The organism is Amycolatopsis sp. NPDC051758, from assembly GCF_044453095.1.
Lineage (GTDB): Bacteria > Actinomycetota > Actinomycetes > Mycobacteriales > Pseudonocardiaceae > Amycolatopsis.
The window spans coordinates 1-115,343 of sequence record NZ_JBITCJ010000010.1 but is presented as its reverse complement, the minus strand read 5'-3'; the positions used below and the strand labels follow the sequence as shown (position 1 = coordinate 115,343).

Sequence of the window (115,343 nt, the reverse complement as noted above, 5' to 3'; positions counted from 1 at the left end):
GCGCATGCCCGACGCCGTGTTCTTCTCCTCCTTCGAAACCGGTGACCCGCAGCCGGCGGACCCGGCCTTGCGGGTCGACAGCGGACCGGACCGCTCCCCCACGGCCAAGACCGGCGTCGGCTTCACCGGGGCCCGCGCCCTGCGTTACGACGCGCGGCCCCGCAGTGTCCTGTTCGAACTCGACACACCCGTCGGCGACCGCACCGAGCTGTCCTATGTGGTCTTCCCGCAGTCGGACGGCGAGATCCCGGCCTACCACGCCACCCGGGTCAGCCTCGACGTCGAGTTCGCCGACGGCACCACGGCCGGTTTCGCCCCCGTGGACGACAAGACGCTGTGGGTGGACCAGTGGAACCTCGTCCGCCGTCCGCTCGGGGCGTTCGCCGGGCGGCGGATCAGCCGGATCGTGCTGCGCACCGCCTCGCCGGAGGGGGAGATCACCGGGTGGATCGACGACGTCCGCGTCGCCGAGCGGCCCGAGCCGCCGCGGGAGCCGGTCGACTTCGTCCGCACCACCCGCGGCTCGCACTCCAGCGCCGACTACTCCCGCGGCAACAACTTCCCGGCCACCGCGGTGCCGCACGGGTTCAACTTCTGGACCCCGGTCACCGACGCCGGCGTCACGAACTGGATCTACTCCTACCACCGCCACAACAACGCCGAGAACCGCCCGGCGCTGCAGGCCCTCGCGCTGAGCCACCAGCCGAGCCCGTGGATGGGCGACCGGCACACCTTCCACATCATGCCCGGCACCGGCCCGGTCCAGCCCGACCGCCGCAAGCGCGCGCTGGCCTTCTCCCACGACGAGGAGACGGACTCACCGCACCACTACGGCGTCCGGTTCACCAACGGCATGACCGTCGACCTCGCCCCGACGTCCCACGCGGCGATCCTGCGGTTCACCTTCCCCGACAAGCACGGCTGGCTGCTGTTCGACAACGCCGGCCGGCGCGGCGGCCTCCGGCTGAACGCCGACACCGGGGTGGTCACCGGCCACACGTGGGTCCGCAGCCGCCTGTCGGCCGGCGCGCGCCGCATGTTCGTCTACGCCGAGACCGGCGCCCCGGCCACGCGCGGCACGAAGTACCGCCGGCCCTGGCGGCGCACCGCGGGGTACCTCGAGTTCGACGGCCCCGACATGACGCTGCGGATCGCGACGTCACTGATCAGCCTTGTGCAGGCGAAGCGCAACCTCGAGCTGGAGATCCCGGCGGGGACGACGTTCGAGGAGGTCCGCTCGCAGGCGCGTGAACTGTGGCAGGAGCAGCTCGGCCGCGTCGAGGTCGAAGGCGCCACCGAAGACCAGCTCACCACGCTCTACTCCAACCTCTACCGGCTGTTCCTCTACCCGAACGTCGCGCACGAGAACACGCCGAAGGGCATCCGCCACGCCAGCCCGGTCGTGCGCCGGCGGTGGCCGAGCACCCGCCGGCGCACCGGCGCGAAGGTCGTCGACGGCGAGATGTTCGTCAACAACGGCTTCTGGGACACCTACCGCACCACCTGGCCCGCGTACGCGCTGCTCACCCCGGCGCACTGCGGCCGGATGATCGACGGCTTCGTCCAGCAGTACCGCGAAGGCGGCTGGATCTCCCGGTGGTCCTCGCCGGGGTACGCCGACCTGATGACCGGCACCAGCTCCGACGTCGCGTTCGCCGACGCCTACCTCAAGGGCGTCCGCAACTTCGACGTCGAGGCCGCCTACGACGCCGGGCTGAAGAACGCCACCGTCACCTCGCCGCACCGCTCGGTCGGCCGCAAGGGGCTCGACGAGTCGATCTTCCTCGGGTACACCCCGACGTCCGTCCACGAGGGACTGTCCTGGGCGCTGGAGGGCTGTATCAACGACTTCGGCCTCGCCAACCTGTCCGAGGCGCTGTCCCGGGAAAGCGACGGGCCGCGGGCCCGGATGTACGCCGACTACGCGGCCTACTTCCGGGAGCGCGCGAAGCACTACGTCCACCATTTCGACCCGAAGATCGGCTTCTTCCAGGGCCGCAAGCGCGACGGCAGCCGCAAGTTCGCCCCCGAGGGGTACGACCCGGCCGCGTGGGGCGGCGACTTCGTCGAGACCAACGCCTGGAACACCGCCTTCACCGCCCCGCACGACGGCCCCGGCCTGGCGGCGCTGCACGGCGGCAACGAAGGCCTCGAAGCCAAGCTCGACACCTTCTTCGCCACCCCGGAGACCGGGCAGCGGCCCGGGGCGTACGGCGGGCTCATCCACGAGATGACCGAAGCCCGCGACGTCCGGATGGGCCAGTACGGCCACTCCAACCAGCCGTCGCACCACATCCCGTACATCTACAACCTCGCCGGCGCGCCCGCGAAGGCCCAGCGGGTCGTGCGCGAGGTGCTCAGCCGGCTCTACCTCGGCAGCGAGCTCGGCCAGGGTTACCCCGGCGACGAAGACAACGGCGAGATGTCCGCCTGGTACGTCTTCAGCGCCCTCGGCTTCTACCCCCTGGCCGTCGGCAGCCCGCGTTACGCGATCGGCTCACCGCTGTTCGAGAAGGCGATCGTGCACCTCGGCGACGGCAAGAAGCTCGTCGTCCACGCGCCCGGCAACACCGACAAGACCGTCTACGTCCGCGGCCTCACCGTCGACGGTGAGCCGCACGACGCCACGACGATCTCCCACGCGACCCTCGCCGGCGGCGCCGAACTCGTCTTCGACCTCACCACCGAGCCCGCGGACTGGGGCACCCCACCCCCGCCGGCCGAGCACCCGGACCCGATCACCGACCTGACCGGCACCGCCACCAGCTCCGACGGCACCGGCGTCGACAAGCTCTTCGACAACACCACCGGTACCCAGGTCACCTTCCGCAACGCCACCCCGGCGATCGAGTTCACCGTCACCGGCGATCCCCGCGAAGTCACGATGTACACACTCACCTCCGGCGCCCGCGGCGGCGACCCGAGCGCGTGGGTCCTCGAAGGCTCAGACGACGGCGAAGCGTGGACCACCCTCGACGAACGCACCGGCGAGCTGTTCCGCTGGCGCCGCCAGACCCGCCCGTTCGTCCTGGCCGGCCCGGCCGCCCACACCCGCTACCGGCTGCGGATCACCGCCACCCGCGGCCGCCGCACCACCCTCGCCCAGTGGGAGCTGCTCGCCCGATGAACCACTTCCGCACCGCCGCCCTCGACCGGCTCGCGGCCGCCGACCCCGGCCTGGTCCGGCTGCGGCTGGCCGGCTCCGCCGTGCTGGGCATCATCCTGGCCGTCGGCGCGCTGCTGCCCGCGCACCTGCCGCTCACGGTGATGCTGGTCGGCGCCATCGCCGCGATGATGACGGCCTTCACCGTCAACGACCCCACCCCGGGCAGCCAGGCCGTGACGCTCGTGCTGGCGTTCCTCGTCGGCGCCGCGTCGATCACCGTGGCCAGCCTCGGCTCGGCCATGCCGCCGCTCGACAGCATCGTGTTCGTGCTGCTGATCTTCGTCGCCGTCTACGCCCAGCGCTTCGGCGCCCGCGGCACCGCACTCGGCTCGATCGGCTTCTTCCTGTTCTTCTTCCCGATGTTCCTGCAGGCCCACCTCGCGCAGGTCCCGCAGCTGCTGATGGCGCTCGCCGTGGGGGTGCTCGCCAACGCCGTCGTCCGCTTCGTCCTGCTGCGGCACAACGCCGAGGCCGAGTTCCTCCGGGTCCGCCGCGCCTTCCGCGCCCGGCTCGCCGCCGTCGTCCGCGCCACCGAGGCGCACCTCGCGGTGGGCGGCAGCGAACGCACCCGCAAGCAGCTCCGCTCGGCGACCAGCCGCCTCCACGAGTGCGTCCTGCTCATCGAAGACGCCGCCCCCGACGTGGTCGACGCCCGCGCCGCCGACCGACTGCGCCGCCGCGCCATCGAGGTCGAGCTCGCCGTCCAGTGGCTGGTCATCACCGTCCAGCGCACCTGCTCCGACGAGCTCACCACCGAGGTCCGCGACGACCTCATCGCCCGGCTGGCCCGCTTCCGCGCCCTCATGGAACGCGACCCGCGCGAGCTGCCGCTGATCAGCCAGACCGGCGAGTACAGCCGCATGCTCGTCGAAGGCAGCCGCATCGACGAACACGCGGCCCCCGGCGACGGCGTCCGCAAGGCACTGGCCGAACTCGCCCTGGCCGACGACCGCGCCCAGCGCGCCGCCGCGCCCGAGTCCACTCCGGACTCCCTCGAGGACGCGGAAGAGGACGAGCCGACACCGAAGTTCGCCTACGACAACCAGACCCGCAGCGCCATCCAGGCCGTCGTCGGCGGGGGACTCGCCGTGGTCGGTGGTGAGCTCGTCTCCCACCAGCGCTGGTACTGGGCCGTGCTCACGGTGTTCGTCGTGTTCATCGGCGCCTCCAGCGCCGGCGCCACCTTCGTCAAGGGCGTCCGCCGCCTCGGCGGCACCCTGATCGGCATCGTCGGCGGGGTGGTGCTCGCGTTCCTGGTCACCGGCAGCATCCCGGCGACGCTCGCGCTGATCCTGGTCTGCGTGTTCGGGATGGTCTACACCGCGCGGGTGTCCCAGGTGGTGATGGCGTTCTTCATCACCAGCATGCTCGGCCTGCTCTACAGCCTGCTCGGCACGTTCAGCCTCGAAGTCCTCTGGATCCGCGTCGCCGAAACCGCCGTCGGCGCCGCCGCGGGCATCCTCGCCGCCGTGGTCATCGTCCCGGTCCGCACCCGCTCGGTGATGCTCGACAACATCGGCGAAGTCCTCGACGAACTGGCGGAGTTCCTCGAGCACACCTGCGGCCTGCTCGCCGGGGAGGAGAACGTCAACATCATCGAACTCTCGCGCGACCTCGACCGCGCCGTCGACCAGGTCCGCACCACCATCGAACCGCTCACCCACCCGGTCAACCTCCGCAGCGCCCGCCGCGACTACGGCTGGCACGTGCTCACCACCCTGGAGACCATCGCCTTCCGGGCCCGCCACGTCGCCGCCCGCGCCCAGCCCGGACAGCTCGCCGGCCCCGACACCGACCGGCTCCGCCAGTTCACCGGCCGGCTGCTGGCCAACATCGACGTCCTGCGCAAAACCCTCGAAGCACCGGGTGGCCCCACCCCCGGCACCCTCGTGCGCGACGACGGCACCCCGGTCTCCGACCGCGTCGAACAGGCCGAAACCCGCGCCGTCCTCTCCAGCCTCAGCCACCTCGACGAGGCCCTCGTCTCCCTCGGCCGCGTCTTCGGCCTCCAGGCGACCGACCCCCGGGCCCCGGCGAAGACCTGACCACCCCGGGGTGGCGCGCTGCCGAGCCGCGCCACCCCGGTTTCACCGGCTCCCGGTCACGGACAGGACAACCACGCGAAGTGGTACGTCGTCGTGATGCTGCCGTCGGTCGAGTCCATCGTCACGTAGCTCGTCGTCTTCTTCGGATCCGACGTCCCCGCGGCGGCCCGCAATTCCGTGTTGACGTTCAGATTGCGTTCCTCGCCACACGGCTTGAACACGATCGCACCGACCTCGGTCGAATCGGTGAAATGCCAGTCGTCCTCGAACGGCCCGGTCAGCGGGTGCTGCATGAACGCCGTCGGCGAATTTCCCTGGAAATAGTAGTTCGCGCGTTCCAGGCCGGTCGCGCCCCGTTCCAGGTGCGCGAATCCCCGGTAGTCGGCCTGCGCGATTCCGTAGGTGAACCCCTGCGGCACGTGCACCCGCAGGCCGATCTGGCAGTTCTTCCTGGCGTCCAACGGACCGGCACCCACCCCGACCAGCGCCGTGTAGGCACTGTAGGTCACGGTGAACGCCGTGTTGTCCTGCGAAACCGCCACCGCCGACGTGCCGGCCGGGCAGCCGGTGCCATTGGCGTTCACGACGTCGATGACGATTTTGTCGGGCGGCGGAGGAGTGTTCCACGAATGCGGGGTGACCACAGAGGACAGCGCCATTACGGCAGCAACGACCGCAGACAGCATCGGAATCCTTCCCAATACCTGCGAATTGGGGACGGGGGCGCGACCATGGTAGCGAAAGGATCATGGAAGCAAACCCCGCTGAACGGAGTAACACGGCGTAGTCGTCCCGCCACGCGACACCGCTCACATTCCGACAAATCCAGTGGTTCCCATTCACCGGAGCACGAACAATTCTTCCGGAAAACGATTTCGCACCCCCGGACCCCCCGATTTCCGCGACGATCACCCCCGCGTCGTCCGGTCAGTCCAGTAAGGCCGCGGCCCGCCCCAGCGTCGAGATCCCGGCCACCGGCCACGGACCCGCCGTGATCACGACCGCGTGGTCGATCCCCCAGCCGGCGAATTCGGCGCACCGCCGCGCGAACGACTCCGCGGACTCACCCGGCGACAACCGCGTGCTGATCGTCTTCTCGATCTCCCCGTACGGCCGCCCGACCTCCGCGCAGTGACGCTCGAGCACCGACAGCTTGTGGCGGACCGTCTTGCCGCCGTCCGGGATGTCGAACACGTTGCACGCGTCGGCGTAACGGGCGACGAGCCGCAGCGTCTTGCGCTCCCCCGCACCACCGATCAGCACCCGCGGCCGCCGCACCGGCAACGGGATCCCGATCGGACGGTCGAGGCGGTAGTGCGCCCCTTCGAACGGCGACTCGTCCCCCGCCCACATCCGCAGCGCCAGCCGGATGGTCTCCTCCATCCGCTCGAACCGCTCACCCACCGGCGGGAACGGCAGGCCCATCGCCCGCGCCTCACCGTCGTGGTGCCCGGTGCCGATCCCGAACCGCGCCCGCCCACCGGACAGCACGTCCAGCGTCGTGACGGCCTTGATCAGCAACGCCGGCGGCCGGAACGTCACCGCCGACACCATCGTCCCCAGCGCGATCCGGCTGGTCCGGGCGGCGAGGAACCCCAGCGTCGTGTAGGCCTCGAGCATGGCCGAGTCCGGCGTGCTGTGCGGGTCGGCCTGCAGCAGGTGGTCGGCGACCCACAGGGTGTCCAGGCCGGCGTCCTCGGCCGCCTCGGCGACGGCCACGAGCTCCCCGGTCAGCTTGTCCGGCCACGAGAAGTCCGTGACCCCGATGCTCAGCTTCATCACTACCCCCTCGTCAGCAGTTCCATGTTGTGGCCGTCGGGATCCTCGAAGTAGACCCCGCGGCCGCCGTTCAGGCCGTTGACCTCGCCGGCCCGCTCGTGAAACGGGTCCGCCCAGTACGGGACGCCACCCGCTTCGAGCCGCGCCATCGCGGCGTCGAAGTCGTCGTCGCCGACCAAGAACGCGTAGTGCTGACTGGTGACTGCCTCGACGTGCAGGTAGTCCAGCGTCACGCCGTTGCCCAGCCGGACCGGCACGAACGGCCCGGACACCGGGTCCGTCGTCAAGCCGAGGATCCCGGCCAGGAACTCCGCCGACTTCTCCCGGTCGGTGACGCACACGATCGTGTGGTTCAGCTCCACGCTCATCGCTCGTCCCCTCCCGGAGCGGGCGCGAACGGCGGCGGGCCACCGATCGGGCTCAGGTGGATGCCGGCCAGCCGCCAGCGGCCGTCGTCGCGGACCAGCACGTGTGTGGCGCGGAACCGGCCGTTCACCGGGTTCCCCTGGTGCTTCGCGACCTGGTCGTGCACGCCGATCGCGATCGCGGTGCCGCCGAAGTCGCGGACCTCGACCTCGGCCCAGTCCAGCTTCTCGGTGACCAGCCCGCCGCCGCCGTAGCGCGCCAGCCACTGGTCGGTGTCCAGGACAAAACCCAGTGGCCCGACCAGGCGGAAACCGTCGGCGACCAGGCCGGCCAGCACTCGGTGTCCCCGCGCTCTTCGGCCGCGGCCCAGACCCGGCCGAACTCGCGGACCTGCTCTTCGGTGCTCATCGTGCTCCCCTTCCGTTCTCCGTTCGATGAGCAAAACGTTAGATGTCTAACCGTTAGATGTCAAACGCTTAGATCTCTCGGCATCTGCGGTACGGTTCCCCTCGTGCCACCACCAGTCACCGCCCCCATCGGCGTCGTCCTCGCCCGCACCGCCAAAACCGCCGGCCGCGCCTTCGACCAGGCCCTCGCCGCCGCAGGCGGCTCCCAACCCATCTGGCAGATCCTCATCTCCCTCAAAACCCGGCCCGCCGCCAACCAGCGCGAACTCGCCGACACCGTCGGCATCCAAGGCGCCACCCTCACCCACCACCTCAACGGCATGGAGACCACCGGCCTCGTCACCCGCCGCCGCGACCCCGACAACCGCCGCGTCCACCTCGTCGAACTCACCGAAGCCGGCGAAAAGCTCTTCCACCAGCTCGCCACCGCCGCCATCGCCCACGACCAGCGCATGCGAAAAGGCCTGTCCGACGCGGAAACCGCCCAGCTCGCCGACCTCCTGCACCGGCTCGCCGCCAACGTCACCGACAACCAGCCCGGAACCTGATCGATCCAGCGAGAGTGACTGGACGCACCCGACCGGCAACCACGAGGAGAGATAGGCTCCAGGCACTAGCCAAAGTCGTCTCAAGCTGGAGAACCGTAATGACCCAAGCCCCTGTCAACGTGACCGTCACCGGCGCCGCCGGCCAGATCGGCTACGCGCTGCTGTTCCGCATCGCGTCCGGTCAGCTGCTCGGCCAGGACGTCCCGGTGAAGCTGCGGCTCCTCGAGATCCCGCAGGCGGTCAAGGCGGCCGAGGGCACCGCCATGGAGCTCGACGACGGCGCCTTCCCGCTCCTGGCCGGCACCGACATCTTCGACGACCCCAAGCAGGCCTTCGAAGGCACCAACATCGCCCTCCTCGTCGGCGCCCGCCCCCGCAGCAAGGGCATGGAGCGCGGCGACCTCCTCGAGGCCAACGGCGGCATCTTCAAGCCCCAGGGCGAAGCCATCAACGCCGGCGCCGCCTCCGACGTCAAGGTCCTCGTCGTCGGCAACCCCGCCAACACCAACGCCCTCATCGCCCAGTCGCACGCCCCCGACGTGCCGGCCGACCGCTTCACCGCGATGACCCGCCTCGACCACAACCGCGCGCTCGCCCAGCTCGCCAAGAAGCTCGGCGTCTCCGTCACCGACATCAAGAAGCTCGCCATCTGGGGCAACCACTCCGCCACCCAGTACCCGTCGATCCAGCACGCCGAAGTCGCCGGCAAGTCCGTCGACGTCGACCAGGCCTGGCTCGAGAGCGACTTCATCCCGACCGTCGCCAAGCGCGGCGCGGCGATCATCGAAGCCCGCGGCCTCTCCTCGGCCGCCTCCGCCGCCTCCGCCGCCATCGACCACGTGTACACCTGGGTCAACGGCACCGCCGCCGGCGACTGGACCTCCGCCGCCGTCGTCTCCGACGGCTCCTACGGCGTCCCCGAGGGCATCATCTCCTCGTTCCCGGTCACCGCCGAGAACGGCGAGTACAAGATCGTCCAGGGCCTCGAGATCGACGACTTCTCCCGCGCCCGCATCGACGCCTCCGTCGCCGAGCTCGTCGAGGAACGCGACACCGTGCAGAAGCTCGGCCTCATCTGAGCCTGCGCACACCACCAGGGCCGCCGTTCCCCGGAACGGCGGCCCTTCGCGCGTGATCGCCCGCAGCGAACCCCGCACGCCCACAGCGAAACTCCCACCCGGCACGAGATCCACGGCCCTACCGTCGGCCCCATGACCGCTCTCGCCGTACCCGACATGCAAGCACCCGGCCAGTCACTCACCGACTCGGTCTTCGAACAGCTCCTGCGCGACCGCATCGTCTTCCTCGGCTCCGAGGTCACCGACGACGTCGCCAACCGGATCATCGCCCAGCTCCTCCTCCTGGCCGCCGACGACCCGGACAAGGACATCACCTTTTACCTCAACTCACCCGGTGGCTCCGTCACCGCGGGCATGGCCATCTACGACACCATGCAGCTCGTCAAACCCGACGTCTCGACCTGGGGCCTCGGCTTCGTCGCCTCCATGGGCCAGTTCCTGCTTTCCTCCGGCACCCCCGGAAAGCGCTACCTGCTGCCCAACACCCGGATCGTCATGCACCAGCCGTCGGCCGGGATCGGCGGCGCCGCCACCGACATCGCCATCCAGGCGGAAGTGTTCGGAAAGATGAAACGCCGCATCGCGGAAATCACCGCCCGCCAAACCGGCCAGACCGTCGAACGGATCACCACCGACGCCGACCGGGACCGCTGGTTCGACGCCGAAGAAGCGCTCGCATACGGCTTCGTCGACCACATCGTCGCCGGCTGACGCCCGGATGGGGCTCCCGGCGACCGGGAGCCCCATCCTCGACACTCAGCAGTGGCTGGCCAGCCGCATGCTGTTGATCCGGTCGAACAGCCGGCCGTCGAACGACCCCGCGTCGAACCACCAGGTCCAGGTGTTCTTCACGGTGCCCCGCACGAACTTGGGGTCACCCCCGTGCGTGACCGGGCCCAGCACGAACCCGGAACTGTCCACGATGGTCGGCCACATCAGCCACGCGTCATTGCTGTCGCTGCTGACGATCACCGCCTCGAACGACGCGCTGCCGTTGCGGTTCAGGGTCCACTTCGCCTGGTCCATCGTGCAGTCGCCGGCCGTGATGCGGCCCCAGCTGAACCAGCAGGAACCCGCCCCGGTACAGGTGGCCTGCGCCGTCTGCGTGCCGGCCGACGCCGGCACGACGAAGACGCTGCCCAGCGCGGCGGCGAACATCGTCAGGACGATCGCCACCCGACGTAGTTTGAACTTCATGTGTTCCTCCCCGGAAGTCGCCGGAAAACCCGGCTCACCGAAGCTAGCTCTCCGGTGACCGCGGCCGGAGTCACTTAGGTGCGACCACAAGGGAAGTCAAAACTGCCCAGCCCCGAAGCAGAATTGAATGATCGAGGGGTATCTCCCTCGTCGTTTGCGGGTTTTATCGGAAGCAGAGCTACTGCGGGACCGATTTTCTCGAAATCGGTCCCGCAGTATAGGGCGTTATACACTTGAAGAGAGGTCAGACTCCGTTGAGGCCTCGGCGCTTGAGGAGCGGCTCGATCTCCGGGTCGCGGCCGCGGAAGGCCCGGAAGGCGTCCATCGGGTCGATGGATCCTCCCCGGCCCAGGAGGGTGCGGCGGAAGTGGTCGCCGTTCTCGCGGGTCAGTCCCCCGCTCTCCCGGAACCACTGGACGGTGTCCGCGTCGAGGACCTCGCTCCAGATGTAGGAGTAGTACCCGGCGCTGTAGCCACCGCTGAAGACGTGCGCGAAGTACGTCGTGCGGTAGCGCGGCGGGATCGCGTCGACCGCGACACCGGCCTTCACCAGCGCGTCCGTCTCGAACCGCTGCACCTCCGCCACGCGGTCGTCGGCGCCGAGGGCGTGCCAGGCCTGGTCGAGCAGGGACGCCGCCAGGTACTCGGTGGTGGAGAAGCCTTCGCCGTACTGCTGGGCGGCGAGGAGCTTTTCGACCTGCTCGGCGGGCAGTGCCTCGCCGGTCTCGTGGTGCTTGGCGTAGTTGGCCAGCACCTCCGGCCACAGCATCCACATCTCGTTGACCTGGGACGGGTATTCGACGAAGTCGCGGGGCACGTTGGTGCCGGAGAACGTCGGGTAGCGGACGGACGAGACCAGCGCGTGGAGGGCGTGGCCGAACTCGTGGAACGCGGTGACGACCTCGTCGAAGGTGAGCAGGGTCGGCTCCCCCGCCGGCGGCTTGCCGACGTTGAGCACGTTCACCACGACCGTCTTGCGGCCGAGCAGCTCGGACTGGTCGACGAAGGTGTTCATCCAGGCGCCGCCGCGCTTGGCGTCGCGGGTGTACAGGTCGAGCAGGTACAGGCCGAGCGGGGTGCCGTCGGCGTCGAAGACCTCGAAGGTCCGGACCTCCGGGTGGTACTTCGGGAGGTCGTGCTGTTCGGTGATGGTGAGGCCGTAGAGCTTGGTGGCGGCGAAGAACACGCCGTCGAGGTAGACGCGGTCGGCCTCGAAGTAGGGGCGCAGCGCCTCGGTGTCGACGTCGAAGCGTTCACGCCGGACCTGCGCGGCGTAGTACGGCCAGTCCGACGGCCGCAGTGACGCGCCCGGCACGTCGGCTTCGAGCAGCTTCTGAAGCTCGGCGGCTTCGGTGCGGGCGTTCGCGACGGCCGCGGGCGCCAAGCGCTCGAGGAGGCCGGCGGCGGCTTCGGCGGTCTTCGCCGTCTCGTCCGCGATGACGTACGCCGCGTGGTTCGGGTAGCCGAGCAGCACGGCGCGTTCCGCCCGCAGGCGCACGATCTCCGCGACGACGCCGTTGTTGTCGAACTCGTTGCCGCGGTTGCCGCGGGCCATCGACGCGGTGTGGATCCGCTCGCGGACGTCGCGGTCGCGCAGCGTCTCCAGCGGCGAGGCCTGGCTGGTCGGCAGCGTCAGGGTGAGCACGTACTTGCCGGACTCACCCCGGGCCGACGCCGCCTCGGCCGCGGTGGCGATCGCGCCGTCGCCGAACCCGGCCAGCTCGGCGCGATCGGCGATCACGACGGCCAGCTCGTTGGTTTCCTTGAGCAGGTTCTGCTGGAACTTGGTCTGCAGCGTGGACAGCTGTTCGTTCAGCTCGCGGAGGCGGGCCTGCTCGGCCTCGCCGAGCCCGGCGCCGGCGCGGCTGAAGTCCGTGTGCTGCCGCTCCAGCAGCCGCAGCGACTCTTCGTCGAGGCCGAGCTCACCACGACGGGTGTGCAGGTCGTCGATGCGGGCGTACAGCTTCGGGTTCAGGTGGATCGCGTCGTGGTGGGCAGCCAGCTTGGGCGCGAACTCGGCCTGGATGGCCTGGATCTCGTCGGTGCTGTTGGAGCCGGACAGGTTGTAGAACACGCTCGCCACGCGCCCCAGCAGCTCGCCGGAGCGTTCGAGGGCCACGATCGTGTTCTCGAACGTCGGCTCGGCGTCCTGCGCCGCGATCTGCTCGATCTCCGCCGAGTGCTCGGCCAGTCCCGCTTCGAGCGCGGGCCGGTAGTGCTCGTCCGCGATCCGGTCGAAGGGCGGCAGGGCGTAGGGCAGTTCGCTGGGTGCGGCGAACGGGTTGTCCGGCGAAATCATCGGGGCAGGCTCCTGGTCGGGGAAAACACTCGGTCCCGCCACCCTACGGGCTCCCCCGGTGCCGATGTCAGCGCTTTCCGGAGGTGGCCAAGCTCACCGGCCGGTGGTACCGCCGACCACAGCGTCGCTGCTCCCGGCGTCCTTCGCGGCCTTTTTGCCCCGTCTCGGGGGCTTCGGCGCCGGCGGCACGATGCCGCGCAGATCGCCGCTGTGGTCGTTGACCCGCAGCACGAACGGCCGCGTCTCGGTGTAGCGCACGACCGAGACCGACGCCGGGTCGACGACGATCCGCTGGAACGCGTCGAGGTGCTGGCCGAGGGCGTCGGCGAGGATGGACTTGATCACGTCACCGTGGCTGCACAGCAGCCAGACGGCGTGGTCGCCGTGCTCGGCGGCGATCCGCCGGTCGTGCGCGCGGACGGCGGCCACCGAGCGTGCCTGCATCTGCGCGAGGCCTTCCCCGCCGGGGAACACCGCGGCCGAGGCGTGCGCCTGCACGACCCGCCAGAGCGGCTCCTTCGCGAGGTGCTTGAGCTCCTTGCCGGTCCAGTCCCCGTAGTCCACTTCGGACAGCCCGGGCTCGACGAGCTTGTCCAGCCCGCGCGCGGCGGCCAGCGGGCCGACCGTCTGCTTGCAGCGCAGCATGGGCGACACCACGAGCTCCGCCAGCGGAACGCCGTCGAGCCGCTCGACGAGCTTCTCCGCCTGGCCACGGCCGGTGTCGTCGAGGTTGACCTTCGGGGAACGCCCGGCCAGGACGCCGGAGCCGTTGGCCGTCGACTTGCCGTGCCGCAGCAGAATGACCGTACTCACGAGCACCACCCTACGTGGGGACCGATCATGCGGTCCCCACGTAGGGGGATCAGTGGCTGACCGGTCCCGAGTTGGGGTCCAGGACGCCGGTGAAGATCAGCACGAACAGCAGCACGCCGAGCACGAGCCGGTAGATCACGAACGGCACGAAGCTGCGCTTCTTGATGTAGGCCATCAGCCAGGCGATCACCGCGTAGCCGACACCGAAGGCGACGAGCGTGGCCAGGATCGTCGGGCCCCACTGAGCCGGCACGTCGCCCGACCCGATGTCCTTGAGCTTGTACACCCCCGACCCGAACACCGCGGGTAGCGCCAGCAGGAACGAGTACTCCGCGGCTTCCGCGCGGGTGTAGCCGAGCAGCAGGCCCGCGCTGGTCGTGCCGCCCGAGCGGGACACCCCCGGGATCAGCGCGAGCGCCTGGGCGAAACCGAACCCGAGGCCGTGCGGCACCGTCAGGTGGTCCAGCGTGCGCTCCTGCTTCCCGATCCGGTCGGCGAGCAGCAGGATCAGGCCGAACACGATGAGCACGGTGGCGGTGATCCGCAGGTCGCGGAACGCGCTGTCGATCTGGTCCTGCAGCAGCAGGCCGAGCACGACGATCGGCAGCGAGCCGATGATGATCAGCCAGCCCAGCCGGGCGTCCGGGTCGCGCCGCCAGTCCGGCTTGTACAGCGAGAAGAACCAGGCCTGCAGGATCCGCCCGATCTTCTTGCCGAAGTAGATGATCACCGCCAGCTCGGTGCCGATCTGGGTGACCGCGGTGAACGCCGCGCCCGGGTCGTCCCAGCCGACGAGCGCCGCGACGATCCGCAGGTGCGCGCTCGAGGAGATCGGGAGGAACTCGGTCAGGCCCTGGACCAGGCCCAGGACCAGTGCTTCGAACCAGCCCACGTCAGGCCACCCCCGCCGTCTCGAGCGCTTCGACGGCGGTGGTCAGCGCGGCGGCCGGGTCCGGGGTGAACGGCGACACCGACAGGGTCGTCACGCCGGCCTCGGCGAATTGGGTCATCTTCTCCGCGATCCGTTCCTTCGGGCCCAGCAGCGACGTCGCGTCGAGGAACTCCAGCGGCACCGCCGCCATCGCCCCCGCCCGGTCGCCGGCCAGGTACTTGTCCTGCACTTCGGCCGCCTCGGCTTCGAAGCCCATCCGGCAGGCCAGCTGGTTGTAGAAGTTCTTCTCCCGGCTTCCCATGCCGCCGAGGTAGAGCGCCGCGTAGCCGCGGACGGCGTCCGCGCAGGTCTTCCAGTCGTCCCCGGGGACGAGCGGCACGGTCGGGACGACGTCGAAACCTTCCATCGACCGCCCGGCGGCCTCCGCGCCGGCGCGGATCAGCGCCAACTGCTCCCCCGCGTGCGCCGGCGAGAAGAACACCGGCAGCCAGCCGTCGGCGAGCTCGCCGGTCAGCTCCAGGTTCTTCGGCCCGATCGCGGCCAGGTAGAGCGGGATGTGCTTGCGGGCCGGGCGGACGGTCAGCCGCAGCGCCTTGCCCGGGCCGTCCGGCAGCGGCAGCGTGAAGTGCTCACCTTCGTGGGCGAGCCGTTCCCGGCGCAGCGCCTTGCGGACGATCTGGGTGTACTCACGGGTGCGGCCCAGCGGCGAGGTGAAGCGCACGCCGTGCCAGCCCTCCGACACCTGCGGACCGGACACGCCGAGCCCGAGCCGGAACCGGCCGCCCGAGAGCGTGTCGAGGGTCGCGGCGGTCATCGCGGTCATCGCCGGGGTCCGGGCCGGGATCTGCAGCACCGCGGCGCCGACGTCGATCCGCGACGTCTGCGCCGCGATCCACGAGAGCACCGTCACCGCGTCCGAGCCGTAGGCCTCCGCGGCCCACACGACGGCGTAGCCGAGGTCGTCCGCCTGTTTCGCCAGGGCCAGGTTCGCGGGGTCGTTCCCCGCTCCCCAGTAGCCGAGATTGAGTCCGAGTCGCACGGGGCCGAACCCTAACGGGGGCCCTTGAGGGCGACACGACTCACCTTGGTCAGGTTCACCCAGGGCCGCCCACTAGGCTCGGCGGTCGTGGAAAAGCGACTGCTCGGCCGGTCGGGACTGCGCGTCTCGCGGATGGCGCTCGGCACCCTGTCCTGGGGTGGCGACACCGACGCGGAGGAGGCGGCCAGCCAGCTGGTCGCCTTCATCGATGCCGGGGGCACCCTGGTGGACACGGCCGACATCTACTGCGAGGGCGAGAGCGAGCGGGTGCTCGGCTCCCTCCTGGGTGACCTCGTGCCCCGCGAAGACGTCGTCGTCGCGACCAAGGCGGTCGCCCGCCGCACCGACGGCCCGTTCGGCGGCGGCGCCTCCCGCGGCGCGCTCCTCACCGCCCTCGACGGCTCGCTCAAGCGGCTCGGCACCGACCACATCGACCTCTGGCAGCTGCACGCCTGGGACGGCTGCGTGCCGCTCGCCGAGACGCTCGCCGCCCTCGAGTACGCCGTGACCAGCGGCAAGGTCCGCTACGTCGGCGTCTCGAACTACTCGGGCTGGCAGCTGGCGACCGCGGCCACGACCGCCGCCGCGGCCGCGCCGATCGTCTCCACGCAGATGGAGTACTCCCTGCTGGAACGCGGGGTGGACCGCGAGGTCGTGCCCGCCGCCGAACACCACGGGATCGGGCTGCTGCCCTGGGCGCCGCTCGGCCGCGGGGTGCTGACCGGCAAGTACCGCACCGGCACCCCGGCCGACTCGCGCGGCGCGTCGTCCGGGATGCTCGCCGGCTACGTCGAGCACCACCGCACCGACCGGGCCGCCCGGATCGTGCAGGCCGTCGCGACCGCCGCCGACGGGCTCGGCACGTCGCCGCTCGCCGTCGCGCTGGCCTGGGTCCGCGACCGGCCGGGTGTGGTCGCCCCGATCGTCGGCGCACGGGACACCGGCCAGCTCACCGGTTCGTTGACGGCGGAGGAGATCACCCTCCCGCCCGCCATCCGCTCCGCGCTCGACGACGTCAGCTCGATCCAGGTCGGCTACCCCGAGCGCTGGCCGCACTGACGGTGCCGATCAAGGAGCGGGTAGGTGTCTGTTGGGTGACACGCACGTGACGGCAAGGGAATCGTGGAGGATGCTGGTGAGGACCGCCCGTCGAGGGACACCTGGAGGCAGCAACGTGCGTCGGTTCGCCGCCGTGTCGTGGATCGTGATCCCGCTCGCCGGTGTCCTGGTGCTCTCGGGCTGCTCGTCGGCCAAGCCGGACAGCGGCGACGACCTGCAGATCGTCGCGAACCCGACGGCCGCGCGCCCGGCGGTCTCCCCCGCCGTCACCGTCAAGCCGGCCGGCCAGGTCCTGCCGGGCCCGGCCGTGTCCGCGGTGGCCGTCGAGGGCTCCACCCTCGTTGTTGCGCTTTCCGGCTCCCCCGCGTTGCAGCTCTACGACCTGAACGCGCTCGCGTCCCCGCCGGTGAATATGCCGTTATACGGCAAGGCGGAGCGGCTGACCGTGGCGCCGGGGCGGGTGGAGATCGCGGAGCCGGCTCAGGGTGTGGTGCAGCAGCTGACGTTGCCGGACCGGAAGCTCACCGAGACGAAGACCGGCGGGCAGCCGGCGTCGAGCATCGCCTACGGCGCCGATCGGCTGGTCGCGATGGGGGCGGCGAAGGAGATCCAGGTGCTGCCCGCGGCGGGTCCGGCGCGGACGATCGGCGGGCAGCTCTACAGCGCCGACGACGTGCTGGCCGCCGGGGACGGCGTCGTGGTGCTGGACCGGCTGCGCACGGCCGTGTTCTCGGTGGACGTCGCCGGCGGGAAGATCAACGAGGGTCTGCGTGCCGGTGACGGCGCCGCCAACGCCGTTGCGGACTCCTACGGCCGGGTGCTGGTGACGGACGCGCGGGCGGGCGCGCTGATCGCGTTCTCGGCGTCGCCGCTGATCATGCGGCAGCGCTACCCGGTGGCCGGCGGCGCGTATGGGATCGCTTACGACGCGAAGCGGAGTCTGGCCTGGGTGACGCTCACGGAACGCAACGAAGTGGTCGGGTTCGACGTCCGCGGGGGCGAGCCCGTGGAGAAGTACCGGTTCCCCACCGTGCGCCAGCCGGACTCGGTCGGGGTGGACGACCAGAGCGGCCGGGTGATCGTCGGCTCGGCCGCCGGAGAAGGGACCCAGGTGATCCAGCCATGACGACGGTCAGCGAGGCGGTGGTCGAAGGGGATTGGGAGTACCGCCGCCTGCACCTCCCCCCGGGGATTTCCCGGCGTGCGGCGGCGATCCAGCTCTCCATCCACGCGGAGTTCGCGGGCTGGGAACTGCGGAACGTCCGGCTCTACGCCGACGGCACCCGCCGGGTCTGGCTGCGCCGCAAGAAGACGGCGGAGAGCTTGTCCGGCGGCCTGCCGACCTAGCCACGCGGCCCGGGTCGGGTCGTCCCAGGTTTCGGCCGAGTCGAACGACAGCTCGGCCGTGGTCATCGTGGCGCGCGACGGCGTGTTCACGGCCCAGATCTGCGCGAAAAGGCGCGGTCGAGCCCGACGTCCGTGAAGCGGCCGCCGGACCCACCACCCGACGAAGCCGTCCCAGAACCCGCCCCGCTGCTAGCCGAACACCCGGTTCAGCCAGCCGTTCCAGGTCTTCTCCTCGGTCTCGGCGTCCGCGCCGGGTGTGAAGACGTGGTGCGAAGCGACCATCGGGCCGTGGAAGCCCTTGAGGAACCGGATCATGGCGTCGGCCGTGCGGATCCCGGCGGTCTGGCTGTTGACCGCGTAGACGACGCCCTCCTGCGGCTCCCGGCCGTCCAGCTCCAGCCGCACCCGGTCACCCTCGGCGGGCCGGGCGGAAAGCCCGAGTGCCGCGCCGAGCTCGGCCCAGGCGATGTCCCAGTCCCCCACCGGCGGGCCGAACGCCGTCACCGGCACCGCGGTGCGCCCGGCGAAGTGCGTGACGTACTCGACCAGTGTGCGGAAGAACATCGCGCCGCCGGCGACCATCGCCTCGAACTCGTCCTCCCAGTCGTCGCCGGGCAGGAAGCCACTCGTGACGCACCGGATCACCGAACTGCCGCCTTCGCGGCCCTCGATGAGGAACTCGTAAGCGACCCGGCGACCGTCCGGCGCGGGATCACTGCCGTAGACGAGCTTCTCGAGCGGGTCCCACTCCCGGATCCCGTACTCGGGCTGGAACCCGCCGAAGGCGCCGCGGATCACGCCGCCGGTGCCGCCTTCGACCTCGTTGCGGCCCATGAACCACGAGTTGATGCCCGGGCCGGTGGCGATCGCGTCCCACAGCTCTTCCGGTGTCGCGTCCACCTCGGCGGTGTCGGTCTGCTCGAACTCGTGGCCCATGTCAGGACTCCTCCGGGACGCTCGGGTGCACGGCGACGACCACGCGGTGGTTGCGGCCCTTCTCGGCCGTCTCGTCGTGGTACTTCCCGACCAGCGTGGTGACCGCGGTCGCCAGTTCCTCGGCGAACGCGGCCCGGTCGGCCGCCGAAGCGAAGCGCACCTCGCCGTCGAGCGCGAAGGTCGCGACGCGCTGCTTCGCCTTCGCTGCGCCGGTGATGAGCAGGCCGACGTCACGCACCAGCCGGCCGGCGACCGCGAGCAGCCAGCGCGCCGAGAGCCGGTCCGGCGACTGGGCCGGGTCCGGCTGCACCGCGGCCAGCGCGGCGGGCGAGATGACGTACGACGCCGCCGTCGCCTGCATCATCCGCTCGGTGACGTTGCCCTTGCGCCGCTCCTCGACCAGCTCCACCAGGCCATGCGTCTCGAGGGTCCGCAGGTGGTAGTTGACCTTCTGGCGCGGGAGGTCGACCCGGGCCGCCAGCATCGTCGCCGACGCCGGCTGCGCCAGTTCGGCCAGCAGCCGGGCCCGGATCGGGTCCAGCGACACCTCGGCCGCTGCCGCGTCCTCGATCACCGCCACGGGAAACATGGGCCCAGCATCCAGCCGAACAGAGAAGTTGTCAAGAACTCTCGCCTTGTCGGTGACTACTGTTGACCAGCGCGACGACCCGCGGCAGCACCTGCGCCGCGGCTTCCAGCGGGACGACGTGGCCCACCCCGGGCAGCACAACGGCGGTCCCGCCCTCCAGCCCGCCGGCCCACTGCTCGACGTCGGACGCGCGGACGATCCGGTCGCGCTCCCCCACGATCGCCGTCACCGGCAGGCCACTTACCTGCGCCAAGGCCGCGTCGCGCGCGTAGGCGTCCATGGCGGGGCGGAACAGCGAGACGGTGTGCGGCCAGTTGCCGCGGATCATCTTCACGGTCAGCTCGACCAGGTCGGGGTCCGGGTCGTCGCCGAAGAGCCACCACCGCAGGCCGGCGCTGACCGCCCGGCTGGTGTGCTCGCGCACCACGCCGAACACCTTCGAGCCGAGCACCGCCTCCAGGTCCCGGGCCAGTTTGCCCAGCGCGTTCGGCCAGGCCGCCGAGACCTCGGTGGCCAGCGTGCCCGACGACGTCGCCAGCAGCACCAGCCCCGACACGCGCTCGCGGAACAGCTCCGGGTGCCGCTGGGACAGCGACATGATCGCGAGCCCGCCCATGTCGTGCCCCACCAGCACCACCCGCCCGGCCGGGACCTCGCGCTCCAGCAGCTCGGCGAGGTCGTCACCGAGCTGCGCCATGGTCGCGGTGCCGCGCCGCGCCCGCCCGGATCCGCCGTGGCCGCGCTGGTCGTAGGTCAGCACCGCCACCGGCCCGTCGGCCGCGTCCGGCACCAGCGGCGCGATCCGGCCCCAGCTTCGCTGGTCGAGCGCGTACCCGTGGACGAACACCACGGTCACCGGCGCGGCCGGGTCGCCCCTGCGGATCACCTGCAGGGGCGTGCCGTCGGCGAGCGCGAACTGCGTCATCAGGACGTGCGCAGGAACCGGTCCAGCACGCGGGTGCCGAACTTCAGCGCCTCGACCGGGACACGCTCGTCGACGCCGTGGAACAGCGCCGAGAAGTCGAGGTCGGCGGGCAGCTTGAGCGGCGCGAAGCCGAAGTTGCGGATGCCGAGGTCCTGGAAGGACTTCGCGTCGGTGCCGCCGGACAGCATGTACGGCAGCGTCTTCGCACCCGGGTCTTCGGCCAGGACGGCCGCGGTCATGGCGTCGACGAGCGCGCCGTCGAAGGTCGTCTCGACCGGCGGGAGCTCCATCCACTCCTTCTCGATGTCCGGGCCGAGCAACTCGTCGAGCTCGCGGTCGAACGCCTCCAGCCGGCCGGGCAGGATGCGGCAGTCCACCGCGGCTTCGGCGACCGACGGGATGACGTTCGACTTGTAGCCGGCGGTGAGCATGGTCGGGTTGGCGGTGTCGCGCAGGGTCGCGCCGATCATCCGGGAGATGTTGCCCAGCTTGGCGACCGAGCCTTCGAGGTCGTCTTCGGGGAAGTCCCAGCCGGTGATCTCGGTGACGCCGGCGAGGAACTCCTTCACCGAGTCGGTGAGCACCAGCGGGAAGCGGTGGTTGCCGAGCTTCGCGACGGCCTCGGCCAGCTTGGTGACGGCGTTGTCGCGGTGGATCATCGAGCCGTGCCCGGCGGTGCCGCGCACCCGCAGCTTCATCCAGCGGATGCCCTTCTCCGCCGTCTCGATCAGGTAGGCGCGGACGTCGTCCTTGAGCGTGATCGAGAAGCCGCCGACCTCGCTGATCGCCTCGGTGACCCCTTCGAACAGCTCCGGCCGGTGCTCCACCAGCCACTGGGCGCCGAACTTGCCGCCCGCCTCTTCGTCGGCGAGAAAGGCGAAGACCAGGTCGCGCGGCGGGACGACGTTGTTCATCTTGTAGTGCCGGGCCAGCGCGAGCGCCATCCCGCACATGTCCTTCATGTCGACCGCGCCGCGGCCCCAGACGTAGTCGTCCTGGACCGCGCCGGAGAAGGGGTGGACCGACCACTCGGACGGGTCAGCAGGAACGGCGTCGAGGTGGCCGTGGATCAGCAGGCCGCCCCGGGACCGGTCGGCGCCTTCGAGCCGCACGATGACGTTGTGCCGGTTCTTCCCGCCCGACTCGACGTAGGTGATCTCGTAGCCGGCGTCGGTCAGCTTCTCCGCGACGTACTCGGCCGCCGCCCGCTCGCCGACCAGCGTGTCGGGGTCACCGGTGTTGGTCGTGTCGATGCGGATGAGCTCGCTGGTCAGCGTGACGGCTTCGGCCGCGGCGGCTTCGATCAGGTTCGGTTCGGTCACCGGCCATTCCTATCACCCGGATGGCCGGGTGCGCTGGCTGCGAGATCACCTCGGGAACGGAACGCGTCACCTTGATCGCTGGTTGTGACGAACCGCCTACACCCGCGACTCTTCGCGTGACCGCACGGCACTGCTCCGGTAAGGCTCCCACGGTGAAAAGTGCACGTCGGACCGCAGCTGCGACCAGGCCGGCCCGCCGCCCACTGGTCACCCTGCGGACGGAACCTCCGCCGGGCGAGGTGCCAGCCGGTTCGCCGGTCGGAAAGCTCGGCTTCGACGCCACCTTCTGCCGGCCGCGGATCCTGTACTTCGCCTACTTCGAAGCGAGCTTCCGAGGTACTGCGACGTCTGGCAGCTGGGCATGCGCCGGCGCGCCCGGTGACGCCGCCCGACTGACTCATCAGTCAAGTCGGCATCGCAACTCCCCTCAACCACAACGTTCTGCTCTCGGACATTGCGATTATCGCAACGTGGGGTTACCGTCTCCTGGCATGGACGAAACCGCCGAGCTGCGGGACCGGGTCCGCGGCCTGGTCAAGGCCGTGCCGGGGGCCCAGCGGGAGTTCGCCGCCGCGATCGGGCTCGACGAGACGAAGCTGTCCAAGGCGCTGAACGGCACCCGCCGGTTCTCGCCGCACGAACTGGTCCGCGTCGCCGAGCACTGCGGCGTCACGGTCAACTGGCTGCTCAACGGCAGCGACGACGCGGTCACCGTCACGGCGGTGCCCGCGCCGGCCGCCCGCCTGGTGAGCGACGACCCCGACCACCTCGCCCAGTCCGAGCCGCGCCGCCGCATCCTGGAGACGGCCTGGGCGCTGATCGCCGAACGCGGCTACCACAAGGTGCGCATCGCCGACATCGCCAAGGCGTGCGGGACGAGCACCGCCACCATCCACTACCACTTCCCGAGCAAGACCGAGGTCCTCAACGAAGCGTTGCGGCGCAACGTGAAGCTCGCGTTCGACCGGCAGGTCGCCGAACTGCACTCCATCGAGGACGCACACGAGCGGCTGCACCGCCTGGTCGAGCTGCAGCTCCCGACCGACGGCGTCCTGCGCGCCGAGTGGTCGGTGTGGCTGCAGGTGTGGAACGAGGTCGCGCTCGACCCGTCGTTCCGGTCGCTGTACCACGACTCGATCGGCCGCTGGGAACGCACGATCGCCATGACCATCCGCTCCGGCCGCGAGCAGGGTGTGTTCTCGGTGGCCGATCCGGACGCCGCGACCACCCGGCTGACCGCGCTGATCGACGGCCTCGGCATCCAGGTGCTGACCGGCCGCCCGGGCAGCACGGCCGAGAGCATGCGAGAACACCTGCACGACTTCATCGAAAGCTCGATAGTCAAAGGAGCCTGATGAACCACGAGGTCATCGTCACCTGCGCCCTCACCGGCGCCGGGGACACCGTCGGCCGGAGCCCGCACGTGCCCGTCACGCCCGCGCAGATCGCCGCGAGTGCCGTCGAGGCCGCGAACGCCGGGGCCGCCGTTGTGCACATCCACGTCCGGGACCCCGAAACCGGGTCACCGTCGCGGGACGTTGCGCTCTACCGCGAAGTCGTCCGGCTGGTGAAAGAGTCCGGTGTGGACGTCGTGGTCAACCTGACCGCGGGCATGGGCGGCGACCTGGTGATCGACCAGGAGGACCCGCTCAAGCCGGTCGACGGCACCGACCTGGTGAACGCGATGGACCGGCTGCCGCACGTCGAAGAGCTGCTGCCGGACATCTGCACCCTCGACTGCGGCTCCCTGAACTTCGGCGAGGGCAGCCAGCTCTACGTGTCCACACCCGACATGCTTCGCGCCGGCGCGAAGCGGATCCAGGAGCTGGGTGTCAAGCCGGAGCTGGAGATCTTCGACACCGGGCACCTCTGGTTCGCGGCCAAGATGGTCGAAGAGGGCCTGATCGACGCTCCCCCGCTGTTCCAGCTCTGCATGGGCATCCCCTACGGCGCGCCCGTCGACCCCGGCCTGCTGCAGGCCATGGTGCGGCTCCTCCCCGACGGCGCGCAGTGGGCGTCGTTCGCCATCGGGCGGGACCAGATGCCGTGGGTGGCGCAGTCGGTGCTGCTCGGCGGGCACGTCCGGGTCGGCCTGGAGGACAACCTCTACCTGACCAAGGGGGTCAAGGCGACCAACGGCCAGCTCGTGGAGCGCGCCGTCGGGATCGTGCAGGACCTGGGCGCCACCGTGGTAAGCGCTTCCCGGGCCCGCGAGATCCTCGGCCTGAAGGAGCGTGTCCGTGCCTGAGACGGTCGCGTGTGTCGGCGCCGGCGTGATCGGCGGCGGCTGGGTCGCGCACTTCCTCGCCCAGGGTTTCCGGGTCTGCGCCTGGGACCCGGCTCCGGACGCCGAGGCGAAGCTGCAACGGCTGGTCGACGCCGCCTGGCCCGCGCTCACGTCGCTCGGCTTGGCCGATGGCGCGAGCCGGGACAACCTCGTCGTCACGGCCACCCTCGCCGAAGCCGTCGCCGACGCGACCTTCGTCCAGGAGAGCGCCCCCGAGGACCTCCCGCTCAAGCGGAAGCTCCTGGCGGAGATCGACGCGGTCACCCCGGCGGGGATCGTCATCGCGTCCTCGACGTCCGGCTACGGCATGACGGAAATGCAGGCCGACGCCGTGACCCCGGAACGCCTGGTCGTCGGGCATCCCTTCAACCCGCCCTACCTGATCCCGCTGGTCGAGGTCGTCGGCGGCGAACGCACCGAAGCGTGGGCGGTCGAGCGGGCCGCGGAGTTCTACCGGCGGGTCGGCAAGACCGTGATCACCATGGACCGCGAGGTCCCGGGCTTCATCGCCAACCGGCTGCAGGAAGCGCTGTGGCGCGAGGCCTTGCACATGGTGGACAACGGCGAAGCCACCGTCGAGCAGATCGACACCGCCATCACCGCCGGGCCGGGCCTGCGCTGGCCCGTCCAGGGCCCCATGCTCACCTTCCACCTCGCCGGTGGTGAGGGCGGCATGGCGCACATGCTGGACCACTTCGGCCCGTCGCTGAAGGCGCCGTGGACCCGCCTCGAAGCCCCCGAGCTGACGCCGGATCTGCGTGACGCGGTCGTGGAGGGCTGTGAGGACGAGGCCGGGGAACGCACGATCGCCGACCTGATCGCCGAACGCGACCGGGCGATCATCGCCGTCCAGCGGGCCGTCGAGGAGGCGCGTGGTGGCTGAACCGACCTACCACGACCGCGTCCGTCCGGAGTGGATCGACTACAACGGCCACCTGTCCGAGCCTTACTACGTCCTGGTCTTCGGCGACGCGACAACACACCTGATGGACACCGTCGGCCTCGGCCCGGAGCGCAGCGGGTCCTCGCTGTACACCGTCGAAGCCCACGTCCGGTACCTGCGCGAAGTCGGGCCGGACGCCGAACTGGAGGTCACCACGTCGGTGGTCGGCCTCGGGGCGAAGAAGGTCCGCCTCTGCCACGAGCTGCGGGTCGCGGGTGACCTCGTCGCCACCGAGGAGATCCTGGCGATCCACGTCACGGACTCGAGAGCTTCGCCGCTTCCCGACGACGTCGCGGAGCGGCTGCGCGAACACCTCAGCCCGGTCCCGGACTACGCGGGGCGCGCCATCGCCTGACCCGAACACCCGCTCCCACCGGAAGTCCCCACCATGGAAGAGCGATGTAGGCCATTAACCCGACGAAGGTTCCTCGGCGTCACCGGCGTCGCGCTGCTGGCCGCCGGGTGCGGCGCGACGTACGCCGCACCGGTGCCGACCGGGCCGCCCCGGTCCGGCGGCACCCTGCGGGTCGGCGTCACCGGCGGCGGCGCGTCCGACACCCTCGACCCGCACACCCCGGCGACCAACCCGGACATCGCGCGGGTGATCAACCTGTACGAGCCGCTGCTCAACCGCGACCACGACTACCAGCTCCAGTTCCTGGTCGCGCAGTCGCTGACATCGTCCCCCGACGCCCGGACGTGGACGGCGGTGCTGCGCGACGGGGTCAAGTTCCACGACGGCCGCCCGGTGACGCCGGCCGACGTCGCCGCGACCTTCAAGCGGATCATGGACCCGAAGGACCCCAAGAGCGGCGCGGCCGGGCTGACCATGCTGGCCGAGGTGGCGCCGAGCGGCGGCCGGGCCGTCGAGTTCCGGCTGAACTCGCCGAATGCCGGGTTCGACGACCTGCTCGGCCAGTACTCGCTCGGCATCGTCCCGGCGGACTTCGACGTCAAGCGCCCGATCGGGACCGGCCCGTTCAAGGCCGGCTCGTTCACCGTCGGGCAGCAGAGCACGTTCACCCGCAACGAGCACTACTGGCGGCCCGGGCAGCCCTACCTCGACGAGCTGGTGCTGATCAACTTCGCCGACGACGACGCCCGCATCAACGCGCTGCTCTCGTCCCAGGTGGACGCCATCGACCAGGTGCCGGTGGCCCTGGTCGACGTGCTGCGCAGCGATCCGCGGATCGAGGTGCTCACCGCCGAGACGGGCACCTGGCTGCCGTTCACCATGCGCGTCGACCGGCCGCCGTTCGACGACGTCCGGGTGCGCCAGGCCATGCGGCTGGTCGTCGACCGGGAGCAGATGATCAACCAGGTCCTCAGTGGACAGGGCAGGCTCGGCAACGACCTCTACGCGCCCTTCGACCCGGCCTACGCGAAGGAACTCCCCCAGCGCAAGCAGGACGTCGAAAAGGCGCGGCAGCTCCTCGCCGCGGCCGGGCACTCCACTTTGGACGTCGAACTGGTCACCGCGCCGATCCAGGCGGGCGCGGTGGAGGCGGCGCAGGTGTTCCAGCAGCAGGCCAAGGCCGCCGGCATCAACGTCCGCATCCGCAAGCTGGACACCACGACGTTCTACGGCGAGAACTACCTGTCGTGGGACTTCGCGCAGGACTTCTGGTACACCCGCAACTACCTCCCCCAGGTCGCCTCGGGCACACTGCCGAAGGCGCCGTACAACGAGACCCACTGGCAGGACCCGGAGTTCGTCGACCTGGTCACCCGGGCCGGGTCCACAGTGGACCCGGCCGCACGCACGGACCTGCTGAAACAGGCGCAGAAGATCGAGTACGAGCGGGGCGGGCTGATCGTCTGGGGTTTTGTCAACCAGGTCGACGCGCACCAGAAGTACGTCGCCGGGCTGGTCCCCGACCGCACCGGGATCTCGCTGAGCGGTTACCAGTTCCGCAACGCCTGGCTCTCCCGCGACGAAGGAGGCGTGAGATGACCCGGCTGATCCTGCGCCGCCTGCTCGTCAGCGTCCTCGTGCTCTGGGTGGTGTCCCTGCTGGTCTTCGTCGCGACGCTGCTGCTGCCGGGTGATCCCGCGCGAGCGATCCTCGGCCAGCAGGCCACCCCGGAGCGGGTCGCCGCGCTGCAGCACCAGCTGCACCTCGACCTGCCGGTGTGGCAGCGCTACCTCGACTGGCTCGGTGGCCTGTTCACCGGCGACCTCGGCACCTCGACGTCCACCCAGGGCCCGGTGACGGCGTTGCTGGGCGACCGGATCTCGGCGTCACTCGTGCTGCTGGTCGTCGCCGCGGTGCTGGCCACCCCGATCGGGCTCGGCCTCGGCACGTGGAGCTCGATCCGCCGCGACCGCGCCGCCGACCAGGTGGTCTCCGGGATCAGCCTGGTGATCGCCGCGCTGCCGGAGTTCGTCATCGGCGTCGCGCTGGTCGTGCTGCTCTCGACGACGGTGTTCAAGATCTTCCCGTCGGTGACGATCACCGCGCCCGGCGAGGCGGTGTGGGACGAGCCCGCCCAGCTCGTGCTGCCGGTGCTGACCCTCGTACTGGTCGTGACGCCCTACATCACCCGGATGATGCGGGCGACGATGAACGAGGTCCTCGACAGCGGGTACGTCGAGATGGCCCGGCTCAAGGGTGTGCGCGAACGGACCGTGCTGGTCCGGCACGCGCTGCCGCACGCGATCGGCCCGGTCGCCCAGGTGGTCGCGCTGCAGCTGGCGTGGCTCGCCGGCGGGGTCGTGGTCGTCGAGTTCCTGTTCCGCTACCCCGGGATCGGCCAGGCGCTGATCGACGCGGTCGGCAAGCGGGACGTCGCCGTCGTCCAGGCGATCACCCTGCTCATCGCCGCGGTGTACATCGTGGTGAACCTGCTCGCGGACGTCGTCGGCATCCTCGCCAACCCGAAACTACGCACGGAGGCAGGCCGATGACCGCCGTCGAACTCCCCGGGACCTTCACCGAAGCCGCGCCGCCGGCTCGCTCCGGCGGGCTCTTCCGGACCGCGTGGGGATTCCCGCAGGCCAAGATCGGCACCGGGCTCACTCTCGTCGTGGTGCTCATCGCCCTGCTCGGCCCGTGGCTGGGGCCGGTGCTCACCGGGCACACCACCACGGACTTCGCCGGTAAGCCGTTCAAGCCCGACGGGGTCGCCGGCACCGACGGCCTCGGCCGCGACGTGCTCACCCGGTTCCTCGCCGGCGGGACGACGTTGCTGCTCTACGCCGTGCTGGCCACCGTGCTCGGGATCGTGCTGGGCGCGTTGCTCGGCATGGTCGCCGGCTACGGCGGCGGGCGGCTCGACAGCCTGCTGATGCGCGGCAACGACGTCCTGCTGTCCTTCCCCCAGCTGGTGATCGCGCTGCTCGCGATCGCGGTGATCGGGCCGGAAGGCTGGCTGCTGGTGCTGGTCATCGGGCTGACCCACGCCCCGCGCACGGCCCGGGTCGCCCGGCAGGCGACGGTCGCCGTGCGCGGCCAGGACTACATCCGCGCGGCCGAGATGTACGCCGTGCCGCGGTCGCGGATCCTGCTGCGGGAGATCCTGCCGAACATCACCGGGCCGCTCATGGTGGAGATCGGGCTGCGGCTGACCTACTCGATCGGGTACATCGCGTCGCTGTCGTTCCTCGGCCTGGGCATCCAGCCGCCGTCGGCCGACTGGGGCCTGATGATCAACGAGAACCGGATCGCGCTCGTCGTCCAGCCCTGGGGTGTGCTGCTGCCGGTGCTGGCGATCGCCGCGCTCACCGTGGGGACCAACCTGGTGGCCGACGCGCTGGCCTCGGCCGCCGCCGGCCGGAAGCGGGAGGCTCGCGCATGAACGCCGCTCTCGAGGTCACCGGGCTCGCCGTCCGCACCACGGCCGGGGTGCCCGTTTTGGACGACGTCTCCTTCGCCGTGGCTCCCGGCGAGGTCCTGGCCTTGGTCGGCGAGTCCGGCTCCGGCAAGACCACCGCCGGGCTGGCCGCGCTCGGCCACTTCCGGCGCGGGCTCGCGGTGTCGGGCGGCCGGATCACCGTGCGCTCGCGCGGCGAGGACGCCGTCGACGTCCTCGCGCTCGACGCTGCGGCGCGACGGAAGCTGCGCGGCAGCACGGTCGCCTACATTCCGCAGGACCCGGCGTTGTCGCTGAACCCGGCGCTGCGGATCGGGCTGCAGATCGCCGAGGTCCTGGAGACCCACGGCTTCGCGGGCCCGGTCGAGGACCGCGTCACCGAGGTCCTGGCCGAGGTCGGGCTGCCGGCGGACCCGGCGTACCGGCGCCGCTACCCGCACCAGCTCTCCGGCGGGCAGCAGCAGCGTGTCGGCATCGCGATGGCGTTCGCGTGCCGCCCGGCCGTGGTGGTGCTCGACGAGCCGACCACCGGGCTCGACGTCGTCACGCAGGCCCTGGTGCTGAAGACCGTGCGGGCGCTGACCGCCGGACACGGGGTCGCCGCCCTGTACATCACCCACGACCTCGCGGTGGTCGCCGAGATCGCCGACCGCGTCGCGGTGATGTACCACGGGAGCATCGTCGAGTGCGGCCCCGCTGCGTCGGTGCTGCGGACTCCGTCGCACGCCTACACGCGACGGCTGCTGGACGCCGTGCCCGATCCGGACGCGGTGGCCGCGCCTCCCCCGGCGGCCGAGCCCGTGCTCGCGACGAAGGGCGTGTCCGTCTCCTACGGACAGCACGTGGTGCTGCGCGGGGTCGACGTCTCGGTCGCGCGGGGCGAGTGCCTGCTGCTGCTCGGCGAATCCGGGTCCGGCAAGACGACGCTGTCGCAGTGCATCGCGGGGTTGACCAGCTACTACTCCGGGACGGTTTCCCTGGCGGGCACCAGCCTGGCGGCGTCCACGCGGCAGCGGTCCGACGAGCAGCGGCGCCGGATCCAGTACGTGTTCCAGAGCCCGTTCTCCTCGCTCAACCCGCGCAAGACGGTGGCGCAGTCGATCGAAGTGCCGTTGACGCGGCTGACGTCGATGTCGCGGGCGGAGCGCCGAGAGCGTGTTGCCGAGATGCTCGACCGGGTCCGGCTCGGGCGGGCGCTGGCCGACCGGCTGCCCGAGCAGCTCAGCGGCGGCGAGCGGCAGCGGGCCGCCATCGCCCGTGCCCTGGTGACAACGCCGGACGTGCTGGTGTGCGACGAGGTGACGTCCGCATTGGACGTTTCGGTGCAGGCCACGATCGTCGAGCTGCTCGGGGAGCTGCGTCGTGAGCTCGGGATGGCGATGCTGTTCGTGACGCACAACATCGCGCTGGCCGGCGAGGTCGCGGACCGGATCGCCGTGCTGCAGGGCGGTGCGATCGTCGAGGAAGGCTCGGTGCGGAGCGTGCTGGACGCGCCGTCGCACGCCTACACGCGGGAGCTGCTGGCCGCGACCCCGCGCCTGTGAAGGGCCCTCATGTGAACGGCACGGTGGCGCCGGGTTTCGAGCCGGTGCGGGACGCGTTCGCCACCGTGCTGGCCAAGACGTCCGGGGGCGCGGCGTTCAGCGTGGTGCGCCGGGGCGAAGTCCTCGTCGAGCTGTGGGGCGGGCCGGGCTGGACGCGGGACACGCTGGTGGTGCTGTTCTCCGGCACCAAGGGTGTGGTGGCCTCCGTGATGGCGCTGCTGACGGCGCGCGGGTTACTCGATCCTTCGGAGCGCGTCACGACGTACTGGCCGGAGTTCCGTGCCGAGGCTCGGGTGTCCCACGTGCTGTCCCACACGGTGGGGCTGCCCTACGTCGAGGCGGACGTGTCCTTTCTGGACAACCGGGCGAACGCCGCCGCCCTGGCGGCCCAGCAGCCACTGTGGACACCCGGATCCCGGGTCGCCTACCACGCGACGACCTACGGGTACCTCTGCACCGAGCTGATCCGCCGGGTGACGGGACAGAACGCGGGCGCGGTCGTGGGTGCCCTGCTGGGCGGCTTCGACGTCCACCTCGGCACCCCCGCGGCCGAGGACCACCGCGTCGCGCGGCTGACCCGGTCACCGGACTACCGGATCAGCACGTTCCTGCACGACCCCGCGCGGCGGAAGATCGTGGAGCGGATGTACCGCGGGCTCCTGGAGCCCGACACGATCAACTCGGCCGAGTACCGCCGGGCGGAGCTCGCGGCGGGCGGCGCGACCGGCACGGCCGCGGCGATGGCCCGGCTGTACGACCGGATCTGCGCGGGCCTGGTGCCCGCGCCGGTCCTCTCGGCGGCGACCCGCGAATGGTCATCGGGCACGGACGTGCTCAACGACCGCCCGGTCCGCTTCGGCCTCGGCTACGAGCTGGCGGACGGCATCGGCACCTACGGCCCGGCCCCGGTCGCGTTCGGCCACTCCGGCGCGGGTGGCGGGCGGCACGGCGCCTGGCCGGAGGAGGGTCTGGGGTTCTCGTTCACGACGAGCGAGCTGCAGTCCGAGGACACGGACGAACGCGGATCCCTGCTCCTGACAACACTGGCGGACTGCCTCTGACACACCCGGCCCGAGCGCCCCGATGTGGCCTTGGTTGCGTCAGACGCACCGAAGGCCGCCTTGGGGCGCTCGGGGTCAGGCGACCGGCGCGATCGTCTCCCCCGCCACCGGCGGACAGTTCAACAGCCGGTGCAGCGACGGCTCGCCCGTGCCCGGGTCGACCAGAGACGCCAGCAGCCGGACCGCCGCGCGGCCCAAAGCCCGTCGTGGCACTTCGAACCCGCTGATCTCCGGGCCCGCGGTCCCACCCGGCGGCCGGCCCAGCACCGCCAGCGAGACGTCACCGGGCACCGAAACCCCTGCCGCGCGGAGGGCTCGCTGCGTCGCCTCGAACACCGCGCCCGTGTCGGTTTCCTCGACCACCAGCGCCGTCACGCCGTCGTCGAGCCAGTTGCGGATCGTCGTCGCGCCGAGGTCGGCGCCGTCGGTGCGGACCACCAGGCCCGGCAGGTTGAGCCCGGCGTCGGCGGCCGCGGCGCGCACGCCGCGTTCGCGGTCGCCCGACGACGGGGCGTCGTCCGGCTCGCGCAGGTAGCGGAGGCGCCGGTGGCCCGCGCGTGCCAGCCGGGTGATCACCTCGGCCGAGGCGGCCACGTAGTCCGCGCCCACGTGCGGGATCCGGCCGCCCAGCTCGGTGCGGCGTCCGATGTGGACGATCGGGAACCCGCTCGCGAGCAGGTCGCCGATCGCGTCCACCGGCACGTGCCGGCCGAGGAACAGGCAGCCGTCCGCGAGGCGGGTGCGGCGGATCCGGCCGGGCACCGCGCTGGACGCGGTGAACATGATCAGGTCCTTGCCGAGCGCGGCCGCCTCGGCTTCGACACCGGCGAGGATCGGGTAGTAGGAGTCGGCGACGTCCATCGGGAACGCCGGGGTGAAGGTGTAGACGCCGAGAAGGTTGTTGCGCGATGACGCCAGCCGTTTCGCCACCGGGTCGGGCACGTACCCCAGCCGTTCGGCGGCTTCCAGCACCCGCAGGCGCGTCCGCTCCGACAGCCGGACGCCGGTGCGGTTCCCGCCCAGCACCACCGAGACCGTCGCCTGCGAAACCCCGGCGACCCGCGCGATGTCGGCCTGCCGGGGCATCCGCCGCACCCTGCCCATCGGGTACCTCGCTCGGGTCGCCGGGGTCAGCTGATCCGATTCAGCGTGCAAGCCCTCCCCAGGGGCGTCAACTGTTTTGCCCGAAACTCCAGCAATCCTGTCCCGACCGAACTAATACGTATTACTCCCTTGACCTGGCCGCCGGGATCGTGGCACCGTCGCCGCACACTTCACCGACGAAGGAGCCGCCATGAACCTCACCCGCCGCGGCCTGCTGGCCGGCGCCGCCGCGCTCGGCGCGGGCGCGCTCCTGCCCGTGACGGCCGCCGGCGCGGCCCCCGCCGGCTTCCCGGACTACCGGTACCAGCGGCTCGCCCTCGTCAAGAGCAAGCTCGAGTACAACCCGACCGGCGAGCTGATCTTCCCGTGCGTCCGGGGCACCGCGGGCCGCATTCCGAACGCGCTCGGCGCGTACTACCTCTACTACGCGCCGCACGACGCGCCGGGCGGGATCTGCCTGGCCTACGCGAACTCCCTCGACCAGGAGTTCACCGAGTACGCGGGCAACCCGATCATCAAGAACTCCTGGCCGGGCGAGTACTCGGTCAGCCACGTCTCGTCGCCGCACGCCCTGTGGAACGACGACGCCAAGCGCATCTACCTGTACTTCCACGGCGAGAACACCGTCACCCGGCTCGCCAGCTCCGCCGACGGCATCCACTTCACCTACGAGAAGGAGGTCCTGTCCACCCGGCTGCAGCCCGCGGGCACCACCGAAACGTCCTACGCCCGGGTGTTCCGCCAGGACCTGCCGGCGAAGAACGCGCGTTATGTCATGGTCTTCATGCTCAACAACACCACCAACCACCGCGACATCGGCTGGGGCTGGTCACCCGACGCGCTCGACTGGACGTTCTCGCAGACGCCACTGGTCCGCCACACCGACGTCGGCGCGTCCGACATCGGCGGCCCGCACCTGCTGTACCGCAACAACAGCACGTACGTCGTCTACAACACCGACATCGGCCACGGCGGCAGCCTGATGATCACCGAGGTCGGCAACGACTTCTCGAAGCGCAACCACCTCGGCGTGTTCCACGCGCCGCTCGCGGGCGCCCCGGACAGCGGCCGGTGCGCGGCCCCGAGCTTCGGCACCTACCAGGGCCGCGAGTACATGATCTACGAGGCGGGCGCGCGGCTGGCCGGCAACATCGCCATCGCCCGCGCGGTCTGAGCACCGGGCCGCCGGGTACGCCGTCACTCCCCCAGCAGCCGGCGTGCCCGGGCCAGCACCGGCTTGTCCACCATCTGCCCGTCCACAGTGGACGCCGACTCCCCCGCCGTGACAACCCGGCGGGCCCAGTCCAGTTCGGCCTCGGACGGCGCGAAGCCGGCCTTGACGAACCCGACCTGGCGCGGGTGGACGCACAGCTTGCCGCCGAACCCCAGCCTGCGCGCATACCGGACGTCGGCTTCGAGCCGTTCGTCGGTGCGCAGGTCGGTGGTGACGCCGTCCACCGGCGGGGCGAGCCCGGCCGCCGCCGAGACGATCACCAGCCGCGAGCGCGCGTAGGCGAACGGCTCGGGATCCTCGGGCGCTACACCGAGTTCCGCCGCCAGGTCGACACTGCCGAACGCCAGCCGCGTCACCGACGGGACGGCCGCCAGCTCCCCCGCGCTCTCGACGCCGCGCGCGGTCTCGACGAGGGCCACCACCTCCCGAAACCCTGCCAGCACGTCAGGTGTCTCGGCCTTCGGCACCATGACGGGCACATCTCGCGCGGCCACCAGGGCGGCGTCGGCCTCGAACCACGGGGTGCCCGGCGCGTTGATCCGGACCATCGCCGGGTTACCACTGGCCAGCCAGGCGTCGACCTCGGCGCGCGCGGCGTCCTTGTGCGCCGGGGCGACGGCGTCTTCGAGGTCCACGATCACCACGTCGGCGCCGCTGGCCACCGCTTTGCCGAAGCGATCGGGCCGGTCGCCGGGGACGAACAGGAACGCGGTCACCCCGGTCAGCGTAATGCTCTGGAGGTATCACAGCGAGCGGAAAGGGTCTTGGACGCGGAACCCTCGGCGGCCGAGAGTCGGAAGGGAACCACCACGACCACGAAAGGTGCACGATGAAGGTCTTCCTCACCGGCGGCTCCGGGTACGTCGGCCGCCCGACGGTCCGGGCGCTCATCCGGCAGGGACACGAGGTGAGCGCGCTGGCCCGCAGTGACGCTTCCGCACGGACGCTCACCGAGCTGGGCGCCCGGCCGGTGCCGGGCGGGCTCACGGACACGGACGTCCTGCGCGAAGCTGCCGCCGAGGCCGACGGCGTCATCCACCTCGGCCAGCACTACGGCGACAACACCGCGGACGTCGACCGCGCCGCCGCGGACGCACTGCAGGCGGGCATCGGCGACCGCGGGCCGTACGTGCACACCGGCGGCGTCTGGGTGTACGGCGACACCGCCGGTGTGGTCGACGAGGACGCGCCGCAGAACCCGCCGGCGATCACGGCGTGGCGCCGGGCCAACGAAGAGCGCGTCCTGGCGCACGGCGGGAACCCCGTGCTGGTGATGCCCGGCATCGTCTACGGCCTCGGCGGCGGGCTCGTCGAGACGTTCTTCGCCGCGCCGGGCCGTCGAACGGGCGCGGTGCCGCTGATCGGCGACGGCTCGAACCACTGGGCACTCGTGCACGCCGAAGACATTGCCGAGCTGTACGTGCTCGCGCTCCAGGCGCCCGCGAAGTCGGTGTACGCCGGCGTCAGCGGCCAGAACCTTCCGCTCGCCGACGTCGTCGGTGCCCTCACCGGTGCTTCGGGCCGCGTCGCGCAGCTGTCGCTCGCCGAGGCCGTCGACCGGATGGGACCGATCGCGGAGGCGTTCGCGCTGGACCAGCAGCTGACGCCGGTCCGGGCACAGCGCGAACTCGGGTGGGAGCCCCGGCACCTCGACGCGCTGAGGGAACTGCGGGAGTAAGGGATCGCGGGGCGGGGAGTGCGTGTTCACCCGATGCCGGCCCGGTTCCCTCAGGACGATCGTGGGTTTCCTCGGACGACGGAAAGAGGAACCTGCCATGCGAGGCGACTGGATTCACGACTGGGTGCTGGTCGAGATGGCGTACCGGGCCGGCCCGCGTCCGGTGGTGCGCACGCCCCGCCCGGCGTCGCGCCCCTGGTCGACGCTGTGGACCGGGCTGTTCACGGCGCATCGTGCCGAGGTGCGGCACGAAAGCCCGGCGGTGGGCGGCTGATTCGCCGGCGCGGGGACACAATTTCCGGGTTGCTCTCTCCGGACCAACGAGCGGGCGGCAAAAGGGGGTTGTGAAGCTGATCAGCCTCCCTACCATTAAAACACGGGAACGATCTTCGAGGTGAGTGGTCGCACTCGACAACTGGGGGTTCCATGAGATTCGTCAGCGTGTTCCGAACGGCGGCCGTGATCGCGGCCGCCGTGCTTTTGTCCCCGCTACTGTCCGCACCTGCGGCGCAAGGCGCAACCACGACGGCCTGCAGTTCCGGGTACTCGTACGGGATGCTCACCCTTTCCTATCCCAGTTCCACCGTGAATCTAGGCACGAACTGCAGCAATTTTGCCGACGCGGGCAGTCCCTATACCTTCACGATCGATCTTCTCGACGTCGTGACCCACCAATTGCCGTTCGACAACTACTACGCACATGTCACCGCGACCTGTAAGGCGTACTCGTACCCGGACGGGTCCTTGGTGGCGACCGGGTGCAGCTACGTGATTCCCCGGTGATCAGGCGGTGCCGACCAGACCGGCCAGCGCCCGCTCGAGGTGCTCCCGCATCTCCGCCTCGGCGGCCGCGGGATCACCCGACGCGATGGCTTCGAGCAGACGCCGGTGTTCGGCCGCCAGCTCCGCCGGGTCCGGGTACGCCCCGCGCAGCCGCGCCAGACACAGCTGCATCTCCTCCTGCAGCGGCGGGTAGATCCGGCTCAACCGGGCACTGCCCGCCGCGTCGACCAGCACGAGGTGGAACGCCGTGTGCGCCTCGACGCGTTCGCTCCAGCCCGCCTTCGCCGGCAGTTCCGCCAGGACGGCCAGCGCCGCCGAAGCCGCGGCCAGCGACCGTCGCTGCCCGATGATCAGCCGCGTCGCGGTGATCTCCAGCGGCAGGCGGACGGTGAACAGGTCCTGCACGTCGGCGTCGCTGAGCACCGGCACCCGCAGCGACCGGCCCTCGGCCCGCTCCACGAGATGCCGGGCGACCAGCTCCTGCAACGCCGATCGCACGGTCGGACGGGCCACGCCGAACGTGGTCGCCAGCCCCTGTTCCGTCAGCGGCGACCCCGGCGGCAGCTCGCCGCTGAGGATCCGGCGGCGCACCTCCGCCACCAGCGCGTCCCGGGTGTTCATGGTCTGGAGCATCAGCCGGCGTGCACCCGTTCGACCGTCGCGACCAGGTCGTCGAGGCCGGGCAGCACCGCGTCGGCCACGGCGGGGTCGCGCGGGTCGGCGTGGCGGTTGATCCACACCCGCGGCAGGCCGAGCGCCTGCGCCGGCACCATGTCGTGGAAGTGGCTCTGGGCCACGTGCACCCAGTTCTCCCGGGTCGCACCGAACGACGAAGCGAACCGTTCGAAGTGGGCGAGCCCGGGCTTGTACCCGCCGACGTCTTCGGCGGTCACGATCGCGTCGATCGGCACCTCGAGCCGGCGCTGGGTCTCGCCGATGAGGTCGCGGTCGCAGTTGGTCAGCAGCGCGAGCCGCCAGCCCGCCTCGCGCAGCGCGGCCAGCGCCGGGCGGGTGTCCGGGAAGACCGGCCAGTACGGCAGCCCGGTCGCGAGCACCGACGCGTCATCGGGCACCAGCGCCAGCCCGGCCTCGGCCGCGGTCCGCCGCAGGGACTCCGCGAGCACCTCCCGGTAGCGCCGCACCGGCACCTCGGCCTGCACCTGCGGTTCGATCCGGTTGTAGACCTCGAGCAGCTCGGCGCCCCGGCCGGGGAACAGCAGCTCGATCCCGGTCGTGATGCCGTGGCGCCAGTCCACCAGCGTGCCGAAGCAGTCGAACGTCGCCCACCGAGTCATGCGGTCAGTCTGATATCCGGTTATACCGAATTCAAGGCCATGATCTCGGCGAACTCGAAAACGAGCCGCGACCGCCGGCTCGCGACCCAGGCCAGGCAGACCTCGTTCGGCGGCAGGTCCTCCACCGGCACGTGCGCGACGTCGGGGCGGGTGTAGTACGCCGAGGTGGACAGCGGGATCACCGCGATCCCCTCCCCCGTGGCCACGTGTTCGAGCTTCTCCTCGACGCTCCGGAACTCACGCCGGGGCCGCGTGGGCCCGTCGCGGAGCTCGTCCGCCACATCCCGCCACTCCGGCACCGCGTCCGGGTTGTTCAGCACGTGCTCGCCGGCGAGGTCGGCAACCCGGACCGACTCCTTGCCGGCGAGCCGGTGGTCTGTCCGCAGGACGGCGACCCGCGGCTCCCGGAACAGCGGCCGCACGCTCAGCCCTCGCCGATCGATCGGCAGCCGGACCACGCTGACGTCGGCGCGGCCGTCGTGGAGCACGTCGGTCTGGTCTTCCCACGTGGTGCGGAGCAGCTCCACGGTGACGCCGGGATGCTGCGCCGTCAGCTCGCGGACCGCGTCGGTGACCGTGATGCCCGGCATGAACGCCACGGTGAACGTCGACGTCCCGCGCGCGGCCGTCGCGACCCGGCGTCGCAGGGCTTCGGCGGCAGCGAGCAACGGCCGGGCGTCCTCCAGCAGCTGGCGGCCCGCGTCGGTCAGCGACGTGGATCGTTTGTCCCGCTGGAACAACTGGGCGTGCAGCTCGCCTTCGAGAGCGCGGATCTGCCGCGACAGGACGGGCTGCGCGATGTGCAGCCGCACGGCGGCGCGCCCGAAGTGCAGCTCCTCCGCCACCGCGACGAAGTAACGCAGCTTGCGCAGGTCGACGTCCACCGGTCCCACGGTATTACGCGTGCGCGGTCAGGAACCGCACCAGATGCGGGTTCACCGCTTCGGCGTGGGTGTAGCTGAGGAAGTGGGCGCCGTCCTCGACGACGACCAGGGGTTCGGCCGCGGGCAGCGTGCTCGCCAGCTCCTCGGCGCGCTCGACCGGGTAGGCGAGGTCCGCCGAGCCGTGCAGCACCAGGGCCGGGCACGAGATCTCGCCGACCCGCGAAAGCACGCTGTCGCGATCCACGAGCGCGCCCATGGTCAGCTTCAGCTGGTCCGGCGCCACGGTCGCCCAGCGCTCCTTCCACTCGTCCACCGGGAAGGGGCCGAAGCAGATCTGTGCAACACCGTCGAGCACCTCGGGCGGGGCGCCCCCGCCGACCCACGCGTCCAGCACCGCCCGGTAGCCGGCCGCGACGGCGGGGTCCTCCGCGGCCGCCGACGTCCCGAGCACCGCGACCGCCGTCACCCGCTCCGGCGCCAGCAGCGCCATCCGCAGTGCGACGAACCCGCCCTGGCTCGTCCCGACGACCGCCGCGCGTGAGACGCCCAGCTCGTCGAGCACCCCCAGGACGTCCCGGGCGACGTCCCAGTAGTCGAACGGCTCCGAAGCGGGGGTGCCGCCGTGACCGCGTTCGTCGACGGTGATGCACCGGAAGCCGTCGAACGCGGCCAGCTGCGGGGCGAACATCCGGCCGTCCATCAGGAAGCTGTGCAGCAGCACGACCACCGGCCCGGCGCCGCCGTGGTCGGTGTGGGCGGGGAGCGTCATCGATCCTCCGAACGGGCAGCTCAGCCGGCGAACCGGCCCACGGCGACGAACACCGCCAGCACCAGCAGCACGACGTTCATCGGGAGCGCCTTGGTCTCCTTCCGGCGTCCGTGCACGATGATCGCACCGATCTGGATCACCGCCAGTCCGGCCGCGGCCAGCGGGGTCAGCACCGGCGCGATATCGAGTGCCCACGGCAGGATCAGGCCGATCGCGGCGAGGATCTCGACCCCGCCGATCGCCTTCACCGCCGGCCCGGAGAAGTCCGCCGTCCACCCCATGTTGGGGTTCTCCAGCAGCTTCTCCCGCGGCGTGGCGAGCTTCATCCCACCGGCGAAGACGTACAACGCGGCTTGAAAGCCCGCAGCGATCCACAGGGCGATGTTCACGGTCACTCCCGGTCCGGAAAAGGTGATTGAACACTACGTCTTTTTCCGGAGGGTAGACCTCAACTTGGTGCGATCGTGATGGACCCGCCCGGCCGCAGGGTGATCGGCCGCTTCCAGGCGCCGGCCCGCACCTCGGTCCGGGTCCCGCCGACACTGCGGATCACCGCGCGGGTGACCTTCCCGTCGCGCCAGGACAGATCGACCTCGAACCCGCCCCGCGCGCCGATCCCGGTGACCCGGCCCGACCGCGCCCACGCCGACGGCAGGGCGGGCAGCAGCTCCAGCACACCCGGCCGCGAATAGACGAGCATCTCGACCATCGCGGCGGGCGCACCGAGGTTCGCGTCGATCTGGAAGATCGTGTAACTGCCCTGGCTGTACATGTCGAAGAAGTTCGGCGCGGTGCCGTTGCCGTTGGCCACCGACGGCCGCATGACCGTGAGCAGCAGCTGGTAGGCCTTGTCGGCGTCCTTCAGCCGGGCCCAGCACGCCGAGCGCCACGCGCACGCCCAGCCGAAGCTGTCCATCCCGCGTGCGATGAGCAGCTCGCGCACGCCGCTCAGCAGTTCGGGCGGTGAGGTGTCGGCGGTGATGCGGTCGCCGGGGAAGAAGCCGATCAGCGGGGACAGGTGCCGGTGCGTGGTCTCGCCGAGGTTGTCCGGCGACATCCACTCCTCGAGCCAGCCGGTCGACGGGCTCACCTTCGGCAGGTACAGCTTCTTCTGCAGCCCGGCGATCCGGTCGCCGTACGCGCGGTCCCGGCCGAGCACCGTGACGGCTTCGCGGTAGTGCTCGAACAGGTCCCAGACGATCTCCTGGGAGTAGGTGTTCCCGAGGGTGTCCTGCGGGCCGTGCTCGGGTGACCAGTCGTGGTCGTCGACGAGCACCTCACGGCCGTCGACAGTCATCGGGACCAGCCGCGACTCCCAGAACTCGCTGGCCCCCTTGAGCAACGGGTAGATCCGCGCGAGGTAGGCCTTGTCCTGGGTGAACGCGTAGTGGTCCCAGAGCGAGTTGCACAGCCACGCGTTGCCGCCGGGGTGCCACCACCAGCCGGAGCCGCCGTAGATGTTGGTCGAGAATGCGATCGCCCAGCCGCCGATCTTCCCGCTGGTGTTGCGGAAGCGGTTCCTCGGGTCGTTGAACAGCCGTTTCGTGCTGTCCGTCCACACGGGAAGCTGCGCGAGGCAGTAGCCGGCCAGGGCAGTGAAGCTCCCGGGCAGCGCCGCCCGGTCCGCCAGCCAGTAGTTCATCTGGAGGTTGATGTCGGTGTGGTAGTCGCTCATCCAGTCGGGCGTGTTGTTGTTCTGCCACAGCCCTTGCAGGCCCATCGGCAGGCCGGTGCGCGAGCCGGTGATCGTCAGGTACCGCCCGAACTGCAGGTAGCTCGCCTCCAGCTCCGGGTCCGGCGTGGCCGGGTCGTCGTGCCGGGCCACCAGCCGCGACCACGAGTCCAGCGCCCGCTTCGCCGGCGGGGACTGTCCCAGGTCGACGGTCATCCGGTCGTACTGCCGCCGGTAGTCGGCGACGTGCGTGGCCAGCAGCGGCCCTGCCCCGGCACGCAGGGCCTTCGACGCCTTCTGCTTCGCGAGCGCCAACGGGTCGAGGGACGCGTCGAGGAACTTCCGGGCCGCGTCGGGCACGTAGTTCGTGCCCCCGCTCAGCACCACGACGATCTCGCGGCACCCGTCGAACGCGACGGTGTTCCCCTGCTGCCGCACCGATCCCCCGTGCCCGGCCGCCGCGGCCGTGCACGCGTACTTCAGCCCGTTCGCGAAGGTCGCCGCGAAGGCCGGGCCGGCCAGGGTCTCCGCCCGGGTCGGCTCCAGGGTGACCGTGCCGGTCATCGGACCACCACTCAGCCGGACGACCACCACGTCGTCGGGGTGACTGGCGTAGATCTCCCGCCGGTAGCGCGTGCCCTGGTGGGTGTAGGTCACGGTCACCAGGCCGTTGCTCAGGTCGAGCGTGCGGCGGTAGTCCGTCACCCCGGTGTGCGCGGGCACGGAGATCCGCGCCTTCGCCAGCAGGCCGAGGGTGCCGAACTTCTCGCGCTCGTAGGGGAACTGGCCGTCGTCCTCCAGGACGTCGTTGGCCCCGCCGGTCCACAGTGACGCGTCGGCCAGGTAGAGGAAATCGGCGGCCGGGTCACCACCGACGAGCGCACCGATCCGACCATTGCCGATCGGCAGGCCCTGTTCGATGATCTTGTCCTCGGCCGCGGGCGCCGGGTACCACAGCGTCGTCGCCCGGTCGGCGGGAACCAGGTCCTCGCCGGCCGGACGGACGACATCTGCGCTTGCGGTGAAAGGACGAACGCCGCTGAAGGCAAGCCCGGCGCCGGCCGCGCCGCTCAGCTTGAGGAAGGTGCGACGGGAAGGTTTCGACATGTCGGATCCGTTCGGCGTTGAAGGCGGGGACCGGCGAGCAACCCGCCAAACATATGACCTATCCGGATCCGAGGTCAAGAATCTTCGTAATTAATCCGATTACATACGACGTGTCCTCAGCAGTTGTGCGGTGCCGGCTTGCCGGCCAGCCGGTCGTGGACGTAGGCCAGCGCGCCCGGCGCGCCCTGGACCGCGACCGTCACGTGACCGCCGATCGGGATCCGGTTGTACTGCATCGTCACGCCCTCCGCGCAGTACTTCCGCACCAGCGCGTCCACCGGCGGCGTGAGCGCGAGCTCGTCGAAGACACCCTGGTAGAAGTAGGTCGGCGAGCCCGGCTTCCGGGTGCCCATGACGTTCCGGGCGATCACTTCGCGGACGGCCGGCACGTCCAGCAGCTGCGGCACGGTGGTGTAGTCCGCCATCCGCCGGAACGCCTGCGTGACGCTGAACTGGCTGATGCACTGCTCCCCGACGTCGGCGAAGGCCCGCTTGCCGCGGTCGTTCAGCAGCGTGTCCGTGTTGATCTCGGGGTACGCGCGGCTCAGCCCGACGGCGGCGCCGATGTAGATCCCCGACAGCGGCCCGCCGTCGATCCGGCGCGCGACGTACTCGATGTCGGCCGGCACCCCGCCGGCGGCGACCCCGGCGAACTTCAGCTCCGGCGCGTACGACGGCTGGACCTCGTTCGCCCACTGGCTGGCGAGCGCGCCACCCGAGTAGCCCATCAACGCCGTCGGCGTCGACGGCCCGGAAAGCCCGGCGGGCGCGAACGACTGGGCCGCGCGGATGCCGTCGATGACGCCGTGCGCGGTGTTCAGCCCGGCGGTCCACTCCGAGTCCGGGCCTTCGTAGTCGGCGGTCACGACGGTGTGGCCGGCCGCGAGCAGCGGCACCATCAGCGCCAGCTCTTCGGCGGGCAACGCCGTCCCGGTCGCCAGGACGTACGAAGGCGCGCAGTCGAGGCTGAGCCCGTCCTGCGCGGTCTGGTACGAGACCAGCGTGCGCGGCCCGGGCGGCGGCGACACCGGTTGCATGACCGTGGCGACGTCGGCGATCGCGGCGCCGCGGGTGTCCGAGGAGCGGTACTTGACCTGCCACGCGCGGATCGGCAGCGGCAGGGTGAGCGCCCGGATCGTGATCGGGCGCGAGTCGAGGATCGTGCCCGGCGCGACGTCCGGGAACGGCGACGGCTGGGCGTAGAAGGGATCGGCGGCGGGGTGGGGCGGCAGTTCCGCGGCCGGGGCGGCGGGAGCCGCGGCGGTCAGGGCAGCCGCGGCCAGTACGGCGGCGGCCGCGGCGACGAGGGTTCGGCGTGTGTCGGCGTTGACAGTGAGCACGGGACCTCCTGGTTCGATACCGACCGGTATCGAGTGAAGGGATTACCACGTGACGCCGATCACGGTCAACGAATCCCTCCCACGCGGGCGAGGTTGTACCGTTGCGCCCCATGACCGGCTCCCCGCGCCGCCGCCCGAGCCGCGCCGAGACCCGGCGGCGGATCATCACCGCCGCCACCACGGTGTTCGCGCGCGAGGGCATCGCCGCGACGTCGCTCAACGACGTCGCCGCCGAAGCCGGGCTCACCAAGGGTGCGGTCTACTCGAACTTCACCGGCCGCGACGACCTGGTGCTGACGATCATGGAAGAGCACATCGTCGAGCGGATGGACCGCGCGACCCGGGTGTTCGCCGAGCTGGCCGACCTCGACGAGGCGACCGCCGAGGCCGGGACGCGGCTGCTCGAAGGGATCGACTCGGACGCCACCTGGCACCGGCTGCTGCTCGAGTACTGGGGTCTGGCGATGCGCAACCCCGCCGTCCACACCGGACTGGCCGAGCGCCGCGCCCGGCTGCGCGAGGCCGTCACCACGGCGATCACCAAGGCCGCCGCCCTGCACGGCGTCGACCTGCCGCTGGCGCCCGAGCACCTCGCGGTCGTGGTGCTGGCGCTGTCCAACGGCCTCGCGGTGGAGCGCGGCGTCGACCCGGACGCGGTCCCGCCGACACTCTTCGGCGACGTGCTCAAGCTGCTGGTGACGCCTAACGCCGCCGGTAGCGCAGCACGCCCGCGTCCGCCTGCTCGCCCAGGTACCGCGCAAAGGTGATCTGGCCGTCGAGGTGGTCCGGTGCCAGGTGCCCGCCGCCGGCGTAGGCCTGGAACGTCGCCCCCGGCACCCGGAGCGAGACGATCTTCCGGCGCCGGCCGCTCGCCTCCGCGACCGCCTGCGCCAGCTCGGCCGCCGCGAGGATCTCGGGACCACCGAAGTCGGCCACCCGGCCGGCCGGGTCACCCACCGCGAGGTCCGCGAGGCGTTCGGCGACGTCCCGGACGTCCACCGGCTGGAACGAAAGCCGCGGCACGGGCAGCACCGGCAGCCGGGACGCGCCGGCGAACAACGTCCGGATCAGCGCGTGGAACTGCGTCGCCCGCTGGATCGTGTACGGCAGGCCGGAGGCGGCGACCAGCTCTTCGGTTTCGAGCTTGCTCCGGTAGTAGCCGAGCGGGACGCGGTCGACACCGACGATCGAGACGTAGACCAGGTGCGGGCCACCCGCCCACCGGGCCGCCTCGATCAGGGTCTTCGCGAGCGCCGTCTCGTGCCGGAAGTCGGTGGCGCAGTGCACGACCACGTCCACCCCGGCCACCGCGGAGTCGATGCCGCGGCCAGTCCGCAGGTCACCCGGGACGACGCCGGGCGCGGACCGGCGGCTCAGCACGCGGACGTCCTCCCCCGCCGTGCGCAGCCGTTCGACGACCACCCTGCCGAGCTGTCCGGTGCCGCCGGTGACCAGGATCCGCACGAGCCCACCTCCGCTTCACGCCGTCAAGGCCACCTTACGGGCGACAGACGCCCGTAAGGTGGCCTTGACGGCACTATTCGATCAGGTGCGGCTCAGTTGCGGACGATGGTGAACGTGCTTGTCGTGTTCCGGATGTCCTGGGCGTTGTTGCTCAGGGTGAGCCCGGTGAACGTCGCCGAGCCGACAGCCGGGCCCTGACCCGGTTCCGGCAGCTCGTTGACCCAGATGCCCATGCCGGACTTCGCGTCGAACGCGTCACCGCTGCGCTGGGCCCCGCTGATGTTCACGTTGGTGAACACGGTGTCCTGCACGGAGTTCTGCGGCTGGCCGCCGACGTAGTTCGTCTGGAACATGATCCCGCTGTAGGTCGGGCTCTGGATGTCCACGTCGGACACCCGGATCCCGCGGAACTCCTTGGAGGCGGAGAACATCCAGATCGCCGGGAACGTCTGCTGGCCCCAGAAGTGGCCGCCCGCCCGGACGAGCGAGGCGTTCTGGACCGTCGTCGGCTGCGGCCCGAACCCGAGGAACGGGTAGCCGAAGTCGAGCGAGCTGATCGTGATCGCCGAGTACGTCAGCGTGTCCGCGATGTAGAGGTTGCGGAAGGTGTTGTTGTACCCGCCGTACACCGCCAGCCCGGCCGCGCGCCACGGGGTGAGCGCGGTCAGGTTCTCGAACACGTTGTCGTACTGGTTGCCCTGGTTGATGTCCGTGGCGGCGAACAGCGCGAAGCTGTCGTCACCGGTGGACCGGGCTTCGTCGTTGACGACGTGGTTCCCGGTGCTCCCGTTGGTGAGGTTGATCCCGTCGGCGTAGGTGTCGCGGATCCGGGAGTTCTTGATCGTCGTGTTGTCCACGTTGGTGCCCCACACCATGACCACCTGGTGCTCCACCCAGATGTTGTCGATCGTGAGGTTGGCGACGTTGGCCAGGTTGAACACCTTGCCGGGGCCGTCGATGCGGGAGGTGTAGTTCCCGAACACCGCGAACCCGCTGACCGTCGACCCGTTGGCAGTCGACTGGACGTCGAAGCCGATGTCGGTGTTCTCCTGCCCGGCGGGCGCGGAGAACTTCGTGAACCACGGCCCGGCGCCGATCAGCGTGATCGCCTTGCCGTAGACGTTGACCTTGCTCGACAGCGAGTAGTTCCCGGCCGGCAGGTAGACGCCGGTGAGGGTGGTGTCCTGCCGGACCTTGTCCAGGGCGGCCTGGACGTCCTGCTGCGTGAATCCGGCCGGGACGGCGAAGTGCGCCGGGTCCGGGTTCGCCTGCGCGGTGGCCTGCTCGAAGTTCACGAAGTCGATCGCGTAGTTCGTGCTGTTCGCCGCGTCCTTCTGCAGCTTGATCTTGCTTCCCGCCGGCACGGTCGTGCCGAGCAGCGCGCTGGCCTCGTCGTAGATGTGGCGCGGCCCGGCGCCCGGCGAGTTGCCCGGGCCGGTTTCGGCGCCGTAGAGCCACGCGTAGTGCGAGGTCAGGTCGATCGCCTTGAGGAAGGTGCCGTTGACGTAGACGTTGATCGTCGAGTTGATCCCGCCACCACCCGCGGAGTCCGGGATGGAGAAGCGCGTGACCAGGGTGTTCGTCGCCGCGCGCGTCGTGAACTCCACCGAAGCGCCGGTCGAGTTCAGCGTGACGGCCTTGCGTCCGGACGCCTCACCGGCGAGGTCGCCGATGGTGCGGTTCGGGCCGACCACGGCCGCGCCGCCGGCGAGGACACCGTCTTCGGCTTCGTACATGTCGTAGGGCATGTTGGCGCCCTGGCCGACGAACAGCGACTGCGTGCTGGTGTTGTTGGCCTGCTTCACCGGCAGCTCGTTGGCGTCGTTCGCGACGACCGTCTTCACGGTGTACTTGCCGTTGGCCGCGGTCCAGGTGCCGACGTTCACCGGCGACGCCGTGGCCCCGGCCGCGATGGCGCCCGAGTACGAGCCGGTCAGCGTCTTCACGACCGTGCCGTTCGTGTCGGTGATCGTCACGGTCACACCGTGGGCTCCCGACGCGGACGCGATGGTGCCCTGGTTGCGCAGGGTCACGCTGAAGTTCACCGTGTTGCCCGCCGACGGGGTGTTCGGCGACCACCCGGTCGCGGCGACGAGGTCGGAGCTCTGCACCGGGCTGACGACGAGCGCCGTCGAACCGGTGTAGGAGTTGTTGGCCTCGTTCTGTTCGATGACGGCGTTGGCCTCGTCGACCTTCGCGGTCAGCTGGTAACTGCCCGCGTTCTGGGTGCCGATGTTCGCCGGCACCGTCGCCGACGCCCCGGCGGCCAGCGCGCCGACCGCGGCGGTGCCGACCTTCGTGGTGCCGAGGTAGAGGTTCACGTTGGTCGCGCCGGAAGCGGCGGTCCCGGCGTTGCGAACGGTCGCCGACGCGGTGATCGTGTCGGTCTCCACCGGGTTCTGCGGTGCCCAGGACACCCCGGAGATCGTCAGGTCGGGGTTCGGCGCGGGGACGCCGAAGACCTGGAACTCCGCGGCCTGCCCGCCGCCGGCGCCGGAGTTCGCGGTGACCCGCAGGCGAACGTCGGCCGCGCGGCCGCTCAGCGGGATGGTGACGGTGTTGCCGCTGCTCGGGTTGAAGCTGTAGGTCTGCGCGGCGGACAACGTGGTGAACGCGCTCGAAGCCTGGTCACGGCCTTCGACCGCGATGGTCTGGGTGCGCGGGCCCCACGAGGCGTCGGGGTTGAGCTTGACGACGACCTGGTCGAGATCGGCGTTGGAGCCGAGCGCGACGGTCAGCAGGTTCGGGTACGTCCCGCCGCCGCCTTCCCAGTACGTGCTGGTCGAGTTGTCGTTGGCGTTGGCCGCGACGAAGGTGAACTCCGTCGACGACGCCGTGATCGGCTTGCCCGGTGCCAGGTTCGTACCGGCCTGGGTCCCGTTGCGGGTCACGGTGTTGCTGTTCCCCGACTGGTTGCCCGCGGCGTCCTTGGCGCGGACGTAGTAGGAGACCGTCGTGCCGTCGGGCTGGTTGTCGGTGTAGGCCAGGACCGTGCCCCCGACACTGCCGCGCAGCTGGTTGTTCGCGTAGACGTCGTAGCCGGCGACGCCAGTGTTGTCGGTCGACGCCGACCAGGTGAGCCGGAGCTGGCCGCTCGCGGGCTGGGTGTAGGAGAGGTTGCCGGGCGCGGACGGCGGCTGCGTGTCCCCGCCGGCCGGGCCGTGCACCTCGAACTCCGACAGCTGCGCGGCGGGCCAGCCGGTGTTCGCCGTGACGTTCAGGCGGACGTAGCGGGTGCTGCCGGTGACGGTGATCGTCACGGTGTTGGCCGTGGCCGGGTCGAACCGGTAACCGGCCGACGCGACGAGGGTGCTGAAGCTCGTGCCGTTAGTGCTGCCCTGCACGGTGAGCGTCTCGGTGCGCGCTTCCCAGCCGGCCGGCAGCTTGAGCACCACCTGCGCGAGGTTCGTGGTGGCCCCGAGGTCGGCCTGGATCCATTGCGGGAACTGGTTGTTCGTGCTTTCCCAGTAGGTCGCCTGGTTGCCGTCGCCGACGTTCGAGGCGGGGTACTCGGCGAGCTGGCTGCCGGCGGTGTAGGTCGCCGACGCGGCCTGAGCCGCGGGCTGGACCGCTTCGACGGCGGTGGGGACGGCGATCGCGGCCGGGGCGCCGCTCGCCGCGACGGCGGGTGCCGCCAGGAGCAGGGACAGGGCGGCGTAGGTCGCCGCGCGCGACAGGAGTCGCTTCGTTCTCATTGAGGTTCCTCTGATCCGGGGAAGCGGGAGAAGCGGGGAGCGAGGACCGGCCCGCGGGACGCGGGCACGGCGGAGACCGGGGCACGGGCGGGCACGACCGGCCGGGCCGGAGGCGCGCGCGGGCAGGGCGGAGCAACCGTCATGGACACCTCGGCGTTGAGGAGCTGGGCGGGATCTTCCTGACTACTGCCGCAATTTCTCGCGCTGTTGTCAGGTTCTTGCACTGATTCGTTCAAGAGTTACAGTGACCGGCGTCTCAAGTCAACGCCCAAACGCCGGAAGGCCTCCTCGCGCGGGGCGAGGAGGCCTTCCGAGGGCAGCGCGGACTCAGTGCACGGCGCCGAGGCGGATCGCGTGGGTGCCGGGGGCGTTGACCGGCTCGCCGCAGTGCGCGCAGACGCTGACCGGACACAGCTCCTCGCCGCAGGCGTGGCGCCACAGCGTGGGCGGTTCGCCCTGGTGGACGTATTGGTCACCCCAGGCCATCAGGCCGAGCAGGATCGGCTGCAGCGCGCGGCCGGCTTCGGTCGGGTAGTACTCGTGACGCGGCGGGTGGGCCTCGTACTGGACCTTTTCGAGCACCCCCGCGTCGACGAGCTTGCGCAGCCGCGCGGCCAGGATGTCGCGGCTGGCGCCGGTGTTCTCGGCGATCTGGTTGAACCGCCGCTCCCCCAGCATGATCTCGCGCAGGGCGAGCAGGCTCCACCGCTCGCCGACCACCTCGAGAGCCTCGGCGACCGAGCACTCACGACCACGCCGGACCATGCCACCTCCCACGGGTTGAAAATCCAACCTAGCACGTCAGTCGCGTGTGACCTGGCGAACAGGTGAGTTGTGGAATCCAACTCACAGGGCGTATACCGAAGGCATCCCCGATCTGCGAGGAGGCAGACGCCATGACGGACGCGGTGATCGTCGACGCGGTACGGACCCCCATCGGCAAGGGCAAGCCGACCGGCCGCCTGGCCGGGGTGCACCCGGTCGACCTGCACGCCCACGCCCTGCGCTCGCTCGTCGAACGCACCGGCGTCGACCCGGCCCGGATCGACGACGTGATCAGCGGCGCGGTCGGGCAGATCGGCGAGCAGAGCATGAACACCGCCCGCTGGGCCGCACTCGCCGCCGGCCTGCCGGAGTCGGTGCCCGCGGTGACCGTCGACCGCCAGTGCGGCAGCAGCCAGCAGGCCGTCCACTTCGCCGCGCAGGGGGTCATCGCCGGCGCCTACGACGTCGTGATCGCCTCCGGGGTCGAGTCGATGAGCCGGGTGCCGATGGGCAGCCAGGTCGCCGGCCGGGACCCGTTCGGGACGCAGGTCGCCGCCCGCTACCCGGACGGCCTGGTCCCGCAGGGCATCAGCGCGGAGCTCATCGCCGCCAAGTGGGGCTTCAGCCGGGCCCAGCTGGACGCGTTCTCCGCCGAAAGCCACCAGCGGGCCGCAACGGCGTGGGCCGACGGGAAGTTCGCCGGCGAGGTCGCGCCGCTCAAGGCGCCGGGCCCCGACGGAGTGCTCGCCGACGTCACGACCGACGAGACCGTCCGGCCGGGCACCACGCCGGAGATCCTCGCCGGGCTCAAGCCCGCGTTCCGCGCCGACGTCTGGGAACAGCGGTTCCCCGAGCTCGGCTGGCACGTCACCGCGGGCAACTCCTCACCGATCAACGACGGTGCCGCCGCGTTGATGATCACCAGCAGCGAGACGGCGAAGGCGCTCGGGTTGCGGCCGCGCGCCCGGATCCACAGCTTCGCCGTGGTCGGCGACGACCCGCTGTACATGCTGACCGGCGTCATCCCGGCCACCCGCAAGGTCCTCGACCGGGCCGGGCTGAGCGTGGCGGACATCGACGCCTTCGAGGTCAACGAAGCGTTCGCCAGCGTGGTGCTCGCCTGGCAGGCCGAGATCGGCGCCGACCTGGCGAAGGTCAACGTCAACGGCGGCGCGATCGCCCTCGGCCACCCGCTGGGCGGCAGTGGCGCACGCCTGGCGACGACGCTGCTGTCGGTGCTGGAGCAGACCGGCGGCCGCTACGGTCTGCAGACGATGTGCGAGGCGGGCGGCCTGGCCAACGCGACGATCGTCGAGCGCCTCGACTGACGGCGCCCGCGGGGCCGGGCCAGGTATCGCCGCAACCGGACGACCGCCTGGCCCGGCCCGTCCGGGCCCACCGGGAACACCTCGTCGAAGCCGAGCGCCAGGAGTTCCGCCCGCGAGCCGGTGAAGCGGCCGCCGATCACGACGGGCAGGCCGTGCAGCGCCGGGTCGGCGCGCACCCGCCGGAGCACGGGCCCGCCCTCGGTGCCGAGCGCGGCCGAGAGCACCAGGCAGCCGGGGCGTTCCCGTCGGCAGGCCCCGACGACCAAATCGACCGGCGGCAGTGCGCCCAGGTTGACCACGTCGTGGCCTTCGCGTTCGAGGACCACCTGCAACGCGACCAGGCTCCACGCGGCCGGATCCAGCCCGGTCAGCACGATCTTCATGCCGACCAGAGCCACGAGCGGCCACGGAAATACGTCAGTCGTCTTCGGGTGGTTCCTCAACACCGTCGCGGTCGGCCCACTCCAGCAGCGGGTCGAGGGAGAACACCGCGTTGTCGATTCCGGCGTGGAGGTCGCCGAGCTCCGCGAAGCGGGCCGGGACGGTGGCGATGGTGAAGTCGCCCGGCTCGACGTCGTCGATCTCGTCCCAGCGGATCGGCGTCGAGACCGTGCCTTCCGGGTTGCCACGGACCGAATACGCACTCGCGATCGTGTGGTCGCGGGCGTTCTGGTTGTAGTCGACGAAGAGCGTGCGCGGGTCGCGGTCCTTGCGCCACCAGGTGGTCGTGACGTCGTCCGGTGCCCGGCGTTCGACCTCGCGCGCGAAGGCCAGCGCCGCCCGGCGGACGTCGGAGAAGCCCCAGCGGGGTTCGATCCGGACGTAGACGTGCAGGCCGCGGCCGCCGGAGGTCTTCGGCCAGCCGACGGCGCCGAGCTCGTCGAGGACCTCGTGCGCGACGTGCGCGACCCGGCGGACGCGGTCGAACCCGCAGTCGGGCATCGGGTCCAGGTCGATGCGCCACTCGTCCGGCTTCTCGGTGTCGGCCCGCCGCGAGTTCCACGGGTGGAACTCCACAGTGGACATCTGCACCGCCCACACGACGTGCGCGAGCTCGGTCACGCACAGCTCGTAGGCGTGCCGCCCGTACCGCGGGAAGTCGACGCGCACGGTCTCCAGCCACGGCGGCGCGCCGTTCGGGACGCGCTTCTGGTGCACCTTCTCCCCCGCCACGCCGGACGGGAAGCGGTGCAGCATGCAGGGCCGCTCGCGCAGCGCGTTGACGATGCCGTCGCCCACCGAAAGGTAGTAGTTGACCAGGTCGAGCTTCGTCTCGCCGCGAGCCGGGAAGTACACCCGGTCCGGGTTCGAGATCCGTACCGCGTGCGGCCCGACCTCCAGCTCCACCGCCGCCGACTTCTGCGCCATACGCAGACGCTAGCCCAAAACCGGCGTTAGGTTGAGATCATGAGTCTCCCACCGGACGGTCACGTGCACACCGAATGGTCCTGGGACACCGTCACCGGGTCGATGGCGGGCTCGTGCGAACGGGCACTGGAGCTGGGCCTGCCGTCCGTGGCCTTCACCGAGCACGCGGACCTCACCCCGTGGCTGATGCCGGAGCCGATTCGCCCGCTGCTGCCGGACCACTTCCGGGTGCGGCTGCGTCCGGACGGTGTCCTCGAGCCGCCGGACCTCGACGTCGAGGGGTACCTCGCGGCGGTGGCCGAGTGCCGCGACCGGTTCCCGGACCTGCGGATCCTGTCCGGAGTGGAGCTGAGCGAGCCGCACTGGCACCGCACCCGCGCCGACGCCCTCCTCGCCGCCCACGCCTTCGATCGGGTGCTGGGCTCGGTGCATTCGCTGCCCGGCGACCACGGCCACCACCACGAGCTGACCGTGGTGTCCGGCCGGCCGCCGGGCGAGATCCTGCGCGCGTACCTGACCGAGGTCCTGGGGCTGGTGGAGTCGACGGCCGAGTTCGCCGTGCTCGCGCACATCGACTACGCGCTGCGGTCGTGGCCGGCCGAAGGTCCGCCGTTCGTGGTGGCGGACTTCGAGGCGGAGTTCCGCACGGTGCTGCGTGCCCTGGCCACGAGCGGACGCGCGCTCGAGGTCAACACGAAGGTGCCGCTGCCCGGCGAGGTGGTGCGGTGGTGGTTCGAGCTGGGCGGCGAGGCGGTCGCGTTCGGCAGTGACGCCCACGAGCCGGGACTGGTCGGCCACGGCTTCGCGGCGGCCGCGACCCTGGTCGAGTCGTGCGGCTTCCGCCCGGGCCGCACCCCGCACGACTTCTGGCGCCGCTAAGCCAGGGCGTGCCGGCCGTACGAACGGGACTCCACGCTCTGGTCCAGCAGCCGGGCCGCGACGCGGCCGATCGCGGCGTCCAGTTCGGCGCGGTTGCCGGTGCCCCAGTCCCCGAGCCGTGAAGCCAGCCAGTCGTGCCAGGCGCGGACCACCTTGCCGAATTCCTCGTGCCCGAGCGCCGTCAGTACCCAGCGGCCGCCGGCGTACCGCAGGTGCCCGGTCAGCTCCAGCCGGTTGAACGCCGGTTCGAGCACGGGCGCCGGCACGGAGAAGTACTCCCCGATGGCCTTGAGCGTCGACGGCTCACCGCGGCGTTCCCGCAGGTGGACCTGCAGCAGGCACCAGATCCCGCCTTCGTCGAGGTCACTGCCGGCACGCTCGACGATCGCCGGGGCGACCTTCCGGCGCTCGCGGAAGAACAGCGTCGCGACCGCGCGCTCCAGCTCGCGGTCGTCGGTGCGGGCTTCCGGCATCGCGAAGCCGTCGCCGAGATCCGGCGCCGCGGCGCGGGCGGTGTCCCGCAGCGGGACCTCCTTGAGGAAGAACGCCAGCACAAAAGCGACCAGCCCGCCCGGGGCCGCGGCGAGGAACACCACGTGCAGCGAGTCGCTGTAGGCCTGGATCACCGGCGCGGACACCGACTCCGGCAGGGCGTGCAAAGCGCTCGGGATCTGCGTCACCCGTGGATCGACACCGGGGGGCAGCGGATGGGCGGCCACCGCCGCGGCCAGGTTCGGCGCCAGCTGGTTGGCGTACACCGTGCCGAAGATGGCCGCGCCGAACGAGCTGCCGATCGACCGCAGGAACGTCACGCCCGAGGTCGCGACACCGAGGTCGGCGTAGTCGACGGTGTTCTGCACGGCGATGGTCAGCACCTGCATGCCGAGCCCGATGCCCAGGCCCAGCACGGCCATGTACGCCGACGCCTCCCAGAACCCGGTGTCGGTGTCGAGCCGCGAGAGCAGGTACAGCCCGATCGTCATGCCCGCGGCGCCGGCCAGCGGGAAGATCTTGTACCGGCCCGTCTTGCTGACCGCGTTGCCCGCGGCGATCGAGGCGACCAGCAGCGCCAGCACCATCGGCAGCAGCCGGACCCCGGACGTCGTCGCCGAAGTGCCCTGGACGTACTGCATGTACGTCGGCAGGTAGGACAGCGCGCCGAGCATCGCGAAGCCGACGACGAAGCTCATGATCCCGCCGACGGTGAACACCGGGTTCCGGAACAGCCGCATCGGCAGCATCGGTTCCTCGGCCCTCAGCTCCACGAAGACGAACGCGCCGAGCAGCACCACCGACCCGACGGCCATCCCGATGATCGTCGGCGAGCCCCACGCGTACTGCGTGCCGCCCCAGCTCGTCACCAGGGTGAGCCCGGTCGCGGCGAGGCCGATGAGCAGGATGCCGGCGTAGTCGATCACCGGCTTGACCGCGGCGCGCACGCTCGGCATCGCCGCCGACGCGACGATCAGCACCACGACGACGAGCGGGATGTTGACGTAGAACGCCCAGCGCCACGACAGGTGGTCGACGAAGAAGCCGCCCAGCATCGGGCCGGCCACCGTCACCACGCCGAACACCGAGCCGAGCACACCCTGGTACTTGCCGCGTTCGCGCAGCGGGACGACGTCGGCGATCAGCGCGGTCGAGGTGACCATCAGCCCGCCGCCGCCCAGGCCCTGCACCGCGCGCCAGACGATCAGCCAGACCATGCTGTCGGCGAACCCGGCGCAGAACGAGCCGATGCCGAACACGACCACCGACAGCTGGAACATCAGCTTGCGGCCGAACAGGTCGCCGAGCTTGCCGACGACGACGGTCATGATCGTCTCGGCCAGCAGGTAGGACGTGACCACCCAGGACAGGTGCCCGGCGCCGCCGAGGTCGCCGAGGTCGCCGACGATGGTGGGCAGCGCGGTGCCGACGATGGTCTGGTCCAGCGCGGCCAGCAGCATCCCCAGCAGCACCGCGCCGAACACGGCGTTGACCCGCCCCTTGCTCAACGGTGCGGGTCCCGGCTCGTGGGCGATCTCGGCGGTGGCCGTCATCCGCACCCTCCTCGCTCGGCCTCCGAGGCTAGTGCGCGCCGTCCATTGTGGATAGCCACCCGTTCCGGTGGTCCTTGCCGGTCAAAGGGTCCAGCGGTCCGGTGGCGGCGACTCGAGGACGAGCTCGCCGTCGACGGCCGCGGCGATCTCTTCGGGCGTCCAGACCTCCTGGTGCAGGACCGGCCGGATGATCGCGGGCTGGCGGACGGCGTGCAGGTGCCCGTCCGCCAGCCGCAGCACCTGCCCGGTGACGCCGGCGGAGAGGTCGCTGAGGAGGTAGGTGACGAGCGGCGCCACCCGCTCCGGCGGGTACGCGTCCGGGTTCCCGTTCGGGTCGGCGGCCATCAGCCGCGTCCAGGCGATCGGGCTGACGGCGTTGACACGCACCCCGTGCCGCGCCAGGTCGGCCGCCCACGAGTACGTCATGGACGCGACCGCGCCTTTCGACGCCGAGTAGGCGGCCGCGCCACGCTGGCCGATCATCGATCCGGACGTCACGTTGACGATGACACCGGCGCCCTGGGCGACCATCACCTTCGCGGCCGCCGTACCGCAGTGGAACGGGCCGAGGACGTTCGTCTCGACCAGCGCGCGGGTCCGCTCGGCGTCGTCGTCCTCCCACGGCCGCGCGTGGTAGCCGATCGCGGCGTTGTTCACGAGGCCGTCGAGCTGGCCGAACCGGTTGCGGCACAACGTGATCAGGCCACGGGCGTAGTCCGCGTCGGCCACCGAGCCGACGCTCACCACCGCCATGCCACCCTCGGCTTCGATCGCCGCCACGGTGTTGTGGGCCGGTTCCGCGTCGACGTCGTTGACCACCACCGCGGCACCCGACTCCGCGGCGTGCCGCGCGAAGGCCCGCCCCGGTCCGCGTCCGGCGCCGGTGATGACCACGGCCCGGTCGTCCAGGATTCCCATGCTCCCCAGTGTGGCCCGGCCGTGGTCCGGACCGCACCACTCACACCGCCCGGGCCAGCCTGACCTCGAACGGCCGGAACCCCTGCGCGTGGTAGAACGCCAGCCCGCCCTCGTTGTGCGCGTACGCCTGCACGGCCAGCTCGTTCGCCCCGCGTTCCCCGGCCCAGGCCACGAACGCGGACACGAGCGCTTCCCCCACGCCTTCGCGGCGCCGCTCGGCCGCGACCCGCATGCTTTCCAGCACCGCCCGCACCGCGTCGGGGCGGAGGGAACTGACCGGCAGCAGCCGGCCGATCAGGTGGCCCGCCACCGCGCCGTCCGCGCGGGCCAGCAGGCAGAGGGCGTTCTTGTCCTCGACGAGGTCTTGGTAGTAGGCCGCACCCTCACGGGCCGGCCAGCCGAGATCCATGCGCGGGTCGTGGCGACCGGCGTCCTCGGCGAACAACGCTTCGGCGGACTTCACGAGTTCCGGGACTTCTTCGGTGACATCGACGGAAACAGTCATACCGACGACCGTAACTCGGTGTTTTTTCAGAGTAAATAACAATCTTCAAGGCTGCAAATGGGCCAGGCTTTCGAGCGCGAGCTGTTCCAATTTCCCTGCGGCCGCGGCACTTCCGCCCGCCGCGTGAAACGAAGCTGCCACCCGTTCGGCCGCCCGCCGGTACGACGGTTCCGTCAGGATCTCCTCGACGGCCGCCGCGATGCGGGCCGCGTCCGCGCGGCCGAAGCGCAGGCGGATCCCCGCCCCCGCCGCCACCACCTGGGCCGCCACGATCGGCTGGTCGTCCCGGATCGGGGCGACCACCAGCGGCAACCCGTGCCACAGCGTCTCGCAGACGGTGTTGTGCCCCGCGTGGCAGAGCACCGCGTCCACCCGCGGCAGCAGGGCCAGCTGCGGCACCCGCGGGCGCACCAGGACGTTCGGCGGCACCGGGCCGAGGACCTCGCCTGGATCGACGAGCACGGCTCGCGCGGGCAGCCCGTCGAACGCCGCTGCCGCCGCGGCGAGGAACCCCGCTCCCGCCGAGGTGTTCGCCGTGCCGAGCGACACGAGCACCGTCGGCCGGAGCGGGTCGAGCCACGCCCACGGGAAGTCCGAAGTGGACGGACGCGCGGCGAGCGACGGCCCGACCAGCCGCACGTTCGGCGGCAGCGCGGCCGCGCCGAGCAGCTCACGAGTGGTGAAGGCGAGCACACCGTGCGGGGAGAACCTCGGGTCCGCGGCACCCCGGCCGTCCGCGATCCGGGAACGCAGCCCGTCGAGCAGCGAGCCGACCCATTCGGCGACCTTCGGCATCCCGGCGAGGGGGTCGACCAGCTCGGCCGACGTCGTCGCCGAGGTGACCCACGGCAGGCCGCGTGCCTCGGCCAGCAGCCCGCCGGCCAGCGCCTGCTGGTCGGCGACGATCACGTGGGGCTCGAACGCGTCGATCGCCGCGGCCACCCCGGGCGCCATCGCGTCCGCGAGCGGGACGAGGAAGTCCTGCCAGAGGAACCGGAGCGCGGCCGGTCCCTTGAGGTCCGCCGGGCGCGAAGGCGCGTCGGGCGGCAGGGCGCAGGAGAACACCAGCGCGTCCGGGCCGGCCAGCTGCCACAGCAGCTCGTCGTGCCCGGCCCAGGCGACCTCGTGCCCGCGCGCGGTGAGCTCGGCCGCCACCCCGGCGGCCGGGTTGACGTGCCCGACCAGCGGCGGGACGACGAACAGGAACCGCGCCACTACCGCACCCGGGCCGGGGCGCGGGAGGTGTCCCGGACCCACTCGAAGATCAGCTCGATCGTCTCGGCGGTCCGCTCCACGAGCACCGAGTGCCCCTGGTCGGGCAGCACGACACACCGGCAGCGCGCCAGGTGCTCCTCGAAGTGCGGCACCTGCGCGGCGAGCCCCGAGTCACCGCCGAAGATCGCGAACACCGGGCAGCGCACCGCCGAGAGGTCGGCCGCGATCGTCGCGCTGCGCGGGATGTCCTCGGCGATGGTCGTCGTCTGCAGGATCCGGTTCGCCGCCTTCGACAGCCGGGCGGTGTGCGCGCCGTGGTTGTCCTCGATCCAGCCGATCACCTCGTCGATGGCCAGCCGGGTCTTCGCGTCGGCGAGGCCGTCGGCCATGTGCTGCGTCCACTCGGCCGTCGGCGGCTCACCTTCGATCACGACGACGCTCGCCACCCGGTCGGGCCGGGCGGCGGCCAGCCCGAAGGCCACCGACGCGCCGAACGAGTTCCCGACGACGTGCACCGGCCGCGTGACCCCGCTCGCGTCGAGGACCGCGACGAGGTCGTCGACGAACTCCTCCAGGTGGTAACCGGACTCCGGACGTGTCGTACGGCCGTGCCCGCGCAGGTCGTACATCAGCACGTCGAGCCCGCGTTCGGCGAAGGCGGGGCCGAGGGTGAAGTAGTAACTGGCGAGGCTGTCGGTGAGCAGGCCGTGGACACACACGACGACCGGCGCGTCACCGTCGAGCGGCACGTCCGGGGCGAGCCGCTGGACGTGCACGTCGAGCGCGCCCGCCCGGATCTTGCTCATGCCGTCGCCCGCAGCGAGGCGACGGTGTACCGGACGAGCTCGCCGACGGTCAGCGCGATGATCTCGTCCAGGTCGCGCTCGGCGATGAAGGTCGCGAAGTTGACCCGCTCGCCGTAGTGCTCGCGCAGCTGCCCGGACAGCGCCACCAGGTCGACGCTCTCCAGCTCGAGGTCGTCGTGGAAGGTGGTGTCCATGGTGATCTCCGCGTCCTCGAGGCCGTATTCCTCGAGCAGCTCCCGCAGCATCCCGGCCAGCTGCGCGAGGACGGTCGCCTCGTCCGTGGCGGTGGTCTTGATGCTCATTCCGCGGTCTCCTTCGTCTCTTCGGTCCAGGCGACGACGTACCGGCGCGGCGGCGCGCCGGGCGGGTTCTCGATGTCGGCACAGCACACGCGGTGGTCGCGCCCGGCGGCGCGGACGGTGAGCTCACCCTCGGTCGCCGCGACGACCTCGAAGTCGCGAGGCTCACCACGCAGCCCGGTGCCGAGCAGTTTCGCGACGGCTTCCTTCGCGGTCCAGAAGCGGGCGAACCAGCGTTCCGGGTCGCCGGGCAGGCTCGCGAACAGGGTCTGCTCCCCTGCGCCGAGTGCTGCGTCCACAGTGGACGCCGTGCGCGGCGCCACCTCTTCGACGTCGATGCCGCACGGCCCGAACCGGGCGATCGCCACCCCGGCTTCGGCCTTGTGCGCAACCGAAATCGTCAGCTCCGGCAGCTCACGGCCATAGGCGCCGGTCGCGTGCGGACGGCCGGCGTCGTCGTTGCCGATGCGCAGCTCGGCCGGGAACATCTCGGGTTCACCACGGGCCCAGAGGAACTGGCGGACCGCGTCCTTGGCCGCGATCCGGCCGAGCAGCCATTGCCGCCGTCCACGCGGTGGCCGGCTGTCGTAGGCGTCGCGTTCGGATCCGGCGAGGTAGTTGCGCATGATCAGCTCGCGGGTGGCCAGGTCCGGCCACTGCTCGCGCACCAGCGCCCACCCGCCCGGCTGCTCCTTCGACAGCGTCGAGCGCTCCGGCGTCCGGTCGGCCTGGCGGATGTCGCGGGTACTGTCGAACCGCCGGTCGCGCCAGCCGGTGAACTCGGCCCAGACCTGTCCCCGGTGGACGAGCTGCATGTCGGCGTCGAGGAACTCCTCGGTCAGCCCGGTGATCCGGACCAGGCACTCCAGCCGCTCCCCCGGCGCCGGGTGCGGGCCGTGGAACCGGATCTCGCGCATGCCGACCGGGAAGACCGTGGTGCGTTCCGGGAACCGCGCCATGATCCAGTAACCGAGCACCTGGCCGACGTTGTCGAGCAGTGCACCGGGCGCGGCCGGCGTGGTCAGCACGGCTCGCATGTGGTGTTCGCCGACGGCGGTCAGTTCGGTGACTCCCTGGAAGCGCGGGCCGTGGAACATCCAGCGGTCGTGGTACAGCTCGGCCGCGGTGGTCTCGGGGACTTGTTCGGCCGCTGTCGGGAAGCGCCACGGCGCGGGTGCGTCCGCGGGATAGTCCGGGGCGAGCTCGACAACGGCCTGCGAGTAGCCGTCCAGAGCTGCGAGCACGCGGTCGGCGCCCTGCGGCTCGACCCGCACCGGCACACTGACCGCCGGGACCGCCGCAATCCACTGCGTCAGCCGGACGTCGTGCACGGCGACGGCGCGGCGGCCGGGCGCGGTCTGCTCGGCGAAGCCCATGAGGTGGTCGATCACCGTGGTGGCCGGCACCACCGGCCAGCGGTCCCCCGGGTCGGCCTGCGGCGGCTGCTTGAAGAAGCAGTGGTCGAGCAGGTAGGGCATGGTCTCGACCGAGACGTCCAAAGTGGTCCGCAACGCGCTGGGCGGCGGCAGCCGGCGAGGCCGGGTTCGGCCACTGAGCACAGTGGACGCGAGGTCCGCGGTGTCCGCCAGCAGTGCGGCGAACTCCTCGGCCAGCGGGCCCTTCCCGGCCAGGGTGGAGTCCTTGGCCAGGCGCGCGCCGACCCGGGCGCGGGTCTGCTCGTCGAGCGAGATCAGCCGGCCACCGAGGTCCAGCTTGACGGCTTTGCGCGCGGTCGCGCGGCCGTCCTCGCCGGCGCCGGGCAGGCGGGTGAAGTCGATGTCGAGGCCGTCGGCCCAGAGCGCGGTCGCGACCCGGCGGAGCTGCGCGAGGCCGGGGCGGTGCGCGGAGTGCGCCGCCACGACGAGGTGGTCCTCCCCGTGCAGCGTGTCGCCGACCAGTGAGCCGAGCTGGCCCGCGCCGACCTGGACGAACGCCCGGAACCCGGCGGTGTGCAGGGCCCGCACGAGCGGGCGGAACCGGACCGGTTCCAGCAGGTGCCGCACGAACAGCTCGCGGACCTCCGCTTCGGCGGCCGGGTATTCCGAGACCGTGGTCGCCGACCAGAGCGGCCGGGTCGGCGGGTGCAGGGTGAAGCGCGCCGCCGCCTCGTGGATCGGTGCCAGGTACGGGCGCAGCATCGGGGTGTGGAAGCCGGAGCGGAACGGCAGCACCTGCGCCACGATCCCCCCGGTCCGGAACCGCGCCACCAGCGTGTCGACCGCCGCCACCGGCCCGCAGATCATGGCCTGGTTGGGCGAGTTGTCGTGGGAGAGCACCACGTCCGTGCGCCCGGCCAGCTCCTCGAGCACCCGCGGCGCGGGCGCCCCGACCGCGGCGAAGGCGAGCCCGGGGACCACGAGGGTGTCGGGGTCGAACCCGGCGAGGAAGGCGTCGACCTCGTGGCCGGCGTACACCCCGGCCGCAGCCATCGCCGTCCATTCACCCAGGCTGTGCCCGGCGAAGGCGTCCGGCTCGACACCCAGCCGGCCGAGCGCGCCGTGCAGCAGCCGGCCCAGCTCGAACACCGCGGCGCCCTGGCGGCCGACGTCACCCACTTCCGCGTCCGTGTGTGCCCACGGCAGCCCGAAGTGCCGGGCGACGTCACCGCAGTTCAAGGTCAGCTCCGACTCGAGGCCGGGGAACACGAAGGCGAGCTTTCCGCCGCCCGGCCCGAGCAGCGGACGGTCGGCGAACCAGATGTCGTTGCGCCCCCGCCAGGACCGGCCCCGGGCGACGGCCTTCCGGGCCAGCGCCAGCCGCTTCTCCGTCGGGTCGACCACGCCCAGCCGGACCGGGCCGTCGCCGGTCACCCGAGGTCCGGGCCGGTCGAGCAGGTCACGCAGTTCGTCGACCGACCGCGCGGCGAGCCGCAGCACCCGTTCGGGCTCCCGCACCACCACGGCCGGGGCCGCGCGGTCCGGCGCCTGTTCGAGCACGACGTGGGCGTTGATCCCGCCGAACCCGAAGGCGTTGACCCCGGCGCGGCGCACCGCCGCGTCCCAAGGCAGCGCGGTGTCCAAAGTGGAGAAACGGGTCTTCTCCAGCGCGGGGTGCGGGTCGTCGCAGTGCAGGGTGGGCAGCAGGACGCCGTGGTGGACGGCCAGGGCCGCCTTGACCAGGCCGGCGATCCCGGCCGCGGGCATCGTGTGGCCGATCATCGACTTGACCGAGCCGAGCACCGCGGTGCCCGCCGTCCCGAAGACCTCCTGCAGGGTGGCGAGCTCGGCCGCGTCCCCGGCCGGGGTCGCGGTGCCGTGCGCCTCCAGCAGGCCCAGCGAGTCCGGCGCGGCCGGGTCCAGGTTCGCCGCCGCCCACGCCTGGCGCACCGCCCGGACCTGGCCGCCCGAGTCCGGGTTGGCCAGGCTCGCGGTCCGCCCGTCGGAGGCGACACCGGTGCCGGTGATCACCGCGTAGACGCGGTCGCCGTCCCGCTCGGCGTCGGCGAGGCGCTTGAGCACCACCACGCCGGTGCCCTCGCCGATCAGCACCCCGTCGGCGTCGCGGTGGAACGGGCGGATGCGCTCGGACGGTGACAGCGCGCCGAGCTGGGTGAACACGCTCCAGAAGGTGATGTCGTGGCAGTGGTGCACACCACCGGCGAGCACGACGTCGCAGCGGCCGGTGGCGAGCTCCCGCACGGCGTGGTCGACGGCGATCAGCGAGGACGCGCAGGCGGCGTCCACCGTGTACGCCGGGCCGCGCAGGTCGAGCCGGTTGGCCAGCCGTGACGCGGCCAGGTTGGGCACCAGGCCGATCGCGGATTCCGGCGCCTCCGGCCCGAGCTGGTCGGTGAACGCCTCCCGGACCGCGTCGAGCCGCTTTTCGTCGAGGTCCGGAAGCAGCTCGCCGAGGGTGCGGACGAGCTGGCTCGCGGTGCGGACACGCTGGTCGAGCCGCACCAGCCCCGGTGTCAGGTAACCGCCGCGGCCGAGGATGACGCCGACCTTCGCGCGGTCGGCGGGCAGCCGGTCGGGCCCGCCCGCGTCCGCGACGGCCTGCGCCGCGACCCGCAGCGCGATCAGCTGGTCGGGCTCGGTGGCGGGGATGGAGTTCGGCATGATCCCGAACCCGGTGACGTCCACTTCGGCCAGTTCGTCGACGAACCCGCCGCGCCGGCAGTAGAGCCGGTCGGCGCGGCGCTGCTCTCCGGGTGCGTAGTGCGCGACGTCCCACTTCTCCGGCGGCACGTCGGTGATCGCGTCGACACCGCCGGCGAGGTTGCGCCAGTAGGCCGCCAGGTCCGGGGCGCCGGGCAGCAGCACCGACATCCCGACGATCGCCACGGGGTCCGGCATCGGGTCACCAGCCCGACGCGGTGTGGACGACGGCGGCGGTGTCCGGGCGGCCCCAGGCCAGCTCGCGCAGCAGGCCGAGGGTGCCTTCCTCCGGGTCGATCAGCGCGATGCCGCGGCGGGCGTAGTCGCGCATGAGCTCCGGGGTCACCATGCCGTCGTGGTCGCCGGTCGGCGCCCACGGTCCCCAGTGGACGGTCACCGCGCGCCCGGCGGGCCACCGGCGGCCGAGGGTCTCGAGGGCGTCGTTGGCGGCGGCGTAGTCCGACTGGCCGCGGTTGCCGAGCGTCGCGGCGATGCTGCCGAAGAGGACCACGAACTTCGGCTCGTCCGGCAGGTCGGCGGTCGCTTCGAGCAGCGTCCGGGCGCCCTCGACCTTCGTGCCGTAGACGCGGGCGAACGACTCCGGCGTCTTGTTGGCGACGAGCTTGTCTTCGATGACACCGGCCGCGTAGACGATGCCGTCGAGCCGGCCGTGCTCGGCGTGGATCTCCTTGACCGCGCGGTGCACGGCCTCGGCGTCGAGCATGTCGACGGACTGGTAACGCACCGGGCTGCCGAGGGTTTCGAGCTTGCGGAGGGTTCGGCGGACTTCGCGTTCACTCTCGATCCGCCGGACGGTCTTCTCGATCTCGGCCGGGCTCTTCAGCCCGCTCGCGATCAGGGCGGCCCGCAGTTCCTTGGCGTCCTTCGCGTGCGGGTACTCGTCTTCGCTTTGCGGCACCGGCGTCCGGCCCAGCAGCTCGACCCGGCAGCGGGTGGCAGCGGCCAGGGTCGCGGCGAACCGGGCGGTGATGCCCTTGGCGCCGCCGACGAGCAGGACGACCGAGTCGCGGTCCAGCCCGATCGCGGCCGCTTCGGCCACGCCGTCACCCGCCGGTCCCGCGCCGCTGCTGCCGAGGAGGCCGAGTCCTTCCTCGGCGGGTTTCAAGCCGCGCCGGATCTCTCCGTCCCTGATCACCACGGGCTCACGGTCCACCGTGGACAGTTCGGCGACGAGCCCCGCCGCGTCGGCTCCTTCGACGACCCGCGCGACGGTGTCCGGGTACTCACGGGCGACACTGCGGTAGAACCCGCGCAGGCCCTCGGCCGGGCCGGCGGTGATCACCCAGCGGGGTTGCCGAGCCAGCGCGGCCCGGTAAGCCGGGAAGGCTTCGGGGAGGACCGGGGTGGCGCCGGGGAGGTGCAGGTAGCCGTCGAAGCCGGGTTGGACGACGTCACCGATTTCGGCTTCGGCCCCGTGCGCGGCCAGTTCGGTACGGACGGCTTCGGCGTCGGGTCCGCTCCCCAGCACCAGGAAGCGCTGGCCGGCGATGTCCGGCCGCTGGGCGGGCGCGAGTTCGACCTCGGTCAGGACGTAGCGCTTCGGCGCGATGATCAGCGGCTCCGGTCCGGCCCGCTCCACCGTCGGTGTCGGACTCCCGGTGCCCAGCAGCTCGGCGATCCCGGCGGCGGTCCGAGCCTTGGCCAGTTCCTCGACGTCCCCGGCACCCAGGCGGATCGTCAGCTCACCGGCGATCTCGGCCCGCTTGATCGAGTCGATGCTCAAGTCGGCCTCCAGATCCAGGTCCGGCTCGATCATCTCCACCGGATAACCGGTCTGCTCCCCGATCACCGCCACGATCGTCTCCAGCACCGACCGCCCCAATGTGGCCTTCGGTGCGTCAGACGCACCCAAGGCGGCCTTCGGTGCGTCTGACGCAACCAAGGCCGCCTTGGGGCGCTGGTCACCGATCAGCTCCGCGATCGCCGCCGCGGTGCGTGCCTTGGCGAACTCCTCGACGTCACCACTCGCGAGCCCGAGGACGCTCGCCAGCTCACCGGCGATCTCGGCCCGCTTGATCGAGTCGATGCTCAAGTCGGCTTCCAGATCCAGGTCCGGTTCGATCATCTCCACCGGATAGCCGGTCCGCTCCCCGATCACCGCCACGATCGTCTCCAAGACCGAGCGCCCCAAGGCGGCCTTCGGTGCATCAGACGCACCCAAGGCGGCCTTCGGTGCGTTTGACGCAACCAAGGCCACATTGGGGCGTTCGGGGACAGCGGCGACCGGGATCGGGGCCTCGCTGCCGAGGAAGCCGAGGAGGACGTCACGCTGAGCCGCGATCATCTCCCGGCTCGTGCGGAGGAAGTCGGCCACCATCGCCTCCGACGTGACGGCCTCGGCCGGCGTTGTGGCCAGTACCGACGGGAGCCGCTCGGCCGGGCGCAGGGCACCGGCGGGAATAGTGCCGTCCGCGGTGCGGAGGAGGTGACCGTCGACCGTCCAACCGGGACGCTTCGGCCGCGGGGCCGTCGCCGCGTCGACGGCGTCGCGGCCGCGGAACAGCCAGCCCGTCTCGACGGGCACCCCGGCCACCGCCAGCTGCGCGAGCGCGCTGAGGAAACCCGGCAGGCCGCGACGGCCCGGCTGCTCGAACCCGACCGTCCGGTGCGGCCGGTCGCCGAGGATCGCGCCGACCTGCCTGGCGAGCACCGCGCCCGGCCCGGCCTCGACGAACACCCGCGCGCCGGCCGCGTACATCGCCTCGACCTGCTCGACGAACCGCACCGGTGAACCGATCTGGGCGGCCAGCTCACCACGGATCTCGTCCGGGTCCGCCGGGTACGGCCCGGCGGTCCGGTTGCCGTACACCGGGACGGCGGGCGGCACAACGCCGATCGCTTCCAGAGTGCGTCCGAAGGCCGAACCGGCCGAAGCCACCAGCGGGCTGTGGAACGCGCACGCGACCGAAATCCGCTTGGCCCCGAGCCCGGCCGCGCGCAGCTCGGCAACCGCGGCTTCGACGTCGGCGGTGGGCCCGGAGATCACCGTTTGCTTCGGCGAGTTGTGGTTGGCCAGGACGACCGCGGACCCGCTGAGGACCGCACTCACGTCCGCGGCGGACGCCGAGACTGCGGCCATCGCACCCGGGTCCCCGGCCGGCACCGCGTCGAGGATCGCCCCGGCCCGAGCGTGGCTCGCGTGCAACAGCGCTTCGGGAGTGAGGGCGCCCGCCGCGGCCAGCGCCGTCAGCTCGCCGTAGCTGTGCCCGCCGGTCATCGCGGGCCGCACGCCGGCGCGGGTCAGCAGCCGGAACGCGGCCAGCCCGGCGAGGCCGAGCGCGGGCTGCGCGACGCGGGTGTCGGTGACGCGCCGGGCCAGCGCCTCCCGCGCCTCCTCCCCGAACGCGGCCGGCCCGAACACCACGTCCGCCGTCACCGGGTCCAGGCGCAGGAACCGCTGCAGCTCGGGGAAGGCGACGAACAGCTCCGCGAACATGCCCGGCCGCTGGCTGCCCTGGCCGGGGAATAACACCGCGACGTCGCCGGCCGCGGTGTCATCCGCGCGGTACAAGCCCGGCACATCCTGTCCGGACAGGGCCTGCCGCAGCAGTCCGGTCAGCTCGTCCACAGTGGACGCGACAATCGCCAGCCGGACCGGCCCGCCTGTCTCGGCGCGCCGGGACGCACTCAGCGCGAGGTCCCGCAGCCGCCACGGCTGTTGCCCCGCCGGGACGTCCGACGCCAGCGAAAGCAAGTCGCGAACCGCCGTGTCCGACGTGAAGAGGAACAGCTCGGCCGGCCATTCGTCGGCCGTCTGTGCCGGCGGGACACTGTCGTGCGCGCCGAGCACCACGTGGAAGTTGGTGCCACCGAAGCCGAACGCGCTGACGCCGGCGATCCGTTCCGCGGCCGGCGCGGCCCACGGCTGCGCGGCGGTCTGGAACACGAACGGGCTGGTCGAGACGTCCCACGCCGGGTTCGGCGACGACAGGTGCAGCGTCGGCGGTTTGACGCCGGTGTGCAGCGCCATCGCCGTCTTGATCAGCCCGGCCAGGCCCGCGGCGCACTTGGTGTGCCCGATCTGGGACTTCACCGACCCGATCGTGCAGCCGCCCGGCTCGGCGCCGGCCTCGGTGAAGACCTTCGTCAGCGTGCCCAGCTCGGTCCGGTCGCCCACCACGGTGCCGGTGCCGTGCGCCTCGACCAGCCCCACCTGCGCGGGTGACACGCCGGCGTTGCGGTAGGCGCGGGTCAGCGCGGTGTGCTGGCCCTCCGGTCGCGGCGCGGTGAGGCCGAGCGCGCGGCCGTCGGAAGCCGCGCCGACCCCCTTGATCACGGCGTACACGCGGTCACCGTCGCGTTCGGCGTCGGCGAGCCGCTTCAGCGCAACACAAGCGACACCCTCACCGAGGGCGATGCCGTCGGCGGCGCTGTCGAACGTCGCCGACCGCCCGGTCGGCGAGAGGGCGTGCGCCGAGGCGAACAGCAGGTAGTCGTTGATGCCGTTGTGCAGGTCCGCCCCGCCGCAGAGGACGAGATCGCTGGTGCCGGCGGTCAGCTCCTTGCAGGCGACGTCGACCGCGGTCAGCGACGACGCGCACGCGGCGTCGACGGTGTAGTTGGCGCCGCCCAGGTCGAGCCGGTTGGCGATCCGGCCCGCGATGACGTTCGCGAGCACACCGGGGAAGGAGTCCTCGGTGATCTTCGGCAGCCGCTCGTCCAGCGCCGGCGGCAGTTCGCCCACATAGGACGGCAGCACCGAGCGCAGGGTCATCGCGTTGGACAGGTCGCTGCCCGCCTCGGCGCCGAACACGACCGACGTTCGGGCGCGGTCGAAAGCGCGGTCGGCGTAGCCCGCGTCGGCCAGTGCGCGGTGCGCCGCTTCGAGGGCCAGCAGCTGCACCGGTTCGATGCTGGCCAGCGAGGATGGCGGAATGCCGTAGCGAAGCGGGTCGAAGCCGATCTCGGGCAGGAACCCGCCCCAGCGTGACGGCGTCTTCTCACCCTGGCCGTCGGGGTCGTAGTAGAGCGAAGTGTCCCAGCGCTCCGGCGGGACCTCGGTGACCGCGTCGGCGCCGGCCAGGACGTTCGCCCAGAACGCGGCCAGGTCCGGGGCCTGCGGGAACATGCAGGCCATCCCGACGATCGCGACGTCGAGCGGTTCGGGCGCGGGCGGTTCCGGCGTCACGACGCCGAACGCGGCGGCCCGTTCGCGCAGGAACGCGTTCGCGCCTTCCCCGACGGCGGTGTGCAGGTCCGCGATGGTGGTGACGGCCGAGCGCAGCACGGCGACTTCGCCCGCCATGAACATGCCTTCGGCCAGCTGCCGGTCCTCCGCGACGTCGTGCAGTTCGGCCCCGACACGCTCGATGCCCTTGCTGGCCAGCCGAAGCCGTCCGACGTTGAGGTGTTCCAGCTGTTCCCAGGCGTCGCGGCTCGGGACACCCTGTTCGGCGAGGCCGGCCTTGATCACCGCATACTCCTCGGTGAACGGGCTGCGGACACACCGGGTGGCGTGCCCGGGCGCGGTCTCCAGGAGGTCGGTGTGCTCGGCGCCGAGCAGCTCCCGCTGGAACAACGGGAGGACGGCGCCCGCCTCGACGGCTTCGCGGGTGAACAGGTACGCCGTGCCCATGAGCACGCCGACCGCGGCGCCCCGCACGGCGACCGGGGCGGCGAGGGCGGCCACCATCGCGGCCGACCGCTCGTCGTGGATGCCGCCGGCGAACAGCAGCTGCAGGTCCGTGGCCGCGTCCGGAGTGGACGTGAGGAAGTCGGCGAGCACGCCGAGCTGGGCCTCCCACAACGGGAAGCTCGTCCGCGGCCCGACGTGGCCACCGCATTCCGAGCCTTCGAAGACGAACTTGCGCGCGCCGGCCTCGAGGAACTGTTTCAGCAACCCGGGTGAGGGCACGTGGAGGAAGGTCGAGATCCCGGCGTCCTCCAAGGCCGCCGCCTGGGCCGGGCGGCCACCCGCGATGATCGCGTGGGTGGGCCGCAGTTCGCGGATCACTGCGAGCTGCGCGGCCTTGACGTCTTCGGCGGCGAAGCCGAGCACGCCGACACCCCAAGGTGCGTCGCCGACGGCTTCGCGCGTCTTCTCCAGAACGTCGCGGGTCTGGTCCGGGCCGGACAGGGCCAGCGCGATGAACGGCAGCGCGCCACCCGCGGCGACCGCGGCGGCGAAGGCGGGCTGGTCACTGACGCGGGTCATCGGTCCCTGCGCGACGGGCAGCGCCGTGCCGAGCGCGCGGCTGCCCGCGCTGCCCGGGCCGAGCACCGGGGTTTCGGTGCGCAGCGCGTCGCCGAGGGCGTCGGCCAGGCCGCGCACCGACGCGGTCACCGTGCCCCAGCGGGTGCGGAACCGAGTGGCCAAGAAAACGTCCTGCCCGGCTTCGATCGGCTCGGCGCCGCGGCGCGCCAGCACGCGGACGCCGTCGACGACGGTCGTTTCCGAGCCGTCGAGACCGGTGAAGCCGGCGGTGAGCGCCGACGGCAGTTCGGCCTCCGGCAGCAGCGCCAGCTGGGTGTCCACGACCACCCCGGCGGCCCCGCCGGCGATCGCGGCCGCCGCAGTGTGCGGCCCGATCCCGCCCGCGGCCCAGACCGGCACGCCGAGCGCGTCGTCGAGCAGGGCCTGCAGCAGCACGAACGTGCTCAGTTCACCCGTCCGGCCGCCGCATTCGTGACCGCGGGCGATCAGTCCGTGGGCGCCGCCGGCGACCGCTCGCACGGCCGCGTCCCGGCTGGTGACCTCGGCCAGCACCTGCCGGCCGGGAAAGTCCCGCGCCGCGCACGGGGAGTCTTCCGTCAGCAGGACGGTGGTGACGGCGTCGGGCAGGTCCGCGGGCGGGTGCGTGAGCCGGACCCCGAACGCCGGGATGCCCCATTCTCTCAGCAGCGTGAGCTCTTCGGCGGCGGCGGCTTCCGGGCCGGTCAGGTCGAGCACACCGAGCCCGCCCCCGCGAACGGCGGCCGCGACCCCGCGCGCCGACGGCCACCGCAACGGCGACACGGCGACGACCGGCGCGGCCGGCACGCAGTCGTCTTTCGAGACACGCATGGGAACTCCCGCTATGCACGAAAGGGTGATGGAGTAACGGGGTGTACTTAAGCGGGTTCACCCGGTTCCGTCAACAACCCACCACGATTTCGTCGGAGTCGTTCAGAAAATGCGGGACAGACCAGCGCGCGGACGCAAGAATTTAACGTGTACGTCATGTACCACCGGATGGGAGCAGTGTCGGGATTACTCTTGAACAGTGATCAACTGGCCGCCCGGACCGCCCGGCACCTGCGGTCCGCCTGCCACACACCACCAGATGGGGCAAGCCTTCTCACCCGGTGGACGCAGTGCCGCTGCCCACACCGGACCACGCCGACCGGCGGGTCCTTCGTTTCCCGGAAGCCGCCGGGAAGTGTCGTGCCGGTAAAACGGACGACACCGAACGGCTTTTCTCCCGACCCGGCGGTAAATGATTTTTCCCATTGTGCGGCGACTACTCACCTGACAATTTTACCGACAGCCGAAAGTAGGGTCCCGGAATCGGCCTCACCGGACCACCCGGCCCCGCGGGTCCACTGTGGATTCCGCCGGCGACCGGGTTTCGCGTGCTCACACGATCCACAACGACCGATTCCGTACCACCTCCGAGCACGGACCGCCATCCGGCACCACGAGCGACTGCGGGTATTCACCCGGGCACCAGCGGTATCTCCGGCCACCGGGATGAGTCGTCCCCGGTCAAAATCTCCCGCGCAGGTGACAAATTTTCCCGAACCGAAGCTGAAACCGTTTCGCATACCTGCCGGTAACATTAGACATCTCGTCTACACTTGGACGTGTTGTCCAATCGTGGAGGTGATCGTGGAGTACTGGTACACCGACGAGCGTTCGGGGACGCGGTACCCCGGCGACCCGCGGCGCTGGCGCGGCGACGACGGCGCCCCGCTGACCGTCGCCCCGCTGACCGGCCTCGGTCCCGGCGACGTCGACACCGGCGTCCGCTCACTCTGGCGGTACCGGGCGGCCCTGCCCGGCGACCTGCGCCCGGTCTCGCTCGGCGAGGGGTGCACTCCCCTGGTCCCGCAGGTCTGGGGTGACACCGAAGTCCGGTTCAAGCTCGAGTGGTTCAGCCCGACCGGCAGCTTCAAGGACCGCGGGTCGAGCGTCATGGTCTCGGCGCTGGCCGGCGCCGGGGTGCCGGCGCTCCTGGAGGACAGCTCCGGCAACGGCGGCTCGTCGGTCGCCGCCTACAGCGCCGCCGCCGGGATCACCGCGACCGTGCTGGCGCCGGAGGGGACGTCACCGGCGAAGGTCCTGCAGACCCGCGCGTACGGCGCGACCGTCGAACTGGTGCCCGGCACGCGCGACGACACCGCCGCCGAAGCCGTCCGCCGCTCGGCGGGCACGACCTACGCCAGCCACAACTGGCACCCCTTCTTCCTGCAGGGCACCAAGACCCTCGCCTACGAGCTGTGGGAGGACCTCGGCTTCCGCGCGCCGGACGCCGTCGTCACGGTGGCCGGCGCGGGCAGCATCGTCCTGGGCTGCGACCTCGGGTTCGGTGAGCTGCTGGCCGCGGGGTCGATCACCCGGCGGCCACGCCTGCTCGTCGCGCAGCCGCGGAACTGCTCCCCCCTCGACGCCGCCTTCCACGACCGGCAACCGCCCGCGTTCGCCCCCACCGTCGCCGAAGGCACCGCCATCCGAAACCCGGTCCGGCTGCCCGAGGTGGTCGCCGCGATCCGGCGGTCGGGCGGCGACACCGCGGCCATCCCGGAGGACGCCATCGCCGCGGCCGCCCGCCGGCTCGCGTCGCTCGGCCTCTACGCCGAGCCGACCAGCGCGACCGCCGCCGCGGCGATCGACGTCTTCCGCCAGCGCGGGGCGATCCGGCCCGGCGAGACCACCGTCGTCGTGCTCACCGGGTCCGGGCTGAAGGTGCCCGACAAGCTGCGGGAGCTGATCGGATGACCGAGGACGAGCTGCTGCTGCGGGAAGCCGAGAAGATCGCCCAGGCCGTCGGCCGGATGTTCCCCGGGCTGTGCGAGGTGGTGCTGCACGACCTGCGCGACCCCGCCCACGCCGTCCGCGCGATCGAGGGCGGCCTGTCCGGACGCGCCGTCGGCGACCCGGCGACCGAGCTGGGCCTGGCCCGGATCGCCGACCCGGGGTTCCCCGACGTCCTGCAGAACTACCCGAACCGCTTCCCCGACGGCCGGCCGGCGAAGAGCACGTCGATCGGCATCCGCAACTCGGCCGGCGAGTACGTCGCGGCGCTGTGCCTCAACCTCGACGTCTCACTCCTCGGCTCGGCGGCCCGCGCCCTCACCCGGCTCTCCCGCACCGACGAGCCGGCCCCGCTGGCCGAGTCGCTGCGCGCCCGCACGGGTGACGAGCTGCGCGCACTGGTCGAGGACTACGCGACCGAGCGCGGCCACACCCCGCTGAGCCTGCCGGCGACCGCGAAGAAGGACTTGGTGCGGTCCTTGAAGGAGCGCGGGTTCCTCGAGCTGAAGAACGCGGTGCCGGCGCTGACCGATCTGCTCGGGATCTCGCGCGCCAGCGTCTACAACTACCTGCGCTGACTTCCTTCTGACGTGGGTCACCCAGTCAGTGACCCGCTGTGACGATCATGCCGTACAGTGACTGTCGCCACAGACGTGAGGGGGCTCATGCAGGGGGACAGTCGTGCGCGCACGGTGGAGTTCTGGCGTGCCGTCGAAACACTCAGTCCGGCGACCGCGCCGAAGGTGGACCGGAGCGGTGGGCTCGGCGCCGACCAGCTGATCTTCGACCTTGGCCCGCGGGATGGCACCCCGTGGTCCCCAGGTCATCCCGTCACCGCCCGCCCGCTGCCCAGGACGCTGGCTTGGCAGTTCACCGTCTACGGCGGCCTTTACGAACTGACATCGATCCGGGAGACCCTGGCTCGCGCGTTCGGCGATGACGCCACGCCCCCAGACGGGCGCAGTTCCGGTCAAGCCGCTCTGTTCGCGTTCACGGTGGACGCCAGCGGCTTCCTGGTCGAAGGTTCCGGCGCGCTCTCCGCCTGCGCATGGGCACTCGGGCGCCTGGGCAGCCATGGTCCGGACGCGGAACACTGGCTCGACGGCTTCGACGCCGAAGAAAGCGGCTTCACCGACGGCTTGGACCAGCTGGCGCCACCGTCTCGCGAACCCCGGAGCACCTCCGCAGCCCGCAAAGCGGCGCAGGCTCTGGGCGACCACGCGAAGGAGGCAGCGCGCGAAGCTGCCGGGGCTGGCGCCAAGGCGACAGGTGCGGCGGTGACCACGGCTGCCGCGACCGCGATCGGCTCGCTGGCCGGCCCGGTCGTCGGCGGCATCGCCGGTGCAGTGGCCGGAACATTCGCCGAGAAGCTCCTGAGTCCCAGGAAGAAAACGGAAGCACCAAGTGCCAGTCCCGCCGACGCCGGTCCTCGCACGCCGCGCTTCGAGCTCACTGCGGCGGCATTGCACGAGTTCACCGCGGAGCTTGCCGAGGCGCTTGGCGTCACGACCGCGCTCGACCCGCGTGGAATCCGGATCCAGTGCTCGAAGGTGCGGGTCAGAGACGCCGCCGACGCACGGGACAGCACGTTCCTCAACAGCTTCTTCTCAGACGATCTCGCCAAGATCGCGAAGTCGGTGCGAACCAGCGAAATCGGTCCTGGCCTCCAGAAGTTCATCTCCGACGCCGACTCCGTGCCGGTCCGCGACCGTGTTGACGTTCGTGCCACACCGCAGGCCGTGCTCGACGGAGTCGCGCCCGCGGAGCTGCCGCTCGGGCGGTGGCCCGGCGACCCGGTGAAGCCACTGGTGCTGAGCCAGCAGTTCGCGGTCGATCGGATCACGGCCGAACTCGGCACGGCCGGGGGTGTGTTCGCCGTCAACGGCCCGCCCGGAACCGGGAAGACCACCTTGCTCCGGGACGTGATCGCCACCGTACTGGTGCAGCGGGCGCACGCGCTCGCCGGGCTGTCGGCGCCGGCCGAAGCATTCACGGGTGAAATCCAGCGCGTGAAGATCACCGAGCGGTTCTCGGCATCCGTCCGGGGGCTGTCGCCGGTCGTGACCGGCTCGGAGATCCTCGTGGCCACGTCCGGGAACAAGGCAGCTGCCAACGTGACCGCGGAAATTCCCGGCATCGGGGCGGTCGGCAGTGCCGAAGACGCGGCGCTCGCAGTCGACTATTTTCGCGAACTGGCCACGCACGTACTCGACAAGCCGGCCTGGGGTCTCCTTGCCGCCACGCTGGGCAACCGCAAGAACTGCGGCCAGTTCGCCAAGCGGTTCTGGTGGGGCCAGGAGTCCGTACAGGCGGACGACGAGAACCCGACGCCGGACATCCCCGGGATGCAACGGATCCTCCGGAACGCCCGGGACGAGCCCGGCTCCTTCGACGACTGGCCCACCGCCGTCCGGCGCTTCCGCGACGCCGAGGCCGCGTGCACCCGCCTGGCGGCAGAGCGCGAGCAGGTGGCTCGAGCCCTGCGAAACCGCCCCGGCCTGGAGTCCGACCTGCGGACTGCCGAGGCCACCTCGACGCACCTTCGACACCAGCAGGCGCTCTTGGGAAAGCGGGTCGCCGATTCGCAGCACGGGTACACGATCGCCACGGCCGCTCTGGACCGCGCCGCGCGGATCCACCACGAGCACCGGGCGGACAGACCCGGCTTCTGGGTGTCCATCTCGACGCTGTTCCGAGCGGGCCGTGAATGGAACACCGAACACGTTCGGCTTCGTCACCAGCGTGACCACGCCGCGCAGGTGGTGGAACAGTGGTCTGCTGCGCTCCGACACCTCGCCGCGGAAGGTGCGGCCCTTGCCGCGCGACTGCAGGACATCGACGGCGGCATCGAGCGGGCCAGGTCCGCGCTCACCGCGGCCACATCATTCATCGCGACCGCGCACAGCCGCTGGCCCGGTCACGTTCCGGACCCAGCGCAGTTCGCCGACGACAACGCCTTTCAGCTCTGCGCGCCCTGGGCCGACCCGGAGTTCACCGCCGCCCGCAACCAGGTCACCCTCGAGGCGCTGAAACTGCACAAAGCATTCGTGCTGGGCGCCGGCGCCCCGATGCGCGACAACCTCACCACAGCCGAGGCAGTGCTCAGCGGAAACCCGACGCTCCGAGAGGACACACTGCTCGCGGTCTGGCAGACGCTCTTCCTCGTCGTCCCGGTCATCTCGACGACCTTCGCGTCACTTCCGCGGCTGTTCGGCCGACTCGGCCCCGAGGCGTTGGGATGGCTCTTCGTCGACGAAGCGGGGCAGGCCACGCCCCAGCAGACGGTCGGGGGCATCTGGCGGGCCAAGCGGTCTGTGCTCGTCGGGGATCCTCAGCAGCTGGAGCCGATCGTGACACTGCCCTCCACCGCGCAGGCGGCACTGCTCAAGCGTTATCGCGTGGCCGACGAGTGGCTTCCCGACGCGACGTCGGCACAGCGGGCCGCAGATCGGCTCAATAGATTCGGCACCTCCCTACCCGATCCGATCGGAGACGGGTCAACCTGGGTGGGCGCTCCGCTTCGCGTGCACCGCCGCTGTGACCGGCCGATGTTCGAAATCTCCAATCGCATCGCGTACGGCGGCGAACTCATGGTCTACGGCACCGGCGAGCGCCCTGATTATCCCGGGCACGACGAGTGGATTGACGTCCCGGCGAACCACTCCGAAAAGCACTGGGTACCGGCCGAGGGAGAAGAGCTCGGGTTGTTGCTCGACGAGCTCGCCACCCTCGGGGTCCCTCCCGGGGCCATCCGAGTGGTCAGCCCGTTCCGGGACGTGATCCGGGGCGCTCAGCGCGTGGTGCGGCGGCGGCCGGGCACTGCCATCGAGGTGGGCACGGTCCACACCGTGCAGGGACAAGAGTCCGATGTAGTCGTGCTCGTGCTGGGGAGCAACCCGGCGAGTGAAGGAGCACGGCGCTGGGCCGCTGCCAAGCCAAACCTGCTCAATGTCGCGGTCTCGAGAGCGAAGCGCCGGCTGTACGTCATCGGCGATCGGAGCCGCTGGCAGGACCAGCGATACTTCGACGTAGTGGCCGCAGCCCTGCCTGTTCGTCACGGAATCGCGGCGACATCGTCCTCAAGCCCCGAATCCGGCTGACTCAGAAGATCGACCAGCCGGTCGACGTGGTGAACCGGTCCAATGCGGACACTCCCGCCACGGAGTTTCCGCGCGCGTCCAGACCCGGGCTCCAGACGCAGACCGCGCACCGGCCCGGGACGATCGCGAGGATCCCTCCGCCGACGCCGCTCTTGCCCGGCAGGCCGACCCGGTAGGCGAACTCGCCCGCCGCGTCGTAGGTGCCGCACGTGAGCATCACGGCGTTGATCCGCTTCGCCGCGCTCAGCCCGAGCAGGCGGGTGCCGTTGTTGCGGACGCCGTGGCGGGCCAGGAACACCGCCGAGCGGGCGACGTCCGCGCAGCTCATCGCGATCGAGCACTGGCGGACGTACTGGTCGAGCACCGACGGCACCGGGTGGCGCATGTTGCCGTAGGAGGCCATGAAGTAGGCGAGGGCGCGGTTGCGGTCGGCGTGGCCCGCCTCCGACGCGGCCACCTCGGGGTCGACGGTGATGTCCGCCCGGCCGCTTTCCTCGCGGAGGAACGCGAGCAGCGCGGCCACCGCGTCGCCGTGCTGCGCGAGCTCGTCGGTCACCACCAGCGCGCCGGCGTTGATGAACGGGTTGCGCGGGATGCCGTCCTCGTGTTCCAGCTGCACCAGCGAGTTGAACGGGTCGCCGGACGGCTCGCGGCCGACCCGCGTCCAGACGCCGTCACCCCGGGACAGCACCAGCGCGAGGGTGAACACTTTGGACATGCTCTGCACGGAGAACGGCCGCTCCCAGTCGCCGACGCCGTGCACCGCACCGTCCACTTCGGCCACCGCCATGCCGAACTGCCGCGGCTCGACCCGGGCCAGGGCGGGAATGTAGTCCGCGACGGCGCCGCGGCCGACCTCGGGCGCGACGTCGTCGGCGATCCGGTCCAGCAGCGCCGCGAGATCCACGGCCGTAGCGTAGAAGGCCGTCCGACCGCTTCACGCGGCGGGCCTTGTCAAATCGAAACCGGGCGACACTAGGGGAATTCCTAGAGTGATCTCTCGCACACCTTAAGTCTTCCTTAGTGTGCTTGGTGACCTGCCGCACAACCTCTAGCGTCCCGGAACCATGGATTCCTCGCTGCTCACCGAAAAAGGTGAAAGCTACTCGAAAGCGCTGGGCAACCGCCAAGTGCAGATGATCGCCATCGGCGGCGCGATCGGCGTCGGGCTCTTCCTCGGCGCCGGCGGCAAGCTCCACCAGGTCGGCCCGTCGCTGGTCATCTCCTACGCGATCTGCGGGGTGGCCGCCTACTTCGTGATGCGGGCGCTGGGCGAGCTCGTCCTGCACGAGCCCAGCTCCGGCAGTTTTGTCACCTACGCGCGGAAGTTCATCGGCCCGTGGGCCGGCTTCGCTTCGGGGTGGATGTACTGGGTGAACTGGGCGATGACCGGGATCGCGGAGATCACCGCGGTCGCGATCTACGTCCACAAGTGGCTGCCGGACGTGCCCCAGTGGATCACCGCGCTGGTCGCGCTCGGGGTGCTGCTGGCGGTGAACATGCTGTCGGTGAAGCTGTTCGGCGAGCTCGAGTTCTGGTTCTCGGTGGTCAAGGTGCTGGCCATCGTCGTCTTCCTGGTCACCGCGCTCGGCCTGGTGTTCGCCGGCGCCGACATCGGCGGCACCCCGGCCGGCGTGCACAACCTGACCGACCACAGTGGATTCTTCCCGGCGGGCATCGGGATCGCGCTGATGACGCTGCAGGCGGTCATCTTCGCCTACTCGGCCATCGAGGTCGTCGGCATCGCGGCCGGCGAGACGAAGGACGCCCGCAAGGTGCTGCCGAAGGCGATCAACGGAGTGGTGTGGCGGATCGGCGTGTTCTACGTCGGGTCCGTGCTGATGCTGGCGATGCTGCTGCCCTGGCCGTTCTACAACGGCGACGAGAGCCCGTTCGTCACGGTGTTCTCCCGGCTGGGGATCCCGGGCATCGGTGACGTGATGAACGCGGTGGTGCTCACCGCGGCGCTGTCCAGCGTCAACTCCGGGCTCTACTCCACCGGCCGGATCCTGCGCTCGCTGGCCGACAAGGGCGAGGCGCCGTCGTTCGTCGGCCGGATGAGCAGCCGCCACGTCCCCTACGGCGGCATCATGTTCACCTCGGTCGCCTACCTGCTCGGCGTGGTGCTGAACTACCTGGTGCCGAAGGAGGCGTTCGACATCGCCATCGCGATCGCCTCGCTCGGCGTGATCACCACCTGGGCGACGCTGATCTTCTGCCAGATGCGCCTGCGCCAGGCCGCGCTGCGCGGCGAGCTGGAACGCCCGTCCTACCGGATGCCGTGGGCGCCCTACAGCGGCTGGGCGACACTGGCGTTCCTCGCCCTGGTCGTGGTGCTGATGGGCTTCTCGGACGGGGCGGAGAAGATCGCGTTCTCCTCGATCCCGGTGCTGGCGGTGGTGCTCGCGGTCGGCTGGCGGGTGATCTCGAAGCGCCGCGAACGCACCCCGCTCGGGTAGCGCGCCGGCCGCGGGCGGGCATACTCGACCTCCGAACAGGAGGTGGGCGGTGTCCTCGAGCACGGAACCCCGGCGGGTGACGATCCACGACGTCGCCCGCTCGGCCGGGGTCTCCCGGCAGACGGTGTCGCGCGCGCTGAACGACAAGGCCGAGATCGACGGCTCGACCAAGCAGCGCGTCCTCGACGCCGCCCGCGCGCTCGGGTACCGGCCCAGCCGCTTCGCCCGCGGCCTGGTCCGGCAGGACACCACCACGATCGGGCTGGTCGTGCCCGACCTGCTCAACCCGTTCTTCACCGAGGTCGCCTCCGGCGCGCTGGAGGCGGCCCGGTCCCGCGGCTGGCACGTGGTCGTCTACGACACCGCCGACGACCTCGAGCAGGAGCTCGCCACGCTCCGGGTGATCGGCGCCCAGGTCGACGCGGTGGTCGGCTACTTCAGCCGGTCCGACGAAGACCTCGACCGGCTCACCCCCGGCATCCCGGTGGTGCTGATCGGCCGCGAGCCGCGCACGCCGCGCTTCAGCGGCATCTCGATCGACGGTGAAGACGGCATCCGCGAGGCCGTCGCCCACTTCGTCTCGCGCGGGCACCGGCGGATCGGGATGCTCGACCACGACCGCCGGCCCGAGCCGAGCATCCGGCAGCTCTGGTTCCGGCGCGCGATGGCCGGGCACGGCCTCGCGGTGGAGCCCGGCTGGATCACCCGTGCCGCGCAGACCGTCGACGGCGGGGGCGCGGCCCTGGCCACGTTGCTCGCCGCCCACCCCGACGTCACCGCGGTGTTCGCCTTCAACGACGTGATCGCCATCGGCGCCCTGCGCGAGGCCCGCCGGTTCGGCCTGCGGGTGCCCGCCGACCTCGCGGTGATCGGGTTCGACGGGCTGGCGCTCGGCACCCTGGTCGAGCCGGAGCTCTCCAGCGTCGCGATCGACACCCGCGCGCTCGGCGCGCTGGCCGTCGAGCAGGCGGCCCGGCTGATGACCGGATCCACGCCCCTCGAACCCGGTGAACTGATCGTCCGCGCCGGGCTCCACCTGCGCGAATCCGCCTGATCCCTTGACACCCGGTCGCGCCGTCGAGCACACTCCCAAGCAATCCGTGAACGTTCACGGGAACGTTCACGGGCACCCGCCCGGAGGGTCCCCGATCGTGCCGCTACTCGTCGTCTTCGCCTTCGGCGCCCGCCACTTCGTCCGCAACATCGCCGCCGGTGCCCTCAAGGGCTGAGAGGACTCCATGTCGTACGTCGAAGACCCGGGCCCCGGCCACGGTTCAGTGCCCCCGCGCGCGGCTTTCCCCTCCGACGCGCCGTCGCTGGTGTTGAACGGCGCCTGGCGGTTCCGGCTGTCGCCGAGCCCGGCCGCGGCTCCTCCGGACGTCTTCGAAACCGGGTTCGACGACTCGGCGTGGGACGAGCTGGCCGTGCCGTCACTGTGGCAGCTGCACGGCCACGGCAAGCCCGCCTACACCAACGTGCACTACCCGTTCCCGGTCGACCCGCCGCACGTGCCGTCGGACAACCCGACCGGCGACCACCGGCTGCGGTTCGACCTGCCCGCTTCCTGGCCGCCGGGAGCCGCACTGCTGCGCTTCGACGGGATCGACTCGTGCGGCCGGATCTGGCTCAACGGCACGGAGCTCGGCGTCACCAAGGGCAGCCGGCTGCCGGCCGAGTTCGAGGTCGGCCCGCTGCTGAAGCCGCGGGACAACGTCCTCGTCGTCCGCGTGCACCAGTGGTCGGCCGGCAGTTACCTCGAAGACCAGGACATGTGGTGGCTGTCCGGGATCTTCCGCGCCGTGACCCTGCTCGCCCGGCCGGCCGGCGGCATCGGGGACTACTGGGTCCGCGCGGACTACGACCACACCACCGGACTGGGCACGGTCCGGGTCGAGACCGGCCCGGATGTCGTGCTGGACATCCCTTCGCTGGGCGTCGCCGGGCATCCGGCGGGCACCGCGCTGGAGCTGCCGATCGAGCCGTGGAGCGCGGAGACGCCACGGCTGTACGAAGGCACGCTGTCCACTGTGGCCGAACGGGTCCCGGTGCGGATCGGGTTCCGGACGGTGACGATCGAAGACGGTCAGCTCAAGGTCAACGGGCGGCGGTTGCTCCTGCGCGGCGTGAACCGCCACGAGCACGACCCGCTTTCCGGCCGCGTGGTGTCCCGGGAGACCGCGCTCGCCGACGTCCTGCTCATGAAGCGGCACAACGTCAACGCCGTCCGGACCAGCCACTACCCGCCGGACCCGGCGTTCCTCGAGCTGTGCGACGAGTACGGGCTGTGGGTGATCGACGAGTGCGACCTGGAAACCCACGGGTTCGGGCCGCTGGACTGGGACCGGAACCCCAGCTCCGAGCCGATGTGGACGGAGGCGTACCTCGACCGGATGCGGCGCACGGTGGAGCGTGACAAGAACCGGCCGAGCGTGATCCTCTGGTCGCTCGGCAACGAGAGCCACACCGGTGACAACCTGGCGCGGATGGCGGAGTGGGTGCGCCACCGCGATCCGACCCGGCCGGTGCACTACGAGGGCGACCACGAGTGTTCCTATGTGGACGTCCACAGTCGCATGTACGCGTCGCCCGACGACGTCGAGCGGATCGGGCGTCGCGAAGACGACAACGAGCGGCGCCGGGATCTTCCGTTTGTGCTGTGCGAGTACGCACACGCGATGGGCAATGGACCGGGCGGGCTGCTGGAGTACCGTGAGCTGTTCGAGCGGTACCCGAACTGCCAGGGCGGGTTCGTCTGGGAGTGGATCGACCACGGCCTGTCCTCTTCGGAGGGTTTTGCCTACGGTGGCGACTTCGGGGAACCGATCCACGACGGCAACTTCGTGATCGACGGCCTGGTCTTCCCGGACCGGACGCCGTCCCCGGGGCTGGTCGAATACGCGAAGATCATCGAGCCGGTCCGGATGGCGGCCGACGCGTCCAGCATCCGCGTGTCGAACCACTACGACTTCGTTTCGACCGAGCACTTGACGTTCACCTGGGTCCTCGAGGACGAAGGAATCGACGTCGCCCGAGGCACTCTCGATGTTCCCGCTGTCCTCTCCGGACAGAGCGTCTCGGTGCCGCTGCCTTCGTTGCCTCCTACCGCGAGCGAGTCGTGGCTGACGGTGTCCGCGTCGTTGACCGCGGCGACTTCGTGGGCTCCCGCGGGGCACGTTGTCGGATGGGGTCAGCTGCCGGTGTCGCCCGCGCCCGCCACCCCGGCGTTGCCGCCCCGTGGACCGGTGTTCCGCACGGCCGGGCGGCTGCTCCTCGGCGCAGGCGAGTTCGACGCGGCGACCGGCTTGCTCACCGCACTCGGCGGGCATCCGGTCCAAGGGCCGCGGCTGGACGTCTGGCGCGCGACGACGGACAACGACCGCGGATCGTCACCGGGGCCGTCCGAGGCGTCACGCTGGCTGGAGGCGGGCCTGCACCGGATGCAGCACCGGGTCATCACGGTCGACGCCGACGGTGACGAGCTGGTGGTGCGCACCCGCGTCGCCCCGCCGGCGCAGCCGTTCGGCCTGTTCGCGGACTACACGTGGACGGCGTTCGCCGACCGCCTGCGGCTCCGGGTGGCGGTGACCCCGGACGGCTTCGAGGGATCACTCCCCCGGCTCGGCGTCACGATGTCCGTTCCGGGCGAACTCGGCTCGGCCGAGTGGTTCGGCGGCGGCCCGGGCGAGGCGTACCCGGACAGCCACCAGGCGGCGCGGATCGGCCGGTTCTCGAGCAGCGTCGACGGGCTGCAGACGCCGTACGTCTTCCCGCAGGAGAACGGCAACCGGGCCGACGTCCGCTGGGCGAGTTTCACAACGCCTTCCGGCGCGGGCATCCGCGTGGCGGGCGATCCGGCGTTCGACTTCACGGCCCGGCGGTGGACCGCCGCCCAGCTGGAGGCCGCTCAGCACGCTTCGGATCTGGTGCCCGGCGATCTGATGCATCTGACCTTGGACGTCGCGCAGCACGGACTGGGATCGGCGTCGTGCGGGCCCGGGGTGTTGCCGCAGTACCGGCTCGAGGCGCAGAAGACCGCGTTCACCCTGTGGTTCCGGCCGCTGGGCGGTGGTGTCGCAAATTGAGACCCCCGGGATGCCCCGGATGCGGTGTCGTGGAGGTCCACGCCAGGACAGGAGCGTCCCCGGATGAGCCACTCCACCACGGCGCCGTCGAGCGCGCGGTTGCTGACCACGCCCGGCGCGCTGGGCCTCGGCGACCTCGTCGCGATCTTCGACGACCTCCAGTTCACCCTCAAGTGCTGCGAACGGCTGGTGGCGGAGCTCGCCCACCCACGGCCGGATCCGGTGCTCGTCGAGTCGCTGTGGGTGTCGGCGCTGAACTCGTACGCGCGCTGTTTCCGCCCCGGTGACCGCGGCATGGGGCTGACCGTCGCCGACGTCGAGGCGACGGGGGTGCCGGGCGAGGTCACCGAATGGCACGAGCTGCTCGGCCGGATCCGGGACTTCTCGCTCGACGGGCCGGTCAACCCGCGCGAGACCTACTCGGTCGGCGTCTCCCAGGCCGAGGGCGGCGAGGCCGCAGGCATCGTCATCACGTCGGCCGTGCGGCCGCTGGTGGACGACGTGACGGTCCGCCAGACCGGCCGGCTGGCCTTCGAACTGAGCCGGCTGGTCGACGAGCGGATCAAGGACCACCAGCAGAAGGTGTTCGAGGCGGCTTCGCGGATGACTCCGCAGCAGCTGACGGCGTTGCCCGCGATCGAGGTCGCCGCCGAGCCGTCTCAATAAGTCTCACAAATCGTCTCAATATTCTGCGCCAGGCAGGTGCCGGTAGATCGTGGCGCGGGAGACGCCGAGTGCGGCGGCGATGTCGGCCGGGGTGTGGCCGGCGTCGTAGAGGCGCTGGGCCGCCTCGATCGTCTCCGGGCTCATCACCGTCGGCCGGCCGCGGCGTGCCTTGACCTCGGGTTTTGCGGTGACGAACAGCCGGTCGACGCCGTCGAGGACCGCGGCGCGGAGTTCGCCCGCCGGGGCGTCGGCGAACAGCACCACCGGGTCGCTGAGCATCGCGATCGCCTGCGCCGCCCGGACCTGGCCCGCGAGGTCCGCGTCCGGGCCCGCCACCAGGGTGTTCGCCCGGAGCATGCCGTCGCGGAACCGCTCGAACACTTCGTTGGACGCGGTCAGGCCGAGGTCCCGCAGGTTCATCCGCAGCAGGTACCGGTGGCTCAGCCAGACGTCGAGGAGTCCCTCGATCGCGGCACTCCTCGAATCGGCGGCGTCTTCCGCCTTCGCCATCGCCGCCTCGACGTCGGCCAGCATCGGCTCGGCGAGCGCCGTGACGATGTCCGCCTTGCCCGGGAAGTGGTAGAGCACCGCGGTCTTGGTGACGCCGACCCGTTCGGCCAGTTCGCGCACCGAGGTGGCGTGGTAGCCGCGCGTCGAGAACTCCTCCAGCGCCGCGCGCAGGATCCGGGCGCGGGTGTCGTCCGTCATCTCGCGAGCCTAGCCGGTTGCCTGACCGATGGACAGGAGCGTAGGGTCGACACTGACCGATGGTCAGGACCGAGATGGGGGCACACCATGACCGAGCGAACCGTACTGATCTCCGGCGCCGGGGTCGCCGGGCCGACGCTGGCCTACTGGCTGGCCCGGGCGGGCTTCCGGCCCACCGTCGTCGAGCGCGCCGCCGGGCTGCGGTCGAGCGGCAGCCCGGTCGACGTCCGCGGACCGGCCGCGCGGGTCGCGGACCGGATGGGCATCACCGCGAAATTGCGCGAAGCGAGCACTGATGCCACGTCACTGAAGTTCGTGGACGACGCGGGGCGGCGGACCGGGCGGGTCCCGATGAGCGTGCTCGGGAGCGGCACCGACATCGAACTCCCCCGCACCGACCTCGCGGCGATCCTGCACGAAGCGGCGCGCGACGACGCGGAGATCGTCTTCCACGACTCGATCACCTCGCTCCAGCAGGACGGCGGCGGCGTCGACGTCACGTTCGAGCGAGGTGCACCGCGGCGGTTCGACCTCGTGATCGGCGCGGACGGCCTGCACTCGGCGGTGCGACGGCTGGCGTTCGGGCCGGAGACCGCGTTTGTCGAGCACATGGGCGTCTACATCGCGACGCTCCCCCTGACCGAGCCGCCGGCCGACCGCACCGAGCTGGTCATGTACAACTCGCCTGGCCGTGCGGTGGCGGTGCACCCGTCGCGCGGCCACGGGATCGCGGCGTTCATGTTCCGCGGCGACGCGGTGCCGGGGTTCGACTACCGGGACACCGCGCTGCACAAGCGAATGCTGGCCGAGGCTTACGAAGGCGCCGGCTGGCGCGTACCCGAGCTGCTGGAGCGTGTGCGCGAGGCCGACGACCTGTACTTCGACGCGGTGAGCCGGGTGCGGATGGACAGCTGGCACGCCGGGCGCATCGTCCTGGCCGGAGACGCGGCATCGTCCGTGTCGCTGTTCGGCGACGGTTCGACCTTGGCGATGGCGGGCGCGTACACGCTCGCGACGGAGCTGGAGCGGACTCCGGACGACGCGGCCTCGGCGTTCCGACGGTACGAGGAGACGCACCGAAAACTGGTGGAACCGAAGCAGCGCAACGTATCCACGGCGGCGGCCCTGCTGATCCCAGCCACCCGACGCGGCTTGGCGGCCCGCAACCTCGGCACGCGGCTGGTGCCGCTGGTGAGCGCCGCACGTCGACTGGTCCCGGCCCGCGCCGCCTGACCCGGACACGAGGCGCCGGCCAACGCGGCACCTCGCGCCTGCCCGCGCGGCCCGACTTGGACACGCGACCGGCCACTCCGGCCCGCCTGACCCAGCCCACCCGGGTGCAGCCGCTGGTCACCGCAGCGGGTCGCCTCGCCCCGGCTCACCTCGACCCGCGCCGCGTCCGACCTGCGCAGACGAGCGCCCCAATGTGGCGTTGGGTGCGTTGGACGCACCGAACGCCACATTGAGTGCGTCAGATGCACCCAACGCCACATTGGGGCGTTTGGGCGGGCCGGAGCAGGCGAAGGGGGCGGAGCTTGCGGAGCCCCCGCAGCCGTCGTCAAGCCCGCAGCATCGGCGGGTACAGCAGCTCCGCCTTCCCCCGCCGATACAGCTGCGCCGGGCGGCCACCGTCCCGGGTGGTCGTCCGGCCGGTCGGCTCCAGCAGCCCCTCGGCGCCCGTCACCTTCCGGTGGAAGTTTCGCGGGTCCAGCCGGGTGTCCCACACCAGCTCGTACACCCGCCGCAGCTCGGCGACCGTGAACTCCGGTGGGCAGAATGCCGTCGCCAGCGGGGAATACTCCAGTTTCGCCCGGGCCCGCTCGACGCCGTCGGCCAGGATGCGGTTGTGGTCGAACGCCAGGCGCTCGGCCGACAGCACACGCACCGGAGCCCAACGAGCCTCCGCCGCGTCCGTGCCCGCGCGAGGCGTCGGCAGGTCCGGCGCCAGCGCCAGGTACGCGACCGTCACCACCCGCATCCGCGGGTCCCGGTCCGGCGCGCCGTAGCCTGCCAGCTGTTCGATGTGGACGGTCCCCGGCGCCAGTCCCGTCTCCTCCGCCAGCTCGCGCCGCGCCGCGTCGGACAGGTCCTCGTCCGCGCGGACGAACCCGCCCGGCAGCGCCCACTCGCCCAGGTACGGCGAAACTCCCCGGCGCACCAGCAGCGCGCACAGCTCGTCCCCGGTCAGGGTGAGCACGACCAGATCCACGGTGACGGCGAACGGCGGGTGACCCATGCCACCACCCTACCCGCTAATCGTCAGCTTGACGATTAGGCCGGTCACCACATATCGTCAAGGAGACGATAAGAGGAGAGATCATGGCTGACATCAACCGCCGCTTCGGGTTCCGGCACCTGCGCGGCGCCCCCACCGTGCACATCCGCCACTTCCGCCGCGGCAAGCTCGCGCACGACGGCATCGGGCTGTCGTTCTGGTACCGGCCGCTGACCGCGGTCGTCTCGGAGGTGCCGGTCGACGACCGCGAGCTGCCGCTGCTGTTCCACGCCCGCACGGCCGACTTCCAGGACGTCACCGTCCAGCTCGCCCTCACCTTCCGGATCGAGGACCCGGCCCTGGCCGCGCAGCGGATCGACTTCTCCATCGACCCGGACACCGGGCGCTGGAGAAGCGATCCCCTCGGCCAGATCAGCGGGCTGCTCACCGAGAACGTCCAGCAGTACGCCGTCGAGGTCCTGACCCGCATCGACCTGGCGACCGCGCTGGTCGACGGCGTGAGCGCGGTCCGCGACCGGATCCGCGCCGGGCTGGCCGAGGAGGACACCCGCCTCGCGCAGACCGGCTCGGCCGTTGTCGACGTCCGGGTCGTCGCCATCCGGGCCGAGCCGGAGGTCGAGAAGGCGCTGCAGACGACCGCGCGCGAAAAAGTGCAGCAGGAAGCCGACCGGGCGACCTACGAGCGGCGCGCCATGGCCGTCGAACGCGAGCGCGCGATCAGCGAAAACGAGCTGCAGAGCCAGATCGAGCTGGCCCGCCGTGAGGAGCAGCTGCTCGCCCAGCGCGGCGCGAACGCTCGACGGCAGGCCGAAGAAGCCGCGGCGGCGAACCACATCGAGACCGAAGCGCAGGCGTCGCGCCAGATGCGGTTGACGCAGGTCAAGGCCGACGGCACCCGCGCGCTCGGTGAGGCGGAAGCGGCCGGCGAGGCCGCGCGGCTCGCCGCCTACCGCGATCTGCCCGAAGGTGTGCTCACCGGGCTCGCGCTCAAGGACCTGGCCGGCAACCTGCCCCAGATCGACAGCCTGGTGCTCACGCCCGACCTGCTCGCGCCGCTGCTGACCAAGCTGGGTGTGCGGTCGTGAGCCTCGCCCCGCGCATCGTGGTGGTGCACCGCCGCACCGAGCTCGACGAACTGCTCGCCCGGCACGGCACCCGTGGCCAGGCCGAGTTCTTCCTCCGCACGCGCGGCCGTGACCTCGCCGAGGTGACCGAGGCGGACGCCGCCGTGCGTGCGGCGCTCACCGCGGTTTCGGCGGCGATCCCCCTGGACTGGCGCCGCGGCGAAGTCGAACGCGGCGACCTCGACCGGTTCCTGTTCACCCCGGAGGATGTTGTGGTCGTGGTCGGCCAGGACGGCCTGATCGCCAACGTGGCCAAGTACCTCGACGGCCAGCCGGTGATCGGGATCGCGCCCGGCGCCCCCGGTGTGCTGGTGCGGCACCCGGCGGCCGCGGTGGCCGATCTGGTGCGCGCCACCGGCGACGTCGAGCACCGCACCATGGCCGAGCTCACCGCGGACGACGGACAGCAGCTCCTCGCCCTCAACGAGATCTATCTCGGCCACGCCGGCCACCAGACCGCCCGCTACCGGCTGGGGGTCGGTGGCGGGCGGCCGGAGCGCCAGGCGTCGTCGGGGATCCTGGTCGGCACCGGCACCGGTGCGACCGGCTGGTGCGGCTCGGTGTGGCAGGAACGCCGCAGCACCCTGCGCCTGCCCGCGCCCGGGGAGACGCGGCTGGTCTGGTTCGTGCGGGAGGCGTGGCCGTCACCGACAACCGGGACTTCGTGCACCGAAGGCGAACTGACGTCGGCGCCGCTCACCGTCGAGGTCGAGTCGGACCGCCTGGTCGCGTTCGGCGACGGCCTCGAAACCGACAGTGTCGCCCTCACTCGCGGCCAGACCGCGACGTTCGTCCCGGCTGCGAAGACCGTCCACTTGGTCCGGTGATCGACTGGGACACAATGCGGCAACGTTGTCACACTCACGTCGCCCGCCAGTCAGAATGACGGCCTCGCCGAAGATCGAAGTGCGAAGGTGGCCGGGATGACGTGGGTGGTGTGGGTGCTCGCCGCGGTGGTGGTCGCCGTCGCCGGGTTCGGGGTGGTCGCCGTGCCCCGGTGGCGGGACCGGGACCTGCGCCGCCGGACGGCCTGGTCGGCCGCGCGGGCCGCGATCGAGAGCGCCACCGTGAGCCGGGACGCCGCCGCGGGGCCCCAGCCCGAAGCCGAGCAACTGCTGGCCCGCGCCGAGACCATCGCCGCCGCCCACGGCGGCCCGCGCGCCGCCAAAACCGCCCACGACCACGCCGTCCGTGCCGACGAGCTTTGGCGGGCGGCAGCCCATGGCTAACCGTGTGGACCGGCTCCGGTGGATCCTGCTCACCGCGGCCGTCGCCGTCCTGGTGACCTTCCTCTTGGTGCAGAAGCAGAGCACCAACGTCAGCTACGGCCAGGCTCCCGCCGCGAAGGACCCGATCCCCGAGGGTTCGGCCGGTGAGCTGAGCGGCGCGACCGTCCCATCGGCCGAACAGCTGACGGCGATGGTCAAGGCCTCCCCCGTCGTGCGGCTGCCGGGCGCCATCGCGACCTGGGACGACCGAGCTGTCAAAGCCGCGGCCGGCGGCACCGACCTGCGGATCCTCGTGGCGCCGCCCGGGCTCCCGAAGGAGGCCCGCGACCGGGTGCACGACGTCGAAGACGCGACCGTCCGCGTGGTCGGCACCGAGGTCAGCGGCGGCATCCTGCAGGCCTCGGCCGACCGCGCGAGCGAGTGGATCCGCCAGTTCGCCACCGGCGACGTCACGGAGTCGCTGACCACGTTGATCACCCACCTGAACCACCAGCCGGAGGTGCCGGACCAGCCCGCGCTCGCGCGGCGCGACCCGACCGCCGGTGAACTGGCCGCCGCCACCGCGGAGCTCCGCAGCACCGGCCGGTTCGTCGCTCCGGGCGCGAACCTGAAGGACGCCCCCGCGACGACGGCGGCGTTCCCGGGCGCCCAGCCGCTGTACGTCGCGCTGCCGCAGCAGCCGGTGGGCCAGCCGCTGGTCCACTTCGGACCGGCGTTGGCCCAGGAATTCCCCGGCCGCCCGATCGTGGTGCTGTACGGCTCGTGGGTGGAGTACGACGGTCCGTCGGCCGCCGCGTTCGCCGACGTCGCGACGGCGAGCTTCTACGGCCAGTTCGCCGACCGGCTCAGCGAATACGCCTACCCGCAGCGCAACGTCCTGGGCGCGTGGCTCGACCGGGTCACGGCCATCCGGTACGCCGGGCTGTTCGACCGTCCCCTGCCGTACGTGCCGTTCGACCCGCTCCGGGTGGCGCTGCCCGCGCTGCCGTGGCTGTTCGCCGCCTGCGCGGTCGGGTTCCTCGCCCTTTCCACCCGCCGGGTGCTGCGGCCGGCGCGGATCACCGGGGTCGGTGTGCCCGCGCGGCTGGCCGGGCTGACCGCGCTCGCAGTGGAGGTCTCGAGCCTGACGGACGGCGCGTCGGCCGCGTCGCTCACCCGCGGGATCACGCAGCTGACGGCGGCCCGGGAAGCGTTCGACGAGAAGCTGCCGGACAAGCACGTGCACGGTCTGCTCGACGCGGCCGAGTCCGATTTGGACACGACCGCCGAGCTGCTCGGCCGCACCGACTACCGGCCGGCCGTGTTCCTGCAGGGGAGGCTCGCGTGAAACGGCTCTTCGGCAGCGCATTCGGCGTCGCGGTGCTCGGCTGCCTGGTGCTGGCGGGCTGGGCGGTGTGGTCGGCGGGGGTGTTCGACGGCCCGGTCGCCCGGCAGCTGCGGTCCTCGTCGGTGTACGTCGCACCGGGCGTATCACTCGACCAGACGGCCGCGGAGCGCGTGATCGGCAACCGGCGGCTCACCGTCGCGTTCCTGGAGCCGGGCACGGATCTGAGCGACGCGTGCGACAGCGTGTCCGGCGCGGCCGACGGGACGCTGGCGCTGATGCTGAGCCGCGACGGTGACGACTACGACAAGTACGGCTGCGCCCAGCTGCCGGGCGGCGACAACAAGAACTTCGGCAAGGCGTTCGTCGCGGAGTCGATGATCGGCAACGGCATCGACGCCTTCACCGACCGCCCGGTGGACGCGCTGAAGGTGGCGGTGGTCAACTACGACCTGCTGGTGCGCTCCGGCGCGATCCCTGACGGTGGCCGCACGGTCAGCCCGTCCCTGCCGAGGTACCTGATCGCCGCCGCCTCGGTCGCCGCGGTGCTCCTGGGCTCGGCGGCCCTGTACCTCGCCTCCCGGCGCACCGCACGGACGGCGCTGGCCCGCCAGGAACGACGTGACTCGGAAGCGGACGCGCGGACGGAGTTGTCGGCGGCCGCCGCCGTGCTGGCCCAGGAGATCATCGACCTCGACAAGCGTTACGCGCGCCGGAAGGACAAGACCAAGTTCGCCCGCGGTTACCGGAGTCTCGTGTCGGACTACACGAACCTGCTGCCGGATCTGGATCGTGAGACCCCCGAGCTGCGGGCCCGGGTCGAAAAGCTGCTGACCCGGGCCCGGAAACTGAGCACTCAGGTGCCGTAGCGGGACTTCACGATCGACGGTGTGTCGAGGTTGTGGCCGGCGTCCATGCTCTGCGCGAGCCGGAGGTACTGGCCCTCGGCCCACATCAGCGGGCCCGCGCTGCCGGTCGGCCGGCCCAGCCCGAAGCAGCCGACGTCGGCGCGGTCCCACACCTGCTCGGGAACGAAGTAGCCGTCGTTGGCCGAGTCCGCCATGGACTTGAGGTGGACCGCCGCCGACCGCCCGTTGGCCAGTTCGTACTGGCCGCGCTCCCCCGACAGCACCGGCCACAGCCGCCCGAACCGCTGGCTGCCGCCCGCGGGCCAGCCGTTGCAGGTCGCCGTGCTCTCGCCGTAGTTGTCGTGCGGGTAGCGGTGGAAGTAGACGTCGCCGTTCGGCAGGGTCACCTGCATCGCGGCGTTGCCGTCGGACGCGGCCGCCGTCGGGGCGACGGAGTTCGCGATCGTCGTGTCGTTCGCCGGGCGGATGCCGAGGCGGACCAGGTCGAGGAACCCGAAGTCGGTGACGTCGTGCTCGTAGAAGCAGCCCTCGTCAAAACAGATCGTGCCCGTGTCGTTCGGGTTGCCACTGCGGTCGAGGCGTTCGTAGTAGGTATGCCCGCCCCAGTAGCCGGACGTCGTGACGGTCCAGCCGGCCAGGGAGTTGCGCCAGGAGTCCGCTGTGGACTCCCACGACGTCGCGCTCGCGGTGTCACCGTTGGCCCGCGCGATCGCGCCGGCGGCGATCAGCCCGGCGATCTCGGCGGCCACCGACGACGGCGACTTGCCGTACTGCTCCTCCCAGCGTTCGGTGGTGTCCGGGCCGGTCGCGACGATGTGGTTCGCCGTCGTCTTGACCTTGGCGTACGTCGTGGCGTCGGTGAGGCCGGTCAGCCAGGCGAGCAGGATCGCGTCGGCGTCCTGGTCGAGCTGTTCGCAGCAGCCGAGCTGCTGGGCGCTCGCCCCGGTAACACCGGAAACCGGGCTGTACCGAGGGAAGGAGCCGGCGGGGTAGGTCGTCCCGTCGCCCGCGGTCGGGCTGCCGATCCACTGCGAGTTCCACAGGAACTGGGCCATCCGCTTGGCCTGCGCGGTGTCCCCGGCGGCCAGCAGGCCGGTCGCCTGCTGGTAGAGGTCACGGCCCCAGACGCGGTGGTAACCGTCGTTGAGCTGGTCGCCGTTGGTGAAGTTGCCCCACGGCGTCGCCAGGCCCGCGACACTCGCGCCCGGGTGCTGCTTGTCCTCGGCAGTCTTCAGTGCCATCGCCGCGACGTAGTAGGCGCGACGCCGTTGGGTGTCCCCGGAAACGCTGGCCGGCGCGGGCTTGAGGCTGCCGACGTAGGAGTTCCAGCCACTGCGGTAGTTCCCCGCGACCGTGCTGAAGCCGCTGCTCAGTGAACCGCTTGCATTGGATGTTGCCGCCGCGGCGGTGCTGCCGTAGCCGAGCGCGACGGTGAACGTCGTGTCCGAGCCGACCGGGATCTGTCCACACTGGACGACGTTGCCGGTGCCGGCGATGTTGTCGAACTGGTTGGTCAGGTTCTTGTCGGCGCGCAGGTCGACCAGGCAGTCGCTGGCCGCGCCGCTGTAGCCGTTGTCGTGTGCAGTGAAGCCGGTGGAGACGCGCAGTGCGGAGACGACGGTGGTCGATGTGCCGCCGAAGAGTGTCTCGGTGCCGCTCGCCATCAGGGCGCTGCCGTCCCACCAGGCGTTGTCGTTGGCGCCGCCGCCGGCCATCGACGGGTTGGCCAGCAGGTAGAGCCGGTAGCTGCCGCCGTCGAGGGACTGGAACCGGGTGTTCCTGACCAGCGTCGCGCGGTCCGGGTCGGTGACGTAGTCGGTGGTGATGCGGTACTTGCCGCTCTTGGCCGTGTTGGTGACGGTGTACTGGAGGGCTTTCTCGTCGGGCATCGTCACGACGTGGTTGGTGGCGTCGCGTTCCAGGTCGACGAAGCTGCTGCCGTCGGTGACGACGAACTGCATGTCCTGCATGTTCGGGACGTCGGCGCGGGGGTAGAAGACCTCGGACGTGACTCCGTCGGCGACGGTGAACCAGACCGGGCTGTTTGTGGTGGTCGAGGTGCCGAGGGCGGACTTGTTGCCGGTTGCCCAGGAGGCTCCGCTGCCGCAGCAGTCGGTTGCGGTGCCGCTTGCCAGGGCTGTGCCGGGCAGTGTGGCGGCTAGTAGGACTCCTGCTCCGGCGCAGGCCAGGACTGCTTTCCACCTGATCATCGGGACCCTCCGACGGCGTTGTCGTCAATATGTTGTGGGCGGCAACATATTGGGCCACGTTTTGGTGACAGGCAATGTCCGATCGGACTTTATCGATTCAGCCCTGCTGTGGAGGGTTCTCGCTCTCCGCCACCCCGACGCCTGATTGTGACTACGGCCGACAGCGCCGCGTCAAGGCGGGAAAGATGCCTTGACCCGGTGCCGTCGGCCGTGTTCTGGCTTCGGATCGGGGTTGCGGGGGGTCTGGGTTCCGGTGTCGTTGGGGCGGGCTTGCTACGCGTCGGCGATGCGGTCCAGCCATTCCGCCAGTAGGACACGCTCGGCCTTGGTCAGCGCCGCTACGCCGTCGAGTCCGGCGCGTAGGGCGATCGCCCGGCCTGGCAAGTCGGACTCTTCGGGCTTGGCCGCGCCGGTGAGGATTCGGCTCAACACCGTCTCGCGTGCCGTCTCCGACAACTCCGGATCGCGCTCGCCCTCGGGAGTCGCGATCAATGACAGCACCACGCCCATGCCGGTCGCGTGCACCAGGCGTGCCGCTCGTTCGGCGCTCACACGCAGGCGGCCGGCCTCGGCGACCCGCGTGATGATCGTGCGCAGCATCGCCTCGGCCTCGCGTGCGGCCGGCGAGGTTCGGCCCGGGCGGGCGTCGCCGTACATGAGCACGTAGAACTCCGGGCGGGACAGTCCGAACTCCACGTGGAGGTCCCAGCCGCGCCGGAGGTCCTCCACCGCGTCGCCGGTCGAGCCCAGCGCTCGCTTGCTCGTCAGGTACTCGTCGAACCCGTACGCTGCGACCGCGTCGAGCAGGCCGTCCTTGTCGCCGAAGAGGCGATACAGGGCGGGTGGCTGGACGCCGGCCGCCGCGCTCACCGCGCGGGTCGAGAGGCCGTCGCGGCCCTCGGCCACCAGCAGGGCCGCTGCCGCTTCGAGGATCCGCTCCCGGGTGTCCGCCGCCGTCTTCGTCACCATGGTTCCAATGATAACAAAACTTCGGTAGCACCTGTCAGAGGTGGTCGACGGCGACGCGGTGCGCGAGGCGGCGGAGCAATGGTGCCGCCTCGGCCATGCAACGCGCTGGGTCCGGCTCCAGATCCGTCAGTGCGTACGCGGCCGCGAGTCCCGCCGAAGCCAGCTCTGTAGACGACAGCTGACAGCGTCCGGACACTGCGACGCACGGGATGCCCTTCGAGGCCGCGGCCCGCGCGACGCCGGCCGGGGCTTTGCCGGAGAGCGTCTGCTGGTCGAGGGAACCCTCGCCGGTGATGACCAGCGCGGCTCCGGACAGTGCGTCGTCGAACCCGAGCAGCTCCAGCAAGAGTGTGATGCCGGGCCGCATCCGGGCGCCGAGCACGGCCATTGCGGCGAAGCCCACTCCCCCGGCGGCTCCGGCGCCCGGCCGTTCGGCGAAGTCCGGACCAGCGAGAGACGCCCAGTGCCGCAACGCCGTGTCGAGCACCTCGACGTCGTCGGGGGACGCGCCCTTCTGTGGGCCGTAGACGAACGCGGCTCCGTTCGGGCCGTGGAGCGGGTTGTCCACGTCGCTCGCCAGCTCGATGTCCACTTCGGACAAGTCCAGTGCGGACAGATCCAGCGAAGCGAGCCGGGACAGCGCCGCGCCGCCGGGTGGGAGGTCCCGCCCGGCGGTGTCCAGGAGCCGGGCGCCCAGTGCGGCGAGCATTCCGGCGCCGCCGTCGGTGCAGGCGCTGCCGCCGACGCCGAGGACGATCCGGCGGCATCCCGCGCCCACCGCGGCCGCGATCACGTCGCCGGTGCCTGCGCTGGTCGCGTCGAGCGGCGAAGGCGCGCCGGGCAGGCGGTGCAGTCCGGACGCTTCGGCCAGCTCGACCACCGCCGTCTCGCCGCGGACCGCGTAGGACGCCGTCACCGGCGCCCCGGTCGGGCCGCGCGCCGGGACGCGGATGCGGCGGAACCCGGCGGCGACGGCGGCGTCGACCGTGCCGTCGCCGCCGTCCGCCACCGGCAGGGTCTGGACGTCCAGCCCCGGGTGGGCGTCGGCGAGGCCCTGGGCCACCGCCGACGCCACCTCGGCCGCGGTCAGCGACCCCTTGAACTTGTCCGGTGCGACGAGGACCTTCACACGCTCGCCTTGTACGCCCGCCAGTCGCCGACCTCGGTGATGTCCCGCAACGCGACGTGTGAGGTGTACGGCCGCCGCAGCAGCATCGCGAACGCCGAACTGCCGTCGGCCAGCTCCACCACGCCCAGTTCGAGCTCGTGCGGTTCGGACGGCAGTACCTTGTCCCGCAGGTCGTCCAGCGAGACGTCGTACACCTCGCCGGTCACCGCCGCGCCGCCGTGCGACACCGGGTACAGCGCCGGGCACTGCTCGCCGACGGCGTAGAAGCGGTACTTCGGGGCGGTCTTCGCGCTGGTCACGAACGGCGCGCCGGCCAGCAGGTGGTGCAGGGGCTCGCCACGCATGGCGCCGCCGTTGAAGAACATCAGGGCCACGGGAACTCCTAACGGAAGAGGGCTTCGACGCCGTCGACGGCGAAGTAGACCGCGAACACCATTGCCAGCAGGGAAAGCAGCCAGCCTGCTTCGCGCCACTTGCCACGGCCGATCTTGATCAGCACAAACGCGATCAGGCCGGCGCCGACGCCGTTGGTGATCGAGTAGGTGAACGGGATCAGCGCGGCGGTCAGGAACACCGGGATCGTGTAGTCCGGGTCGTTCCAGGGGATGTTCCGGCACTGCGCGACCATCATGCCGCCGATGACCACCAGCGCGGGTGCGGCGGCCTGCGCCGGGACGACCCCGGCCAACGGCGTGAACAGCAGCGTCCCGGCGAACAGCAGTCCGGTGACGACGCTCGCCAAGCCCGTCCGGGCACCTTCGCCGACACCGGCCGCGGACTCCAGGAACACCGTGTTCGGCGACGAGCCGGTGACCCCGCCCGCGATCGCACCCGCGCCGTCGACCAGCAGGATCCGGCCCATCCGGGGCACCTTGCCGTTCTTCGACAGCCCGGCCTCGTCCGAGACGCTGGTGATCGTGCCCATGGCGTCGAAGAACCCGGACAGCACCAGCGTGAACAGGAACACCGTGGCCGCGAGTGCGCCCGCCGAGGCGAACCCGCCGAAGAGGTCGATGTGGCCGAAGAGCCCGAAGTCCGGTGCCGCAACGACGTGGTCGGGCAGGGCCGGGGCGGTGAGGCCCCAGCCGCCGACCCCGAACCCCTCGTGCAGCACGACGGCGAACACCGTCGCCACGCCGATGCTGATCAGCACCGCGCCCGGGACCTTGCGGGCCATCAGCACGATCATCAGCAGCAGCCCGAAGCAGAACACGACGATCGGCCAGCCGTGCAGGTGGCCGCTCGCCCCGAGGCGCACCGGGACCGTGGTCTGCGCCGCGTCCGGCATCCGGGTCACGAACCCGGCGCTGACCAGCCCGACCAGGGCGATGTAGAGCCCGATCCCCACCGTGATCGCCATCTTGAGCGGCCGCGGGATGGCGTTCATGATCCGCTCGCGGACGCCGCTGACGGCCATCAGCACGATGCAGACGCCTTCCAGCACGACCAGGCCGAACGCCTGCGCCCAGGTCATCGAGGGCGCCATTTGGAACGCGACGATCCCGTTGATGCCGAGGCCGGCGGCCAGCGCGAGGGGCGCGTTGCCGACGACGCCCATGAGGATGGTCATCACCGCGGCGGCGAGCGCGGTCGCCGTGGTCACCTGCGCGGCCGACAGCCGGGCGCCGGTGATGTCGGCGGAGGCGCCGAGGATGAGCGGGTTGAGCAGCACGATGTAGGCCATCGCGACGAACGTCGTGACGCCGCCGCGGACCTCGCGGCCGACCGTGCTCTGCCGCGCCCGCAGCTCGAACAGCCTGTCGAGCAGGGATCGGCGGTGCGGTGGTTCGGGTACTTCGTCGAGTTCGGGCTCGTGGATCTCTACCTGGGTCATGCGTCCTGCCCTTGCCGGTGGGTGTGCTCGGCCAGGCCAAGGCACAGCGCCGTGCCTGGGCGAGCGGGACGTTCGTTTGGGGTTTGCTCCGGTCAGCTGGCCTTGTGGGTCAGTAAGCGGTGAGGTCAGTAGTCGGTGCGGTCGCTCTTGTCGAGCCAGGCCGCGAACGGCGCGAATCCGTCCTTTGCGGACAGTCGCGTGACGGGGACCGTCCAGGTGTCGCGAGGACGGTCGAAGAGCTCGTAGAAGGCGCGGTCGTCGAAGCCGGCCTTGGCCGCGTCGTCGCGGTCGGCGGCGAAGAGGACCTTGTCGACGCGCGCCCACAGCGCCGAGGACAAGCACATCGGGCACGGCTCGCAGCTGGAGACGAGCACACAGCCGTCCAGCTTGAAGGTGCCCAGTTCCTGGCAGGCCGCGCGGATGGCGACAACTTCGGCGTGCGCGGTCGGGTCGAGGTTCGCGGTGACGCGGTTGACGCCGGTGGAGACGATCTCGCCGTCCTTCACGATCAGCGCGCCGAAGGGGCCACCGCCGTTCGCGACGTTCGTCTCCGCGATGCGGACGGCTTCGTCGAGCCATTCGGTCTCGGCGGAAATCGACGTGGTCATCTCAAACTCCTGTGATGTGCTCGGGGCGGATGGGGACGCGCGGCAGCTCGAGGCCGGTGGCCGCGCGGATGGCGTTGGCGATCGCCGGCGTGGCGGAGATCGTGGGCGGCTCGCCGACACCACGGACGCCGTAGGGCGCGTGCGGGTCGGGCCGCTCGAGGACGTCGATGTGCATCGACGGCATGTCGAGGATGGTCGGGATCAGGTAGTCGGTGAACGACGGGTTCCGCACCTTGCCGTCCTGGACCAGGATTTCCTCCATGACGGCGAGGCCGAGGCCCTGCGCCGAGCCGCCCTGGATCTGGGCGACAACGGCGTCCGGGTTCATCGCCTTGCCGACGTCCTGGGCGCAGTCGAGCTGCACCACCTTGACCAGGCCGAGGTCCACGTCGACGTCGACCACCGCGCGATGGGCGGAGAATCCGTACTGGACGTGGGCGTCACCCTGCCCGGTTTCCGGGTCGAGGGGGTAGGTCTTGCGGTGGTGGAACTCGCGGGTCTCCTCGATTGCGGTGTCGCCGAGCAGTTCGGCCACGTCCGCGACGACTTCACCGTCGGCGGCGACGATCTTGCCGCCGGTCAGGGTCGCGCCTTCGACGGCGCGTCCCAGCCGGACCGCGGCCAGGGCGTACACCGCGTCGGCGACCGCGCGGCAGGCGTTGCGGACCGCGCCGCCGGTGACGTAGGTCTGGCGTGACGCCGAGCTGGAGCCCGCGTCGCCGACGCTCGTGTCGGCCGGGTGCACGCTCACCCGCGTCAGGCCCAGTTCGGTGCGGGCGATCTGCTGCTGCAGCGTGACGAGCCCCTGGCCGACCTCGGCCGCCGCGGTGTGGACCATCGCCACCGCCTCGCCGCCGAGCACCTCCAGCCGGACGCGGGCGGTCGAATAGTCGTCGAGGCCTTCGGCGTACGAGATGTTCTTGATCGTGACGCCGTAACCGACACCGCGGACGACACCTTCGCCGTGGGTGGTGTTGGACGCGCCGCCGGGCAGGTCGCGGATGTCGCGTTCGCCGGTGGGCTCAGGTGGCAGCGGCAGGTCACGCAGGCGCTGGACCAGCTCGGCCACCGGTGCCGGGAAGTCGACCACCTGGCCGGTGACCACGGTGGACCCTTCGCTGAGCGCGTTGCGGATCCGCAGTTCGGCCGGGTCCAGGTCCAGGGCGGCCGCGAGCTTGTCCATCTGGGACTCGTAGGCGTAGGTCGGCTGCACCGCGCCCAGGCCGCGCATGGCGCCGCAGGTCGGGTTGTTGGTGTAGACGCCCCAGCCCTCGATGTGGGCGTTCGGCACGTCGTACGGGCCGACGCTGAGTGTGGTGCCGTTGCCGACCACGACCGGGGTCTTGGAGGCATACGCGCCGCCGTCGAAGTACATCTTGGCGCGAACGTAGACGATCTTTCCGTCGCGAGTCGCGCCGTGCTCGTAGTACATCTTCGCCGGGTGGCGGTGCACGTGCCCGAAGAACGACTCCAGCCGGTTGTAGCTCATCTTCACCGGGCGCCCGGTGCGCAGCGCGAGCATGCACGAGTGGATCTGCATGGACAGGTCCTCGCGGCCGCCGAACGCACCGCCGACACCGGAGAGCGTCAGCCGGACCTTCTCCAAGGGGAGCCCGAGGGCCTTCGCCGTCTGCCGCTGGTCGACGTGCAGCCACTGGGTGGCCAGGTAGAGGTCAACCCCGCCGTCTTCGGCCGGGACCGCGAGGCCGGACTCCGGGCCGAGGAACGCCTGGTCCTGCATGCCGATCTCGTAGACGCCGGACACCACGACGTCCGCGGTCGCGGCCGGGTCACCCTTGACGATCCGCTGGTGGCGGACCAGATTCCCGCCCGGGTGCAGCTTCGGCAGGGTGTTGTCGTGCGCCGCGCGCTCGGGGTCGGTGATCGGCTCGAGCACGTCGTACTCGACAACAATCTCCTTGAGCGCCTGCCGGGCGATCTCCGGGTGGTCGGCGGCGAGGATCGCGACCGGCTCACCCTGGTAGCGGACCAGGTCCGCGGCGAGCGCGGGGGTGTCCTGGTACTTGAGGCCGTAGACGTTCTCGCCGGGTACGTCCTCGTGGGTGAGCACCGCGTGCACGCCAGGCTGGGCCAACGCGCGGGAGACGTCGAGGCGGACGATCCGGGCGTGCGGGTGCGGGCTGCGCAGGGTGGCGCCCCACAGCATGTCCTCGTGCCACAGGTCCGAGGAGTAGGCGAACTCGCCGCGGACCTTGAGCGTGCCGTCCGGGCGCAGCGGGCTCTCGCCGATGCCGCCGGCGATCGTGTCCTGCAGTTCCTGCGGGGACCGGGTGGGCGCGCTCATCGGACGGCCTTCTTCGCGGCGGCGTCGCGGACGGCGTCGAGGATCTTCTCGTACCCGGTGCAGCGGCAGAGATTCCCGGCGAGGGCTTCGCGGATCTCGACGTCGCTGGGCTCGGGGACGCGCTCGATCAGGTCGTGCGCGGCGACCAGCAGGCCGGGTGTGCAGAACCCGCACTGGACGGCGCCCTGCTCGACGAACGACTCCTGCACCGGGTCGAGATCGTCGCCGGAAGCGAGCCCTTCGACCGTGACGACGTCGCGGCCCTCGGCCTGCCCGGCCGCGACCAGGCAGGCGCAGGCCGGGACGCCGTCGACGTAGACCGTGCACGAGCCGCATTCGCCCTGCTCACAGGCGTTCTTGGAGCCCGGCAGGCCGAGCCGCTCGCGCAGCACGTAGAGCAGGCTTTCGCCTTCCCAGACGTTGTCCGCCCGGCGCTGTTCGCCGTTGACGGTGACGTTCACGCGCACTTCGCGCTCCCTCCGCAGTATTCGGTCCAGGCCCAGGTCAGCGTCCGCCGCGCCATGACCCCCAGGGCATGGCGCCGGTAGGCCGCGCTGCCGCGGACGTCGTCGATCGGCGACGCGGCTCCCGCGACCAGGTCGCCGAAGCGGCGCTTCACGGAGTCGTTGAGCGCCTTCGGAGCGTCCCAGTCCAGCTCGCCGGCCAGGAACTCTTCGGCTTCGAGGGCCCGGCGGGGGGTCGGCGCGGCCGAGCCGACACCGGTGCCGACGCGCCGCTGCTCGGGGTGCAGCGCCAGCCCGAAGGCGGCGACCGCGATGACCATGGCGTTGCGGGTGCCGATCTTGCTGAACTGCTGCGGCCCGGAGGCCGGTGCCAGCAGCACGGACGTGATCAGCTCGTCAGGCTCCAGGACGTTGCGCTTGACGCCGACGTAGAAGTCCTTCGCGGCGACGATCCGGGTGCCGCGGACCGAAGCGATCTCGACCTCGGCGTCGGCGGCCAGGAGCGCCGGGTGCGAGTCGCCCGCCGGCGAAGCTGCGCCGAGATTGCCCCCTACGGAACCGCGGTTGCGGATCTGCGGGGAACCGACGGTCCGCGAAGCCATCGCGAGGCCGGGCAGCTTCGTGCCCAGCTCGGTGATGATCCGGGTGTAGGGCACGGCCGCGCCGAGCCGGATCCGGCCGCCGTCGGTGCCGTGCTCGTGCAGCTCGGCGACGCGGCCGAGGTCGAGCAGGGCAGCGGGGCGGCGGTGGTCGAAGTTGAGCTCGACCATCACGTCCGTGCCGCCGGCGATCGGGACCGCACCGGGGGTCGCGGCCTTCGCGGCGAGCGCGTCGGCCAGCGTGGCGGGTCGGAGGAATTCCACTGTGGACGTCCTTTCGGGGCTGCTTCGTGAAGAAGTACACACGCTGGGGTGTGGCCGCGACCACGGCAAAACCCCTGAAAGACGGGTGAATTTACGGCCCCGGTTTGTACTTTCCGACAACCGCTTGATCCAACGCGCGGAAAGGCCGCCGTGCGAGGTCAGGGTCTCGCACGGCGGCCGTGGTCACGCGGGGTCCTACGCGGGCTCGAACTCCTTGACGGCGTCGAGGGCGGCGCCCATGGCGGCGTTGCCCTCACGTTCGATCATGATCTCCACCAGGACCGGGCGGCTGGTGCGCTCGGCCTCCTTGCGGGCCCATTCGAGGGACGTCCGGATCTCCGCCGGCTCGTGCACGCGGGTGCCCGAGCAGCCGTAGGCCTCCATGATCTTGACGTTGTCCGTGCCGTTCGAGTCGTAGTGGATGTCGACCTCGAAGTTCATGTCGTACCCGGTCTCGGCCTGGCGGATCAGGCCGAGGTACTCGTTGTTGAGCATGATCAGCACGAACCCGACGTTGTACTGGGCGGCCACCGCCAGCTCCTCGACCAGGAACTGGAACGAGTAGTCGCCGACCACGCCGACGACTTCGGCCTCCGGACGCGCCTTCTTCACCCCGATCGCGGCCGGGATCTCCCAGCCGAGCGGGCCGGCCTGGCCGCACACCTGGTAATGACGCGGCTTGTGCGCCTTCTGGAACTGGCCCGACCAGATCTGGTAGAGCCCGATCGCGGTGACGAAGTAGGTGTCCTCACCGAAGGTTTCGTTGATCTCCTTGAAGACCCGCGGCGCCTTGATCGGCAGGGCGTCGAAGTCGTCACGCCGGGGAAGCGCTTCCTTCAGCTCCGCGATCCGGCCCACCCACTCACGACGCGGCTCCGGCGAGCGCTTCTCCAAAGCGGCCAGCAGCGCGTCGAGGAACTCGCGCGTGTCCGAGACGATCCCGAGGTCGGGACCGAACACCTTGCCCAGCTGGGTGGGTTCGATGTCGACGTGGATGAACTTCCGGTCACCCCGGTACACCGACAGCTCACCGGTGTGCCGGTCGCCGAACCGCGCGCCCAGCGCCAGCACCAGGTCAGCCTCCAGGAAGGCGGCGTTGGCCCAGCGCTGCGACGTCTGGATGCCGGCCATCCCGGCGAACAGCTCGTGGTCCTCGGGGAAGCTGCCTTTGCCCATCAGGGTGACCTGGACCGGCACGTCCAAGCGCTCGGCCGCGGCGCGCAGCTGCTCGCTCGCCTCGCCCAGGACGACCCCGCCACCGGCCAGGATCAGCGGGCGCTCCGCGGCCAGGAGCATGTCGAGGGCCCGCTCGACGCGGGCCGACGCGGGCTTCACCGCAGTCACCGGCAGCGGCGAGTCGATCGAAGAGTCCCACTCGATGTCCTGCTTCTGGACGTCGATCGGCAGGTCGATGAGCACCGGGCCGGGGCGGCCGGACCGGGCGATCCGGAACGCCTCACGGAAGATCCACGGCAGCTGCGCGGCCTCCTTGACCTGCACCGCCCACTTCGTCACCGGCTTGGCGATCTCGACGATGTCGACGGCTTGGAAGGCTTCCTGGTGCAGCTTGTTCGTCGCCGCCTGGCCGGTGATGCAGATCATCGGGATCGAGTCCGCGTGCGCGGTGTAGAGCCCGGTGATCATGTTCGTCCCGGCCGGGCCGGACGTGCCGATCGCGACGCCGACGCTCCCGTTCGTCCGCGCCCAGCCGTCGGCCATGTGCGTTGCGCCCTCTTCGTGGCGGACGATCAGGTGCTCGATCGCCCGGCCTTGTAGGGCGTTATACAGCGGGAGGATCGCGGCGCCGGGGCAGCCGAAGACGGTGTCGACGCCTTCGCTCTCCAAGACGTCGACGACCGCTTGCATGGCGGGGATCCTGGGCATGTCACACCTCCGCCGGGACGCGGCCCGACAACTGTTCGACGACCTTCAGCAAGGCCGAGTGGTCCAGGGAGCCGTGGCCCATGGCGCGGCCGGCGGCGACGAGCTGGGCGACGAGCCCGGTGAGCGGGAGCGCGACGTCGGCCTGCCGGGCGGCGGCCAGCGCGATCCCCATGTCCTTGTGGTGCAGGTCGATCCGGAACCCGGGCGCGAACTGGCGGTCGACCATGGACTTGCGCTTAAGCTCGAGGATCCGGCTGCCGGCCAGTCCCCCGGCGAGCACGTCGAGGCCCGTGGCAGCGTCCACACCGGACGCTTCCAGCAGCACGATCGCCTCGGAGACGAGGCCGTAGATGCCGCCCACGACGAGCTGGTTCGCGGCCTTCACCACCTGGCCGGCGCCGTGCGGGCCGACGTGCACGATGGTCTTGCCGACCGCGTCGAACACCGGCTTCGCGGCGTCGAAGTCGGGCGCGTCGCCGCCGACCATGATGGACAGTGACGCCTGTTCGGCGCCGGCCTGCCCGCCGGACACCGGAGCGTCGAGGACACGGATCTTCTTGTCCCGCGCGGCTTCCGCGACCGCGATCGACGTCTCGGGCCGGATGGTGCTCATGTCGATCAGCAGCGTGCCCGGTTCCGCACTCTCCAGCACGCCACCCGGGGCCAGCACGACGGCCTCGACCTGCGGGTGGTTCGGCAGCATCGTGATCACGACTGCCGCCCCGGCCACCGCGTCGGCGACGTCCGCCGCGGCACGCCCACCGGCGGCCTGCAGCTTCTCCCCCGCGGCGGTGGTGACGTCGAAGCCGCTCACGTCGTGCCCGGCCGCGACCAGGTGCGCGGCCATCGGGGCGCCCATCACGCCCAGTCCGATGAATCCCAGTTTCATGCTCGTCCCCTTCGGGTGATCGGCAGCCAGTCCAGCGAGGCGAGGGTGTCGGGTTCCGGGACGTACTCGATCCCGACGAACCCGTCGTAGCCCGCGTTCTGCAGCTTGAGGAGGTGACCGTCGAGGTCGACGGTCCCGGTGCCGGGCTGGTGGCGCCCGGGTGCGTCGGCGATCTGCACGTGCCCGATCCGGGAGATGTACGTGGTCGCCAGGGCTTCCAGGTCGTCGCCGTTGACTGCCAGGTGGTAAAGGTCGGCCAGCAGCCGCACGTTGTCGCGCCCGAGGTCGTCGAGCACGGCCACGGCGTCCGCGGCGGTCTTGAGCGGGTAGCGGTCGGCGCCGGAGAGCGGTTCGAGGACCAGCTGCGCGCCAATCTTCGCCGCGGCCTCGGCGGCCGTCGCGAGGTGCACCAGCGCCAGGTCGTCCTGCTTGGCGGGGTCCTCGCCGTCGAGCCGGTTGCCGTAGAGCGCGTTGAAGCTGCGGCAACCGGTGCGTTCGGCGATGCCGAGCGCGACGACCAGGCTGTCGGCGAACTCGGCTTCGCGGCCGATCCACGAGACCAGGCCCCGCTCCCCCGCCGCCATGTCGCCGGCGTAGAAGTTCAGCCCGCACAGCCGGACCCCGGCCTGCTCGACGCTGCGCACGAAGCCGTCGACCTCGTCCTGCGCCGGCACCGCGACCTCGAACGGCCACCAGTACTCGACATCGGTGAAGCCTGCCGCGCGCGCCGCCCCCGCCCGCTCGAGCAGCGGTACCTCCTTGAACAGGATCGACAGGTTGGCGACGTACGGCAGGGTGTGCCCCTCTTCTGGCATCGCGACCTCAAATTTCACTATCCGGAATTTTTCTTTCGCATATCGAGAATAGCTGCTGGGCGTCGCCGCGGTCAACGGTCCGCTGCCCCGATAACCTGGCGCTGCCCTCCCCGGCTGCCGAAAGGACAAGACCGTGCGCGTCGTCATCGACGGGAAGGCCATCCGGTCGGAGGCGGACCTCCACGACCAGCTGGCCGGCCCCCTCGACTTCGGGCCGTATTACGGCCGGAACCTCAACGCGCTCTGGGACCGGCTGTACCGGGACGTCGAACGGCCGGTCGAGCTGGTCTGGGCGGATGCCGCGGTCAGCGAGGAGCACCTCGGCGCGGAACTGTTCGCGACGATCGCCAAGCTGATGACGGACGTCATGGCCGGCGACGCCGAGCACCCGGCGGAGAACCGGTTCACCGTCCGCTTCGCCTGATCATTCGCCTACGACCTCCGGCGTAGCGCCTACGCCGTGAGTCGCACCGGCGGCGCGTCAAGATCGCCCTTCAGCCGGTCGATCCGGCCCTCGTCCCGGCCTACCTTCGGCCGCGACGAAGGGAGTCAGATGATCGAGGCACGTGCGGTGTCCAAGCGCTACGGCGGGCGGACCGCGGTGGACGGGGCGACGTTCACCGTCGTTCCCGGTGCGGTGACCGGGTTCCTCGGGCCCAACGGGGCCGGGAAGTCCACCACGATCCGGATGATCATGGGCCTCGACGCGCCCACGTCCGGCTCGGTGACGGTCAACGGCAAGGCGTACGCCCACCATCCGGCGCCACTGCGGGAAGTGGGCGCGCTGCTCGAAGCCAAGGCGATCCACCCGGGACGGTCGGCCTACCACCACCTGCTCGCGCTGGCGCTCACCACGGGGATTCCGCGCCGGCGCGTCGAGGAGGTGCTCGACCTGGTCGGCCTGACCGGCGTCGCGCACCAGCGGGCGGGCGGGTTCTCACTCGGCATGGGACAACGGCTCGGCATGGCCGCGGCCCTGCTCGGCGACCCGGCCACGCTGATCCTCGACGAACCGGTCAACGGCCTGGACCCGCAAGGCATCCTGTGGATCCGCACGCTGCTGCGCCGGCTCGCCGCCGAAGGGCGCACCGTGTTCGTTTCCTCGCACCTGATGAGCGAGATGGCGCTGACCGCCGACCACCTCGTGGTGATCGGGCGCGGCCGGGTCATCGCCGAGACCTCGGTGCGCGAGTTCATCAGCCGCGCCTCGGCCGACGTCGTCCGGGTCCGCACGCCTCGCGCGGCCGAACTGCGCGAGCTGCTCACCGGTCCCGGGATCGACGTCACCAGCACCGCGCCCGGGCTCCTGGAGGTGCACGGCGTCGGCAGCGCCGAGGTCGGCCTGCTCGCCTGCCGCCACCACATCCCGCTCGAGGAGCTCGCGCCCGTCGAGGCGTCGCTCGAAGAGGCGTTCATGGAGCTCACCGACGACGCGCTGGAGTACCGCGTCCACGAAACCGAAGGACACCCCGCATGACAACCGCGACCCCGGCCGGTGTCACCTTCCCGCGGGTGATGGCCTCGGAATGGGTGAAGTTCCGCTCGCTGCAGTCCACACCGATCACCGTCACCACCGCCCTCGTCGGCATGATCGGCCTCGGCTGGCTCACCTGTGCGCTCAACGCGGACCGCTGGCCGGTGATGACCGCGCAGAGCCGCGCCCGCCTCGAACCGACGGCCCTGAGCATCCAGGGTTACGTCCTGGTCCAGCTGGCGTTCGGGGTGCTGGGCGTGCTCGTGGTCTCCGGCGAGTACACCACCGGGCAGATCCGCTCGACGTTCTCCGCCGTCCCCACCCGCACACCGGTGCTCGAGGCGAAGGCGGCCGTGTTCGCGGCGGTCACGTTCGTCGTGGGCGAGGTCGCCGCGTTCGCGGCCTTCCTCGGCGGCCAGGCTTTCCTGTCCTCCCAAGACATCGAGACGAGCCTGGCCGAACCCGGCGTCTTCCGCGCGGTCGCCGGGGCCGGGCTCTACCTGACCGGCATCGGGCTGCTCGGCATCGCGCTCGGCTGGCTGGTCCGGCACACCGCCGGCGCCATCGCGGCGCTCGTCTTCCTGGTCATGATCGTGCCGGGCCTGGCCGGTGTGCTCCCGGAGAGCTGGATCCCGCACGTCGTGCCGTACCTGCCCAGCAACGCCGGGCAGGCGCTGATCACGGTGCGGCCGTCGGCGCTCAGCCTGGCGCCCTGGACCGGTTTTGCGTGGTTCTGCGGTTACGTCGTCGTCGCGCTCGTCGTGGCCGCCGTTGTGCTGAAGCGGCGGGATGCCTGAAACCGTCCCTCCACGGCCGCCGGGAGGAGATGATGGGCGGGTGACCGACGCCTCCCTCGACCCCGGGTTCCGCTCCGCGTGGCCGGGCACCGGGCCGCTGCGCGCGTGGGCGCGGCGGCACCCGGCGCCCGCCGACCTCTTGCTGGCCTGCTCCCTGCTCGGCCTGGCGCTGGTGGTCGGCGTCCAAGGCGCGGAGCCCGGCGGGCCCTGGCTCGTCGTCATCGCGGTCCTGCTGCTCGGGGTGCTGGCCGTGCGGCGGCGGTTCCCCCTGATGGTCCTGGCCGCCACCACCGCGATCGGGGTGGCGCAGGACCTCTCCGGGCCGCAGTTCCCACCGACCACGGTCGCCGTGCTGGTCGCCGGGTACACCGTCGCCGCGCACCGCGACCGGCACCGCGTCCCGGCGGCGGTCGTGACGGTCCTCGCCCTCACCGCGGGCGGGATCAGCGGGAGCACGGGGTGGGCGATGGTCGTCGCCGGGCTGGTGTTCAGCACCGCGATCGTCACCGCGGCCTTCGCCCTCGGGGTCACCGTGCGGACCCGCCGGGCGTACTTGGCGTCCCTGCACGACCGGGCGGTGCGGGCCGAGCGGGAACGCGACCAGGAGAGCCAGATCGCGGCCGCGCGGGAACGGGCTCGCATCGCCCGCGAGATGCACGACATCATCGCGCACAACCTCTCGGTCATGATCGCGCTCGCCGACGGCGCCGCGTTCGCCGCCCGTACCGACGGCGCCCAGGCGGAGGCGGCCGCGAAGCACGTCTCGGCGACGGGACGGCAGGCGCTGGACGAAATGCACCGCCTGCTCACCGTGCTGCGGAGCAACGGCGACGACAGCCCGCGCGCGCCGCAGCCCGGTGTCGCCGCCCTCGACGAACTGGTCAACCAGGTCCGGGCGACCGGGCTGCCCGCGTCGTGGACGGTGACCGGCCGTCGGTTCCCGCTGCCGCCGACTGTCGAGCTGGCGATCTACCGCGTCGCCCAGGAGGCGCTCACCAACATCCTCAAGCACGCCGTCGCCCCGACGTCGGCGAAGCTCCACCTCACCTACGACGAGCCATCGGTGACGCTGGAGGTGCTCGACGACGGACGCCCGGCTCCGGTCCCCGTCACCAGCGGCGGGCACGGGCTCAGCGGGATGCGGGAACGGGCCGGCGTCGCCGGCGGTGACGTCGAAGCCGGACCACGGGCCGGCGGCGGCTGGCGGGTGCTGGGGACGTTCGGGGGCGGCGCGTGATCACCATCCTGCTCGTCGACGACGAACCGTTGCTGCGCCTGGGGTTCCGGCTGGTCCTGGAGTCCCAGCCGGACCTGACCGTGATCGGCGAGGCCGCCGACGGCGCCGCGGCCGTCACCCGCACCGCCGAGCTCGACCCCGACGTCGTGCTGATGGACGTGCGGATGCCCGGCGTGGACGGCATCACCGCGACCCGCGAGATCGTGCGCGGCTCGCCTCGCTCGCGGGTGCTCATCCTGACCACGTTCGACGTCGACGAATACGCCTTCCCCGGGCTGAAGGCGGGAGCCAGCGGGTTCCTGCTGAAGAACGTGCCACCCGACGACCTGCTGACGGCGATCCGCGCGGTCGCCCGCGGTGACGCCGTGGTGGCGCCGACCGTCACCCGCCGCCTGCTGGACACGGTGGCCGACCGGCTGCCCGACCCCACGCCGGACGGCGGTCCCCCGACCGCCCGCGGCCTGCACCGGCTCACCGAACGCGAACTCGAGGTGCTCGAGAAGGTGGCCGCGGGTCTGTCCAACGCGGAGATCGCGGGTGAGCTGGTGCTGTCCGAAGCCACCGTGAAGACGCACGTGGGGCGCATCCTCGGCAAGCTGGAGCTGCGCGACCGGGTCCAAGCCGTGGTCCTGGCCTACGAAACCGGCTTGGTCCGGCCGCGCTGACCTAGGCCTTCTTCTCGACGTGCTGCCAGCCGAAGCGGCCCTTGATGCACAGGTTCCCGTGGGTCACCGAGCTTTCGTGCGGTGAAGTCACCTTGACGATCTCGTTGTCCTGGACGTGCAGGGTCAGGTTGCAGCCGACACCGCAGAACGTGCACACCGTGGTCGTCTGCTTCTGCCGGTCCTCGTCCCAGGTGCCGTCCTCGCGCTTGTCGTACTCGCGCTTGAAGCTGAGCGCGCCGGTCGGGCAGACCTCGACGCAGTTGCCGCAGTACACGCAGGCGCTCTCCGGCAGTGGGTTGGAGAATTCCGTCGAGATCCGCGCGTCGAACCCACGGCCGGCCACGGTGATGGCGAACGAGTTCTGCCACTGCTCACCGCACGCGTCGACGCACTTGTAACAGAGGATGCATTTCTCGTAGTCGCGGACGTACAGCTCGTTGTCCACCAGGACCGGTTGCGCCACCGTGGCCGCGTCCGGGCCGAAGCGGTCCGGGTCCGCGCCGCTTTCCGCCATCCACTCCGCGACGTCCGGGGTGGTCGACAGGTCCGTCGCCGAGCCCAGCAGCTCGAGGACGACTTTGCGGCTGGTTCGCGTGCGCGCGGAGTCGGTGTGCACGACCATGCCCGCCTCGGCCTTGCGCGAGCACGATGGCACCAGCGTCCGCGAGCCTTCGACCTCGACCATGCAGACGCGGCAGGCGTTCGCCGGTTCCAGGGTGTCGCCGTAACACAACGTCGGAATGGCTTTCCCCGCCGCCGTGCACGCGTCGAGGATCGTCGCGCCCTCCGGTACCCGGACGGTCTCGCCGTCCACAGTGAACTCGACCAGCCGCCGCGGGATCCCGATGTCCACAATGGTCATTTCAGCGCTCCCAGTCGGTCGACCGCCGATTCGATGGCGTTCCAAGCGGTCTGGCCCAGGCCGCAGATCGACGAGTCCCGCATCACCTGGCCCACCTCCCGCAGGATCGCGAGGTCGCCTTCGCCGGTCGACAGGCGGCGGCCCGCGACGATCCGGCCCACCGCCTCCTCCTGCCGCACCGTCCCGATCCGGCACGGGACGCACTGCCCGCACGACTCGTCGCGGAAGAACGACGCGATCCGCAGCAGGAAGCCGCCGAGGTCGGCGAGGTCGTCGAGCACCAGGACCACCCCGGACCCCAGCGTCGTCTTCGCCGCCCGCGCGTCCTCCATCGTCAGCGGCAGGTCGAGCTCGTCGGGCCGGACGAACCCGCCCGCCGCGCCGCCGAGCAGGATCGCCCGCATCTCGCGGCCTTCGGGCACTCCCCCGGCCAAGGAGAGGAGTTCCCGCAGGGTCGTGCCGAACGGCACTTCGTAAACCCCGGGCCGTTCGACGTTGCCGGACAGGCAGAACAGCTTCGGCCCGGCCGAGGCCTCGGTGCCGATCGCGCGGTACGCCGCCGCGCCCTCGGTGAGGATCAGCGGCACGTTCACCAGCGTCTCGACGTTGTTGACGACGGTCGGCTTGCCGAACAGCCCCTGCTCGACCGGGAACGGCGGCTTCGTGCGGGGTTCGCCGCGGAAGCCCTCGATCGAGTTGAAGATCGCGGTCTCCTCACCGCAGATGTACGCGCCCGCACCACGCCGGATCTCGATGTCGAACGAGAATCCCTCGTGGCCCATGATGTCCACCCCGAGGAACCCGCGTTCGCGGCAGACCTCCAACGCGTTCCGCAGCAGCCGCAGGGCTCGCGGGTACTCGCCACGCAGGTAGACGTAACCCCGGCGGGCCCCGATCGCGAACGCCGCGATCGTCATCGACTCGACCAGCGCGTACGGGTCACCCTCGATCAGCACCCGGTCCTTGAACGTGCCGGGCTCGCTCTCGTCGGCGTTGCACACCAGGTAGTGGGGCCCGGCGGGCTGCGCGGCCGTGGCGGCCCACTTGCGCCCGGTCGGGAACGCGGCGCCGCCCCGGCCGAGCAACCCGGCGTCGGTGACCTCGCGGATCACCGCGGCCTCGCCCATGCGCAGGGCGTTGCGCAGCGCGGCGTACCCGCCGGTCGCCCGGTAGTCGTCCAAACTGGACGGATCCACGACGCCGACGCGATGCAGGAGCCGCAGCCCCTCCTGCTGATGGATCACCGGCGCGGTGCCGTCCGAAGCGGACGGTTCCCGCTGCGCGGCCAGCACGGCGGACGCACCGGTCGCCGGCGCGAGCAGCTCGGTGCTGGCCGGGTCGCCGGCCTGGAACGTCAGCGCCGCGGGGGCTCGTTCGCAGACGCCGAGGCACGGGCTGTGCAACCACGTGACCCCGGCGCGCGCCTTCCCCGCGGCGCCGACGTGCTCGGTGAGGACGTCGCACACGGTGTCCGAGCCCTTGAGCCGGCAGGCCAGGTCGGTGCACACGTGCACCACCCGTTCCGGCCGCTCCTCCAGGGCGAACAGCGAGTAGAAGCTCGCCACGCCGTACGCGTCGGCGGGCGGGACGTGCAGCGTCTCGCAGACGAGGTTGAGCGCGCCCTGGCTGATCCAGCCGACCCGGTCGTTGACCGCGTGCAACGCGGGCAGCAGCTGGTCACGGCCGCCACCGGCGAACCCCGCGACCGCCTCGCGCTCTTCCCGCGTGGCGACGGCGTCCAGGAACTTGAGGTCCATCGTCACACCACCGCGTCCGCGGGCAGCTTGTCGACGCGGATGGCCGATGCCTTGTACTCCGCGGTTCCCGCGATCGGGCAGGTCGCCTCGATGGTGATGATGTTGACGTCGACCTCGTCCGGGAAGTGGAAGGTCATGAACGCCAGCCCCGGCTTCAGGCCGGTGTCGAGCCGGACCGGCGCCACGATCGCGCCCCGGCGGGAGGAGATCCGGACCAGCTCGTCCGGCGCGACGCCGAGGGCGCGCGCGTCCTCCGGGCACAGGTCGAGGGTCTCACCCTGGCGCATCGGCGACGGGAACCCGCCGGACTGGACGCCGGTGTTGTACGAGTCGAGCCGCCGCCCGGTGGTGAGCCGGATCGGGAACTCCTCGGTGAGCAGGTCGACCGGCGGGCTGTGCTCGAGCACGGTGAACGGCGCCGGGCGGCCGCGCTCGGCCGGGTCCTCGGCCCACAGCCGGCCGTGCAGGAACGTCGGTTCGAGGGTGTCCTCGGAGTAGCACGGCCACTGGATGCCGCCGAGCTCTTCGAGCCGCGAGTAGGACATCCCGGCGTGCATCGGCGACAGCGAGCGCAGCTCGTCCCAGACCTCTTCGCCGCCGGTGTAGTGCCAGTCGTGGCCGAGCCGCCGGGCCAGCTCCGACAGCAGCTCGATGTCGTCGCGGGCTCCTTCCGGCGGTTCGAGGGCCTTGCGGACACGCTGCACGCGCCGTTCGGAGTTGGTGAACGTCCCGTCGCTCTCGCACCAGGCCGCCGACGCCGGCAGCACGACGTCGGCCAGCTGCGCGGTCTTGGTGAGGAAGATGTCCTGCACCACCAGGTGGTCCACATTGGACAGCCGCTTGATCGTGTGCTCGCAGTCCGCTTCGGACTGCACCGGGTTCTCGCCGATGATGTACACGCAGGTGAGGTCGCCGCGCTCCATCGCGTCGAGCATCTGCGTGAGGTTGAGGCCCTTGAACGGCGGGATCGACGAGCCCCACGCGGTGTCGAACTTCGCGCGGACGCCGGGGTCGAGGACGTCCTGGAAGCCCGGCATCCGGTCCGGGATGGCGCCCATGTCGCCGCCGCCCTGGACGTTGTTCTGCCCGCGCAGGGGGTTCAGCCCGGCGCCGTACCGGCCGACCTGCCCGGCCAGCAGCGCGAGGTTGATCAGCGACAGCACGTTGTCGGTGCCGTTGTGGTGCTCGGTGATGCCGAGCGTCCACGACATCTGCCCGCGGTCGGCGCGGGCGTAGGCGTGCGCGAGCTCCTTGATCAGCTCGGCCGGGACGCCGGTGGTCTTCTCGGCGACCTCCAGGGTCCACGGCTCGACCGACGCGGCGAACTCGGCGAAGCCCTCGGTGGCACGCTCGATGAACTTCGTGTTCGCCAGTCCGGAGTGGATGATCTCGCGGGCGATCGCGTGGGCCAGCGGGATGTCGGTGCCGACCTCGAGCTGCAGCTGCCGGTGCGCCCAGCTCCCGGTGCTGGTCCGGCGCGGGTCGACGACGAAGAGCTTCGCTCCCTTGTGGACCGCCTTGAGCACGTGGTGGAAGAAGATCGGGTGCGCCTCACGCGGGTTGCCGCCCCAGATCACGATGACGTCGGAGTCCTCGATCTCCTGGTAGGACGACGTCCCGCCGCCGCTGTCGAACACCCGCGCCAGCCCGGCGACGCTCGGCGCGTGGCAGGTGCGGTTGCACGAGTCGACGTTGTTCGTGCCGATCACCGCGCGGGTGAACTTCTGCGCGACGAAGTTCATCTCGTTGGTCGCGCGGGCGCACGAGAACATCCCGAACGCCTCGGGTCCCTTCGTTTCGAGCGTGCGGCGGATCCCGGCGGCGGCCCGGTCGAGGGCTTCCTCCCAGGTCGCCGGCCGCAGCACACCGGAGTCGCGCACCAGTGGCTGGGTGAGCCGCACGTACGGCTCGGTCTTCCTGCGCTTCACGGGCACCTCCGGTTTTCAGTGCGATCCGACGGGGACGGGTGTGCTGCTGGTGTGGTCGAGCAGGCCGATGGCGGCGTGCACGTGGCGGAGCGCCGGCGCCGGGACGCCGGTCAGCTGCGCGAGCTCGACGACCGCGCCGATGATGGCGTCGATCTCGAGGGGCTTGCCCGCTTCGAGGTCCTGCAGCATGGACGTCTTGTGGTGGCCGACCCGCCAGGCGCCGTCTATGCGCTTCTCCACCGAGACGCCCGGGTCGCTGCCCGCCGCCCGGGCGATGGCCAGCGTCTCGGTCATCATGGTGGCGACGAGAGCGCGGGTGTCGTCGTGCTCGCACATCTGCGCCATGGTCGCCCGGGTCAGCGCCGAGAGCGGGTTGAAGGCGACGTTGCCCATCAGCTTGACCCAGATGTCGTTGCGCAGGTCGGGTTCGACCGGCGCCTTGAGCCCGCCGGCGATCATCGCGGCGCTGAGCACCTTGCAGCGCGCCGAGATCTCGCCGTCCGGCTCGCCCAGGGAGAACCGGGTGCCCTCCAGGTGGCGGATCACTCCGGGTTCCTCGATCACGGTGGAGCAGTAGACGACACAGCCGATCGCGCGCCGCAGTTCGAGCGCGGCCGTCACCGAGCCGCCCGGGTCGACGGTCTCGACGCGGCGCCCTTCGAGCGGGTGTCCGGTCAGCCCGTGGAAGTACCACCAGGGAATGCCGTTCTGCGCGGCCACGATCGCGGTGTCCGGGCCGAGCAGCGGCGCGAGCAGGGGCCCGCACGAGGCGTAGGAGTTGGCCTTCAGGCCGAGGAAGACGGAGTCGACCGGGCCGACTTCGGCCGGGTCGTCCGTGACGTGCGGGTGTGCGGTGAAGTCGCCGCGCGGGCTGAGCACGCGGACGCCGTGCTCGCGCATCGCGGCGAGGTGGGCCCGGCGGGCGATCAGGTGCACCTCGGTCCCGCCGCGGTGCAACGCGGCCCCGACGTAGGCGCCGATCGCCCCGGCCCCGAGAACAGCCACCTTCATGATGTGCCTCCCACTTCGGTCCAGCACGTGATTGCATACAGTATCCTGGATCCGGAGCCAAGACCAGGGCTTCGGGGCCGCGACCGCCCGACCGGCGGAGCCGAGCCCGACAAACCGGACACAAGCGGTCACATCACTCGCAGATCGTTGATCCACATCGGGCGAAAACGCCTGGGCGGGTGAGTATCTGGGATTTTGCATACCAAAACCTGTATCCTGAGCGCAGCACGTCTTCTTCCTCTCCGTATCGAGGTGTCCCGTGAGCCAGCCCGCTTCCCCGCTCCAAGACCGCGGCCCGACCGGGCGCCGCACGGCCAAGGGCGCGCTCGGCTCGACCCCCGCCAAGCGTGTCGAACGGCCGGCCCCGCTGCGCCAGGTCGTCTACGAAGCCCTCGCCGAGCTGATCATCAACCGCACCCTCGAGCCCGGGCAGCACCTGGTCGAAGCCGACCTGGCCGAGTACCTCGGTGTCAGCCGGCAGCCGGTCCGCGAAGCCCTGCAGCGACTGCAGAGCGAAGGCTGGGTCGACCTCCGGCCCGCCCAGGGCGCCTTTGTGCACCTGCCGACCGACGAGGAGGCCGACCAGCTGCTGAGCGTCCGCAGCGTGCTGGAGACGCACTCCGCGAAGCTCGCCGCCGGCCGGGCCACCCCGGAGGACGTCAAGCGGCTCTGGGACCTGCAGAAGGTCGGTGTCAAGGCGCTGGAGACCGAAGACACCGAAGGCCTGGTGAAGGCCAACGCCGCCCTCCACGCGTTCATCACCGAGCTTTCCGGGAACGCCGTTCTCGCGGAACTGATCGGGCTGGTCGACCGGCGCGTCCGCTGGTACTACACGCCGATCGCCCGGCCCCGCGGACAGGACGCCTGGCACGAGCACGAGGAACTGATCACCGCGATCGCCATGGAGGACGCGGAGCTGGCCGAGAAGATCATGGCCAAGCACACCGAACGGACCCGCCAGGCCTACCTCGAACGTCCGGAGGCTCCCCGATCCTGATTTGGGCAGGACCGGGGAGCGGGTAACCGGATCAGCCGTCGGCCGTGGCCGATGGCCGCGGCCCCCCCGCGGGTTGGGGGCGCTGGTGGCGCGGCCGGGCCGGGGGGGGCAGGGACAGCCTCACCCCCCCGGCCCGGCGGGCGCGTCACCCCCCGAGGGCGGACGCCGC

97 protein-coding genes are annotated in these 115,343 nt (G+C 71.3%); 43 read left to right on the top strand and 54 right to left on the bottom strand.

The window, feature by feature from the left end:
• The first annotated feature begins 4 nt into the window (after positions 1-4).
• Together ACIA5G_RS38570 and ACIA5G_RS38565 are read left to right on the top strand one after the other, a co-directional pair.
• Entirely contained in the window at positions 5-3,127 is a 3,123-nt protein-coding gene (locus tag ACIA5G_RS38570) for a GH92 family glycosyl hydrolase (protein ID WP_395932499.1), read from the top strand.
• Positions 3,124-5,211, top strand: a complete 2,088-nt coding sequence (locus ACIA5G_RS38565; RefSeq protein WP_395932497.1) for an FUSC family protein — start codon at positions 3,124-3,126, stop codon at positions 5,209-5,211. Before ACIA5G_RS38570 ends, ACIA5G_RS38565 begins: the two co-directional genes overlap by 4 nt.
• Positions 5,212-5,267: 56 nt before the next feature.
• Here ACIA5G_RS38565 and ACIA5G_RS38560 read toward each other — a convergent pair whose 3' ends face one another.
• The 4 genes from ACIA5G_RS38560 to ACIA5G_RS38545 form a co-directional block, all read right to left on the bottom strand.
• The gene (locus ACIA5G_RS38560) at positions 5,268-5,897 is read right to left on the bottom strand and encodes a DUF4360 domain-containing protein (protein WP_395932495.1); all 630 of its coding nucleotides are present in this window, start codon (positions 5,895-5,897) and stop codon (positions 5,268-5,270) included.
• 241 nt (positions 5,898-6,138) lie between these two features.
• Entirely contained in the window at positions 6,139-6,990 is an 852-nt protein-coding gene (locus ACIA5G_RS38555; RefSeq protein WP_395932493.1) for a TIGR03560 family F420-dependent LLM class oxidoreductase, read from the bottom strand.
• Positions 6,991-6,992: 2 nt separating this feature from the next.
• Positions 6,993-7,358, bottom strand: a complete 366-nt coding sequence (locus ACIA5G_RS38550) for a VOC family protein (RefSeq protein WP_395932491.1) — start codon at positions 7,356-7,358, stop codon at positions 6,993-6,995.
• Positions 7,355-7,693 (bottom strand): nuclear transport factor 2 family protein, encoded by a 339-nt coding sequence (locus ACIA5G_RS38545; RefSeq protein WP_395932489.1) that lies wholly within the window; start codon positions 7,691-7,693, stop codon positions 7,355-7,357. The genes ACIA5G_RS38550 and ACIA5G_RS38545 overlap by 4 nt, the downstream gene beginning before the upstream one ends.
• A gap of 174 nt (positions 7,694-7,867) precedes the next feature.
• On the opposite strand from ACIA5G_RS38545, the gene ACIA5G_RS38540 reads away from it, so the two are divergent.
• The 3 genes from ACIA5G_RS38540 to ACIA5G_RS38530 all read left to right on the top strand — a co-directional run bounded on the left by ACIA5G_RS38540 (position 7,868) and on the right by ACIA5G_RS38530 (position 10,101).
• Entirely contained in the window at positions 7,868-8,311 is a 444-nt protein-coding gene (locus ACIA5G_RS38540; protein WP_395932487.1) for a MarR family winged helix-turn-helix transcriptional regulator, read from the top strand.
• Between the two features lie 98 nt (positions 8,312-8,409).
• A complete protein-coding gene (locus tag ACIA5G_RS38535; RefSeq protein ID WP_395932485.1) occupies positions 8,410-9,390 on the top strand; it encodes a malate dehydrogenase in 981 nt (326 codons plus the stop codon).
• Positions 9,391-9,522: 132 nt separating this feature from the next.
• Positions 9,523-10,101: a ClpP family protease gene (locus tag ACIA5G_RS38530; RefSeq protein WP_395932483.1), complete on the top strand. Its 579-nt coding sequence runs from the start codon at positions 9,523-9,525 to the stop codon at positions 10,099-10,101.
• 45 nt (positions 10,102-10,146) lie between these two features.
• Here ACIA5G_RS38530 and ACIA5G_RS38525 read toward each other — a convergent pair whose 3' ends face one another.
• The 5 genes from ACIA5G_RS38525 to ACIA5G_RS38505 all read right to left on the bottom strand — a co-directional run bounded on the left by ACIA5G_RS38525 (position 10,147) and on the right by ACIA5G_RS38505 (position 15,630).
• Positions 10,147-10,587, bottom strand: a complete 441-nt coding sequence (locus tag ACIA5G_RS38525; RefSeq protein WP_395932481.1) for a DUF6294 family protein — start codon at positions 10,585-10,587, stop codon at positions 10,147-10,149.
• 244 nt (positions 10,588-10,831) lie between these two features.
• A complete protein-coding gene (locus ACIA5G_RS38520) occupies positions 10,832-12,886 on the bottom strand; it encodes a M3 family metallopeptidase (protein WP_395932479.1) in 2,055 nt (684 codons plus the stop codon).
• A gap of 93 nt (positions 12,887-12,979) precedes the next feature.
• Complete coding sequence (locus tag ACIA5G_RS38515; RefSeq protein ID WP_395932477.1) at positions 12,980-13,699, bottom strand: histidine phosphatase family protein; 720 nt, start codon at positions 13,697-13,699, stop codon at positions 12,980-12,982.
• Positions 13,700-13,748: 49 nt separating this feature from the next.
• Positions 13,749-14,591, bottom strand: coding sequence for an undecaprenyl-diphosphate phosphatase (locus ACIA5G_RS38510; protein ID WP_395932475.1), 843 nt, complete (start codon positions 14,589-14,591; stop codon positions 13,749-13,751).
• A gap of 1 nt (position 14,592) precedes the next feature.
• Positions 14,593-15,630 carry an LLM class F420-dependent oxidoreductase gene (locus tag ACIA5G_RS38505; protein ID WP_395932473.1) on the bottom strand — a complete coding sequence of 346 codons (1,038 nt, stop codon included), beginning with the start codon at positions 15,628-15,630 and terminating at the stop codon, positions 14,593-14,595.
• A gap of 87 nt (positions 15,631-15,717) precedes the next feature.
• Between ACIA5G_RS38505 and ACIA5G_RS38500 the strand changes: the two genes are divergently transcribed.
• The 3 genes from ACIA5G_RS38500 to ACIA5G_RS38490 all read left to right on the top strand — a co-directional run bounded on the left by ACIA5G_RS38500 (position 15,718) and on the right by ACIA5G_RS38490 (position 18,036).
• Entirely contained in the window at positions 15,718-16,689 is a 972-nt protein-coding gene (locus tag ACIA5G_RS38500; RefSeq protein WP_395932471.1) for an aldo/keto reductase, read from the top strand.
• A 115-nt stretch (positions 16,690-16,804) separates the two neighbouring features.
• A complete protein-coding gene (locus ACIA5G_RS38495; RefSeq protein ID WP_395932469.1) occupies positions 16,805-17,815 on the top strand; it encodes a YncE family protein in 1,011 nt (336 codons plus the stop codon).
• Positions 17,812-18,036: a DUF5703 family protein gene (locus tag ACIA5G_RS38490; RefSeq protein WP_395932467.1), complete on the top strand. Its 225-nt coding sequence runs from the start codon at positions 17,812-17,814 to the stop codon at positions 18,034-18,036. Before ACIA5G_RS38495 ends, ACIA5G_RS38490 begins: the two co-directional genes overlap by 4 nt.
• Before the next feature lie 189 nt (positions 18,037-18,225).
• On the opposite strand, the gene ACIA5G_RS38485 is transcribed toward ACIA5G_RS38490, so the two are convergent.
• The 4 genes from ACIA5G_RS38485 to ACIA5G_RS38470 are packed head-to-tail and all read right to left on the bottom strand — an operon-like array spanning position 18,226 to position 21,808.
• Positions 18,226-18,972 (bottom strand): SRPBCC domain-containing protein, encoded by a 747-nt coding sequence (locus ACIA5G_RS38485; RefSeq protein WP_395932465.1) that lies wholly within the window; start codon positions 18,970-18,972, stop codon positions 18,226-18,228.
• A 1-nt stretch (position 18,973) separates the two neighbouring features.
• Positions 18,974-19,561 (bottom strand): ArsR/SmtB family transcription factor, encoded by a 588-nt coding sequence (locus ACIA5G_RS38480; protein WP_395932463.1) that lies wholly within the window; start codon positions 19,559-19,561, stop codon positions 18,974-18,976.
• Between the two features lie 31 nt (positions 19,562-19,592).
• Positions 19,593-20,486, bottom strand: coding sequence for an alpha/beta fold hydrolase (locus ACIA5G_RS38475; RefSeq protein WP_395932461.1), 894 nt, complete (start codon positions 20,484-20,486; stop codon positions 19,593-19,595).
• Positions 20,486-21,808, bottom strand: coding sequence for a M20/M25/M40 family metallo-hydrolase (locus ACIA5G_RS38470; RefSeq protein ID WP_395932459.1), 1,323 nt, complete (start codon positions 21,806-21,808; stop codon positions 20,486-20,488). The genes ACIA5G_RS38475 and ACIA5G_RS38470 overlap by 1 nt, the downstream gene beginning before the upstream one ends.
• A 491-nt stretch (positions 21,809-22,299) precedes the next feature.
• Between ACIA5G_RS38470 and ACIA5G_RS38465 the strand changes: the two genes are divergently transcribed.
• The 9 genes from ACIA5G_RS38465 to ACIA5G_RS38425 are packed head-to-tail and all read left to right on the top strand — an operon-like array spanning position 22,300 to position 31,455.
• Positions 22,300-23,163, top strand: coding sequence for a TetR family transcriptional regulator C-terminal domain-containing protein (locus tag ACIA5G_RS38465; protein WP_395932457.1), 864 nt, complete (start codon positions 22,300-22,302; stop codon positions 23,161-23,163).
• Complete coding sequence (locus ACIA5G_RS38460) at positions 23,163-24,056, top strand: 3-keto-5-aminohexanoate cleavage protein (protein WP_395932455.1); 894 nt, start codon at positions 23,163-23,165, stop codon at positions 24,054-24,056. The genes ACIA5G_RS38465 and ACIA5G_RS38460 overlap by 1 nt, the downstream gene beginning before the upstream one ends.
• Positions 24,049-24,978, top strand: a complete 930-nt coding sequence (locus ACIA5G_RS38455; protein ID WP_395932453.1) for a 3-hydroxyacyl-CoA dehydrogenase NAD-binding domain-containing protein — start codon at positions 24,049-24,051, stop codon at positions 24,976-24,978. The genes ACIA5G_RS38460 and ACIA5G_RS38455 overlap by 8 nt, the downstream gene beginning before the upstream one ends.
• Positions 24,971-25,393: a thioesterase family protein gene (locus tag ACIA5G_RS38450; protein ID WP_395932451.1), complete on the top strand. Its 423-nt coding sequence runs from the start codon at positions 24,971-24,973 to the stop codon at positions 25,391-25,393. Before ACIA5G_RS38455 ends, ACIA5G_RS38450 begins: the two co-directional genes overlap by 8 nt.
• A gap of 33 nt (positions 25,394-25,426) precedes the next feature.
• A complete protein-coding gene (locus ACIA5G_RS38445) occupies positions 25,427-26,992 on the top strand; it encodes an ABC transporter substrate-binding protein (RefSeq protein WP_395932449.1) in 1,566 nt (521 codons plus the stop codon).
• Entirely contained in the window at positions 26,989-27,945 is a 957-nt protein-coding gene (locus tag ACIA5G_RS38440) for an ABC transporter permease (RefSeq protein ID WP_395932447.1), read from the top strand. Before ACIA5G_RS38445 ends, ACIA5G_RS38440 begins: the two co-directional genes overlap by 4 nt.
• Positions 27,942-28,835: an ABC transporter permease gene (locus ACIA5G_RS38435; protein ID WP_395932445.1), complete on the top strand. Its 894-nt coding sequence runs from the start codon at positions 27,942-27,944 to the stop codon at positions 28,833-28,835. Before ACIA5G_RS38440 ends, ACIA5G_RS38435 begins: the two co-directional genes overlap by 4 nt.
• Positions 28,832-30,394 carry an ABC transporter ATP-binding protein gene (locus ACIA5G_RS38430; protein ID WP_395932442.1) on the top strand — a complete coding sequence of 521 codons (1,563 nt, stop codon included), beginning with the start codon at positions 28,832-28,834 and terminating at the stop codon, positions 30,392-30,394. Before ACIA5G_RS38435 ends, ACIA5G_RS38430 begins: the two co-directional genes overlap by 4 nt.
• 11 nt (positions 30,395-30,405) lie before the next feature.
• Entirely contained in the window at positions 30,406-31,455 is a 1,050-nt protein-coding gene (locus ACIA5G_RS38425) for a serine hydrolase domain-containing protein (protein ID WP_395932440.1), read from the top strand.
• A 75-nt stretch (positions 31,456-31,530) separates the two neighbouring features.
• On the opposite strand, the gene ACIA5G_RS38420 is transcribed toward ACIA5G_RS38425, so the two are convergent.
• Positions 31,531-32,541 carry a LacI family DNA-binding transcriptional regulator gene (locus ACIA5G_RS38420; protein WP_395932438.1) on the bottom strand — a complete coding sequence of 337 codons (1,011 nt, stop codon included), beginning with the start codon at positions 32,539-32,541 and terminating at the stop codon, positions 31,531-31,533.
• A 208-nt stretch (positions 32,542-32,749) separates the two neighbouring features.
• Between ACIA5G_RS38420 and ACIA5G_RS38415 the strand changes: the two genes are divergently transcribed.
• Complete coding sequence (locus ACIA5G_RS38415) at positions 32,750-33,733, top strand: hypothetical protein (RefSeq protein WP_395932436.1); 984 nt, start codon at positions 32,750-32,752, stop codon at positions 33,731-33,733.
• Positions 33,734-33,756: 23 nt separating this feature from the next.
• Here the strand turns inward: ACIA5G_RS38415 and ACIA5G_RS38410 are convergent, their stop codons facing one another.
• A complete protein-coding gene (locus ACIA5G_RS38410; RefSeq protein WP_395932434.1) occupies positions 33,757-34,509 on the bottom strand; it encodes an HpcH/HpaI aldolase/citrate lyase family protein in 753 nt (250 codons plus the stop codon).
• Positions 34,510-34,622: 113 nt separating this feature from the next.
• Here ACIA5G_RS38410 and ACIA5G_RS38405 point away from each other — a divergent pair, with 113 nt between their 5' ends.
• The 3 genes from ACIA5G_RS38405 (at position 34,623) to ACIA5G_RS38395 (ending at position 36,254) form a co-directional block, all read left to right on the top strand.
• On the top strand, positions 34,623-35,471 hold the full coding sequence (locus ACIA5G_RS38405) for an NAD-dependent epimerase/dehydratase family protein (RefSeq protein ID WP_395932432.1): 849 nt from the start codon (positions 34,623-34,625) through the stop codon (positions 35,469-35,471).
• Positions 35,472-35,568: 97 nt separating this feature from the next.
• The gene (locus tag ACIA5G_RS38400) at positions 35,569-35,745 is read left to right on the top strand and encodes a hypothetical protein (RefSeq protein ID WP_395932430.1); all 177 of its coding nucleotides are present in this window, start codon (positions 35,569-35,571) and stop codon (positions 35,743-35,745) included.
• 152 nt (positions 35,746-35,897) lie between these two features.
• Complete coding sequence (locus tag ACIA5G_RS38395; RefSeq protein WP_395932428.1) at positions 35,898-36,254, top strand: hypothetical protein; 357 nt, start codon at positions 35,898-35,900, stop codon at positions 36,252-36,254.
• Here ACIA5G_RS38395 and ACIA5G_RS38390 read toward each other — a convergent pair whose 3' ends face one another.
• From ACIA5G_RS38390 to ACIA5G_RS38360, 7 genes are all read right to left on the bottom strand, one after another.
• Positions 36,255-36,875, bottom strand: coding sequence for a GntR family transcriptional regulator (locus ACIA5G_RS38390; protein WP_395932426.1), 621 nt, complete (start codon positions 36,873-36,875; stop codon positions 36,255-36,257).
• Positions 36,876-36,886: 11 nt separating this feature from the next.
• Complete coding sequence (locus tag ACIA5G_RS38385; RefSeq protein WP_395932424.1) at positions 36,887-37,549, bottom strand: HAD family hydrolase; 663 nt, start codon at positions 37,547-37,549, stop codon at positions 36,887-36,889.
• A gap of 20 nt (positions 37,550-37,569) precedes the next feature.
• Entirely contained in the window at positions 37,570-38,433 is an 864-nt protein-coding gene (locus tag ACIA5G_RS38380; RefSeq protein WP_395932422.1) for a LysR family transcriptional regulator, read from the bottom strand.
• 13 nt (positions 38,434-38,446) lie between these two features.
• Complete coding sequence (locus ACIA5G_RS38375) at positions 38,447-39,202, bottom strand: alpha/beta fold hydrolase (protein WP_395932420.1); 756 nt, start codon at positions 39,200-39,202, stop codon at positions 38,447-38,449.
• A gap of 20 nt (positions 39,203-39,222) precedes the next feature.
• Positions 39,223-39,591 (bottom strand): DoxX family protein, encoded by a 369-nt coding sequence (locus tag ACIA5G_RS38370; RefSeq protein WP_395932418.1) that lies wholly within the window; start codon positions 39,589-39,591, stop codon positions 39,223-39,225.
• A gap of 59 nt (positions 39,592-39,650) precedes the next feature.
• Positions 39,651-41,981, bottom strand: a complete 2,331-nt coding sequence (locus ACIA5G_RS38365) for a glycosyl hydrolase family 95 catalytic domain-containing protein (protein WP_395932416.1) — start codon at positions 41,979-41,981, stop codon at positions 39,651-39,653.
• A 116-nt stretch (positions 41,982-42,097) separates the two neighbouring features.
• The gene (locus ACIA5G_RS38360) at positions 42,098-43,321 is read right to left on the bottom strand and encodes a lipase family protein (protein WP_395932414.1); all 1,224 of its coding nucleotides are present in this window, start codon (positions 43,319-43,321) and stop codon (positions 42,098-42,100) included.
• A gap of 110 nt (positions 43,322-43,431) precedes the next feature.
• On the opposite strand from ACIA5G_RS38360, the gene ACIA5G_RS38355 reads away from it, so the two are divergent.
• The gene (locus tag ACIA5G_RS38355; protein WP_395932412.1) at positions 43,432-44,088 is read left to right on the top strand and encodes a TetR/AcrR family transcriptional regulator; all 657 of its coding nucleotides are present in this window, start codon (positions 43,432-43,434) and stop codon (positions 44,086-44,088) included.
• On the opposite strand, the gene ACIA5G_RS38350 is transcribed toward ACIA5G_RS38355, so the two are convergent.
• The 3 genes from ACIA5G_RS38350 to ACIA5G_RS38340 all read right to left on the bottom strand — a co-directional run bounded on the left by ACIA5G_RS38350 (position 44,024) and on the right by ACIA5G_RS38340 (position 49,245).
• Positions 44,024-44,785: an SDR family oxidoreductase gene (locus ACIA5G_RS38350; protein WP_395932410.1), complete on the bottom strand. Its 762-nt coding sequence runs from the start codon at positions 44,783-44,785 to the stop codon at positions 44,024-44,026. The two genes, ACIA5G_RS38355 and ACIA5G_RS38350, sit on opposite strands and share 65 nt — an antisense overlap.
• Before the next feature lie 92 nt (positions 44,786-44,877).
• Positions 44,878-48,480: a discoidin domain-containing protein gene (locus ACIA5G_RS38345; protein ID WP_395932408.1), complete on the bottom strand. Its 3,603-nt coding sequence runs from the start codon at positions 48,478-48,480 to the stop codon at positions 44,878-44,880.
• A gap of 327 nt (positions 48,481-48,807) precedes the next feature.
• Positions 48,808-49,245: a winged helix-turn-helix transcriptional regulator gene (locus ACIA5G_RS38340; protein WP_395932406.1), complete on the bottom strand. Its 438-nt coding sequence runs from the start codon at positions 49,243-49,245 to the stop codon at positions 48,808-48,810.
• Between the two features lie 131 nt (positions 49,246-49,376).
• On the opposite strand from ACIA5G_RS38340, the gene ACIA5G_RS38335 reads away from it, so the two are divergent.
• Positions 49,377-50,573, top strand: coding sequence for a thiolase family protein (locus tag ACIA5G_RS38335; RefSeq protein WP_395932404.1), 1,197 nt, complete (start codon positions 49,377-49,379; stop codon positions 50,571-50,573).
• On the opposite strand, the gene ACIA5G_RS38330 is transcribed toward ACIA5G_RS38335, so the two are convergent.
• Positions 50,504-50,971 carry a cobalamin-dependent protein gene (locus ACIA5G_RS38330; protein WP_395932402.1) on the bottom strand — a complete coding sequence of 156 codons (468 nt, stop codon included), beginning with the start codon at positions 50,969-50,971 and terminating at the stop codon, positions 50,504-50,506. The genes ACIA5G_RS38335 and ACIA5G_RS38330 overlap by 70 nt on opposite strands.
• Positions 50,972-50,990: 19 nt before the next feature.
• Positions 50,991-51,941 carry a non-homologous end-joining DNA ligase gene (gene ligD / locus ACIA5G_RS38325; RefSeq protein WP_395932400.1) on the bottom strand — a complete coding sequence of 317 codons (951 nt, stop codon included), beginning with the start codon at positions 51,939-51,941 and terminating at the stop codon, positions 50,991-50,993.
• Between the two features lie 39 nt (positions 51,942-51,980).
• Here ligD and ACIA5G_RS38320 point away from each other — a divergent pair, with 39 nt between their 5' ends.
• A complete protein-coding gene (locus tag ACIA5G_RS38320) occupies positions 51,981-52,820 on the top strand; it encodes a PHP domain-containing protein (protein ID WP_395932398.1) in 840 nt (279 codons plus the stop codon).
• Here ACIA5G_RS38320 and ACIA5G_RS38315 read toward each other — a convergent pair.
• From ACIA5G_RS38315 to ACIA5G_RS38280, 8 genes are all read right to left on the bottom strand, one after another.
• Positions 52,817-54,865 (bottom strand): MDR family MFS transporter, encoded by a 2,049-nt coding sequence (locus ACIA5G_RS38315; RefSeq protein WP_395932396.1) that lies wholly within the window; start codon positions 54,863-54,865, stop codon positions 52,817-52,819. The two genes, ACIA5G_RS38320 and ACIA5G_RS38315, sit on opposite strands and share 4 nt — an antisense overlap.
• A gap of 81 nt (positions 54,866-54,946) precedes the next feature.
• Complete coding sequence (locus tag ACIA5G_RS38310; protein ID WP_395932394.1) at positions 54,947-55,783, bottom strand: SDR family NAD(P)-dependent oxidoreductase; 837 nt, start codon at positions 55,781-55,783, stop codon at positions 54,947-54,949.
• 40 nt (positions 55,784-55,823) lie between these two features.
• Positions 55,824-56,288: a GNAT family N-acetyltransferase gene (locus ACIA5G_RS38305; protein WP_395932392.1), complete on the bottom strand. Its 465-nt coding sequence runs from the start codon at positions 56,286-56,288 to the stop codon at positions 55,824-55,826.
• 45 nt (positions 56,289-56,333) lie between these two features.
• Positions 56,334-57,503, bottom strand: a complete 1,170-nt coding sequence (locus ACIA5G_RS38300; protein ID WP_395932390.1) for a glycosyltransferase — start codon at positions 57,501-57,503, stop codon at positions 56,334-56,336.
• Positions 57,503-58,309, bottom strand: coding sequence for an alpha/beta fold hydrolase (locus tag ACIA5G_RS38295; protein ID WP_395932388.1), 807 nt, complete (start codon positions 58,307-58,309; stop codon positions 57,503-57,505). The genes ACIA5G_RS38300 and ACIA5G_RS38295 overlap by 1 nt, the downstream gene beginning before the upstream one ends.
• Entirely contained in the window at positions 58,306-58,611 is a 306-nt protein-coding gene (locus ACIA5G_RS38290) for an acyl carrier protein (RefSeq protein WP_395932386.1), read from the bottom strand. Before ACIA5G_RS38290 ends, ACIA5G_RS38295 begins: the two co-directional genes overlap by 4 nt.
• Positions 58,608-62,876 carry a beta-ketoacyl synthase N-terminal-like domain-containing protein gene (locus tag ACIA5G_RS38285; protein ID WP_395933058.1) on the bottom strand — a complete coding sequence of 1,423 codons (4,269 nt, stop codon included), beginning with the start codon at positions 62,874-62,876 and terminating at the stop codon, positions 58,608-58,610. The genes ACIA5G_RS38290 and ACIA5G_RS38285 overlap by 4 nt, the downstream gene beginning before the upstream one ends.
• A 31-nt stretch (positions 62,877-62,907) precedes the next feature.
• On the bottom strand, positions 62,908-69,729 hold the full coding sequence (locus tag ACIA5G_RS38280; RefSeq protein ID WP_395932384.1) for an SDR family NAD(P)-dependent oxidoreductase: 6,822 nt from the start codon (positions 69,727-69,729) through the stop codon (positions 62,908-62,910).
• A 792-nt stretch (positions 69,730-70,521) separates the two neighbouring features.
• On the opposite strand from ACIA5G_RS38280, the gene ACIA5G_RS38275 reads away from it, so the two are divergent.
• The 3 genes from ACIA5G_RS38275 (at position 70,522) to ACIA5G_RS38265 (ending at position 75,779) form a co-directional block, all read left to right on the top strand.
• Complete coding sequence (locus ACIA5G_RS38275; RefSeq protein WP_395932382.1) at positions 70,522-71,643, top strand: pyridoxal-phosphate dependent enzyme; 1,122 nt, start codon at positions 70,522-70,524, stop codon at positions 71,641-71,643.
• Positions 71,640-72,257 (top strand): transcriptional regulator, encoded by a 618-nt coding sequence (locus tag ACIA5G_RS38270; protein WP_395932380.1) that lies wholly within the window; start codon positions 71,640-71,642, stop codon positions 72,255-72,257. The genes ACIA5G_RS38275 and ACIA5G_RS38270 overlap by 4 nt, the downstream gene beginning before the upstream one ends.
• Before the next feature lie 87 nt (positions 72,258-72,344).
• Positions 72,345-75,779 carry a DEAD/DEAH box helicase gene (locus tag ACIA5G_RS38265; protein ID WP_395932378.1) on the top strand — a complete coding sequence of 1,145 codons (3,435 nt, stop codon included), beginning with the start codon at positions 72,345-72,347 and terminating at the stop codon, positions 75,777-75,779.
• Position 75,780: 1 nt separating this feature from the next.
• Here the strand turns inward: ACIA5G_RS38265 and ACIA5G_RS38260 are convergent, their stop codons facing one another.
• The gene (locus ACIA5G_RS38260) at positions 75,781-76,686 is read right to left on the bottom strand and encodes a glutaminase (protein WP_395932376.1); all 906 of its coding nucleotides are present in this window, start codon (positions 76,684-76,686) and stop codon (positions 75,781-75,783) included.
• A 160-nt stretch (positions 76,687-76,846) separates the two neighbouring features.
• Here ACIA5G_RS38260 and ACIA5G_RS38255 point away from each other — a divergent pair, with 160 nt between their 5' ends.
• From ACIA5G_RS38255 to ACIA5G_RS38240, 4 genes are all read left to right on the top strand, one after another.
• On the top strand, positions 76,847-78,238 hold the full coding sequence (locus ACIA5G_RS38255; RefSeq protein WP_395932374.1) for an amino acid permease: 1,392 nt from the start codon (positions 76,847-76,849) through the stop codon (positions 78,236-78,238).
• Positions 78,239-78,287: 49 nt separating this feature from the next.
• Positions 78,288-79,292, top strand: a complete 1,005-nt coding sequence (locus tag ACIA5G_RS38250; RefSeq protein WP_395932372.1) for a LacI family DNA-binding transcriptional regulator — start codon at positions 78,288-78,290, stop codon at positions 79,290-79,292.
• 184 nt (positions 79,293-79,476) lie between these two features.
• Positions 79,477-82,320: a glycoside hydrolase family 2 TIM barrel-domain containing protein gene (locus tag ACIA5G_RS38245; RefSeq protein WP_395932370.1), complete on the top strand. Its 2,844-nt coding sequence runs from the start codon at positions 79,477-79,479 to the stop codon at positions 82,318-82,320.
• A 63-nt stretch (positions 82,321-82,383) separates the two neighbouring features.
• A complete protein-coding gene (locus ACIA5G_RS38240) occupies positions 82,384-82,986 on the top strand; it encodes a hypothetical protein (protein ID WP_395932368.1) in 603 nt (200 codons plus the stop codon).
• A gap of 15 nt (positions 82,987-83,001) precedes the next feature.
• Here ACIA5G_RS38240 and ACIA5G_RS38235 read toward each other — a convergent pair whose 3' ends face one another.
• Complete coding sequence (locus ACIA5G_RS38235) at positions 83,002-83,694, bottom strand: TetR family transcriptional regulator (RefSeq protein ID WP_395932366.1); 693 nt, start codon at positions 83,692-83,694, stop codon at positions 83,002-83,004.
• A gap of 87 nt (positions 83,695-83,781) precedes the next feature.
• Here ACIA5G_RS38235 and ACIA5G_RS38230 point away from each other — a divergent pair, with 87 nt between their 5' ends.
• On the top strand, positions 83,782-84,927 hold the full coding sequence (locus ACIA5G_RS38230; RefSeq protein ID WP_395932364.1) for an FAD-dependent monooxygenase: 1,146 nt from the start codon (positions 83,782-83,784) through the stop codon (positions 84,925-84,927).
• A gap of 325 nt (positions 84,928-85,252) precedes the next feature.
• Here ACIA5G_RS38230 and ACIA5G_RS38225 read toward each other — a convergent pair whose 3' ends face one another.
• Entirely contained in the window at positions 85,253-85,930 is a 678-nt protein-coding gene (locus ACIA5G_RS38225) for an NUDIX hydrolase (protein WP_395932362.1), read from the bottom strand.
• 83 nt (positions 85,931-86,013) lie between these two features.
• Between ACIA5G_RS38225 and ACIA5G_RS38220 the strand changes: the two genes are divergently transcribed.
• The 5 genes from ACIA5G_RS38220 (at position 86,014) to ACIA5G_RS38200 (ending at position 90,476) form a co-directional block, all read left to right on the top strand.
• Positions 86,014-87,015 (top strand): SPFH domain-containing protein, encoded by a 1,002-nt coding sequence (locus ACIA5G_RS38220; RefSeq protein WP_395932360.1) that lies wholly within the window; start codon positions 86,014-86,016, stop codon positions 87,013-87,015.
• Entirely contained in the window at positions 87,012-87,881 is an 870-nt protein-coding gene (locus tag ACIA5G_RS38215; RefSeq protein WP_395932358.1) for a hypothetical protein, read from the top strand. The genes ACIA5G_RS38220 and ACIA5G_RS38215 overlap by 4 nt, the downstream gene beginning before the upstream one ends.
• A 96-nt stretch (positions 87,882-87,977) precedes the next feature.
• Positions 87,978-88,283, top strand: a complete 306-nt coding sequence (locus ACIA5G_RS38210) for a DUF6403 family protein (protein ID WP_395932356.1) — start codon at positions 87,978-87,980, stop codon at positions 88,281-88,283.
• A complete protein-coding gene (locus ACIA5G_RS38205) occupies positions 88,276-89,610 on the top strand; it encodes a hypothetical protein (protein WP_395932354.1) in 1,335 nt (444 codons plus the stop codon). Before ACIA5G_RS38210 ends, ACIA5G_RS38205 begins: the two co-directional genes overlap by 8 nt.
• On the top strand, positions 89,607-90,476 hold the full coding sequence (locus tag ACIA5G_RS38200; RefSeq protein ID WP_395932352.1) for a hypothetical protein: 870 nt from the start codon (positions 89,607-89,609) through the stop codon (positions 90,474-90,476). The genes ACIA5G_RS38205 and ACIA5G_RS38200 overlap by 4 nt, the downstream gene beginning before the upstream one ends.
• Here ACIA5G_RS38200 and ACIA5G_RS38195 read toward each other — a convergent pair.
• The 12 genes from ACIA5G_RS38195 to ACIA5G_RS38140 all read right to left on the bottom strand — a co-directional run bounded on the left by ACIA5G_RS38195 (position 90,464) and on the right by ACIA5G_RS38140 (position 104,446).
• Positions 90,464-92,686: a glycoside hydrolase family 15 protein gene (locus tag ACIA5G_RS38195; protein ID WP_395932350.1), complete on the bottom strand. Its 2,223-nt coding sequence runs from the start codon at positions 92,684-92,686 to the stop codon at positions 90,464-90,466. The genes ACIA5G_RS38200 and ACIA5G_RS38195 overlap by 13 nt on opposite strands.
• A gap of 273 nt (positions 92,687-92,959) precedes the next feature.
• Entirely contained in the window at positions 92,960-93,655 is a 696-nt protein-coding gene (locus tag ACIA5G_RS38190; protein WP_395932348.1) for a TetR/AcrR family transcriptional regulator, read from the bottom strand.
• 34 nt (positions 93,656-93,689) lie between these two features.
• Complete coding sequence (locus ACIA5G_RS38185) at positions 93,690-94,784, bottom strand: glycerate kinase (protein ID WP_395932346.1); 1,095 nt, start codon at positions 94,782-94,784, stop codon at positions 93,690-93,692.
• Positions 94,781-95,158, bottom strand: a complete 378-nt coding sequence (locus ACIA5G_RS38180; RefSeq protein ID WP_395932343.1) for a gamma-glutamylcyclotransferase — start codon at positions 95,156-95,158, stop codon at positions 94,781-94,783. The genes ACIA5G_RS38185 and ACIA5G_RS38180 overlap by 4 nt, the downstream gene beginning before the upstream one ends.
• Positions 95,159-95,166: 8 nt before the next feature.
• Complete coding sequence (locus tag ACIA5G_RS38175) at positions 95,167-96,618, bottom strand: NCS2 family permease (protein ID WP_395932341.1); 1,452 nt, start codon at positions 96,616-96,618, stop codon at positions 95,167-95,169.
• Between the two features lie 125 nt (positions 96,619-96,743).
• Complete coding sequence (locus ACIA5G_RS38170; RefSeq protein ID WP_395932339.1) at positions 96,744-97,226, bottom strand: nucleoside deaminase; 483 nt, start codon at positions 97,224-97,226, stop codon at positions 96,744-96,746.
• Between the two features lies 1 nt (position 97,227).
• Positions 97,228-99,531 carry a xanthine dehydrogenase subunit D gene (gene pucD, locus ACIA5G_RS38165; protein ID WP_395932337.1) on the bottom strand — a complete coding sequence of 768 codons (2,304 nt, stop codon included), beginning with the start codon at positions 99,529-99,531 and terminating at the stop codon, positions 97,228-97,230.
• Positions 99,528-99,998: a (2Fe-2S)-binding protein gene (locus tag ACIA5G_RS38160; protein ID WP_395932335.1), complete on the bottom strand. Its 471-nt coding sequence runs from the start codon at positions 99,996-99,998 to the stop codon at positions 99,528-99,530. Before ACIA5G_RS38160 ends, pucD begins: the two co-directional genes overlap by 4 nt.
• Positions 99,989-100,858: an FAD binding domain-containing protein gene (locus tag ACIA5G_RS38155; protein WP_395932333.1), complete on the bottom strand. Its 870-nt coding sequence runs from the start codon at positions 100,856-100,858 to the stop codon at positions 99,989-99,991. Before ACIA5G_RS38155 ends, ACIA5G_RS38160 begins: the two co-directional genes overlap by 10 nt.
• Before the next feature lie 195 nt (positions 100,859-101,053).
• A complete protein-coding gene (gene gcl, locus ACIA5G_RS38150) occupies positions 101,054-102,742 on the bottom strand; it encodes a glyoxylate carboligase (protein ID WP_395932331.1) in 1,689 nt (562 codons plus the stop codon).
• 1 nt (position 102,743) lies between these two features.
• Positions 102,744-103,631: a 2-hydroxy-3-oxopropionate reductase gene (locus ACIA5G_RS38145; RefSeq protein ID WP_395932329.1), complete on the bottom strand. Its 888-nt coding sequence runs from the start codon at positions 103,629-103,631 to the stop codon at positions 102,744-102,746.
• Entirely contained in the window at positions 103,628-104,446 is an 819-nt protein-coding gene (locus tag ACIA5G_RS38140) for a hydroxypyruvate isomerase family protein (protein ID WP_395932327.1), read from the bottom strand. Before ACIA5G_RS38140 ends, ACIA5G_RS38145 begins: the two co-directional genes overlap by 4 nt.
• Before the next feature lie 133 nt (positions 104,447-104,579).
• Here ACIA5G_RS38140 and ACIA5G_RS38135 point away from each other — a divergent pair, with 133 nt between their 5' ends.
• From ACIA5G_RS38135 to ACIA5G_RS38115, 5 genes are all read left to right on the top strand, one after another.
• Complete coding sequence (locus ACIA5G_RS38135) at positions 104,580-104,870, top strand: barstar family protein (protein WP_395932325.1); 291 nt, start codon at positions 104,580-104,582, stop codon at positions 104,868-104,870.
• A gap of 129 nt (positions 104,871-104,999) precedes the next feature.
• Positions 105,000-105,923, top strand: coding sequence for an ABC transporter ATP-binding protein (locus ACIA5G_RS38130; protein WP_395932323.1), 924 nt, complete (start codon positions 105,000-105,002; stop codon positions 105,921-105,923).
• Entirely contained in the window at positions 105,920-106,717 is a 798-nt protein-coding gene (locus ACIA5G_RS38125) for an ABC transporter permease (RefSeq protein WP_395932321.1), read from the top strand. Before ACIA5G_RS38130 ends, ACIA5G_RS38125 begins: the two co-directional genes overlap by 4 nt.
• 40 nt (positions 106,718-106,757) lie before the next feature.
• A complete protein-coding gene (locus ACIA5G_RS38120) occupies positions 106,758-107,954 on the top strand; it encodes a sensor histidine kinase (RefSeq protein ID WP_395932319.1) in 1,197 nt (398 codons plus the stop codon).
• Positions 107,951-108,619 carry a response regulator gene (locus ACIA5G_RS38115; protein ID WP_395932317.1) on the top strand — a complete coding sequence of 223 codons (669 nt, stop codon included), beginning with the start codon at positions 107,951-107,953 and terminating at the stop codon, positions 108,617-108,619. Before ACIA5G_RS38120 ends, ACIA5G_RS38115 begins: the two co-directional genes overlap by 4 nt.
• A 1-nt stretch (position 108,620) precedes the next feature.
• Here the strand turns inward: ACIA5G_RS38115 and ACIA5G_RS38110 are convergent, their stop codons facing one another.
• From ACIA5G_RS38110 to ACIA5G_RS38095, 4 genes are read right to left on the bottom strand one after another with little or no spacing between them, the layout of a single operon-like run.
• Positions 108,621-109,481 carry a 2Fe-2S iron-sulfur cluster-binding protein gene (locus ACIA5G_RS38110; protein WP_395932315.1) on the bottom strand — a complete coding sequence of 287 codons (861 nt, stop codon included), beginning with the start codon at positions 109,479-109,481 and terminating at the stop codon, positions 108,621-108,623.
• Positions 109,478-111,238, bottom strand: a complete 1,761-nt coding sequence (locus tag ACIA5G_RS38105) for an NAD(P)H-dependent oxidoreductase subunit E (protein ID WP_395932313.1) — start codon at positions 111,236-111,238, stop codon at positions 109,478-109,480. Before ACIA5G_RS38105 ends, ACIA5G_RS38110 begins: the two co-directional genes overlap by 4 nt.
• A gap of 2 nt (positions 111,239-111,240) precedes the next feature.
• The gene (locus tag ACIA5G_RS38100; RefSeq protein ID WP_395932312.1) at positions 111,241-113,166 is read right to left on the bottom strand and encodes a molybdopterin oxidoreductase family protein; all 1,926 of its coding nucleotides are present in this window, start codon (positions 113,164-113,166) and stop codon (positions 111,241-111,243) included.
• A gap of 15 nt (positions 113,167-113,181) precedes the next feature.
• Positions 113,182-114,177 (bottom strand): 2-dehydropantoate 2-reductase, encoded by a 996-nt coding sequence (locus tag ACIA5G_RS38095; RefSeq protein ID WP_395932311.1) that lies wholly within the window; start codon positions 114,175-114,177, stop codon positions 113,182-113,184.
• Positions 114,178-114,436: 259 nt separating this feature from the next.
• Here ACIA5G_RS38095 and ACIA5G_RS38090 point away from each other — a divergent pair, with 259 nt between their 5' ends.
• Positions 114,437-115,174 (top strand): GntR family transcriptional regulator, encoded by a 738-nt coding sequence (locus ACIA5G_RS38090; protein WP_395932310.1) that lies wholly within the window; start codon positions 114,437-114,439, stop codon positions 115,172-115,174.
• The last annotated feature ends 169 nt before the right edge of the window (positions 115,175-115,343 follow it).

Coding starts and splice junctions, on each gene's coding strand:
- ACIA5G_RS38570 (WP_395932499.1), top strand. CDS start 5: ATGCCCGACGCCGTGTTCTTCTCCTCCTTCGAAACCGGTGACCCGCAG.
- ACIA5G_RS38565 (WP_395932497.1), top strand. CDS start 3,124: ATGAACCACTTCCGCACCGCCGCCCTCGACCGGCTCGCGGCCGCCGAC.
- ACIA5G_RS38560 (WP_395932495.1), bottom strand. CDS start 5,897: ATGCTGTCTGCGGTCGTTGCTGCCGTAATGGCGCTGTCCTCTGTGGTC.
- ACIA5G_RS38555 (WP_395932493.1), bottom strand. CDS start 6,990: ATGAAGCTGAGCATCGGGGTCACGGACTTCTCGTGGCCGGACAAGCTG.
- ACIA5G_RS38550 (WP_395932491.1), bottom strand. CDS start 7,358: ATGAGCGTGGAGCTGAACCACACGATCGTGTGCGTCACCGACCGGGAG.
- ACIA5G_RS38535 (WP_395932485.1), top strand. CDS start 8,410: ATGACCCAAGCCCCTGTCAACGTGACCGTCACCGGCGCCGCCGGCCAG.
- ACIA5G_RS38530 (WP_395932483.1), top strand. CDS start 9,523: ATGACCGCTCTCGCCGTACCCGACATGCAAGCACCCGGCCAGTCACTC.
- ACIA5G_RS38525 (WP_395932481.1), bottom strand. CDS start 10,587: ATGAAGTTCAAACTACGTCGGGTGGCGATCGTCCTGACGATGTTCGCC.
- ACIA5G_RS38520 (WP_395932479.1), bottom strand. CDS start 12,886: ATGATTTCGCCGGACAACCCGTTCGCCGCACCCAGCGAACTGCCCTAC.
- ACIA5G_RS38490 (WP_395932467.1), top strand. CDS start 17,812: ATGACGACGGTCAGCGAGGCGGTGGTCGAAGGGGATTGGGAGTACCGC.
- ACIA5G_RS38485 (WP_395932465.1), bottom strand. CDS start 18,972: ATGGGCCACGAGTTCGAGCAGACCGACACCGCCGAGGTGGACGCGACA.
- ACIA5G_RS38480 (WP_395932463.1), bottom strand. CDS start 19,561: ATGTTTCCCGTGGCGGTGATCGAGGACGCGGCAGCGGCCGAGGTGTCG.
- ACIA5G_RS38475 (WP_395932461.1), bottom strand. CDS start 20,486: ATGACGCAGTTCGCGCTCGCCGACGGCACGCCCCTGCAGGTGATCCGC.
- ACIA5G_RS38465 (WP_395932457.1), top strand. CDS start 22,300: ATGGACGAAACCGCCGAGCTGCGGGACCGGGTCCGCGGCCTGGTCAAG.
- ACIA5G_RS38460 (WP_395932455.1), top strand. CDS start 23,163: ATGAACCACGAGGTCATCGTCACCTGCGCCCTCACCGGCGCCGGGGAC.
- ACIA5G_RS38445 (WP_395932449.1), top strand. CDS start 25,427: ATGGAAGAGCGATGTAGGCCATTAACCCGACGAAGGTTCCTCGGCGTC.
- ACIA5G_RS38440 (WP_395932447.1), top strand. CDS start 26,989: ATGACCCGGCTGATCCTGCGCCGCCTGCTCGTCAGCGTCCTCGTGCTC.
- ACIA5G_RS38435 (WP_395932445.1), top strand. CDS start 27,942: ATGACCGCCGTCGAACTCCCCGGGACCTTCACCGAAGCCGCGCCGCCG.
- ACIA5G_RS38430 (WP_395932442.1), top strand. CDS start 28,832: ATGAACGCCGCTCTCGAGGTCACCGGGCTCGCCGTCCGCACCACGGCC.
- ACIA5G_RS38420 (WP_395932438.1), bottom strand. CDS start 32,541: ATGCCCCGGCAGGCCGACATCGCGCGGGTCGCCGGGGTTTCGCAGGCG.
- ACIA5G_RS38415 (WP_395932436.1), top strand. CDS start 32,750: ATGAACCTCACCCGCCGCGGCCTGCTGGCCGGCGCCGCCGCGCTCGGC.
- ACIA5G_RS38405 (WP_395932432.1), top strand. CDS start 34,623: ATGAAGGTCTTCCTCACCGGCGGCTCCGGGTACGTCGGCCGCCCGACG.
- ACIA5G_RS38400 (WP_395932430.1), top strand. CDS start 35,569: ATGCGAGGCGACTGGATTCACGACTGGGTGCTGGTCGAGATGGCGTAC.
- ACIA5G_RS38395 (WP_395932428.1), top strand. CDS start 35,898: ATGAGATTCGTCAGCGTGTTCCGAACGGCGGCCGTGATCGCGGCCGCC.
- ACIA5G_RS38390 (WP_395932426.1), bottom strand. CDS start 36,875: ATGAACACCCGGGACGCGCTGGTGGCGGAGGTGCGCCGCCGGATCCTC.
- ACIA5G_RS38385 (WP_395932424.1), bottom strand. CDS start 37,549: ATGACTCGGTGGGCGACGTTCGACTGCTTCGGCACGCTGGTGGACTGG.
- ACIA5G_RS38375 (WP_395932420.1), bottom strand. CDS start 39,202: ATGACGCTCCCCGCCCACACCGACCACGGCGGCGCCGGGCCGGTGGTC.
- ACIA5G_RS38365 (WP_395932416.1), bottom strand. CDS start 41,981: ATGTCGAAACCTTCCCGTCGCACCTTCCTCAAGCTGAGCGGCGCGGCC.
- ACIA5G_RS38355 (WP_395932412.1), top strand. CDS start 43,432: ATGACCGGCTCCCCGCGCCGCCGCCCGAGCCGCGCCGAGACCCGGCGG.
- ACIA5G_RS38345 (WP_395932408.1), bottom strand. CDS start 48,480: ATGAGAACGAAGCGACTCCTGTCGCGCGCGGCGACCTACGCCGCCCTG.
- ACIA5G_RS38340 (WP_395932406.1), bottom strand. CDS start 49,245: ATGGTCCGGCGTGGTCGTGAGTGCTCGGTCGCCGAGGCTCTCGAGGTG.
- ACIA5G_RS38335 (WP_395932404.1), top strand. CDS start 49,377: ATGACGGACGCGGTGATCGTCGACGCGGTACGGACCCCCATCGGCAAG.
- ligD (WP_395932400.1), bottom strand. CDS start 51,941: ATGGCGCAGAAGTCGGCGGCGGTGGAGCTGGAGGTCGGGCCGCACGCG.
- ACIA5G_RS38320 (WP_395932398.1), top strand. CDS start 51,981: ATGAGTCTCCCACCGGACGGTCACGTGCACACCGAATGGTCCTGGGAC.
- ACIA5G_RS38315 (WP_395932396.1), bottom strand. CDS start 54,865: ATGACGGCCACCGCCGAGATCGCCCACGAGCCGGGACCCGCACCGTTG.
- ACIA5G_RS38310 (WP_395932394.1), bottom strand. CDS start 55,783: ATGGGAATCCTGGACGACCGGGCCGTGGTCATCACCGGCGCCGGACGC.
- ACIA5G_RS38305 (WP_395932392.1), bottom strand. CDS start 56,288: ATGACTGTTTCCGTCGATGTCACCGAAGAAGTCCCGGAACTCGTGAAG.
- ACIA5G_RS38295 (WP_395932388.1), bottom strand. CDS start 58,309: ATGAGCAAGATCCGGGCGGGCGCGCTCGACGTGCACGTCCAGCGGCTC.
- ACIA5G_RS38290 (WP_395932386.1), bottom strand. CDS start 58,611: ATGAGCATCAAGACCACCGCCACGGACGAGGCGACCGTCCTCGCGCAG.
- ACIA5G_RS38285 (WP_395933058.1), bottom strand. CDS start 62,876: ATGTCGGTGCTGCTGCCCGGCGCCCCGGACCTGGCGGCCTACTGGCGC.
- ACIA5G_RS38280 (WP_395932384.1), bottom strand. CDS start 69,729: ATGCGTGTCTCGAAAGACGACTGCGTGCCGGCCGCGCCGGTCGTCGCC.
- ACIA5G_RS38270 (WP_395932380.1), top strand. CDS start 71,640: ATGACCGAGGACGAGCTGCTGCTGCGGGAAGCCGAGAAGATCGCCCAG.
- ACIA5G_RS38265 (WP_395932378.1), top strand. CDS start 72,345: ATGCAGGGGGACAGTCGTGCGCGCACGGTGGAGTTCTGGCGTGCCGTC.
- ACIA5G_RS38255 (WP_395932374.1), top strand. CDS start 76,847: ATGGATTCCTCGCTGCTCACCGAAAAAGGTGAAAGCTACTCGAAAGCG.
- ACIA5G_RS38245 (WP_395932370.1), top strand. CDS start 79,477: ATGTCGTACGTCGAAGACCCGGGCCCCGGCCACGGTTCAGTGCCCCCG.
- ACIA5G_RS38240 (WP_395932368.1), top strand. CDS start 82,384: ATGAGCCACTCCACCACGGCGCCGTCGAGCGCGCGGTTGCTGACCACG.
- ACIA5G_RS38235 (WP_395932366.1), bottom strand. CDS start 83,694: ATGACGGACGACACCCGCGCCCGGATCCTGCGCGCGGCGCTGGAGGAG.
- ACIA5G_RS38230 (WP_395932364.1), top strand. CDS start 83,782: ATGACCGAGCGAACCGTACTGATCTCCGGCGCCGGGGTCGCCGGGCCG.
- ACIA5G_RS38225 (WP_395932362.1), bottom strand. CDS start 85,930: ATGGGTCACCCGCCGTTCGCCGTCACCGTGGATCTGGTCGTGCTCACC.
- ACIA5G_RS38220 (WP_395932360.1), top strand. CDS start 86,014: ATGGCTGACATCAACCGCCGCTTCGGGTTCCGGCACCTGCGCGGCGCC.
- ACIA5G_RS38210 (WP_395932356.1), top strand. CDS start 87,978: ATGACGTGGGTGGTGTGGGTGCTCGCCGCGGTGGTGGTCGCCGTCGCC.
- ACIA5G_RS38205 (WP_395932354.1), top strand. CDS start 88,276: ATGGCTAACCGTGTGGACCGGCTCCGGTGGATCCTGCTCACCGCGGCC.
- ACIA5G_RS38195 (WP_395932350.1), bottom strand. CDS start 92,686: ATGATCAGGTGGAAAGCAGTCCTGGCCTGCGCCGGAGCAGGAGTCCTA.
- ACIA5G_RS38190 (WP_395932348.1), bottom strand. CDS start 93,655: ATGGTGACGAAGACGGCGGCGGACACCCGGGAGCGGATCCTCGAAGCG.
- ACIA5G_RS38175 (WP_395932341.1), bottom strand. CDS start 96,618: ATGACCCAGGTAGAGATCCACGAGCCCGAACTCGACGAAGTACCCGAA.
- ACIA5G_RS38170 (WP_395932339.1), bottom strand. CDS start 97,226: ATGACCACGTCGATTTCCGCCGAGACCGAATGGCTCGACGAAGCCGTC.
- pucD (WP_395932337.1), bottom strand. CDS start 99,531: ATGAGCGCGCCCACCCGGTCCCCGCAGGAACTGCAGGACACGATCGCC.
- gcl (WP_395932331.1), bottom strand. CDS start 102,742: ATGCCCAGGATCCCCGCCATGCAAGCGGTCGTCGACGTCTTGGAGAGC.
- ACIA5G_RS38145 (WP_395932329.1), bottom strand. CDS start 103,631: ATGAAACTGGGATTCATCGGACTGGGCGTGATGGGCGCCCCGATGGCC.
- ACIA5G_RS38140 (WP_395932327.1), bottom strand. CDS start 104,446: ATGCCAGAAGAGGGGCACACCCTGCCGTACGTCGCCAACCTGTCGATC.
- ACIA5G_RS38130 (WP_395932323.1), top strand. CDS start 105,000: ATGATCGAGGCACGTGCGGTGTCCAAGCGCTACGGCGGGCGGACCGCG.
- ACIA5G_RS38125 (WP_395932321.1), top strand. CDS start 105,920: ATGACAACCGCGACCCCGGCCGGTGTCACCTTCCCGCGGGTGATGGCC.
- ACIA5G_RS38110 (WP_395932315.1), bottom strand. CDS start 109,481: ATGACCATTGTGGACATCGGGATCCCGCGGCGGCTGGTCGAGTTCACT.
- ACIA5G_RS38105 (WP_395932313.1), bottom strand. CDS start 111,238: ATGGACCTCAAGTTCCTGGACGCCGTCGCCACGCGGGAAGAGCGCGAG.
- ACIA5G_RS38095 (WP_395932311.1), bottom strand. CDS start 114,177: ATGAAGGTGGCTGTTCTCGGGGCCGGGGCGATCGGCGCCTACGTCGGG.